The 115,343-nt window shown below is 36.9% G+C and carries 108 protein-coding genes and 1 riboswitch (1 of these 109 running past the window's edge); of the genes, 48 read left to right on the top strand and 60 right to left on the bottom strand.

Annotated features, from left to right (window positions below; all coding sequences use genetic code 11):
- The 5 genes from FFS26_RS02595 to FFS26_RS02575 form a co-directional block, all read right to left on the bottom strand.
- On the bottom strand, positions 1-1,303 hold the 5' portion of the coding sequence (locus FFS26_RS02595) for a glycoside hydrolase family 13 protein (RefSeq protein ID WP_110009356.1). It extends 557 nt beyond the left edge of the window; 1,303 of the gene's 1,860 nt are visible here — the first part of the coding sequence; its start codon is at positions 1,301-1,303; the stop codon falls past the left edge of the window.
- A 226-nt stretch (positions 1,304-1,529) separates the two neighbouring features.
- On the bottom strand, positions 1,530-3,686 hold the full coding sequence (locus FFS26_RS02590; RefSeq protein WP_110009357.1) for a glycoside hydrolase family 97 protein: 2,157 nt from the start codon (positions 3,684-3,686) through the stop codon (positions 1,530-1,532).
- 80 nt (positions 3,687-3,766) lie between these two features.
- Complete coding sequence (locus FFS26_RS02585; RefSeq protein ID WP_137904207.1) at positions 3,767-4,837, bottom strand: SusE domain-containing protein; 1,071 nt, start codon at positions 4,835-4,837, stop codon at positions 3,767-3,769.
- Positions 4,838-4,857: 20 nt separating this feature from the next.
- Positions 4,858-6,456 (bottom strand): RagB/SusD family nutrient uptake outer membrane protein, encoded by a 1,599-nt coding sequence (locus FFS26_RS02580; RefSeq protein ID WP_137904206.1) that lies wholly within the window; start codon positions 6,454-6,456, stop codon positions 4,858-4,860.
- Between the two features lie 5 nt (positions 6,457-6,461).
- Complete coding sequence (locus tag FFS26_RS02575) at positions 6,462-9,200, bottom strand: SusC/RagA family TonB-linked outer membrane protein (RefSeq protein WP_137904205.1); 2,739 nt, start codon at positions 9,198-9,200, stop codon at positions 6,462-6,464.
- A gap of 335 nt (positions 9,201-9,535) precedes the next feature.
- On the opposite strand from FFS26_RS02575, the gene metG reads away from it, so the two are divergent.
- Both metG and FFS26_RS02565 read left to right on the top strand, forming a co-directional pair.
- Positions 9,536-11,572 (top strand): methionine--tRNA ligase, encoded by a 2,037-nt coding sequence (gene metG / locus FFS26_RS02570; RefSeq protein ID WP_137904204.1) that lies wholly within the window; start codon positions 9,536-9,538, stop codon positions 11,570-11,572.
- A gap of 64 nt (positions 11,573-11,636) precedes the next feature.
- Positions 11,637-11,981 carry a hypothetical protein gene (locus tag FFS26_RS02565; protein ID WP_110009362.1) on the top strand — a complete coding sequence of 115 codons (345 nt, stop codon included), beginning with the start codon at positions 11,637-11,639 and terminating at the stop codon, positions 11,979-11,981.
- Positions 11,982-12,272: 291 nt separating this feature from the next.
- On the opposite strand, the gene FFS26_RS02560 is transcribed toward FFS26_RS02565, so the two are convergent.
- The 7 genes from FFS26_RS02560 to FFS26_RS02530 form a co-directional block, all read right to left on the bottom strand.
- The gene (locus FFS26_RS02560; RefSeq protein ID WP_110009364.1) at positions 12,273-12,977 is read right to left on the bottom strand and encodes a class I SAM-dependent methyltransferase; all 705 of its coding nucleotides are present in this window, start codon (positions 12,975-12,977) and stop codon (positions 12,273-12,275) included.
- Between the two features lie 203 nt (positions 12,978-13,180).
- Positions 13,181-13,993 (bottom strand): siderophore-interacting protein, encoded by an 813-nt coding sequence (locus FFS26_RS02555; protein ID WP_137904203.1) that lies wholly within the window; start codon positions 13,991-13,993, stop codon positions 13,181-13,183.
- Positions 13,994-14,097: 104 nt separating this feature from the next.
- Complete coding sequence (locus FFS26_RS02550; RefSeq protein WP_137904202.1) at positions 14,098-16,308, bottom strand: TonB-dependent receptor; 2,211 nt, start codon at positions 16,306-16,308, stop codon at positions 14,098-14,100.
- A gap of 351 nt (positions 16,309-16,659) precedes the next feature.
- Positions 16,660-18,252 (bottom strand): MFS transporter, encoded by a 1,593-nt coding sequence (locus tag FFS26_RS02545; RefSeq protein WP_137904201.1) that lies wholly within the window; start codon positions 18,250-18,252, stop codon positions 16,660-16,662.
- Positions 18,253-18,354: 102 nt separating this feature from the next.
- Positions 18,355-19,473: an HlyD family secretion protein gene (locus FFS26_RS02540; protein WP_137904200.1), complete on the bottom strand. Its 1,119-nt coding sequence runs from the start codon at positions 19,471-19,473 to the stop codon at positions 18,355-18,357.
- 22 nt (positions 19,474-19,495) lie between these two features.
- Positions 19,496-20,806: a TolC family protein gene (locus tag FFS26_RS02535; RefSeq protein ID WP_137904199.1), complete on the bottom strand. Its 1,311-nt coding sequence runs from the start codon at positions 20,804-20,806 to the stop codon at positions 19,496-19,498.
- Positions 20,807-20,895: 89 nt separating this feature from the next.
- Complete coding sequence (locus FFS26_RS02530) at positions 20,896-21,741, bottom strand: helix-turn-helix domain-containing protein (protein WP_110009370.1); 846 nt, start codon at positions 21,739-21,741, stop codon at positions 20,896-20,898.
- Between the two features lie 74 nt (positions 21,742-21,815).
- Here FFS26_RS02530 and FFS26_RS02525 point away from each other — a divergent pair, with 74 nt between their 5' ends.
- Positions 21,816-22,289: a DUF962 domain-containing protein gene (locus tag FFS26_RS02525; RefSeq protein ID WP_137904198.1), complete on the top strand. Its 474-nt coding sequence runs from the start codon at positions 21,816-21,818 to the stop codon at positions 22,287-22,289.
- Here FFS26_RS02525 and FFS26_RS02520 read toward each other — a convergent pair.
- On the bottom strand, positions 22,286-23,353 hold the full coding sequence (locus tag FFS26_RS02520) for a DUF2891 domain-containing protein (RefSeq protein WP_110009372.1): 1,068 nt from the start codon (positions 23,351-23,353) through the stop codon (positions 22,286-22,288). The genes FFS26_RS02525 and FFS26_RS02520 overlap by 4 nt on opposite strands.
- A 144-nt stretch (positions 23,354-23,497) precedes the next feature.
- Between FFS26_RS02520 and FFS26_RS02515 the strand changes: the two genes are divergently transcribed.
- Positions 23,498-24,379 (top strand): DUF4349 domain-containing protein, encoded by an 882-nt coding sequence (locus FFS26_RS02515; RefSeq protein ID WP_137904197.1) that lies wholly within the window; start codon positions 23,498-23,500, stop codon positions 24,377-24,379.
- Positions 24,380-24,441: 62 nt separating this feature from the next.
- Here the strand turns inward: FFS26_RS02515 and FFS26_RS02510 are convergent, their stop codons facing one another.
- From FFS26_RS02510 to dnaA, 5 genes are all read right to left on the bottom strand, one after another.
- Positions 24,442-24,819: a hypothetical protein gene (locus FFS26_RS02510; RefSeq protein ID WP_110009374.1), complete on the bottom strand. Its 378-nt coding sequence runs from the start codon at positions 24,817-24,819 to the stop codon at positions 24,442-24,444.
- Between the two features lie 145 nt (positions 24,820-24,964).
- The gene (locus FFS26_RS02505) at positions 24,965-26,767 is read right to left on the bottom strand and encodes a lytic polysaccharide monooxygenase (RefSeq protein WP_137904196.1); all 1,803 of its coding nucleotides are present in this window, start codon (positions 26,765-26,767) and stop codon (positions 24,965-24,967) included.
- Between the two features lie 463 nt (positions 26,768-27,230).
- A complete protein-coding gene (locus tag FFS26_RS02500; protein WP_110009376.1) occupies positions 27,231-27,929 on the bottom strand; it encodes an SAM-dependent methyltransferase in 699 nt (232 codons plus the stop codon).
- Positions 27,930-27,993: 64 nt separating this feature from the next.
- Positions 27,994-28,440, bottom strand: coding sequence for a low molecular weight protein-tyrosine-phosphatase (locus tag FFS26_RS02495; protein ID WP_110009377.1), 447 nt, complete (start codon positions 28,438-28,440; stop codon positions 27,994-27,996).
- A 100-nt stretch (positions 28,441-28,540) separates the two neighbouring features.
- Entirely contained in the window at positions 28,541-29,995 is a 1,455-nt protein-coding gene (dnaA, locus tag FFS26_RS02490; protein WP_002980474.1) for a chromosomal replication initiator protein DnaA, read from the bottom strand.
- A gap of 136 nt (positions 29,996-30,131) precedes the next feature.
- Here dnaA and FFS26_RS02485 point away from each other — a divergent pair, with 136 nt between their 5' ends.
- The 5 genes from FFS26_RS02485 to FFS26_RS02465 all read left to right on the top strand — a co-directional run bounded on the left by FFS26_RS02485 (position 30,132) and on the right by FFS26_RS02465 (position 35,619).
- A complete protein-coding gene (locus tag FFS26_RS02485) occupies positions 30,132-30,539 on the top strand; it encodes an acyl-CoA thioesterase (RefSeq protein ID WP_137904366.1) in 408 nt (135 codons plus the stop codon).
- Between the two features lie 258 nt (positions 30,540-30,797).
- Complete coding sequence (pheA, locus tag FFS26_RS02480) at positions 30,798-31,646, top strand: prephenate dehydratase (RefSeq protein ID WP_137904195.1); 849 nt, start codon at positions 30,798-30,800, stop codon at positions 31,644-31,646.
- A gap of 362 nt (positions 31,647-32,008) precedes the next feature.
- Positions 32,009-32,719, top strand: coding sequence for a hypothetical protein (locus FFS26_RS02475; RefSeq protein WP_110009380.1), 711 nt, complete (start codon positions 32,009-32,011; stop codon positions 32,717-32,719).
- Between the two features lie 111 nt (positions 32,720-32,830).
- Positions 32,831-35,065 (top strand): DUF2339 domain-containing protein, encoded by a 2,235-nt coding sequence (locus FFS26_RS02470; RefSeq protein ID WP_137904194.1) that lies wholly within the window; start codon positions 32,831-32,833, stop codon positions 35,063-35,065.
- Between the two features lie 116 nt (positions 35,066-35,181).
- A complete protein-coding gene (locus tag FFS26_RS02465) occupies positions 35,182-35,619 on the top strand; it encodes a hypothetical protein (RefSeq protein ID WP_137904193.1) in 438 nt (145 codons plus the stop codon).
- 46 nt (positions 35,620-35,665) lie between these two features.
- On the opposite strand, the gene FFS26_RS02460 is transcribed toward FFS26_RS02465, so the two are convergent.
- The gene (locus tag FFS26_RS02460) at positions 35,666-36,943 is read right to left on the bottom strand and encodes a replication-associated recombination protein A (protein WP_137904192.1); all 1,278 of its coding nucleotides are present in this window, start codon (positions 36,941-36,943) and stop codon (positions 35,666-35,668) included.
- A 102-nt stretch (positions 36,944-37,045) separates the two neighbouring features.
- On the opposite strand from FFS26_RS02460, the gene yidD reads away from it, so the two are divergent.
- Positions 37,046-37,297 (top strand): membrane protein insertion efficiency factor YidD, encoded by a 252-nt coding sequence (yidD, locus tag FFS26_RS02455; RefSeq protein ID WP_034695943.1) that lies wholly within the window; start codon positions 37,046-37,048, stop codon positions 37,295-37,297.
- A gap of 450 nt (positions 37,298-37,747) precedes the next feature.
- Positions 37,748-38,596 carry a prolipoprotein diacylglyceryl transferase gene (lgt, locus tag FFS26_RS02450; RefSeq protein WP_110009495.1) on the top strand — a complete coding sequence of 283 codons (849 nt, stop codon included), beginning with the start codon at positions 37,748-37,750 and terminating at the stop codon, positions 38,594-38,596.
- A 71-nt stretch (positions 38,597-38,667) separates the two neighbouring features.
- On the opposite strand, the gene FFS26_RS02445 is transcribed toward lgt, so the two are convergent.
- Positions 38,668-40,185: an NAD(P)H-hydrate dehydratase gene (locus FFS26_RS02445; RefSeq protein ID WP_137904191.1), complete on the bottom strand. Its 1,518-nt coding sequence runs from the start codon at positions 40,183-40,185 to the stop codon at positions 38,668-38,670.
- Between the two features lie 245 nt (positions 40,186-40,430).
- Between FFS26_RS02445 and mscL the strand changes: the two genes are divergently transcribed.
- Positions 40,431-40,808, top strand: a complete 378-nt coding sequence (gene mscL, locus FFS26_RS02440; protein WP_110009384.1) for a large conductance mechanosensitive channel protein MscL — start codon at positions 40,431-40,433, stop codon at positions 40,806-40,808.
- Between the two features lie 63 nt (positions 40,809-40,871).
- On the opposite strand, the gene FFS26_RS02435 is transcribed toward mscL, so the two are convergent.
- From FFS26_RS02435 to FFS26_RS02420, 4 genes are all read right to left on the bottom strand, one after another.
- Positions 40,872-41,645, bottom strand: a complete 774-nt coding sequence (locus tag FFS26_RS02435; protein WP_110009385.1) for a GLPGLI family protein — start codon at positions 41,643-41,645, stop codon at positions 40,872-40,874.
- A 71-nt stretch (positions 41,646-41,716) separates the two neighbouring features.
- Entirely contained in the window at positions 41,717-42,001 is a 285-nt protein-coding gene (locus tag FFS26_RS02430) for a hypothetical protein (protein ID WP_110009386.1), read from the bottom strand.
- Between the two features lie 471 nt (positions 42,002-42,472).
- Positions 42,473-43,432 carry a D-2-hydroxyacid dehydrogenase gene (locus FFS26_RS02425; RefSeq protein ID WP_110009387.1) on the bottom strand — a complete coding sequence of 320 codons (960 nt, stop codon included), beginning with the start codon at positions 43,430-43,432 and terminating at the stop codon, positions 42,473-42,475.
- 86 nt (positions 43,433-43,518) lie between these two features.
- Positions 43,519-43,929 (bottom strand): phosphoheptose isomerase, encoded by a 411-nt coding sequence (locus FFS26_RS02420; protein ID WP_002980498.1) that lies wholly within the window; start codon positions 43,927-43,929, stop codon positions 43,519-43,521.
- A gap of 326 nt (positions 43,930-44,255) precedes the next feature.
- Between FFS26_RS02420 and idi the strand changes: the two genes are divergently transcribed.
- Genes idi through gcvT form a run of 3 tightly spaced genes read left to right on the top strand, consistent with a single transcriptional unit; the run spans position 44,256 to position 46,324 of the window.
- Entirely contained in the window at positions 44,256-44,765 is a 510-nt protein-coding gene (gene idi, locus FFS26_RS02415) for an isopentenyl-diphosphate Delta-isomerase (protein ID WP_110009388.1), read from the top strand.
- 2 nt (positions 44,766-44,767) lie between these two features.
- Entirely contained in the window at positions 44,768-45,238 is a 471-nt protein-coding gene (locus FFS26_RS02410; RefSeq protein WP_110009389.1) for a hypothetical protein, read from the top strand.
- 9 nt (positions 45,239-45,247) lie between these two features.
- Positions 45,248-46,324: a glycine cleavage system aminomethyltransferase GcvT gene (gcvT, locus tag FFS26_RS02405; RefSeq protein WP_137904190.1), complete on the top strand. Its 1,077-nt coding sequence runs from the start codon at positions 45,248-45,250 to the stop codon at positions 46,322-46,324.
- 122 nt (positions 46,325-46,446) lie between these two features.
- On the opposite strand, the gene FFS26_RS02400 is transcribed toward gcvT, so the two are convergent.
- The gene (locus tag FFS26_RS02400; RefSeq protein ID WP_137904189.1) at positions 46,447-46,803 is read right to left on the bottom strand and encodes an arsenate reductase family protein; all 357 of its coding nucleotides are present in this window, start codon (positions 46,801-46,803) and stop codon (positions 46,447-46,449) included.
- 121 nt (positions 46,804-46,924) lie between these two features.
- On the opposite strand from FFS26_RS02400, the gene FFS26_RS02395 reads away from it, so the two are divergent.
- The 5 genes from FFS26_RS02395 (at position 46,925) to FFS26_RS02375 (ending at position 52,191) form a co-directional block, all read left to right on the top strand.
- Complete coding sequence (locus FFS26_RS02395) at positions 46,925-47,392, top strand: acyl-CoA thioesterase (RefSeq protein ID WP_002980508.1); 468 nt, start codon at positions 46,925-46,927, stop codon at positions 47,390-47,392.
- Between the two features lie 84 nt (positions 47,393-47,476).
- Positions 47,477-48,316 carry a GLPGLI family protein gene (locus FFS26_RS02390; RefSeq protein ID WP_137904188.1) on the top strand — a complete coding sequence of 280 codons (840 nt, stop codon included), beginning with the start codon at positions 47,477-47,479 and terminating at the stop codon, positions 48,314-48,316.
- 222 nt (positions 48,317-48,538) lie between these two features.
- A riboswitch (Fluoride riboswitch) is annotated at positions 48,539-48,606 on the top strand.
- Between the two features lie 31 nt (positions 48,607-48,637).
- Positions 48,638-49,945, top strand: a complete 1,308-nt coding sequence (locus FFS26_RS02385; protein ID WP_171006221.1) for a voltage-gated chloride channel family protein — start codon at positions 48,638-48,640, stop codon at positions 49,943-49,945.
- Positions 49,946-50,229: 284 nt separating this feature from the next.
- Positions 50,230-51,105 carry a LysR family transcriptional regulator gene (locus FFS26_RS02380; protein ID WP_137904187.1) on the top strand — a complete coding sequence of 292 codons (876 nt, stop codon included), beginning with the start codon at positions 50,230-50,232 and terminating at the stop codon, positions 51,103-51,105.
- A gap of 150 nt (positions 51,106-51,255) precedes the next feature.
- Positions 51,256-52,191 (top strand): YeiH family protein, encoded by a 936-nt coding sequence (locus FFS26_RS02375; RefSeq protein WP_137904186.1) that lies wholly within the window; start codon positions 51,256-51,258, stop codon positions 52,189-52,191.
- A 78-nt stretch (positions 52,192-52,269) separates the two neighbouring features.
- Here FFS26_RS02375 and FFS26_RS02370 read toward each other — a convergent pair whose 3' ends face one another.
- The 6 genes from FFS26_RS02370 to FFS26_RS02345 form a co-directional block, all read right to left on the bottom strand.
- The gene (locus FFS26_RS02370; RefSeq protein ID WP_228449376.1) at positions 52,270-52,443 is read right to left on the bottom strand and encodes a hypothetical protein; all 174 of its coding nucleotides are present in this window, start codon (positions 52,441-52,443) and stop codon (positions 52,270-52,272) included.
- A gap of 176 nt (positions 52,444-52,619) precedes the next feature.
- The gene (locus FFS26_RS02365; protein ID WP_110009397.1) at positions 52,620-53,861 is read right to left on the bottom strand and encodes an MFS transporter; all 1,242 of its coding nucleotides are present in this window, start codon (positions 53,859-53,861) and stop codon (positions 52,620-52,622) included.
- Positions 53,862-53,913: 52 nt separating this feature from the next.
- Positions 53,914-54,945: a grasp-with-spasm system SPASM domain peptide maturase gene (gwsS, locus tag FFS26_RS02360; protein WP_110009398.1), complete on the bottom strand. Its 1,032-nt coding sequence runs from the start codon at positions 54,943-54,945 to the stop codon at positions 53,914-53,916.
- 202 nt (positions 54,946-55,147) lie between these two features.
- Positions 55,148-56,110, bottom strand: coding sequence for a grasp-with-spasm system ATP-grasp peptide maturase (gene gwsG, locus FFS26_RS02355; protein WP_137904185.1), 963 nt, complete (start codon positions 56,108-56,110; stop codon positions 55,148-55,150).
- Between the two features lie 7 nt (positions 56,111-56,117).
- Entirely contained in the window at positions 56,118-56,684 is a 567-nt protein-coding gene (locus FFS26_RS02350) for a DUF6624 domain-containing protein (RefSeq protein WP_137904184.1), read from the bottom strand.
- Positions 56,685-56,760: 76 nt separating this feature from the next.
- The gene (locus FFS26_RS02345) at positions 56,761-56,949 is read right to left on the bottom strand and encodes a hypothetical protein (RefSeq protein WP_137904183.1); all 189 of its coding nucleotides are present in this window, start codon (positions 56,947-56,949) and stop codon (positions 56,761-56,763) included.
- Positions 56,950-57,123: 174 nt separating this feature from the next.
- Between FFS26_RS02345 and FFS26_RS02340 the strand changes: the two genes are divergently transcribed.
- Entirely contained in the window at positions 57,124-57,486 is a 363-nt protein-coding gene (locus FFS26_RS02340; RefSeq protein ID WP_137904182.1) for a helix-turn-helix transcriptional regulator, read from the top strand.
- Between the two features lie 76 nt (positions 57,487-57,562).
- On the opposite strand, the gene rny is transcribed toward FFS26_RS02340, so the two are convergent.
- The 6 genes from rny to FFS26_RS02310 all read right to left on the bottom strand — a co-directional run bounded on the left by rny (position 57,563) and on the right by FFS26_RS02310 (position 62,181).
- Positions 57,563-59,128, bottom strand: coding sequence for a ribonuclease Y (gene rny, locus FFS26_RS02335; protein ID WP_171006220.1), 1,566 nt, complete (start codon positions 59,126-59,128; stop codon positions 57,563-57,565).
- Between the two features lie 233 nt (positions 59,129-59,361).
- Positions 59,362-59,649, bottom strand: coding sequence for a cell division protein ZapA (locus FFS26_RS02330; RefSeq protein WP_110009403.1), 288 nt, complete (start codon positions 59,647-59,649; stop codon positions 59,362-59,364).
- Positions 59,649-60,098: a FlxA-like family protein gene (locus FFS26_RS02325; RefSeq protein WP_227943922.1), complete on the bottom strand. Its 450-nt coding sequence runs from the start codon at positions 60,096-60,098 to the stop codon at positions 59,649-59,651. Before FFS26_RS02325 ends, FFS26_RS02330 begins: the two co-directional genes overlap by 1 nt.
- On the bottom strand, positions 60,091-60,873 hold the full coding sequence (locus tag FFS26_RS02320; RefSeq protein ID WP_110009404.1) for a porin family protein: 783 nt from the start codon (positions 60,871-60,873) through the stop codon (positions 60,091-60,093). Before FFS26_RS02320 ends, FFS26_RS02325 begins: the two co-directional genes overlap by 8 nt.
- A 3-nt stretch (positions 60,874-60,876) precedes the next feature.
- Positions 60,877-61,608 carry a bifunctional demethylmenaquinone methyltransferase/2-methoxy-6-polyprenyl-1,4-benzoquinol methylase UbiE gene (gene ubiE, locus FFS26_RS02315; protein ID WP_002980528.1) on the bottom strand — a complete coding sequence of 244 codons (732 nt, stop codon included), beginning with the start codon at positions 61,606-61,608 and terminating at the stop codon, positions 60,877-60,879.
- Positions 61,609-61,611: 3 nt separating this feature from the next.
- Positions 61,612-62,181: a hypothetical protein gene (locus FFS26_RS02310; protein ID WP_034695976.1), complete on the bottom strand. Its 570-nt coding sequence runs from the start codon at positions 62,179-62,181 to the stop codon at positions 61,612-61,614.
- Between the two features lie 101 nt (positions 62,182-62,282).
- Between FFS26_RS02310 and FFS26_RS02305 the strand changes: the two genes are divergently transcribed.
- Both FFS26_RS02305 and FFS26_RS02300 read left to right on the top strand, forming a co-directional pair.
- A complete protein-coding gene (locus FFS26_RS02305) occupies positions 62,283-63,356 on the top strand; it encodes a 3-oxoacyl-ACP synthase III family protein (RefSeq protein WP_137904181.1) in 1,074 nt (357 codons plus the stop codon).
- Positions 63,357-63,422: 66 nt separating this feature from the next.
- Positions 63,423-64,628 (top strand): metallophosphoesterase, encoded by a 1,206-nt coding sequence (locus FFS26_RS02300; protein WP_137904180.1) that lies wholly within the window; start codon positions 63,423-63,425, stop codon positions 64,626-64,628.
- A 167-nt stretch (positions 64,629-64,795) separates the two neighbouring features.
- Here FFS26_RS02300 and FFS26_RS02295 read toward each other — a convergent pair whose 3' ends face one another.
- The 3 genes from FFS26_RS02295 to FFS26_RS02285 form a co-directional block, all read right to left on the bottom strand.
- On the bottom strand, positions 64,796-65,548 hold the full coding sequence (locus FFS26_RS02295) for a polysaccharide deacetylase (protein WP_137904179.1): 753 nt from the start codon (positions 65,546-65,548) through the stop codon (positions 64,796-64,798).
- 84 nt (positions 65,549-65,632) lie between these two features.
- Positions 65,633-66,598: an NAD-dependent epimerase/dehydratase family protein gene (locus FFS26_RS02290; RefSeq protein ID WP_137904178.1), complete on the bottom strand. Its 966-nt coding sequence runs from the start codon at positions 66,596-66,598 to the stop codon at positions 65,633-65,635.
- A 103-nt stretch (positions 66,599-66,701) separates the two neighbouring features.
- Positions 66,702-69,554 (bottom strand): TonB-dependent receptor plug domain-containing protein, encoded by a 2,853-nt coding sequence (locus FFS26_RS02285; RefSeq protein ID WP_137904177.1) that lies wholly within the window; start codon positions 69,552-69,554, stop codon positions 66,702-66,704.
- A 233-nt stretch (positions 69,555-69,787) separates the two neighbouring features.
- On the opposite strand from FFS26_RS02285, the gene ggt reads away from it, so the two are divergent.
- Together ggt and FFS26_RS02275 are read left to right on the top strand one after the other, a co-directional pair.
- A complete protein-coding gene (gene ggt, locus FFS26_RS02280; protein WP_137904176.1) occupies positions 69,788-71,476 on the top strand; it encodes a gamma-glutamyltransferase in 1,689 nt (562 codons plus the stop codon).
- A gap of 170 nt (positions 71,477-71,646) precedes the next feature.
- Positions 71,647-72,927 carry a dicarboxylate/amino acid:cation symporter gene (locus tag FFS26_RS02275; RefSeq protein ID WP_110009411.1) on the top strand — a complete coding sequence of 427 codons (1,281 nt, stop codon included), beginning with the start codon at positions 71,647-71,649 and terminating at the stop codon, positions 72,925-72,927.
- Between the two features lie 106 nt (positions 72,928-73,033).
- Here FFS26_RS02275 and FFS26_RS02270 read toward each other — a convergent pair whose 3' ends face one another.
- From FFS26_RS02270 to gyrB, 6 genes are all read right to left on the bottom strand, one after another.
- The gene (locus FFS26_RS02270) at positions 73,034-73,885 is read right to left on the bottom strand and encodes a diacylglycerol/lipid kinase family protein (RefSeq protein ID WP_110009412.1); all 852 of its coding nucleotides are present in this window, start codon (positions 73,883-73,885) and stop codon (positions 73,034-73,036) included.
- 43 nt (positions 73,886-73,928) lie between these two features.
- Positions 73,929-74,753 carry an RsiV family protein gene (locus FFS26_RS02265; RefSeq protein WP_137904175.1) on the bottom strand — a complete coding sequence of 275 codons (825 nt, stop codon included), beginning with the start codon at positions 74,751-74,753 and terminating at the stop codon, positions 73,929-73,931.
- Positions 74,754-74,844: 91 nt separating this feature from the next.
- A complete protein-coding gene (locus FFS26_RS02260; protein WP_110009414.1) occupies positions 74,845-76,779 on the bottom strand; it encodes a transglutaminase-like domain-containing protein in 1,935 nt (644 codons plus the stop codon).
- Between the two features lie 2 nt (positions 76,780-76,781).
- A complete protein-coding gene (locus FFS26_RS02255) occupies positions 76,782-78,674 on the bottom strand; it encodes a DUF3857 domain-containing protein (RefSeq protein WP_137904174.1) in 1,893 nt (630 codons plus the stop codon).
- Positions 78,675-79,072: 398 nt separating this feature from the next.
- Positions 79,073-79,495, bottom strand: a complete 423-nt coding sequence (locus tag FFS26_RS02250) for a DUF5684 domain-containing protein (protein WP_137904173.1) — start codon at positions 79,493-79,495, stop codon at positions 79,073-79,075.
- Between the two features lie 81 nt (positions 79,496-79,576).
- Positions 79,577-81,511 carry a DNA topoisomerase (ATP-hydrolyzing) subunit B gene (gene gyrB, locus FFS26_RS02245; RefSeq protein ID WP_110009416.1) on the bottom strand — a complete coding sequence of 645 codons (1,935 nt, stop codon included), beginning with the start codon at positions 81,509-81,511 and terminating at the stop codon, positions 79,577-79,579.
- A gap of 234 nt (positions 81,512-81,745) precedes the next feature.
- Between gyrB and FFS26_RS02240 the strand changes: the two genes are divergently transcribed.
- The 3 genes from FFS26_RS02240 to FFS26_RS02230 are packed head-to-tail and all read left to right on the top strand — an operon-like array spanning position 81,746 to position 84,611.
- Positions 81,746-83,089 (top strand): cytochrome ubiquinol oxidase subunit I, encoded by a 1,344-nt coding sequence (locus FFS26_RS02240; RefSeq protein WP_110009417.1) that lies wholly within the window; start codon positions 81,746-81,748, stop codon positions 83,087-83,089.
- Entirely contained in the window at positions 83,086-84,090 is a 1,005-nt protein-coding gene (locus FFS26_RS02235) for a cytochrome d ubiquinol oxidase subunit II (protein ID WP_137904172.1), read from the top strand. The genes FFS26_RS02240 and FFS26_RS02235 overlap by 4 nt, the downstream gene beginning before the upstream one ends.
- A gap of 5 nt (positions 84,091-84,095) precedes the next feature.
- The gene (locus FFS26_RS02230; protein ID WP_137904171.1) at positions 84,096-84,611 is read left to right on the top strand and encodes a ClbS/DfsB family four-helix bundle protein; all 516 of its coding nucleotides are present in this window, start codon (positions 84,096-84,098) and stop codon (positions 84,609-84,611) included.
- A gap of 36 nt (positions 84,612-84,647) precedes the next feature.
- Here FFS26_RS02230 and lysS read toward each other — a convergent pair whose 3' ends face one another.
- From lysS to FFS26_RS02210, 4 genes are all read right to left on the bottom strand, one after another.
- Positions 84,648-86,345 (bottom strand): lysine--tRNA ligase, encoded by a 1,698-nt coding sequence (gene lysS / locus FFS26_RS02225; RefSeq protein ID WP_137904170.1) that lies wholly within the window; start codon positions 86,343-86,345, stop codon positions 84,648-84,650.
- A 174-nt stretch (positions 86,346-86,519) separates the two neighbouring features.
- On the bottom strand, positions 86,520-87,449 hold the full coding sequence (gene rlmF / locus FFS26_RS02220; protein WP_137904169.1) for a 23S rRNA (adenine(1618)-N(6))-methyltransferase RlmF: 930 nt from the start codon (positions 87,447-87,449) through the stop codon (positions 86,520-86,522).
- Positions 87,450-87,452: 3 nt separating this feature from the next.
- Positions 87,453-87,827 carry a c-type cytochrome gene (locus FFS26_RS02215; protein WP_110009422.1) on the bottom strand — a complete coding sequence of 125 codons (375 nt, stop codon included), beginning with the start codon at positions 87,825-87,827 and terminating at the stop codon, positions 87,453-87,455.
- Positions 87,827-88,045 (bottom strand): hypothetical protein, encoded by a 219-nt coding sequence (locus FFS26_RS02210; RefSeq protein ID WP_137904168.1) that lies wholly within the window; start codon positions 88,043-88,045, stop codon positions 87,827-87,829. Before FFS26_RS02210 ends, FFS26_RS02215 begins: the two co-directional genes overlap by 1 nt.
- A 201-nt stretch (positions 88,046-88,246) precedes the next feature.
- Between FFS26_RS02210 and FFS26_RS02205 the strand changes: the two genes are divergently transcribed.
- From FFS26_RS02205 to FFS26_RS02140, 14 genes are all read left to right on the top strand, one after another.
- Entirely contained in the window at positions 88,247-88,699 is a 453-nt protein-coding gene (locus FFS26_RS02205) for a cupin domain-containing protein (protein ID WP_137904167.1), read from the top strand.
- A 191-nt stretch (positions 88,700-88,890) separates the two neighbouring features.
- Positions 88,891-89,532, top strand: coding sequence for a hypothetical protein (locus FFS26_RS02200; protein WP_110009425.1), 642 nt, complete (start codon positions 88,891-88,893; stop codon positions 89,530-89,532).
- Positions 89,533-89,777: 245 nt separating this feature from the next.
- Positions 89,778-91,202 carry an anthranilate synthase component I family protein gene (locus FFS26_RS02195; protein ID WP_137904166.1) on the top strand — a complete coding sequence of 475 codons (1,425 nt, stop codon included), beginning with the start codon at positions 89,778-89,780 and terminating at the stop codon, positions 91,200-91,202.
- 56 nt (positions 91,203-91,258) lie between these two features.
- A complete protein-coding gene (locus tag FFS26_RS02190) occupies positions 91,259-91,861 on the top strand; it encodes an anthranilate synthase component II (protein ID WP_137904165.1) in 603 nt (200 codons plus the stop codon).
- 41 nt (positions 91,862-91,902) lie between these two features.
- A complete protein-coding gene (gene trpD / locus FFS26_RS02185) occupies positions 91,903-92,889 on the top strand; it encodes an anthranilate phosphoribosyltransferase (protein WP_137904164.1) in 987 nt (328 codons plus the stop codon).
- 59 nt (positions 92,890-92,948) lie between these two features.
- Positions 92,949-93,722: an indole-3-glycerol phosphate synthase TrpC gene (gene trpC / locus FFS26_RS02180; RefSeq protein ID WP_137904163.1), complete on the top strand. Its 774-nt coding sequence runs from the start codon at positions 92,949-92,951 to the stop codon at positions 93,720-93,722.
- 18 nt (positions 93,723-93,740) lie between these two features.
- Positions 93,741-94,439, top strand: a complete 699-nt coding sequence (locus FFS26_RS02175) for a phosphoribosylanthranilate isomerase (RefSeq protein ID WP_137904162.1) — start codon at positions 93,741-93,743, stop codon at positions 94,437-94,439.
- 19 nt (positions 94,440-94,458) lie between these two features.
- The gene (locus FFS26_RS02170; RefSeq protein WP_110009430.1) at positions 94,459-94,968 is read left to right on the top strand and encodes a hypothetical protein; all 510 of its coding nucleotides are present in this window, start codon (positions 94,459-94,461) and stop codon (positions 94,966-94,968) included.
- Positions 94,965-95,510: a GNAT family N-acetyltransferase gene (locus FFS26_RS02165; protein ID WP_137904161.1), complete on the top strand. Its 546-nt coding sequence runs from the start codon at positions 94,965-94,967 to the stop codon at positions 95,508-95,510. The genes FFS26_RS02170 and FFS26_RS02165 overlap by 4 nt, the downstream gene beginning before the upstream one ends.
- A gap of 3 nt (positions 95,511-95,513) precedes the next feature.
- On the top strand, positions 95,514-96,692 hold the full coding sequence (trpB, locus tag FFS26_RS02160) for a tryptophan synthase subunit beta (protein ID WP_137904160.1): 1,179 nt from the start codon (positions 95,514-95,516) through the stop codon (positions 96,690-96,692).
- A 95-nt stretch (positions 96,693-96,787) separates the two neighbouring features.
- Complete coding sequence (trpA, locus tag FFS26_RS02155; RefSeq protein ID WP_110009433.1) at positions 96,788-97,522, top strand: tryptophan synthase subunit alpha; 735 nt, start codon at positions 96,788-96,790, stop codon at positions 97,520-97,522.
- Positions 97,523-97,553: 31 nt separating this feature from the next.
- The gene (lipB, locus tag FFS26_RS02150; RefSeq protein ID WP_110009434.1) at positions 97,554-98,282 is read left to right on the top strand and encodes a lipoyl(octanoyl) transferase LipB; all 729 of its coding nucleotides are present in this window, start codon (positions 97,554-97,556) and stop codon (positions 98,280-98,282) included.
- A gap of 549 nt (positions 98,283-98,831) precedes the next feature.
- The gene (locus tag FFS26_RS02145) at positions 98,832-99,791 is read left to right on the top strand and encodes a protein-glutamine glutaminase (RefSeq protein WP_137904159.1); all 960 of its coding nucleotides are present in this window, start codon (positions 98,832-98,834) and stop codon (positions 99,789-99,791) included.
- Between the two features lie 105 nt (positions 99,792-99,896).
- The gene (locus tag FFS26_RS02140) at positions 99,897-100,172 is read left to right on the top strand and encodes a hypothetical protein (protein WP_137904158.1); all 276 of its coding nucleotides are present in this window, start codon (positions 99,897-99,899) and stop codon (positions 100,170-100,172) included.
- A 6-nt stretch (positions 100,173-100,178) separates the two neighbouring features.
- On the opposite strand, the gene FFS26_RS02135 is transcribed toward FFS26_RS02140, so the two are convergent.
- On the bottom strand, positions 100,179-100,931 hold the full coding sequence (locus FFS26_RS02135) for an SDR family oxidoreductase (protein ID WP_137904157.1): 753 nt from the start codon (positions 100,929-100,931) through the stop codon (positions 100,179-100,181).
- 234 nt (positions 100,932-101,165) lie between these two features.
- On the opposite strand from FFS26_RS02135, the gene FFS26_RS02130 reads away from it, so the two are divergent.
- The 4 genes from FFS26_RS02130 to FFS26_RS02115 all read left to right on the top strand — a co-directional run bounded on the left by FFS26_RS02130 (position 101,166) and on the right by FFS26_RS02115 (position 103,307).
- Positions 101,166-101,798, top strand: coding sequence for an NAD(P)H-dependent oxidoreductase (locus FFS26_RS02130; protein WP_110009438.1), 633 nt, complete (start codon positions 101,166-101,168; stop codon positions 101,796-101,798).
- 32 nt (positions 101,799-101,830) lie between these two features.
- Positions 101,831-102,268 (top strand): MarR family winged helix-turn-helix transcriptional regulator, encoded by a 438-nt coding sequence (locus FFS26_RS02125; RefSeq protein ID WP_062670961.1) that lies wholly within the window; start codon positions 101,831-101,833, stop codon positions 102,266-102,268.
- Positions 102,265-102,690, top strand: coding sequence for an organic hydroperoxide resistance protein (locus FFS26_RS02120; RefSeq protein WP_137904156.1), 426 nt, complete (start codon positions 102,265-102,267; stop codon positions 102,688-102,690). Before FFS26_RS02125 ends, FFS26_RS02120 begins: the two co-directional genes overlap by 4 nt.
- A 182-nt stretch (positions 102,691-102,872) precedes the next feature.
- Complete coding sequence (locus FFS26_RS02115; RefSeq protein WP_137904155.1) at positions 102,873-103,307, top strand: hypothetical protein; 435 nt, start codon at positions 102,873-102,875, stop codon at positions 103,305-103,307.
- Positions 103,308-103,353: 46 nt separating this feature from the next.
- Here FFS26_RS02115 and FFS26_RS02110 read toward each other — a convergent pair whose 3' ends face one another.
- The 9 genes from FFS26_RS02110 to FFS26_RS02070 all read right to left on the bottom strand — a co-directional run bounded on the left by FFS26_RS02110 (position 103,354) and on the right by FFS26_RS02070 (position 112,761).
- On the bottom strand, positions 103,354-103,989 hold the full coding sequence (locus FFS26_RS02110; protein ID WP_137904154.1) for a peptide deformylase: 636 nt from the start codon (positions 103,987-103,989) through the stop codon (positions 103,354-103,356).
- A 160-nt stretch (positions 103,990-104,149) separates the two neighbouring features.
- Complete coding sequence (locus FFS26_RS02105; RefSeq protein WP_137904153.1) at positions 104,150-105,022, bottom strand: ChaN family lipoprotein; 873 nt, start codon at positions 105,020-105,022, stop codon at positions 104,150-104,152.
- A gap of 118 nt (positions 105,023-105,140) precedes the next feature.
- Positions 105,141-106,169, bottom strand: a complete 1,029-nt coding sequence (locus FFS26_RS02100) for a hemin-degrading factor (RefSeq protein ID WP_110009443.1) — start codon at positions 106,167-106,169, stop codon at positions 105,141-105,143.
- 4 nt (positions 106,170-106,173) lie between these two features.
- The gene (locus FFS26_RS02095; RefSeq protein WP_137904152.1) at positions 106,174-106,824 is read right to left on the bottom strand and encodes a class I SAM-dependent methyltransferase; all 651 of its coding nucleotides are present in this window, start codon (positions 106,822-106,824) and stop codon (positions 106,174-106,176) included.
- A 2-nt stretch (positions 106,825-106,826) separates the two neighbouring features.
- Entirely contained in the window at positions 106,827-107,600 is a 774-nt protein-coding gene (locus tag FFS26_RS02090; RefSeq protein ID WP_110009445.1) for a heme ABC transporter ATP-binding protein, read from the bottom strand.
- Entirely contained in the window at positions 107,600-108,607 is a 1,008-nt protein-coding gene (locus FFS26_RS02085) for a FecCD family ABC transporter permease (protein WP_410493491.1), read from the bottom strand. Before FFS26_RS02085 ends, FFS26_RS02090 begins: the two co-directional genes overlap by 1 nt.
- Before the next feature lie 16 nt (positions 108,608-108,623).
- A complete protein-coding gene (locus FFS26_RS02080; protein ID WP_137904151.1) occupies positions 108,624-109,502 on the bottom strand; it encodes a hemin ABC transporter substrate-binding protein in 879 nt (292 codons plus the stop codon).
- A 21-nt stretch (positions 109,503-109,523) separates the two neighbouring features.
- A complete protein-coding gene (locus FFS26_RS02075; RefSeq protein ID WP_228449375.1) occupies positions 109,524-110,639 on the bottom strand; it encodes an HmuY family protein in 1,116 nt (371 codons plus the stop codon).
- A 16-nt stretch (positions 110,640-110,655) separates the two neighbouring features.
- Entirely contained in the window at positions 110,656-112,761 is a 2,106-nt protein-coding gene (locus FFS26_RS02070) for a TonB-dependent receptor plug domain-containing protein (RefSeq protein WP_137904149.1), read from the bottom strand.
- Positions 112,762-112,856: 95 nt separating this feature from the next.
- On the opposite strand from FFS26_RS02070, the gene FFS26_RS02065 reads away from it, so the two are divergent.
- The gene (locus FFS26_RS02065; protein WP_137904148.1) at positions 112,857-113,663 is read left to right on the top strand and encodes a T9SS-dependent choice-of-anchor J family protein; all 807 of its coding nucleotides are present in this window, start codon (positions 112,857-112,859) and stop codon (positions 113,661-113,663) included.
- 193 nt (positions 113,664-113,856) lie between these two features.
- Positions 113,857-115,149, top strand: coding sequence for a T9SS type A sorting domain-containing protein (locus FFS26_RS02060; RefSeq protein WP_110009451.1), 1,293 nt, complete (start codon positions 113,857-113,859; stop codon positions 115,147-115,149).
- Positions 115,150-115,343 lie beyond the last annotated feature (194 nt).

Below are 115,343 nucleotides of genomic sequence, written 5' to 3'. Positions count from 1 at the left end.
AAACAAGCGTATTATTGATATCCGGATAAAGGAAATCGCTGGTAAAAGAGTCGTAAATACGGATCATTCCTTTATCCCAGCTTTCTTTTTCTTTAAGGGCTTTAGGCATGTTTTCATAGAGCATAAAATCCATCACAGAAGGTAAATTTGAATTGTACCCTTCTATTTCTCCTATTTTCGAATTTTTCTGCCATGCTGCAATTTGTGCTGCCGTATAAAGCCAGGTTTCTCCTACGATATTGAATTTCGGATATTCATCGGTGATCGCTTTGGCCCATTTTGCCATGGCATCTTTATCATTGTAGGGATAAGTATCTACACGAAATCCTCCCAATTCTGCATATTCTATCCACCAGATTGCATTTTGGGTCAGATATTTCAGAACCAATGGATTTTTTTGGTTGATATCAGGCATGGTCGTATCAAACCATCCGTCCAGTGCATATTTTTTATCAATATCTGAAGCATTGGTATCAAACTGTGTTGTCGTTTTATAGTTGGAACGTTTAAACCCTTTCTCTCCTTCATCAAACCAATGAATCCAGTCTTTTGAAGGAAGGTCTTTGATCATCCAGTGTGATCCGCCCCAGTGGTTGGTTACATAATCCATCACCAGTTTCATATTTCGTTTATTCAACTCCTGGGATAATGTTTTATAGTCTTCATTGGTACCGTAGCGGCCATCTATTTTGTAGAGATCAGTCTGGGCATAGCCGTGGTAGGAATACACTTTTTCGTTATCCTCATTCACAGGAGTAAGCCAGACGGCTGTTGCTCCCAGATTCTGAATATAATCAAGGTTGTTGATAATTCCACGAAGATCTCCCCCATGCCTGCCGTTGGGAAGGCTGCGGTTCGCTATTTCAGTAAGCTCCGGTTTTGAATCATTTTTTTCATCCCCGTTGGCAAATCGGTCCGGCATGATCAGATACATAAAGTCTTTTGAAGTAAAAGACTCGCGGCTCGCAGATCCGGGATTTCTTTGCTTTAATTCATAAGTGTATGAACCAAGATTCTTTTTACCTTTTTTAATATTGATAGCAAACTTCGGAACGTTTATTTCGCTGGTATTGACTGTAATAAAAACATAATTGGGATTATCTACTTTCCGGATGTCTTTGATCTGTATACCATCTGAAAGCGTAATCTCGTTCTTAGCCACTTCTTTTCCATACACAAGAATCTGAAGTTCAGGATTTTTCATTCCCTTCCACCAGAAAGCCGGCTCTACTCTTTCCAGATTTTTCTGGGAAAAAGCAAAAGAAGCTATCGAAAGGGTGAATGCTGCATATATTGTCTTCATATTAGTGTTCAATTTAGCATTAAATTTTTATATATACATCGAAAAATATAAGAGAAAGTCTATTTTTTATCTCTTTTTACAACAACGATAAGATTACGTATCTTCATATAGACTTCATCATGAATAATTGGATTTGGACAAAATAGGAAAATCAGTCAGACTGCGAAAAAAATACCCCGGAACATTAAAAAATCAATGAACCGGGGCACCTTAGTGTATCTTACAATTATTTTACTGGTTTAATAGAAATTGCGAAACCGCCGCTTCTTGCCATTTTAAAATTAATTTTCGATTTTCCTGTAATCTCTTTCTTGTAGATGTTATAGCTTTGAGGATTATCGATATAATCGGCATCTTTTCCATCTTCATAGATGGTTGCCTCATATTTCTTTCCTTTATCCAGGAATGAGAAATCTACTGTATACTCACGTTTGTTTTCATCGGTAATACCTCCTACAAACCAGTTTTCAGTTCCTTTTGCTTTTCTTGCTGTCACCACATAATCACCAGGTTCTGCAGATAATATTTTTGTATCATCCCAATCTGCTGCCACATCCTTGATAAACTGGAACGCATCCATATGCTTTTTGTAGTTTTCAGGTAGGTCTGCAGCCATCTGAAGCGGCATATACATCGTTACATAAAGCGCCAACTGTTTTACCAGCGTAGTTTTTACGAAACGGTTATCTCCAGGGAAATAATAGTCAAGTTTCGTCTGGAAAATTCCCGGTGTATAGTCCATAGAACCTCCCATCCATCTTGTAAACGGAAGAACCGTCTGATGATCCGGCTTATTTCCTCCGAAAGCTTCATATTCCGTTCCACGGGCTGCTTCTGCAGAGATATAGTTCGGATAGGTACGGCTTTCTCCGGTAGGACGTACAGATTCGTGAGAGTTAACCATGATTTTATAGTCATTTGCTTTTTCAGCAATTCTATAATAATGGTTAATGGTCCATTGAGAGTAATGATGTTCTCCTCTAGGAATAATATCTCCTACATATCCTGTTTTTACGGCATCATATCCATACTTATTCATGGTTTGGAAAGCTTTATCCGCCCATCTTTCATAGTTCGTGGCAGAACCCGAAGTTTCATGGTGCATGATCAGCTTGATTCCTTTTGAATGCGCATATTCATTCAACATTTTAATGTCAAAATCCGGGTAAGGAGTAATGAAATCGAAAACAAACTCTTTTGAGTGTCCGAACCAGTCTTCCCAACCGATGTTCCATCCTTCGATCAGTAATCCCTGGAATCCGTTTTCTGCCGCAAAGTCAATATATTCCTTAACCTTTGTATTGTTGGCTGCATGCTTTCCGTTTGGAGTCAATTTTGCAAAGTCCGTTTTACCTAAATGCACATTTTCAGCAGTAGAATAAGCCCATTGTGATTTTCCGATGATCATTTCCCACCAGACTCCCATGTATTTTGTAGGGTGAATGTAAGAAGTGTCGGTATATTTTGTAGGCTCATTAAGATTGAAGATCATTTTGGAATCCATTACCTGCTCTGCTTTCGGCGCAACGATAATCGTTCTCCAAGGCGTTACTGACGGTGTCTGAATATATCCTTTCGCTCCCTGTCTGTCGGCAGTCAAATGCGTTTTGAATTTATAATTCTGTGCATCTACCTCAAGATGTGAAGCCGGATAATCCAATACGGCTGCTTCTGCAACATTGATATACAATGGTTCTTTTCCTTCTTTTTTAAGCATTAAAGGAGACTGAACTGCATTTTTCACTAATGACTGGGAAGCGTTAGCATCATATGCTTTATCCCATTTTGAAGGAATCTCCGATACTTTAGTTTCCTGATACTGATACTCCTGAGAGTCGTAATCGGCAACCATCCACCATGCCTTCATGTCGGTAGGGAAATCGATTTCAGAGTCTTCTTCTCTGATCACAAAGTAATTAAGGTTTTTCTGCTGTGGGAACTCATATCTGAAACCCAATCCATCATTGAATAATCTGAACTTTACCACAATACTTCTGTCTGTAGAAGCCTGGTTCAGGGTAACTGCCAGTTCGTTGTAATGATTGATATAATTTTTCTTTTCTCCTAAAACCGGCTGCCAGGTTTCATTTTTAGAGTCTCTTTTTTCATCTGTCTTTGCAAAACCGTTGTTCAGATCGTATTTTGCATCTTCTGGTTTGGCAATCTCAGAAGCGAATTTTATGGCTGTGTCTTTAAATAATCGCAATCCCAATTTAGAATCTTCCACCACTACCGCACCATTATACTTTAGGTTATAGTAAGGTACTCCTTCTTTTAACTGAAAGTTCATTTCAAACTTTCCGTCCGGAGATTTTAAAGATTGGGCTTTCACACCTGTAAACATCATTGAGAGCAAAAGTGCTCCAACTGTAATTTTCTTCATAATGACTATTTATTAACTTAAAAATAAAGTGCTGCGGTAAAGCAGCACTTTGCTTTATTTGAGTTTGATTTCTAATTGTTTTAAAATATTGGAATTGCCGAATACTCCGCGGTTATATCGTTGAAATATACGTCATACTTAAAGGTTTCACTTACCGGAATATTTCCTCCGCTGAGCTCAGCTACACCAAAAAACTCCTGAGCTTTTCCCCAGTTTGTTCCCCAATCATGATTTGCCCTGAACTTGAATTCACCTGAATTCAGAGTAACATTTTTCTTAACCCAAATGTGAGAATCAAAAGTTGACTTCTGTAAATCAAGATCTGTATTCCAATCTCCTGATGCAGTTCCGATCATTGAAATCGTATTATAGGTAACTGTTGGAGATCCAATTGAAGTAAAAGTATATGTTAAAGTATTGGTATCAACTGTCAGTTTATAATATCCAGCAGCAGATACAGAAATATTTCCTGAAGTACCGCTTGTACTTAATGTACCTACAGTGCCCATTCCATATTGAGTATTCCAGGATCCTGGAGTTTTAATCATTTTAAAACCGCCTTGTGCAAAATATCCGGTATAAGAATACACTCCTGCTGCAGCTGTTTTTTGTAATGGAAGAAACTTCGTATTTGTATCTGTATTATCCCATCCTGCCGATGTAGCATCTCCAATCAGATATAGATCATTAAAATTGTAAACCGGCCCTAAAAGATAGGGCGTTACTGTTAAGGTCTTAACATCAGAATAGAAAGGTGCAGCACCAACCAAAGTTCTTAACCGAACCTCAATCTCAGCAGCTACATTAGTAGCAGCTCCTAATCCTAATGCTATATTATTAAGCTGTTTATTAGTAAAGCTCAGGGGAGAAGTTGTCACTTCCATAGTAGAAGCATCCTTAAAGTTTTTCCCTTTTATTGCAAATTGTAACTGTTGTGTATAAACTACAGGTACGTTAAAGGTTGATTTATTCCAAGTGATGTTTAGAGCTACATTGTCAGGATTAGCCTTATCTAAAACAATAGTTGTCTTATCTGGTGTAATCTTACTTTTTACAGTTTCTGTAATAATTACCTGATCTTCATCTTTTTCACATGAAATAACAAAAATTCCAATACATACTATTGCTAAAATTTTAAAAAAATTTTTCATTTTTAGATTCTGTTTAAAAGTTAATATCCAGGGTTTTGAACCAAGTTAGGATTAGCCACTATATCATTTGCAGGTATAGGGAAAAGATTTCTATATTCATCTACACCTTTACCTTCCTTTACACCACCTTTCCAAGGCCATAGATATGAACCTGACGTAAATTTACCATAACGAATCAGGTCTGTTCTTCTCGTTGCTTCCCAAGACATTTCTCTAGATCTCTCGTCTAAGAAAAAATCGGTATTAACTGAAGCAACAGTAGTTCCCCCCGCTCTCGTCCTTAAGGCATTTACATATCCTAGTGCAGTGGCTGCATCTCCTCCTGATCCACCTCTTGAAACAGCTTCACCATACATAAGATAAATATCCGCTAAACGATATAAAGGAATATCCGCGTCAACAAAATTACCTGATACATCTGATCCAGGAGCACCATTAGAATACTTTATATTTTTATACTTAATAAACGCATAGCCATCTGTAAATGTTGATATATTATTTATTTCTAAATTTTGACCATTTGTATAGAAATTTCCTCTTTTGTCGCTTGGGGAACCAGCAAATAGATTAACAAAAGATTTTGTAGTTCTTATACCACCCCAACCTCCATTGATTCCGAATTCAGAAGCAGGCATAGAACCTCCCACTGCAGCGTGTACCATAAAAGTTGAACCTCCGTAAGTTTTTGTACTTGTACCATCGTAGTTTACAGATAAAATAACTTCAGGATTATTTACATTATTATCTGCCATAAATAATGATGAATAGTTTGACTTTAATGAATATCCAGCATTTATTACTTTATTACAGTATGTGATACAATCCGTATACCTTGCTGTGCCCGTATAAACTTGTGCATTTAAATATAGTCTTGCTAATAAAGACCAAGCAGCAGCTTTATCTGCTCTGCCATATTCATTACTTCTAGCATCTTTAAGATCATTTGCACAAGCTAAAAGCTCAGACTCTATATATTTGAATAGTTCTGCTCTTGCAATTCTCGGAGGAGGAGTATTAATGATATCAGTAGCCTCAGTTACCATTGGTACATTTCCAAACAAATCCATTGCATGATAATAAGATTGAGCTCTTAGAAAACGAGCTTCAGCTCGCATATATTTCGCTTCTGTAAGATTACTTCCTGTGATTCCATTTGTGGAAAGTTTTTCGTCAGTCGTATTTTTAATAAATTCATTACTTACAGCAATTACATTAAATATTCTATAGTATATTGCTGCAACAAAAGGATTGGAAGCATTCCAAGTCATATTATGCATATCTGGAAGACCTGCATCAGCCCAAGCAATAACAGCTTCGTCTGTTGTTAAAACCTGCATACTGTACATTTGACGAAGATAGTTTGAGAAACCACCGTCGATTCCACCTATATCCGTATTTCCATCTGCATTATTTTGATCTCCCTGCCCCCCGATTGCTAGCCCTGCATAAATTTTAGCTAAGGCAGGTTTATAGTTACTAAAATCTTTGTATAACACGGTAGCTGTTAATCCTAAACTTGGTTCTCTTTCAAGATCTTGGGTACAAGAACCTGCAAAGAATAGAGCCCCTAGAGTAATAGACCCTATTATTATTTTTTTATATAAATATTTATTTCTCATGTTGATTAAAATTGGAAGTTAAACCCTACTGAATACACTTTCGGTCTTTGATAGAAACCATTGTCAATTCCTCCAAATACCTCAGGATCTACACCTTTATATTTTGTAATCACAAAAACATTTTGTGCCATTGCATTTACTCTTAAATTTGTTCCTTTTCCCATAAATTCTCCTGCATTATAACCAATTGATAAATTATCCATTCTAAGAAAGGATGCATCTTCAATAAACATATCCGAGAAAAGTTGTGTTGTAGCAAACTGTGTTGTTAGAACACTTGAATTTGTATTGCTCAAGAAATTATTCGCCTGAATATTTGCAATTGAACTATTAGACGCAGAATTATTATAAACGTAATTTCCTAAAACAGCTCTAAGCGATGTGCTAAATTCCCATTTTTTTACACTTACCTTTGTAGAAAAACCCAGGATTACATCAGGATTTGGAGATTTATAGAAATATTTATCATCTTCAGTAGATTTTCCATCACCATTTCTGTCAACATAAGCTCCTTCTAAAGGCTTTCCATTACTATCATAAACTTGCTGGTAAACATAAAATGCATTAAGGGGCTGACCCACTGTAATTGCTTGAATATAGTTATTAATACCGGTAAGTGTCCCTACTTGAATTTTATATGATGAATCTACATATTGAGATAAGCTTGTAACCCTAGGATTAAATCTAGTAGCATTAAGATTTACATCCCAGGTTATACTTTCATTTTTTACAGGAACTAAATTCAAGTTAGCTTCAAAACCTTTGTTGGCAATAATTCCAACATTTTTAATATTAAAGTTACTTAAATCACCTGCCCATGTAGGTACTTTTGCAATAAGGTTTTCAGATTTTTTATCAAAATAATCTATTGAACCACTAATTCTATTATTTAAAATCGCAAAGTCTAAACCTAAGTTTTTAGTAGTTGTTGTTTCCCAAACCAAGTTTGGATTGTAAACATCCGGACGAAGTAATGTATAGAAACTATTACCAAACTGATACTGTGCAGTACTACTATTACTATAAGAATAAGAACCAAATGCAGGATAGAAATTACCGGTCTCTTGCTGACCGGTCTTACCCCAACCTGCTCTTATTTTTAATGAATTAATCGATGAAATACTTTTTAAGAAACTTTCTTCATTAATTTTCCATGCAACTGACACTGCTGGGAAATTACCCCATAACTGGTTCTTATCTGCTCCATTCCAGAATGTTGAAGAACCGTCTCTTCTGATAGAACCATTGATAATATACTTATCTGCTATGGTAAAAATACCTCTGGCGTAAAAAGATAGTAAAGTTCTCTGCGTATCTCCAGCAGTTGAAAAATCGGTCTTTTGACCATTTCCATAATATGTAGGAGCTGCTGGAGTAATCGATCGTGTATCTTGATAAGAGTAACCACCAATTATATCTACAGTGGTATTAATCGCATTAATCTTTTTTACATAATTTAGATAAGATTCAAATAATTTACTTTTAATTTCCTGAGAATATGAACGATAAGATCCTAAAGTCCCAATACCTTGAGCGTATTCTTTATATGTGTTAACAGAACCATCACTTTTTGCATAATCATAAGATCCTGTTATGTTCAATCTTAATTCAGGTAAAAAATGAAACTTATAATCTAGTTGTAAACTTGGAATAATCCTAAAGACAGATGAAATATCTCTTTTACCATATAATAAACCTAATGGATTTCTTGTTCCATTTACGTTTAAACCTGTAGCAGTATTGGCAGGATCTAACCATTCATAATATCCTCCATACTTAGAATTCCCTGAATATACTGGTTGCGTTGGATCAAAATAAATAGAAGCGCCGATAGCTCCAGCATCTGGGAATCTGTTCTCAGAAAAAGTTCCTTTAAAATTACCATTAACAGTTAAATGATTATCAAAAAATTTTGGCGAAAAATTTAACCCTAATGAAGTTCTTCTGAATTCATTTGTCCTTACGATCCCGTTTTGCTCATTGTACCCCAAAGATACTCTATATGGCAAACCTTTTACACCACCTGAAAATGCGACATTATTATCTGTTCCCCAGGCTTGTTGATAAATTTTATCCTGCCAATTAGTATTTGCAGTACCGAGATAAGACTTCTGAACATTTGTACCAAAAGTATTCACAAAACTTCTAAACTGATCTGCATCCAAAACATCTGCATTACCCATTTTTGTAGACACAGAAAAATTAGTATTGAAATTAACTTTGAATTTACCTGCGGTACCTTTTTTCGTTGTAATTAATATAACCCCGTTCGAAGCTCTATTACCGTAAATAGCTGCAGAAGATGCATCTTTTAAAATATCAAATGTCTCGATGTCATTTGGATTAATCAATGATAACGGATTTGTTGCTCCACTTAAATTGTTAAAATCAATAGGAACACCATCAATAACAATTAGCGGATCATTATTAATAAATGAAGAACCTCCTCTTACTCTAATTGTAGAACCTGAGCCAGGAGCACCGCTGTTGCCGGTAATTTGTACCCCAGGAGTTTTACCAACAATCAGTTGATCAGCAGTAGCTGCTCCACCATTGAAATCTTTTGATGTCACAGAAGAAATAGATCCTGTAAGATCTGTTTTTTTCTGCTTACCATATCCAATCAAGACAACCTCGTCAATCTTCTTTTCCTGAGGAAGAGAGTCCTTTTTCTGCGCGTGCATTACTGTACTGGCCAGTAAAAAAGCGGGCGCGATTTTTAATACTGTTGTAAAATTCTTCACAATCTTATTTTTTTATAGTTTCGTTTTTCAGTCATATTTTGGCCTGAAGCCAGACTTGCAATTTAAAAAAAAATTAGAATTATCATAAATTTAATATAATTTTAGTTAAAATTATGTATATTACGAAACCCATTTTAGTTAGTTTTTTAAGATACAATATTTTACAACGTCTTATGTATTGCATAACATTTGTTTTAATTTAAGAAAATGTTAAACAATTGTTTAACTTAATTTGGTGTTCGGCTCTTAAAATTTGTATTCTGCAGCATAATAACACCACCAATAGCGGTATTCAACAGATATTCCTTATCTTTGCAGTCAAAACTTTACTATAAATGTCAAACAGAAAGATGATTACGGCAGCTTTGCCTTATGCAAACGGACCGGTTCATATAGGACATTTGGCAGGTGTTTATATTCCTGCGGATGTTTACGCAAGATTTCAGAGAAGATTAGGAAAAGATGTAGCGTTTATCTGTGGTTCAGATGAGCACGGGATTCCTATCACCATAAGAGCTAAAAAAGAAGGAGTAACTCCTCAGGATATCGTGGACAAATATCACGAAATCATTAAAAAGTCTTTTTCTGATCTGGGAATTTCATTTGATGAATATTCCAGAACAACATCTAAGAAGCATTATGAAACCAGCCAGGATTTTTTCAAGGTTTTATACGAGAAAGGAAAATTCACGGAAGAAGTTTCTGAGCAGTATTTTGATGAGCAGGCTGGAGAATTCCTTGCTGACCGTTATATTGTAGGAACATGTCCTAATTGTGGTAACGAAAACGCTTACGGAGACCAGTGTGAAAAATGTGGTTCTACCCTTTCTCCTTCTGAGCTGATCAACCCGAAATCAATGCTTAGCGGAAATGTTCCTATCCTTAAAGAAACCAAAAACTGGTATCTGCCATTAAATGAATATGAAGATTTCCTAAACGAATGGATCATTGAAGGCCATAAAGATGACTGGAAGCCTAACGTATACGGACAGGTTAAATCCTGGTTGAATGATGGCCTTAAGCCTCGTGCCATGACCAGAGACCTGAACTGGGGAGTTCCGGTTCCTCTTCCGAATGCAGAAGGAAAAGTATTGTACGTATGGTTTGATGCTCCTATCGGATATATCTCTTTCACCAAAGAATGGGCAGAGAAAAACGGAAAAGACTGGAAAGACTACTGGCAGAGTCCAGAAAGTGACCTTGTACATTTTATCGGAAAGGATAATATTGTATTCCACTGTATTATTTTCCCTTCAATGATGAAAGCGCACGGAGATTATATTATGCCGGCTAATGTTCCTGCTTTTGAATTCCTGAACCTTGAGAATGATAAGATCTCAACGTCAAGAAACTGGGCGGTATGGGCTCATGAATATGTGGAAGATTTCCCCGGACAACAGGATGTTTTAAGATATGCTCTTCTTTCATCTGCTCCGGAAACAAAGGATAATAACTTTACATGGAAGGATTTCCAGACTAAGAATAATTCTGAATTGGTAGGGATCTTCGGAAACTTCATCAACAGAGTTGCTGTTCTTATTCATAAATATTATGACGGTGTTGTTCCACAAGGAGATGCAAACAGCCCTGAACTGCAGGAAATAAGTAAATCTGCAAAAGAAATTTCAGGATTCCTTGAAAATTACGAGTTCAGAAATTCATTAACAGCCTTAATGAACCTTGCCCGTTTTGGAAACCAGTACCTTCAGACGGAAGAACCTTGGAAAACTATTAAAGATAACCCGGAAAAAGCGGCTCAATCTTTATTCGTTGGAGCGCAAATAGCTGTTGCTCTGGCTCAGTTATGTGAACCTTTCATGCCTTTCAGCTCTGAAAAACTATTGAACATGTTCAATGTTGAGAAAAAAGACTGGAGCTCTATTGAAAACCAATCAGTATTAATTGAAACAGGTCACAAAATCAACGAATCTTCCCTTCTTTTCTCAAAAATTGAAGACGATGTCATCGAAGCTCAAATCCAAAAACTGGAAAACACAAAACAAAACAATAAAAAAACAAACCCTAACGCAAACCCTATGAAAGAGGAGATTACGTTTGATGACTTTACTAAAATAGACCTTAGAACAGCAACCATTTTAGAAGCTGAAAAAGTAGAAAAAGCAGATAAATTATTAAAACTTACTGTAGATACAGGTGTAGATGTAAGAACTGTTGTTTCCGGGATTGCAGAAAGTTTCACTCCTGAGGAATTAATCGGGAAGCAGGTAATGATCCTTCTGAACCTTGCCCCTAGAAAGATCAGAGGAATTGAATCTCAGGGAATGCTATTATTAACAACAAAACCAGACGGAAAATTATCTTTCGTAACACCAGACGACAGCAATGTTGAAAACGGTATTGAGATCGGATAATTAAAATCCTTATAATGATCACAGGCTGTTTCTCTGGAAGCAGCCTTTCTTTTATCTACAGCTTATGGTTAACAAAAATGTTTTAAGAAAACTTTCCAATCAGGAATTAGAAGGATATTTAAAAGAAGGCAACCGCTTTGTTCCGGAGGCTGTTCAGGCAGCTTTTGAAATTCTGGAAGAAAGAGGGCGTATTTTCAATGAGCAGGAAAAAACAGCTGTTCAGCAATTAATTCAGCGTAAACAAGAAGCTGAAGAAGCAAAATTTACAGAAGAACGTGAACTTTGGAAAGATCATATCACTGAAGATACAAATGCTGTTAAACTTTTTTCCGAGAGATCTTATTTTACTTGCTGGAGGACTTTTGGGAACTATTCCAGGAGCTTTATTGTTAGGAATGAATTTTATTAAGCTTAAAAAGTATGGAGCAGCAATTCTAACATTTATTTTCGGAATTGTCTTTTTACCTATTCAGAATTTTTTAGTTCCTCTCATATATAAGGAAAGTACACAAGGCTTTTTTACCTATAGAAAAAGTCCAGAATTTTTCATGGCTGCTGTAGGTGCTTTAATTTTACTGGTACTATGGGTTTTGTTTACACCAAAAAAGCTACCTTATAGGGCAGCTTCGTATATCTTACCAGGTATTATTTGTCTGATAATGTTAGCAATTATCATCAATTACCCCGAATGGTTTTCTGGTTATCTCTTAGTAAGCTTCGCTAAATAAGAATCTTCATCTTTCAATACTCTTTCTATTTTGAAACCATTATTTGTGGCAGCATTTTTCAAGGTATTGAAATCAAGATACAGCCAGGTAATCGGTTCTTCAGATTCCCCTTTATAATGAACCACATAATCCAGCTCGCCATAATATCCGCCTGCAGGAATGTATACTCCGCCATCTTTATCACGATCAAACATATACAGGATATCCGTGCTGTCGATCAGGATCTGCCCTTTGTCATTAAGTAAAGTATGCAGTTTCTGAAGATAGGTATCTATTTTTGCCAGGCTTTCAAAAACTCCCGTACCGTTCATTAACAGTAAAATCGTATCAAAAGTCTCTCCTGAAAAGTCAAGCATATTTTCGCAAACTGCCTTTTTAATCCCTCTCAGCTTACAGACCTCAACAGATTTTGGGGAAATATCCAATGCGGTAACCTCAAGATTTCTTTCATTCTGAAGGTATAAAGAATGAGAACCTGCACCCGCTCCGATATCCAGAACTTTTCCGTTGGATAACTGCAGCGCTTTCTGCTCAATATCATTCATTTCTTCAAAATCTCTGAATAAATAATCCACCGGAAGTTCATCCAGCTCAGAAATTGACGTTTCAGTCTGCAGATCCTCCGGATTTTCATTGTGGTAATAATCCCAGATCGCTCTGCCCATTAAATCTTTCATAGTGCAAAGATAATAGTTCAATGTTCAATGTTCAAAGTTTTTGGTTGAATGTTGTGGGTTTGCGAGGTGCGGGTTTCGAGATGCGGGTTTCGAGGTCACGAGTTTTGAGTTACAAGATTCGGTGTTCCTACAATCTTAAACTTTAAAACCTTAAACCTTGAACTCTCAAACCCTCCCACTCTCAAACTCAAAATCCCTGCCTCCTACTCCATCGATTCCTTCTCCTTATGTCTGTCTGCCTGAGATTCGTTTTCTGCTACGCCTGCTTTCCAGTAAGAATAAGCGTACAATTCCTGGGAAGTCCAGTTTTTCTCTTTTCTCAGATAGGTACGGATTTCTTTCACGCTTGAGAATTCACAGGCTACATAACCAAACTTTGTTGATTCCGGAATTTCAATGCTTTTTACCACATTTGAAATTTCACTGCTGATCTGAGGATGTGGATTGTGTAACCATTTAAAATCAATTTGGGCTTTCGTATCAAGCAGTTGTTCGTCTTCTTTTCCATGAACTTCAATGATACAAATACCTTTTGCCGTTTCAGGAAGTGTTTCCAAAATAGCACTGATCACCGGAATAGCTGTAGCATCTCCTACCAGCAAATACCAATCAGCTGCCGGATACAATTCTTTTCCTTCCAGACGCATCATCACTCCAAGCTTTGAACCTACTTCAGCTTCTCTTACCCATCTGGAGGCTGGTCCACCATCTCCGTGGTCTACAAAATCGATGATCAGTTCATTTTTTTCCAGATCGATTCCTCTGTGGGTATAGGTTCTGATGGAAGGAGCCACATCTTTTGGCGGATACACCCACTGATGGTTTTCATCCAGCGTCGGAAAATGAATCTCATTGAGACCAGCCGGAGGAACTGCAATTTTATTATTATCACCCACCACAGTATTTTTGAATATCTGAACTTCCGGCGAGTAGAGATACACTCTGATAAAATGGTCAGTAATGTATTCTTTTCTGGTGACTTCGGCAACAATCTGCCCTGTTGAAATTTTAGCCATAACTGATTTTTTAAATTAAAATCCGGTTTCCGATCAAGCTCAGAAACCGGATTTGAAATACAATATGTTTTCAGATCAGGGTATTTTAAATCCCGATCATTTTTTTAAAATTCAAAAGTGTAGGAAAGGTTGAATGTTCTCCCTCTTCCTTTATAATTAAACAGTTCCGGAAGTCCGTAAGTAGCATATAAAACCTGGGAACGCTTGCTCCAGATCGTCTGATAATCGGTATTAAACAGGTTCTGAATTCCTACGTTGAATTTTCCCCAGTTGAAACGATATCCCATCATCAGATCTGAGGTATTGTAGCCCTCAACAACATTATTAAGCTCGTCTTTCTGCTTGAAATTCTGTAACGACTGGAATCTGAATGACCAGTTCTTAATATTATATCCGATATACGTCACCAATTTTGAAGGGGAAGCATTGTAAATCTCCTGTTTCTGCCATTCTCCGTCTTTGTCTACTTCAGATTTGATCAAAAGTCCGCTGGCACCGAAATACACTCCATTGCTTAAAGAATAGGAAACCTCAGCTTCAATTCCCATGTTTCTTAATTTCAAATCATTCACAAGAATCTGGAAGGTCTTTTTATCTACAGTAACCGTTTTATCAGAATTACTTAAAAATCCGGCAATCTGCGCTCTTAAACCTCCTCTGTTCACACGGTATCCTACTTCAAACTGATTGGTTTTGATGGCCTGCAGCGGTTGTTCTTTCACATTGATACTGGATACTACATCCCAGTTTGTTCCTACCAATTTGTACTGTCCTATTCCATAAAATTTGGCAGGATCTGCTAAGCTTGCTCCCTGGGAAAATGTTCCCCAAACCTGATGCTGCTCATTAAATTTGTATAATAGCCCTGCATTAGCTAAGGTTACATTATAAGAACTTTCACCTCCCGGAATTGCAGATGCTGAACTTCCATAGCCCATTGCAATTTGGGTCTGTTGTTCAGAACCTACAAAATCATCCATTTTTACGTTGATATGCTGATAACGGATTCCGGCATTCAGTTGTAATTTGGGAAGAATATTGTATTTTGCCTGAACATACCCTGCATAACTCTGTGAATGATTAGTCGGATATCTTCCCAAGCTGTACTTTGTTTCATTCACTAAACCACCGCTGGACATTGTTTTGGCAATATCATAAACAGATTGTGTTCCTTCAAATTTTTCAAAATCGAAATCTGCTCCATAGGTAACGTTCAGTCCTCTCCATGATTTTGACAATAAAGCTTTAATCCCGGAATAATAGGTATCTTGCTGAGAAGAAGACATATAAGGTATTTTTCCCGTCTGTAAGGTAACATTTCCCGGGAATGGGTAGAATCCTAACTTTTCACCTCGCGTAGCCAATTGCACATATAAATCCTGTCCGCCTAAAATTCCGTTTGCGTTATAAGCTACAGTTGCCATATAACGTTCTGTACCTACATTTTTATCAGATGAAAACCCATCTCTCATCTCGAGTAATGAAGCATTTTTTGTTGTAAATGCACTCAGATTTTCTCCTAAAAATAAGCTTCTGTCGCCATTAAATTTAGAATTGTAATACTGAACAGAGGCTGTTATTTTATGTTTATTGTTAAACTGATATCCTCCGGTAGCCAGGATATCAATAGACTGATTATACTGAAGGTCAGTCTGGGTAATATCGGTAAAAAGCTGTTTCTGATCTGCTCCATACACTCCACCATTCTGCTGATAAGCTACTCCCAGTCTTCCGAAGAACTTATCTCCTTTAGCCGCAATAGACTGAGCGGCACGGAAATCATGGTCATCTTTTCCCATAAATCCTGTCCGTACACCCAGTTCAGTTTCACCGCTGATTCCTTTTTTGGAAGGTGTTTTTGTAATTATATTGATAATCCCACCGGTAGCGTTACCTCCGTAAATTGAGCTTGCTCCTGAAAGCACTTCGATTCTTTCGATGTTAAAAGGATCAATGGCATCCAGCTGGCGGCTGATCGCACGGATACTGTTCAGAGAAACACCGTCTATCATCACCAGGGCAGAACGTCCTCTCATATTCTGACCATAATTGGTTCTTCCCTGTGGACCAATATCCATGGAAGGAATCAGAATCGACAACATTTCTTTGATAGGAACTCCGCTTTTCGCCTGTTCCTGAATCTTTTCTTTCTGTACTACCCAGACCGTTCCCGGAACTTCAGAGATTTTTGTAGGTTTTCTGGAGGCTACGATTACCACATCTTCAATACCTTTAGAGGCAATAGAATCTTTTACGGTCTGGGAAAGCATTAGTCCCGAAACCAAAAGACCTATGAATGCATACTTCTTTTTCATTCTTTCTACTCAACGTTTTATAATCTTGCAAAGATAATTCTTATTTAGAAAGAATAAAAATAACCAAACATGAAATTTTCCCTTATTTTATGATAGTAAACCTCTTTTACAGAAAAGTTTTCTAAATCCGGATATATATACACCATTAAGAATGGATTTAAGGAATAAAGTATACTTAAGATAAATCATTCTGATTTTTAAGCTTAAGGCGAAGCTCATCTTAATACTCTAAACACCTTACTATAATCTTAATATTTCAAAAAAGTTTAAAATTTGATATCTTCTTCTTAAAACGTAAAATCCCAGCCCAACTAAGGACCAGGATTTTACTGGTAAAAACAAGGTTTCTTTTTATACTGCAGGACCTGCAGCATCTTTTATTTCTTCTAATAATTTTTTTCTTTCGCGAAGTCTTCTTCTCGCAATGACCGATTTACCGCCAAGAACTCTTACAAATCTGAAATACTGGAATCGTTTTGCTCCGAAATGATGAGTCGCAACATAAATCAGCACTCCCAGTCCCACCAGAATAATATATCCGAATATCTTCTTGGTGGCTATGATAATGGCATTAAGCTGAATGGCTTTCATATTGGCTGCTACATTCTGAGGAGTCACCGTCATTCCATCCATATAAACAGCAAGATCTCCTATTGCCGTAACCTGAAAACGGTATTGAAACCAGGAATATAAAGTTGAAAAAATTCCTACGGCGAGGAAGGTTCTCCAAACCAATACAAGCCCGATGGCCGCCAGCATTTCATCCATTTCAAGCTTATCCAGTGTATAAAACCATACGGAGATAAACAATGAACACATTCCGTAGCCTTTTAAAAACATAGGCAGATACCAGTTGTCATAACTGAACTCCAGCACCATGGAAAAATACATAATAATAGCATATCCAACCATAGCGGCAAAACCGGAAAAAATATACATTTTCAATGGCTTTTCTTTTTTGAACCAGAAAATAGCAAGAGCTCCGGCTAAGATAATTCCGGGAATCATCAGTAGACTCAGCCTGGTATTGGTCAATTGATCATATCCCAAAACTCCTACCGCAAACGTATTCTGAATAGAAGCTGTTCCCAGAAACATTCCCAGCCAGAAAAGCATGAACAAACCGTGCTGCACATTATTTTTTGTGAAAATTTTAAACGAAAGGTAGGGGCGTTTTAAAGTCAACTGACGGATAGAAAGTAGTGCAAAACTGACAAAAGCTGCAATACTTCCATAGATGATGTTCCTGGAGTTGAACCAGTCCTGCTGTCTTCCAAATGAATACACATAAGCCGAAAACATGAATGTTGAAATGAAAAGCAAAATACTCAGCCAGTCAATATAATGCAGCGGTACTTTTAATGCAAAATATTTGTCATGCATAAAAATCCAGTGTATCAATGCTAAAATAAAGCATAAAACAGCTGTAAGCAGGTAGAACTGCTGCCAGTTGTAAAGAAGGGCAAACTCAGCAGCATAATAGGTTGCCACCTGGTTCATTACAAGAACGAAGGTATAGAAAGCTCCGTAAAATACTCCACGATTTCCGATCATAACCATTAATGGCAGAAACAGTTCTATGGTAACCATCATTTTCATAAAGCCAATCATTAAAGAAGTAAAAATAAAAATCATTGGCTGTAAAGTAGTCCCGTTCACGTAGCTCAGCAACCCTAAAAGCACCAGAAGCAACACCATCTTGTCCCTTACTTTGAATCTCATTTTGATTCTCAGAACAACAGGCATGCAAGCTCCCATCCCAATGGTAGTGGCGTAATTGGCCCACATAAAATATTCTGTCATGGCGCCGGTACCGCTTACCAGAGAACTGATATTTCCTGTATACACCCCGCCGATGGGCATTACCACAGCAAGCAGTAATACAATCAGCAACAGCTGTACGGGTTTCGGTACCCAATCGCTATATAATCCTTTGTTGTACATGATTTTTTAGGGAATAGATTTCAGATATCAGATGGCAGACTTTCAACATTCAGCGTTAGCTTTCCATACGCATAATACCCGGCATCTGATATCTTTCATCTTTTAGTCTTTATTAATATTCACATTCATATTCATTCCGGCGCTCAGCTTATCCAGATCTTCTTTTTTGTTGGAAGCTGTAAACTCAATTCTTACAGGGATTCTCTGTTGTACTTTGATAAAGTTTCCGGTAGAATTGTCTGTAGGCACGCTTGAGTATCTTGATCCGGTAGCCGCTGAAACAGCAGTCACAATTCCTTCGAATTGTTTCCCTCCTAAAGCATCCGCTGTCATAGAAATTTTTTCTCCTACTTTGATATTCGGCATCTGGCTTTCCAGGAAATTGGCAGTTACCCACTTCTGGCCGTTCAGAACGATTGTCGCAACCTGCTGTCCTGGTTGGATGAGCTGGCCTTCAGAAATAGTTCTTCTTCCCATTACTCCATCATAAGGCGCTGTAATCACAGTATACGAAAGATTGATCCTCGCCATATCCAAAGCAGATTTTGTTCTTTTAATTTCAGCATCATTGATCCCCAATCTGCTTTTTACTTCAGTTGTAGAAAGGTTTGCAGATTGCTTTTGATTGACTAAGGTTTCATAAGCAGCCTTCTGAGCATCATATTCTGTCTTCACCTGATCATATTGTTGTCTCGTAACGGCTTCGGCTGCCAAAAGATTTTTATATCGGTTTAAATTCTGTTCGGCATTCCACAATCTTGCTTTTGCTCCTGCAATATTGGACTGCATCACATTGATATTGTTGGAAACTGTGTTTACAGAAGAGCTGGTCGCTGTTTTTTGAGCCATAGCATTCTGATAGGCGGCTTCAGCCTGTCCCAGTTGCGTAAGGATTTCACGGTCGTCAAGAATGACCAAAGTATCGCCTTTTTTTACACGCTGATGTTCAATAAATTTAATTTCTTTGATATAGGCAGAAACTCTGGTATTGATAGGATTGATAAATTCTTCTACCTGTGCTGCTTCCGTATAGGTTTTACTTCCGATATGAAAGTATTCTCGTATTAACCAGAATAATCCGAAACCGATCACCAGAAAAACGATGATATTGGATATAATGGCTCTGATTTTATTGGTTTTATTTTTCTTTTTCTTATGCTCTGCAGCAGATGTTGCCGGAGTAGGTGTTGTATTTTGAGTAGTTTGTCCCTTGTTTTCCATTGTGTTGATTTTCAGTTTTAAATTAAAGTGTTCCTGTAGATTTCAAAAGGTTGTAATACTGATATAAAACATTGATTTCAGCATTGGCGTAATCAAGCTCTGCCTGCAGTTTCTGGTTCTGTGCATCAATCATTTCCGCCTGCACGGCCAGCTGATTCAGATATTTGGCTTCCGTAATCTTGTAGTTTTCTTCCGCCAGTCTTTTGGAATCATTCAGAATATCTGCCTGCTGAATCGCTTCCTGATATTTGGTATAGGCAGCATTCACTGCCATATCTACATTCTGCTGCACCAGAGTCATGGCATCATTTGCCTGATTCTTTTGCAGTTCTCCTAATTTTACTTTTTCTTTTGTTTTATAGAGAGTATCAATGTTGTAACTCAGAGAAACCCCAGTCTGCCAGCCCCCTGAGTACATATCCAAAACAGGATTTCTCGTCGTGATCGGTCTTTGCAGCGTATATCCGCCAAATCCGGCCAGCGTAGGTGAATTGTCTGTTTTGATGATTTCAATATTCTTATCTGCTACCGCAATGTTTTTTTGAGCAGATTTCAGCAAAGGATTGCTTTCGTGTGCAAGATCTGTGTAGTAATCCATACCTATTCCTGCTTCTTTAGTCTCCAGACTTTCTGTAGGCACGATCTCTGTGTCAGAAGCTAAACCTAAAGCAATATTCAGATTATAATTAAGGATTTTTTTATTGTTGGTAAGGGTAAGAATCCCCTGATCCAGGTTTTTGATGGCCAATTCTCCACGAATCACTTCGTTTCGCGTTACCATTCCCTGCTGATAGAACTTCTGGATATTTTTCAGACGTTCCAGAGCCAGTTTTTTGTTATTCTGAAATACTTCTTCCTGATTGATGATTTTATAGACATCCAGATAATTGGAAATCACTAAAAATTTCACATCCTGTTTATTTTTCTCTAAATCCAGTTCCGAAAGCTGTTCGCGAAGCCCAGCCATTTCAATAGATTTATTCACCAATCCTCCTTTGAAGATCAGCTGTGTTGCCTGTACCGCATACGAACTTCCGTAATGTGGCATCGGAACGTTTGTAGAATTTGAAAAATCTTTATCAATGGCTACTGCATCTCCTAAATAGAACTGGCTTGTAGAAGCTGTAATTGTAGGAAGTTTCTGAAGCTTAACCACATTGGTGTTCTGCTTTGCAATATCAATATTCTGTGCGGAGACTTTGAGCTGCTGGTGATTCTGAACAGCGAGTTCCGCCACCTCACCTGCGGTCATCTGTTTGATCTGTTGTGAAAAAAACAGCGCAGGAAAAGCTGCTATCAATACTGATAGTGCTGTTTTTATTTTCTTTGTCATTTTACCTTGTTTTACAGATGCAAAGTTAGGTCAGCAACAAAATCAATCAAATGTTTGATTTTTGGAAAAAGATGTTCAAATGTAAGATTTTAATTTTCGAACTGATGTCTGTACTGTCTAGGGCTTACCTCAAGATGCTTCTTAAAAAAATGAGAAAATGAGTATTGATCGCTGAATCCGAGAATTGAGGAAATCTCCGAAACCGGTTTATTGGAAGAGTTTAAGAGCACTTTCGCTTCATTAATAACAATTAAAGCAATGATCTGACTTGCAGATTTTCCCGTAATGGTCTTTACTACAGAAGAAAGATGTCTGGTTGTAATTGACTGCCGTTCGGCATAGAATTCAACGGTTCTTTCAGTAAGATGATGCTCTGCAAGATCGGTAAGAAAGACAAATACAATTTCTTCCTGTCTGGACATCTGGTTCATAGAGCTGTTATCCTCCTTGGAAATAATTCCTGCCATCTGATAGCAGAAAACAGAAAAAAGGTGCTCTACCATTTCCTTCTTATAAAGCATTTCGGTATCAGAATCCAGGATATATTTCAGGAAATTGACGCTTTTCCAAACGACTTCCATTTCGTCTTCAGGAAAAGGAACTCCTTTATTCATCTGCTGTCTGAAATATCGGTAAGTAATCAGACGATTAAATTTTAATGATAAGGCAGAAATAAATTCTCTTTTATAAGAAACCATCCTCGACTGAAAGTCAGCCGTTACTCCTACCACTTCATAAATAGTTTGGGGATCGGTTACCATAAACATGTTGGCAGAAACCTCCAGATCACTGAAGTGCTGGCGAAGTTTTATAGTTCCTGATTTAATAAATATAAATGCAGGATTTTCGGGACGAAACGGTTTACCTACAGCTATTCGCTCGAAAATATTCCGTTCCGTAAAAATATCGACGCCAAATTTTTCCAGGGCAGACATAAGACAAATGTAAGCAATCTTACCAGTGATTACAAAATTTTATTATTTTAGCAGGAATCCAATTTCCCTTTAGTATGAGAAAGGTTGATCTATTATTTGCAGAATACAGTAAAAGCCATAGAAACCCGACCAACAAGTTCATTCACTGGATTTGTGTACCCTTAATTTTCTGGACGATTCTGGGGTTCGCCTCCCTGATTCCTTCCCCTCATTTCTGCGCTTCCTATTTCGGATGTGCCAGTATCGTAAGCCTTATTGTGATTATTCTGATCACCCTTTTCTATATAAGGCTGTCTTTATTGATCGCTGTTATCATGATCGTGGTCATGCTCATGATGGAACATTTCATCTATCTGGCCAATATCAGTTTCGGAAGACAATCATGGATGGTTTACCTTTCTGTGTTTATCATCACATGGATTTTTCAGTTTATCGGGCATAAAATTGAAGGAAAAAAGCCTACTTTCCTTAAAGATCTCCAGTTTCTTCTGATAGGACCCATATGGCTTTTAGGCTTTGTTCTTAAAAAGACAGGAATCAGATATTAATCTTCCAGCGCATATACCGCAAAACTGGCCAGCCAGTGATCCCCGCCATAATTTCCCTGAAAAAGTAATGGTAATCCATTATTGAGAAATACATCAGCTGTTTTCTTAAAATCTTTTTTCAGGGGATGATTAGCGGGAAGTGCATTTGAGATTCCTTTCATACACCATGCTTTAGAAAAAGATAGCCCTACAAGATGAACGGTTTGGTAATCGCTCAGATCACTTACTACAGGAATTTTTTCAACATTTTCAAGACTTCTCTTTTCGTAGAAAGCATTCAGCCACTGTACAAATTCTTTTTGAGGAAGCACTCTTCGCATCAGGTCTGCAATTTCAAGACTTGGCGAAAAGAAATCGGATCCGTCCGGTTCCAGATAAGCAGGTGTTTTCAGTTCTTTCAAGAAAAAGTATTTTGCCTTTTCCGTCAACTGGCTTTCAAACTCCTTATCTTTATTGGCTCTGGCCCAATCGATGGCAAAAGACATGGCAAATGCCGTGTTAGGATGAACTCCGGTTCTGTTAGGATATGTTTGCTTTGGAAGATAAGTTTTCCATGATTTCAGGATCTGATCTGTCAGCGGTTTCAGATTTTGGTGCCATATTTTAGCTTTCGGATGATCCCAGGTTGTGAGTTCTTCATCTAGTTTTAAGATCCACGCCCAGCCATAGGTTCTTTCAAAAGTTCCTGTCAGCTGATATTTTGTAAAGTAATCTGCTTCTGTCTGAAGTTTTTCTTTTTGAAATGATTCATCCAGAATTTTTTCAATCTCTTTGGCATTGGAGAGATTGGGTTTCGTTTTCAAAAGTCTGGTCAGCATCCAATGACCGTGAACAGAGCTATGCCAGTCGAAACATCCATAAAAACTAGGGTGAAGATCTTTTGGAGTCAAAGGAACTTCGCCTGCATTATTGATGATATGGGCAGTTTTATTAGGATATTCCTGCTTGATACAGTGAAGAGGCTTGTCGGATAATTTCATTGCCATTTCGTCTGTAAGTTTCGGAGCTTCCTGGGCATACATCAGAAATGGAGAAAACGCTAATGCTAAAAGACTTTTTTTCATGAATTAAAAATAGAAATTATTTACCAGTCTCAGCAATTTTCAGATTGGTTTTACAGCGAATTATTTTTAAATTTTAATCAATCTTACCTTATAATCATTTTTGAGCACACTTTTTGATCATACCCATAAAAAACTAATTAACCCATGAAAAAAATTATTTTCCTGTTATCAGGTCTTATTCTAATCAACTGCAGCAAATCAGGCGGCGAAAAACACGAAGCGAAAGCCGACATGATGGAAGTTATAACCGAGGATAAAGCGCCTTCTTCCGCAGCTTCATATTCACCAATTTCTGTTTCCGAAAAGCTGGTATCTGATGAAAATGGAACCAACAAAGACGTTTATACCCCTAAGAAAACAGATACGGTCTCCAAAAAAATTATCAAAAACGGTGATATGAAGATTCAGGTGGGCGATATACAAAAAGCACAGAAACAGGTCAATGAAATTATCAGGAAAAACAGTGCTTATATCCAGAAAGAAGAATTTCAAAATACGGATATGGATGATAATCTTAGTCTGATCATTCGTGTGCCCCATAAAAACTTTGATGCATTGATTAACTCTTTTTCAGATGGCGTTGGAACCGTTTTGTCTAAAAACATTTCATCCAATGACGTTACTGAAGAATATACTGATGTAGCGATAAAGCTGGCCAACAAAAAGATATATCTTGAAAAATACCGTGATATGCTTAAAAGTGCTGCTACCACAAAAGATATGCTGGAGATCCAGGAAAATATCCGTGAACTGGAAGATGAAATTGATGTGGCCGAAGGCAGACTTCGTTTTATTGATGACCGGGTGAATTACAGTACTCTGAATTTGAATTTATACAAAGAAAAAGTGAGAAGTTCCGCCACGTCAAAAATAGGTTTTGGGAGCCGTTTTGTAGATTCGGTAACGGAAGGCTGGAACAGTTTTGTAAGCTTTATGCTTGGAATCATTTCTCTGTGGCCTTTCTTTTTGCTTATTCCTGTTATTATTTTTATTTGGAGAAAATGGAGATCAAAGAAAAAGGATTAAAATTAACTTATTAAAAATCCGGGCATCTTCGATGCCCGGATTTTCACTGCATTATCTACAATTTAACTATTAAAATATTCTTTTACTGTTTCAAGTACCTTTTCATCTGCCATTTTCTGTGAGGTTCCCAATGTAATTTTCAAATCTCTGAACTGAGCCGTATCATGAAGGAAGTGCTTAAGTTCCTCTTGTGTTACACCCGGTCCTGTAATATACACTTCCTGAGAATTGGTCAGTAACTTTTCAATTTCTTTAAAAAACTTGTTTCTGTTGGTAATTTCAGCGTTGTTTCCAGCGTTCTCACTGGAGTTTCCGTGCTGTATCTCTGCTTTCACCGGTTTGCAAAGGATAAATTCAGAAACATTTTGTGCATCGTGATTCCTGGCTACAATGGCTTTCTCTGTATCAATCCAGATTCCTGCTAATTTTTTATCAGACATAATCATATAATTTTAAGTGATAAATACTTAAAAACAAGAATAATGCAATAGTCTTGTTAAGGGCTGTTAAATATTTTTATAATTCTGCAAAAAAAAACCATCCACAAAATATGGACGGCTTTTTTGATATTTCAGATCGTTTTTGTTATTTTCTGATGGTTTTAGTACTATTTTTTCCGTCATTATAAAGGATTTTCACAAAATAGATTCCGGATTGAAGACGGCTAATGTTCATACTGTTTTTATCGGGATTTATAAAAGTCAAGATCTGAAGTCCGTGAGGGGTAATGACATCTACCCTGCTTATTTGAGCATAATAAGTTTCCGGTGCAAAATTGATCATATGTTCAGATACAATTACTGAAAGGTCATTTTCTTTATTGGCAAGAGCTGATCCCTGACAGTTCTGTCCTTCATTGCAGTCGCTTACAATTTTCCAGACAGCATTATTTCCCGGTGTATCCCCTGGATTTGCGTACCATTTATTCTCCCAGATTTTACAGGTATAGAAAACCTTTGTTCCTGCTGCTGGATATGTTTTTGCCGGATTATATTCCTGTGCACCGCAATAAGTAACCGTACCACCTGATTCGCAGCCTGTCCCTTCAGTACATGTACTTATTTCCTCCCATACCATATTGATTCCAGGCATTTCTCCCGGATTTGCGTACCATTTGTTTTTCCAGATTTTACAGGAGTAAAAAACTTTCGTTCCGGCTGCAGGATAAGCATTGGCAGCGTTATATTGCTCTGCTCCACATTGGGTCTGGCCATTTCCTGATGTAATTTTTTTTGTTCTGACTTTTAATTCATTACTTACATCAGAAAGCTGATCGTTCATTGCAACAGATTTTACCGTATAAGTATATTCTGTGTCCTGTGTCAATCCGGTTCGTAAAAAGCTTGTTTGTACTGTCTCTCCTACTTTAATTCCATTCTCAAATACCTGGTAATTTTTGATTCCCTGCGAATGGGTTGAGGCCGTCCACATTAGTGAAACAGAGTTTTCAGTAACTGCCATTGAATGCAGGTTGGATGGTGCTGTAGGCTTTTCAGGAATGCCTTCACTGTTTGTCTTTACATTGAGTGGTGCACTTTTCGCTGAAGTAAGCCCTGAAGATCCTTTCGCCTGAATTTCATAGGTATATGTCGTATTGGCTGTTAAACCAGTATCCTGGAATGTAGCCGTAGTTACCTGCTGAATGTTTTGTCCGTTGCGGAAAACGTTATAGGATACCGCATCAGACTGTGCATTCCAGCTTATTTTGGCAGAAGTGCTTGTTATTCCTACCTGTGCTAAGCCTGTCGGGGTGGCAGGTGCAGAAACTCCTGTTCCGGAGGTTACGTTAACATCAATTACATTATAAAATGCATTGGTTGTATCTGCTACATCCCAGACCGCTAAAATAATATGATAGCCGCTACGGTTTGCAGGAACGGTAATCTGATGAGAAACATTATCCTGCGGAGGTGTCCCATTATGTGCAACAGTTCCAATAAGCTCAAGATCCTGACGGGAAAGTGGTTGATTGGGATTCCAGCCCTGCTTTGTGATATAATAATGCCATTTTGCTGTCGCATGATACGCGGAATATTTCCAGATAAAGGCATTCACACCCGTGGAAATATTGGTTTTCTTCCAACGGTCGGCAGTCTGTATGTCCAGTGTAGTGTCTCCACCAATACTTCCATTAGCAGAGGCAATCTTTCCATCTGCAGGACCCGCTGCAGGAAACCCTTTCGGAGCTTCCAGAGATCCAGGTTCATTAATAACAGATCCATAGATACTAAATGCGGCAGAATAACCTAGTGCAGCCTTGTCCAGGCTTCCCTGATATCCTCTTGATGCAGGACTCAGTACATATCCGTGTGCAGAAACATGAGTTAAAGAAGGTACCAGTATGGCCAACATCAGCAGTACCGGAAAAAAAATTTTACGTGTCATCATATTTTAAGATTTTGGTGTTGTTTGGGCTGAATTGATTGTAAGCAAAACGGAACATACATCATTTGTAATTCAATGAATACAAGCTAAATTAACTTGCAGCGTTTAAATCAGTTCAATTATGATATGTATAATAAAAAATCAAACTATATAAAACAAGATCATAAATATTATCAATTACATTAAAATTTTAAAATTCATAATGCGTTATATTTAAATATAAAATTAGAACATTTTACATTACAAAAATATATAAACGCCATGATATTTATCACTAATTGTTGAAATATTTTAGTTAAAATTATACATCAATAAATGAAAGAACGAAAAAAGAAAACTTATAAATCGTATTTATAATATTCCAACCCATTCTAAATAAAAAAGCAAAGGCCGCGAAATAATCACAGCCTTTTTCTATTTTGTACTCAAAAACTCTCGTACTTATTGTCAACTACAGGAGCAAAGTTTATTTCCCAAGTACGAAGACTGCAGGAATTTTGTGAAGCTCCGGCTTTTGTTTCTGCCAGTCTTTTATGGTTTTTGTTTTGATGAATTCATGTTCAGGATCGTTGATATTAGCAGCGATACAAAGCTTTGTATTGGGTGATAAGAATTTACACAAATCTTCAAAAAGTTGATTGTTTCTGTAAGGCGTTTCCATGAAAATCTGAGAATATCCGGTTTTCTGAACAAAGCTTTCCAGGTTCATGATCTGTTTCTTTTTCTCTCCTTTATCAATAGGAAGATAGCCATGGAAAGTAAATTCCTGTCCATTAAATCCGCTTGAAATCAGCGCCAGGATAATGGATGAAGGCCCCGAAACCGGGATCACTCTGATATTTTTCTCATGACACCATTTCACTATCAGATTTCCAGGATCTGCAATACATGGTAATCCTGCTTCTGACAATAATCCAAAGTCCTGCCCTTTCAGCATCAGCTCCTGAGCTTCCTTAATATCTGCGTTTTCCGTGTATTTATCTAACAAAAACAACTTCAGATCAGACTGCTTTTTTTCAGGAGCAAAAAATTTCACAACCTTTCGGGCAGTTTTCTCATTTTCCACAAAGAAATAATCGGTCTGCATAATATAATCCTTCACAACAGGTGAAAAGTGGTTGATAGAAGTATTTTCTGATAAGTAAGCAGGGAGTAAAAAAAGCATTGTATTATTTTTTAGTTCTTTTTAAGTGAAGGTGTTGGAAATATTCTGCATGTCATGCTCATTATTATGATAATTGATTTTTGATAGCTTCACAACCTTTATCCAAAAGCTGGAAAACCTTTTCAAAATCGTTCATATCGCCCCAATAAGGATCTGGCACTTCAGCATTTTTGTGATCTCCCAATACCTCTAAAAACAAGGATACTTTCTGACGTTCTTCTTCATTTTTAGTTTTAGAAACAACATCTCCGAGTACATCAACATCCATACAGTAGATTTTATCAAAGGTTTCAAAATCTTTCCTGGTGATAGGTCTTGATCTTTGCTGCGATATATCAATATGATGATTAGCTGCAGTTTTAATGGCTCTTTTATCCGGATGCTCGCCTTCATGCATTGAAATAGTTCCGGCAGAATCTACCCAATAATGATCCGGTAGTTTCGTTTTCATAATTCCTTCCGCCAATGGACTTCTGCATATATTTCCCAGACAAACCATTAAAATTTTCATATTCTGTTTTTTTTAAAAAAGTCTTTTGTTACGACAAAACTAAATAAAAAATGAAGAATAAAACTATCCTTCATTTTAATTTATGTAAGCTCAACCTTATTTATTGTTTGATTCTTTCAGTAAGGTCTTTTACGTATTTCTTGATTTCTTTATCAATTTTTGAAACGTCTTTGATTGTATCACAAGCATACATTACTGTAGAGTGATCTTTTCCTCCCATTTCCTCACCAATTTTGGTAAATGTAGAATTGGTAAACTCTTTGGAGAAGTACATCGCAAGCTGTCTTGGTAATGCAATCTCTCTTTTTCTTGTTTTTGAAAGCAACTGCTCCTTTTTGATTCCAAAATAATCACAAACCACTTCCTGAATGTAAGGAATATTGATCACCTTCTTCTGGTTAGCAGCAATTCTGTTGATGGTTTCTTTAAGCAACTCAAGACTAAGGTCTCTCTTATACACTGTAGAGTAAGCGATCACAGAGTTGATAACCCCGATAAGTTCTCTTACATTGGTTTTTGCTTCAGCAGCAAGGAAGTCAAGCATATCGCCAGGAAGAACAATTCCGTCTCTGCTTAGCTTATCTTCAATGATCTGTCTTCTTGTAGATAGATCCGGAGATTTGATTTCTGCAGAAAGTCCCCATTTGAAACGGGAAACAATTCTGTCCTGGATATCCATAATATCTGCGGGAGCCTTATCTGAAGTAAGGATAATCTGTTTTCCATTCTGATGCAGGTGATCAAAAATATGGAAGAAACTGTCCTGTGTTGCCGATTTTCCGGACAGGAACTGAATATCATCAATAATCAGTACATCTACCATTTGATAGAAATTAGCAAACTCAGTCTGCTTATGAGCTTTAGCCGCAGAGATAAACTGCTGGATAAACTTTTCAGAAGACAGATAAAGAACTACTTTATCAGGAAACTGATTTTTTACTTCAAGACCAACAGCTTGTCCCAGGTGGGTTTTTCCAACTCCATAACCTCCATATAGGAATAACGGGTTGAAAGCTGTTGCTCCAGGTCTTTTGGCAATGGATCTGGCTACAGTGGCTGCAAATTTATTGCTTTCCCCTTCTACATAACTATCAAACGAATAGTCAGGCTTCAGGTTAGAATCTATGTTTACTTTTCTAATTCCAGGAACGACAAACGGGTTTACAATATTAGCAGAAAAACCTTGCGGCATTGTTTCCTGTGTTTTCGGAGTAGGAACGCTTTGTCCCTTGATGTTCATGGTAACAGGTTTTTCTTCACCTTTTGGTCTGTTTTCCATCACAGAATACCATAATTTCACTCCTTTTCCAATATTTTTCTTCAGGGCAGCAGAAAGCAAGGACAGATAATTATCCTCTATATATTCCTTGTAAAAATCACTCGGCACGATCAGCGTAAGGTTGTTGGCCACCAATGAAAGCGGCTGAACCTTATCGAATAGCATATCGAAAGATTTTTCAAGTTTTTTAAGGTCAGAATTGTCTTCAGCGGCGTTCAGGTTATCGCGCATAAACTGAAGGCATTTCTGCCATATCATCATTAAATTGTCATCCATTTTTTAAGCCCCGATTATTCTTTGTTTGTACTGTGTTTAGAAGGAAGACAAAGGTCCAATTTTTTCTTTTCAAAAAAAAATATTGCAGGTATTGATTATTTAAAAATATATTTGTATGTATAATTTAACGCCTAAAATGATACACACAACACACTCAATACGAGTACGTTACGCAGAAACAGATCCGATGAAATACGTATACTACGGAAACTATGCAACGTACTTCGAAGTAGCGAGAGTTGAACTCTTCAGAAGCATAGGAATTTCATACGATGAAATTGAAAACCAAGGAATTTGGCTTCCCGTTTCGGACTACAAAATTAAATATATCCGCCCTGCTTTGTATGATCAAAAATTAGAAATCCATACTTATGTTAAAAAAATTCCGGGGGTAAGGATCGAATTTGAATATGAAATCTACAATGAAGAGCATATTAAAATAACAGAAGCTTCCACTACTCTCTTCTTTTTAGATTCAAAAACCAACAAAGTGATCAGGTGTCCGGATTTTCTGATGGAACTGATTGAGAAGAACTGGAAATGATAGGTAGCAAGTAGTAGGTTGCAGGAATTAGGGAGATACCCTACGAAATATTGGGTAGAGGTTTTATAAAGGTGAAGGGTGAATTTTCAATAGAGTTAAAATATCTATCTCAAATTATCCGGTCACAAAATAAACCCGCAACTCGTAACCCGTAACTCGCAACTAAAAACATTACACTTTAAACTCTACCCCCTCTATGTTTATGAATTAATTCGCACCTTTGTACCATTATTTTAATCATCCCTTATATATTATATTATGAAGATTGCATTTTTGGGACCTCATGCCAGTTTCACCCAGCTTGCTACAGCACAGCTTTTCCCTGATGACGAAATAGTACCGCAAGCCAGCATCCTGGATTGTTTTGATGCCGTTGAAAACGGAGAGGTAGTAAAAGCAGTAGTACCTTTGGAAAACTCTATTGAAGGAACCGTATCGATGACGCTGGATTATTTATATAAGACTCCGTCTATTAAGATAGAAGCAGAAGCAGTAATGCCTATTGCGCATCACCTGATGATTCATCCGGAAAATTCTATTGAGAATATCGAAAGAATATATTCTCACCCACAGGCTCTTGCACAGAGCTTCCATTTTCTGGACACTCATTACAAAGAGATTCCGAAACAGGATTTTTCCTCCACTGCAGCGGCCGCAAAATTTGTTTCTGAAAACCCGGAGACTCCTATTGCTGCAGTAGCCAATCAGTTTGCTGCCAATTTATATGGCTTAAAAATTGTGAACCGTAATATTCAGGATTTTGAACAAAACCATACCCGGTTTATCATTATTTCCAAGGAGCAGAACCAATATCAAAATGACCAACTGGAAACGCTGGGTGAAAAATCAGGAATGCTCATCACGCTTCCGGAAGATCATCCCGGTGGTTTACATCAGGTTTTATCGGTTTTTGCATGGAGAAAAATGAACCTTAGCAAAATAGAATCCAGAACCTTAAAAACAGGTTTGGGAAATTATTTCTTTTTTATCAATGTGGAAGGACCATGGAAGGAGGTTTTGCATGAAAATGCACTCAAAGAGCTTGAATCAATCAACGCTAATGTAGATTTTCTTGGGAATTATAAAGAATTCCTTTTGGAAAGCTAAGAAAACAAATAAATCTGTTCAAAAACACTGTCGTTACGGCAGTGTTTTTTTTATTCATTTGAGAAATATTAAATTCAAAAAAACTTTTATAATAAATTATCTATGGATAACACCTTCTGTTTAAACCAATAAATAACCCACACAACAGGGAGAATTATCTTTTACCAAAACACTGATAAACAATATATTAAATTAAAAATAAATATAATAAGTCGTAACCAAATTATGTCTAAATATTAACTAAAATATAAACATATGTTTAAATATATTACATCATAATAATGTTAATTTTAAAGATTTCACAATGCTGAGTATAATTTTTGTTGTATATTTGCTTAGCAACTAATTTAAAAATCTTGATCATGAAAACTAAACTTTACAGCTTAATGTTAGCATGTGCAGCGTTACCATTATTCTCACAGGTGGGTATTAATACAGCCAACCCATCTGCAACTCTAGATGTTAATGGAACTTTGAAAGTTCGTGATACCCCTGCCGCTACAGCCCTACCTGGATATCAGATTTTAGCTGTTAATCAGGGAACTACCCAGGTATTCTCAGTTGACCCGTCATTGCTAAGTGCAGCTGCCGGAACCAACACTTCTGTATATTCTGCGAAAAAAACAACTGGTATAACCCTTCTGAATTTAGGGGTTTTACCTGCTGATTTTCAGCCTGTCAGCTTTGTACAAGCCGACAGAACGATAGGAACTGCGGCGTTATTTACCAATGCTGATGGTTCTTATAATATTCCATCAACCGGAGTATATGCTGTTGGATTTGCGTTCAGATATGGTACAGGTTTACAGGCTTCTTTATTGTCAGGATCTCCCGGTATCGCTATCGCAAGAACCAGATCTGCAGTAACCACTTTGATAGACACACGTCCATTCAGTGGAGTTAATCTTGCATTAGCAGTTAACTTAACACTTTCCGATTCCAGCATCAATTCTTTGTATTCATTCCAGGCGGGTGACAAAGTTTCTTTCGGACTTGTAGATTCCGGTGTTATCACGGCAGGATTATTAGGATCCAGTATTGCGTCATTCTACATTTACAAAGTATCGAACTAGTAAAACATATTGTTAGTTATCTATACCATTTAACCCATCGCTTATAACGCGATGGGTTAATTTTTAAATAGCATTTGAAACATTTCTTTATATTTGATAAAAACTAATGAAATGAATGAGTTTGTTGCAGTTATCATCCTTATAATTATCTTCGTCATTTTGAATAATCTGAACAGCAAAATCAGAAAATTGGAAAAGGAGATTTCAGATCTTCATAATAAGATCAACAAGACTGCTCAGGCTCAGACAGAAATAATTCATAAGACAACCTCAACGGAAAACAGTTTGATTCCGCAGCAAGAGGTACCTCAACAGGTTCAGCAGGAAGATATACCATACCGTGAAAAAAGTGAAAAAACCTCAACACCAGTTCAAAAAGACTGGCTTGCTCCTGTTTCTGATTTTTTAAAACAAAATGCACTTACCATTATCGGAATTTTTACCCTTGTTCTCGGAATTGGTTATTTTGTAAAATATGCCATTGATAAAAACTGGATCGGCGAAGCAGCAAGAGCGGGAATCGGTTTTTGTACCGGAGCAGGAATCATCATCACCGGGCATTTTCTCAGAAAAAATTATCAGGCTTTTTCTTCCATCATTACAGGAGGCGGTGTTGCTGTTCTGTATTTCACAGCAACCATTGCCTTTCGTGAATATCATCTGTTTACCCAAAATACTGCTTTTATCATAACAGCACTGATTACCGCAGCTTCTATCATCCTGTCCTATTACTATAAAAGTGAAGTATTGATTATCTTTTCACTGATAGGAGGTTTTGCAGCTCCTTTCATGATCAGTACAGGACAAAGTAATTATCTTTTCCTTTTTATTTATATTACTCTTTTAAATACAGGAATGCTGGCTGCCTCTTTTCTCCAGCACTGGAAAAGTGTGGGATGGACAGCTTATATTTTTACAACAGGCTACCTTTTATTCTGGACCCATGAAAGCCCGGAGCTTTTAAGCATTACTTTTTATCTGATCAGTTATGCAATTTTCTATATTTTTGGTCTGTACGATTACTTCAGAAGAAATATCCTTTCAACCTCTGATATTTTAATACTTGCTTTCGCTAATTTTTCAAGTATTCTGGGGCTTCTTTACATTTTTGATACATTAAAATATGAACCCCCGATTGTTTTTCCGCTTATTTTTGCTGCTGTCAACACTATTTTACTTTTCAGAGAATATACCCGAAAAAGCTTTGGAGTAGCTTATTCTGTATTTGCAGGGCTTGTTACCAGCCTTATAACCATTGCGGTTGCTATTCAGTTTAAAACGCATCTCATCACCAGCATCTGGGCCATAGAAACTACCCTCCTTCTTTTTATCTGGAAAAAAACAGGTCATAAGATTTTCAAAACCTTCTTTTATATCCTGTTTCCATTGGTGATGATCGCCCAGCTTATAACCTGGACTGAATATTTTGGAACAAAAGATTTCAATATCATATTCAATCCTCCGTTTATCACCAGTTCCTTTACTATTGTTTCCATCATGATTAATCTGTATTTGCTAAGGAACACAGTGAAAGAGGCACAGGAAAAAAGCAATAACTTTTTTGAAGATCTTATTACCGTAATCAGTTATGGGGTTATCTATATTACTTTTCTTCTTGAAATCACTTATCATATTTCGGAAATGCCATGGTCAGCCATTACCAGCACAGGGTTTTTATTCAGCATTTATTATATTTTTATTTTATTGTTTTTCAGGAAACTGCTGAGCATCAGAAATGATGTTCAAAACCTACTGATTTATATGTTTTTCTTCCTGATCGTAATAAATACATCGGTTTCGACTCTTCCGGTTGTGACCGCTGTCTTAACAAAAAAGCTCCATTTAAGCTTTTATTTCCTTCATCTTCTGCAATGGATTCCTTTTATATACATAGGATACAGAATTATTCCTGCTTCAGCGTTTAACAAGCAAAAGATTTCTTACTGGATACAGGCTCTGGCGCTAATCATTTCTGTAAGCTGCGAGCTGCACCATTCTTATATTTTAATACTTTCCAATGATATTTCCCATTCTTATAAAGCAAGTGAACATTTCAATATTCTTTATCTTCCTGTTATATGGACAATTCTTGCCAGTATTTTTATTTATACCGGGTTGAAAAAGAATATTCAGGAATATAACAAGATCGGCTTTGCATTGGTAGGCCTGATGGTATTGAAACTTTATGGTTATGATGTATGGCAAATGGATAATATTTCAAGAATCAGCGCCTTTATTGTTCTCGGAGTTATTTTATTACTAAGCTCTTTTACTTTCCAGCGACTGAAAAATATGATCAGAAATATGGTAGATAAAAAGGATAAAAAAGATGAAAGCGCAGACTGATAATCAGAAAAAAAGTTTTTATTTATAAATAGAATGTAAAACAATTCAATATTTTATTAAGATTTTATAAAAAATAACTATATTTATCACGTTTTTAACAGTTACATATTCCAATTATGAAAAAACTATTCTATTCTTTTTTACTTCTATCCTCTGCTACTTTATTGGCTCAGCAAAAAAATCCTGCTGTAAAGTTTGCAGTGGCTGACAATGCCATTGGGACAGTAGAATTATTCAATACAAAAAAGAACGTATTACAGGTTTCTAAAGTATACAATACTCCAGCGAGTCTTCCCCAAAGCTTAAAAAAATACAGTTCTGTTTTTACAAAAGGCGTAACTGAATATAAGTTTAAAAACGGAGAAAACGTACTTGACAGAATGGCATTATCCAATATGAATGCACAATACAATATTCCGGCAGATAACCCTGTATTTATTGAGGGATATGAATTTGCAGATACCAGCACAATGATATATCCTGAAATCAAGAAAAGAACTGAAACAAAAGATTACAACGGTAAGAAAACATTATTTATTTACACTACTGAATAACTTGAATAATATAGAAAGGATGCTGAAAACAGCATCCTTTTTTATTTTAATATTTATTGTTCCATTTTTTCTTAAGCTCCTCGTAAATCTTCTTTTCTGTAGCATTATTACCAGGCTCATATAATTTCACATTCCTGATTTCTTCCGGAAGAAAATCCTGTTCCACAAAGTTTCCTTCATAAGAATGGGCATATTTGTATTCTTTTCCGTAATCAAGGTCTTTCATCAATTTTGTAGGTGCATTTCTCAAATGAAGAGGTACAGGCAGATTTCCGGTCTGCTTTACCAGAGCCAACGCTTCATTAATCGCCATATACGCAGAATTACTTTTAGGGGAAACCGCAAGATATACGGCTGTTTCACTTAGTATAATCCTTGCTTCAGGATTCCCGATCACATTGATCGCCTGAAAACAGTTGTTGGCAACTACCAAAGCATTGGGGTTAGCCAGCCCTACATCCTCAGCAGCCAGAATAAGCATTCTCCTTGCAATAAACTTAATATCTTCTCCCCCGGCAATCATTCTTGCCAGCCAATACACCGCTCCGTTCGGATCACCTCCGCGCATGGATTTGATAAAAGCTGAGATGATATCATAATGCTGCTCTCCGTTTTTATCATACAAAGCCATCGTTTCCTGGAGAACTTCAAGAACATCAGAATTCAGGATTTCCGTTGTACCCGAATTTTTATACTGGTTCAAAACCAGCTCTACGGAATTGATCAGTTTTCTGGCATCACCACCGGAATACTGAATGAAAGCTTCTTTTTCAAGGATTTTAAAATCTGTTGCTTCATCTTTATTGTATCTTTCTGATGCGATATCAATCAGTTCTTCCAGTTTTTCATAGCTTAAAGCTTTTAAAACATAAACCTGGCTTCTTGAAAGCAGCGCTGAAACCACCTCAAAGCTTGGATTCTCAGTAGTTGCTCCAATTAAAACAATCCAGCCTTTTTCTACCGCATGCAATAATGAATCCTGCTGCGACTTATTAAACCTGTGGATTTCATCAATAAACAAGATCGGTGATTTTCCGGAAAACAAATTCTGCTTCTTGGCATCTTCAATTACATCGCGTACATCTTTCACCCCGGAAGAAACTGCAGAAAGCTTATAAAACTTTCTCCCCGACTGCTCAGAGATAATTTCAGCGAGTGTTGTTTTCCCCGTTCCCGGAGGCCCCCAGAATATCAGCGAATTCAGGGTATTGTTTTCAATCATCTTTCTGATTGTTCCTTTGTCGCCGGTAAGATGCTCCTGCCCAAGAACATCGTTCAGGGTTTTGGGTCTTAATTTTTCAGCTAATGGGATATTTTGATTCAAAGTAATTCTATTTTTTAAGATCAATGTCCCGGATTTCCGATCTCCGAAACTTATAACAAAATTAAACTAATTTTCATTTTTTTACCCTATTTTTGCATTGTTTTGAAACTTACATTCAATAAAATCATTACATTTCCGCTGGTAATTTTGATCAAATTTTACCAATGGTTCATCTCGCCCTTACTTCCCAAAAACTGCCGTTACGAACCTACCTGCTCTCACTATATGATTGAGTCGCTTCAGGTACATGGTGTTTTTAAAGGTTTCTGGCTGGGATTTAAAAGAATTTTAAGATGCCATCCCTGGGGAGGAAGCGGTTACGATCCTGTTCCACCCAAACATAAATGTCAATAATCAAACTATTAAATCAATAGAAAAATGAATACTATCTTTTTCAGAATTTATCTTGTGCTGTTTGCATTCACTACGCAGCTTCTTTTTGCACAGGAATACCCTGGAGGTTTATCTGACGGAACTTTAGATATCAATGGAAGCAATGTTCCTGTAAAAATCTATTCTACCACAGAGATGGGAGACCTTACAGCTTTTCCGGACAGAGAATCAGACAAGAACCAGTCTTTCGTTGTGATTCTTAATGAATCCAATTTTGAACCTGCTTATTACAATTATGGGGCATCAACTTTAGCAAAGTATAAGGATTCCAAGTATCAGTTTTTTGATAAAAACTTTAAGTTGATTGATACTGGTGTTACCAAAGAAAATATCACTACTTTTAAATATGCAGTAAAGACTGTAAAACCTATCACTGATTCTGATAAAGTAGAACTTAAGACTTCATTTAAAATCTGGGATCCTTCAAAAGGTATTCACATCGGATCATTTACGCTTCACTTTTATAGTTTGATGTTTGTTTTTGCCTTTGGATTCGGATATGTTTTAATGACGAGAATCTTTAAGATTGATAATGTGAACCAGAAATACCTTGAACCTCTGTTCACATGGACATTGATCGGGACTATTCTGGGAGCAAGATTAGGACATGTTATCTTTTATCAGCCGGAACTATTTAAAGAGGATTTCTGGAGTGTATTTTTACCGATAAGTACAAAAAACGGTTTAAAATTCACAGGTTTTTCAGGACTGGCGAGCCATGGTGCTACAATTGCCCTGATTTTCACCACGCTTTATTATTCATTTAAAATCATTAAGAAAAACCCTTTTTGGGTATATGACAGACTAGGTATTGTCGTAGCTTTAGGAGGAGCGTTTGTAAGAATGGGGAATTTTTTCAATTCTGAAATCGTTGGTAAACCAGCGGACCCGAATTCTCCGTTTGCTTTGCTTTTCCCACAACAAAGCAGTGAGTATGGTCTTACTGTACCCCGTTACCCAAGCCAGTTATTTGAAGCGGTAGGATATGTTCTTCTTTTCATTTTACTATGGGTACTTTATAGAAAAACAGATAAAAAATATCAGCAAGGATGGTTATTTGGTTTATTCTTTATCATCCTTTGGGCGATCAGATTCTTTGTTGAATTCCTTAAAGAGCCACAGGGAGATGAATTCATCCAGATTGGCGGGCTGAATACAGGTCAGGTTCTTTCGATTCCGTTTATGATTGCAGGAGTTGTCATCATGATTGTTTCTAAGAAATTCAAGATCACTGAGGCAGAAAACGAGAAGCCGGAATAAACCATTTAAACTGAAAAATAAAAAGGCAAATTTGTAGAAATACAGATTTGCCTTTTTTATTAACTGTTTACTTACAGATTTCTCTCCGCTTTCCTGTTCAGTTCTTCAAAAACAGACCCAAAGGCATCAATGACATCAGTGGGCAGCATCGATTCTTTTGAATGTTTTTCTGAAGCAATATCGGCCGCTCTGCCATGCAGCCATACCCCAAGAATACAGGTTTCCTCTTCAGAATATTTCTGAGCCAGAAGCGAAGTGAGAATTCCGGTAAGAATATCTCCGCTTCCTCCTTTGGCAAGACCTGCATTTCCGGTTATATTATAGAATACTTTTCCCTCCGGAGTAACAACCTGGGTATGGTGATCTTTAAGAACAATGTAAAGATCAAGTTCTTTTGCCTTTTTCCTTGCCAGTTCAAGTCTTTCAAAAGAATTATCTGTACTTCCGAAAAGTCTTTCAAACTCTTTCGGATGAGGAGTTATGATTGATTTTTTGGGAATGAGTTTCAAATTTTTTGGATCATTTGAAATAATATTCAATGCATCTGCATCCAGAACCAATGGCTGAGAATAGTTTTTAAGAAAACTCAAAAAGCCTTTCTCTGTACCGGAATGCGTTCCCAAACCAGGACCTGCACCACAGGTAACATCTTTGTCCATTTCAAAATTTGTGATAAACTGCTCCCCTCCTTTTATAAACATTGCTTCAGGGCATGAAGTCTGTAAAATATTGTATCCGCATTCCGGAGCGAGTGTAAAGGTCAGCCCTGCTCCGGTTTTGAGAGCTGATCGTGTTGCCAGCACTGCTGCTCCTATTTTTCCATAGCTTCCTCCTATGATGGCAGCCTTACCATAACTGCCTTTATGAGAAAATTCCTGTCTCGGAATGAATATCGATCCCACCAGCTGATCATCAATTACAGAGTAATCAGAATCAGTTGTATCTGTGTATATTTTGCTTAAATCAATATCCAGCTGTACTACTTTTCCGGTATATTTCCCTGTTTCAGGATGAAGGAAGGTTCTTTTCCAACATTGAAAGGTCAGTGTATAATCAGCTTTCAGAATAACCGGATTATTATCAAACATTTCATCTGCTGATAATCCCGAAGGAATATCGATGGATATCTTACTATTTTTTTTGCTGTTCAATTGTTCAACAAGCCTTTTATAATCACCTTCCAACGGCCTGGATAATCCCGTTCCGAAAAGAGCATCGATAATAATTGTTTTATCATCAAAATTATAGTGTTCTTCGGGATCAAATTTTCTGACGGTAATTCCCGACAAATCGCGGAGTCTTTTCAGGTTAACAGAAGCATCTTCTGAAAATTTCCTTTTGGAATCGCTTACAAATACATCCAAATCAAAACCTTTCAGATAAAGTAGCCTTGCGACAGCCAGGCCGTCACCTCCGTTATTTCCGTTACCACAAAATACAGCCAGTTTCTTATGGTTTTTACAGTGTTCCGAAATCCAATGAGCAGCAGCCATTGAAGCTCTTTCCATTAATTGAATAGAAGAAACCGGCTCATGGGAAATTGTAAACTGATCCCAGCTGCGTATCTGTTCTGCGGTAAAAATTTTCATAGATGAAACAAACTTTTAAGCAAATTACAAAAGATTTTTCATTATGATATCACGTCATTAATAAAAATAAAAAGTCATCATTAATGAAATAATGTATTGTTAAAATGCTGAAATATTCATTAAAACTGTTAGCAGGAAATGAGCTTAAATTTCAATATTTTGGAAATAAAAAACGATTAAACGTAGTGTTTTTTACATTTTTTAATTATATTTTTGTGTATATACTAATTAAAAAAATATAAATTATGGGATTTGTAAAAGAATTTAAAGAGTTTGCCTTTAAGGGCAATGTTCTCGATCTTGCTGTCGGTGTGATCATTGGGGCAGCATTTGGTAAAATTGTTTCCTCATTAGTGGAAGATGTAATCACTCCTCTTATACTCAACCCGGCATTGAAAGCCGCCGGCGCAGAAAACATTGCAAAACTTACATGGAATGGTGTTGCCTATGGAAACTTCCTTTCAGCAGTAATCAGTTTCCTTTGTATTGCAATGGTTCTCTTCTGGATCATCAAACTGGCTAACAAAGTGAACAAGAAAGAGGCTCCTGCTCCTGCCGGACCTACAGAAGATCAAAAATTACTGATGGAGATCAGAGATTTGCTGAAAAGCAAAAATATCTAATCTTTTAAACAACAGTTTAAAAATAAAAAAGCACCTCAGGTCTACTCTAGAGGTGCTTTCATTTTATTCAGATAGTTTCTCTTCCCATTCATATTTTTGCTCTACAGAAAACCTTTGATTTGTAGTCACTCTGGCTTTATAGTTTTTTGGCAATGCATCTGAAAGCTTAGCAAATATTTTATTCATATGAGCTTCTTTTGCTGCAACATAATCCTTTAAACTAATTTTTTCTTTTTTTAAGAATTCAGGTTTAAAAGCAATGTTTGAATTATCATTTACATCTACCGACTCAGCTTTCCATATGTCATAATCTTTATTATCTACTCTAATATCAAGAATTAATCCTGGAAGGCCATAAAATTTGAATGGTCCCGCAGAGTAGGGTAAATCTTTAGTAAAATAAGCAGTTACCTTTGAACCTCTAAAGATCGTTGTCGCTTTTTGGCACTTGTAACCAGCTATTGTTTTGGTTTCTTTTTCTTCAATATTCCATTTTGGTTGTGGAACTTTGTCGTAAATAAAAAACTCTCTACTATCTACATTAGAAGTGAAAAAGAAGTTTCTTTCCGCTTCATTATTTTTATCTAAATCAGAAACAAAGTATTGTTTTGCTGGTTTTTTACCATTATCTAAATTCACACCCAAAGTCCAAGAGTCTGTTAATTTATTATTAATGATAATTGAATCTTGGATTGACAACACTTGATTATTTTTTATATACAGGTCTTCATGTGTTGTTGTAAAAGAGGATAATACTCTTAGATATTTTACATGGACTTGTTGAGTGAAATAAAACCCACAAATTAAAATTGAGGGTAATAAAAGTATCTTTTTCATAAATTATCTTTTTTAAAATCATAACCCTTTCAACATCTGCTGAAAGGGTTAGAAGCATTAAATCAACTTAATTAACTTAGCCAGAAACCAGCTGCCCATAAAGCGACTTTAACTCCTGTTTGGAAGTTTTGGCAACTCTGTAAATCTGGCTGATCTGATGTTATCGTTTCTTGCCCTACTATTTGGCCACCAGACCAATAAGTAACAACAACACTACACTCTTGATATACAACGGTTTTTTGAACCGTTACAGTTTCAGTGCTTTCAACAGTTTTGATCATTTTTCCAGCGTCATTGCCTTTAGCGTTAACAAGTCCAGCTACACCGAAGGCAGCTAATAAAATTAATTTTTTCATAATAAAGTGTTTTTAATGTTAGTTATTGTTTTTAAGAACTCATTTCAAAAATATTAAAATAAATCAAACTACAAAGGAATTATTTTTTATGTTAAGTTGCTTTTTTCTAGTTACTTTGTATAGTTAAAAATAAAGATTGTAATTTTTTTACTAAATTCCATATTGTAATTAAGAAAGATTTTTTAATGAGTATTTCAGTAGTATTTAAATGGCATTGAAATGAAAAACCATCCATCAGGATGCTTTTATTTTTCTTTGTATTGCTCAAAAATTAAGACCTTGGGAAAGTCGATTATGGCGTTGGGAATTTGCGATTATACTATTATAATAATGACAGAATAAGACTTAATTTAAAAAGGAAAGAGTCCGATAGAATATCGAACTCTTTATTATCAAAAGATTATTTGATTTTGTCTAAACTTTTGGGTGCACTCTAAATTGAGGTACTTTCATTTATGATATCATTTCAACTTATTGAATCTGTAAGATACTTGAAATCTGCTCTGCCAGGGAAAGCCCGATTCTATCCTGTGCTTCAAGAGTAGATGCTCCCGTGTGAGGGGTAAGAGAAATTTTAGAATGCGTAAGGATTTCTTTTGATGGTGTTGGTTCATTAATGAAAACATCCAAACCGGCAAATCGTACTTTACCTGAATCCAAAGCCTGAATTAAAGCTGCTTCATCAATAACTCCACCTCTTGAACAGTTTACCACAGCCACTCCGTCTTTCATTATTTCAAACTCATCCTTCCCGATCATATAACCGTCCTTCTGTGCAGGAACGTGTAAAGTAATGAAGTCCGAATGTTTTAAAACATCCTGTAACGGCTCTGTTTCGATATCAACATTGATGAACTGGTTATTGTAAAATTTCACTTTGATACTTGCTCTTCCGACGTTATTATCAGCGGCAATCACTCTCATCCCAAGTCCTAAAGCAATTCTTGCCACTTCCTGGCCGATTCTTCCCATTCCTACAATACCGATGGTTTTTCCTCTCAGTTCGATACCTGCAGCATATGCTTTTTTAAGACCTGCAAATTCAGTATCTCCTACAACAGGCATTTTTCTGTTAGAATCCTGAAGAAATCTCGCCCCGGAAAATAAATGAGCGAAAACAAGCTCAGCCACAGATTCCGATGATGCTGAAGGAGTGTTGATCACATGAATCCCTTTTTCCCTTGCATAATCTACGTCAATATTATCCATACCAACACCTCCTCTTCCAATAATGTCGATAGACGGACATCCATCAATAATATCTTTTCTTACCTGTGTGGCACTTCTCACCAATAATGTGCGGATTTTGTGCTCATTAATATAATCTACTAAAAATTCCTGGGGAACTTTTGTAGTAATCACCTCAAAGCCTTTTTCTGTCAATGCATCTATTCCAGATTGATCCAGGCCGTCGTTTGCTAAAACTTTCATAAAATTTCAAGTATATTAAAAAATGAAAGATTTAAAAATTAAAGGTACTGGTTCACATTTAATTTTTAAATCTTTGAATTATATTTTTATTCGCCGTCTTCTTTGAATACCTCAATGGTCACTTGTTTTTCTACCAAATCCGTAAATCTTCCTTTGTATCTTGTAGCTCTTACCAGATGGTTGTCTATCCAGTGATAATTTCCTCCTCTTGGTTTTCCGCAAAGCACGCTGTGGTATTTGAAGCCATGCTTATCCAGCCAGTCGATCGTAATTTGTTTCAGATTTTCGGTTCTTGAAGTAAAAAAGCAGATCTGATGTCCTTCGTCATACCATCTGTTGATCGTTTCCAGAGCATCAGGGTAGGGTTCGCAGGTAACCATTCTTTCCGGCTCTTCATTGGGAACGTCATCAGTAATGGTTCCGTCGATATCTATTAAGTAATTTTTTATTCCATCCTTTAGAATAGGACTAATGTGTTCAATGTATTCTAATTCCATTACTAAATATTAAAAAACAAAGTTAGCGTTTTTACCATTATCAGGCATATTAATCTTGCTTTATATTAATATTTTACTATAAAAACTGGTTTTCAAAGAATAATATCAATATTTTATCAACCATTCAAGCCGAATTAGTTAAAAATTTTCATTTCACATTTATTTTTACATCATAAAGTGGAGATCTGAAAGCAACTACTCAGTGAATGGACAAATTTACCTGCCAGTCTTTTCTGACTTCCTCAATTTCATTGCTATGATTACAAAAAGCATGATGTTTATCTAAAAATTTCCAAAATACATTTATTACTCTTACATTTGTAGGAATGGAAGAATTTGTTGTTTTAGTAAATCCTGAAGATGAGGTTTTAGGGCTGATGGAAAAGCAGCAGGCTCACATCAATGGCCTGTTACACCGTGCTTTTTCTGTATTTCTTTTCAACAGTAAAGGGGAAATGCTTCTTCAGAAAAGGGCTTCAGGAAAATATCATTCTCCTAACCAATGGACCAATGCCGTATGCTCGCACCCGCGTGACGGGGAAACTTATCAGCAAGGAGCGGTACGCAGACTAAAGGAAGAACTGGGAATTGAAGCAGAACTTTCAGAAAAATTCCATTTTATTTACAAAGCAGATGTAGGCGGTGGTCTTTGGGAGCACGAGCTGGATCATGTATTTGTGGGAAATCATGAAACTGATTTCAATTTAAATAAAGAAGAAGTGGAAGAAGTAAGATTCATTTCCATGGAAGATCTGGATAAGGAAATTTCCAAACATCCTGAAAACTTTACAGAATGGTTCAAAATCATCCTCGAAGAATATAAACACCATTTTTAACGATGAAAAAAATATTGCTTTTTTCTGCACTTTTGACGGGAAGTCTGTTTTTTGCCCAAAAAGCAAAGGTCTATGAAAATTCCAATTATTCTATTACTGTTCCTGAAGGCTGGAAATCTACCAACGACAGTGAAATTGTTAATATTTTCCCTACCAGCCAGATAGGGGCAATTACCATTTCGGAATATCATGATCTTCCCCTTCCCAAAGCGGAAGTAAAAAAATTTATGCTGGCACTTTATCAATCACAAGACCCGGAGGATAAAGTAAAAGAAAAAAAGAGCCAGAAAGGATATACAGAATATTTCTATGAGCATTTCGATGAAAAAGAGAAGCTGTTCTGGGTAACCAAAGCTTTTCAAAAAGATAAAAACTTATATTTGGTTTCCATCAACTGTGGCCAGAAATACTGGAACGGAAACTATATGACCCTGTTCAATGAGACTTTTAACAGTTTTAAAATAAAGAAATAAAAATTAAATATGAAGAAAACAGCCTTGTACGACAAACATGTTTCTTTGGGAGCTAAGATCGTACCTTTCGCAGGTTTTGAAATGCCTGTTCAATATTCAGGGGTTACAGAGGAGCATTTTGCAGTAAGAGAAAAAGCGGGATTATTTGATGTTTCCCACATGGGACAGTTTTTCATCGAAGGGCCGGGTTCAAAAGACCTTTTGCAGTATGTAACTACCAATAATGTAGATGCACTTGAAAACGGAAAAGCTCAATATTCCTGCCTTCCTAACGAAAACGGAGGAATTGTAGATGACCTTATTGTTTACAAAATGGAAGATGACAAATATTTTGTAGTAGTAAACGCATCCAACATCGACAAAGACTGGAATCATATTTCAAAATACAATACTTTCGGGGCTAAAATGACCAATGCTTCTGATGAGATGTCATTATTGGCAGTTCAGGGGCCTAAAGCTACTGAAATTCTTCAAAAACTTACAGACGTAAATCTTTCAGAAATTCCTTACTATCATTTTACTATAGGAACTGTTGCGGGCGAAAACGATGTGATTATTTCAAACACAGGATACACAGGAAGCGGTGGTTTTGAGATTTATTTCAATAACGAAAGTGCTGAAAAACTTTGGGATGCCGTAATGGAAGCTGGTAAAGAAGAAGGAATTATTCCTTGCGGATTGGCTGCCAGAGATACTTTAAGATTAGAAAAAGGATTCTGCCTGTACGGAAATGATATCGATGATACAACGTCTCCAATTGAAGCCGGTTTAGGGTGGATCACTAAATTTGATAAAGATTTCGTTTCTAAAGATGTTTTCGCAAAACAGAAAGAAGAAGGAGTTACAAGAAAACTAGTAGGTTTCGAACTGACAGATAAAGGAGTTCCAAGACATGACTATCCTGTAGTGGATGCTGAAGGAAACGTGATCGGAAAAGTAACTTCCGGAACACAGTCTCCAATGAAAAAAGTTGGATTAGGTCTTGCTTACGTAGACAAACCTCACTTCAAATTAGGATCTGAAATCTTTATCCAGGTAAGAAACAAGAACATTCCTGCAAAAGTGGTGAAAGCTCCTTTTGTATAATTGGAAAAAAACCCAAAAGAGGCTGTGAACAAATCACAGCCTCTTTTGGGTTTATATCCAAACCTTATAGGTTTTAAAAACCTATAAGGTTTATTATTTGCAAAATTAGTTTCCAGTTAAATTTATTCATTTACGCCAAAGAACTTCTGCAGTTCTTCAACATTTTTTTTGTCATTACCCACGAAAATCTCTTTATCGGTAATAAATACAGGTCTTTTCAGGAAAGTATAATGGTCCAGCAGCAATTCTTTAAAATCTTTTTCTGTTAATGATTTTACATCCAGACCTCTCAGTTTGATCTGAGTAGATTTTTTACTGAATAATGCTTCGTATGACTTTGTTTTTTTATGCATTTCCGCCAATTCATCTTTTGTAATTGGTTCTTTTTTGATTTCACGAAGTTCCCAGTCTGTAAGGTCAAATTGGGCTAAAATTTTTCTGCATGTATCGCATGTATTGAGATAAAATACTTTCTTCATTACGGGTTCTAAATCTTTTATGGGTTAAAATTCTCTTTCATTGAAAGTTTCGTCTTTCAAAAGTAGGATTTAATCTAAAACTTTGGAAATTATTAAATAACTTTATTCAAATTTTATAAAGATGCAGAACAAGCCAATTACTTTTCAGTTTATTTCGGAGCCTTCAGATGTTAATTACGGAGGAAATGTACATGGAGGAAGTGTTATGAAATGGATTGACCAGGCCGGTTATGCATGCGCGACAACCTGGAGTGGTAATTATTCTGTTACCGTCTATGTTGGTGGAATCCGTTTTTATGATCCTATAAAAATCGGGGAAGTAGTAAAAGTAGATGCCCAGGTGATTTATACCGGAACTTCAAGCATGCATATCGCCATCAATGTTTTTTCAAGAAATTTAAAACAGCCCAACTTTGAGAAGAAAACACATTGTATTATCGTGTTTGTAGCGGTGGATGAAAATGGAAAAAAACTCCCTGTTCCAAAATGGACACCGGAAACAGAGGAAGAAAAACAGCTTGAAATGTATGCCAAACGCCTGATGGAGCTGAGAACGCAGATTGAAGATGAAATGAAACCTTTTTTGTAAGAGCAGGTTTCGGGATGCGATATTGCGAGATTTAAGGTTTAAGGTTTTGGGAAACCAGTAACAAAAAACGACCAATCACATGATATGAAAAGTTTTTTTACTTTAACAGCATTGCTTGTAATAGCTTTGGTGCAGTCTCAGACACACCGGTTTATTTATGAGCTTCAGTATAAAATGGATTCTACCGAGGCTGGATATGAAAAAGTGAATATGATCCTGGATATCACCCCGAAGGAAGTAAAATTCTATGGAAAAGATCTCGCTATCAGAGACTCACTGAATAAAAAATTCGGAACGAACTTCAGCTATACGGATATGACCGGACAGGTGGTTAAGAGAAAGATCAATTCTTTTGATAATGAAAATTTCATCAACATTAAAAATGGATATTACACATTTAAAACAACGGATAAGATCAATTGGACGATTGCTGATGAGATTAAAAAGGTAGAAAACTATACTTTACAAAAAGCAACTGCAAAATTTGGAGGGAGAAGCTGGACGGGCTGGTTCTGTAAAGACATTCCATTTAATGAAGGGCCATTCAAACTGCGTGGATTACCCGGTTTAATCTTTGAGCTATCAGATGCTAAGAAAAATTTCCTTTATACGCTCGTTAAAAGCAGAGAACTTCCGGAAGTCTCCTCTACTTCAGATTTCCTGGAATCCAGCTTTGGTAATAAAGCAATTCCTATTAACGATAAGCAAAAACATAAGCTGCTTATGGAATTTTATAATGATCCTTTTGCTTTTGAAAGAAATAATATCAGCAAATCCAATAATGACCTTAGAATTAATATCAACGGAAAGGAAATTCATAATGTTGATGAACTGAATACCCAGACCAAAAGCATGCAGGAGGTTATCAGAAAATATAATAACCCGATTGAAATCAATAAGGCGATGCATTATCCGGTATATTAAAGCTATGGTTATTTTTAAGTTTGGGCTAAAGCCAATGGGATTTAAAATTTATTTGGCTGGGCTAAAGCCCACCCCTATTGAATTTTAACAATAAGATCTTTTATCTTTTATCTTTTATCTTTTATCTTTTATCTTTTATCTTTTATCTTTTATCTTTTATCTTTTATCTTTTATCTTTTATCTTTTATCTTTTATCTTTTTAACATAATTCATATATTTGTACCCTCAAAAGGAAATGGTGTTCTTCCTTACCCAACCGCTTTATAAAAGCTGATGACGCCTGATTAAAAGATTATTAACAAATAACTAATCAGGATTATTATGTCAAAAAGTCAAAGAACATTAGCGAAAAAAGCAATTTTCCATACTCATCTTTTCTTCAGAAAATTTCCAGCAATTCCTTATATTTTAAAATGGCTGTATATCAGTATCATCATTGGTGTGTTGGTAGGAACCGCTTCTGCAGGATTTCTTCAGTCTTTAGAATGGGCAACAAACTTCAGAGAAAATCATCTCTGGCTGATTGCTTTACTTCCTGCTGCAGGATTTCTGATAGGACTTCTTTATTATTATTTCGGAAAAGATGTGGAGGCTGGAAATAATCTGTTGATTGATACCATCCATGAACCCAAGGGAATAATTCCTTTTAAAATGGCTCCTTTTGTCTATCTGGGAACAATTGCAACGCATTTCTTCGGAGGCTCTGCCGGCCGTGAAGGAACAGCTCTTCAGATGGCAGGTGCTATCGCAGATCAGCTCACCAAACCTTTTAAACTTGACCGAAATGAAAGAAAAATATTAATTATTGCTGCTATTGCTGCCGGATTTGGCTCTGTTTTCGGAACGCCGCTGGCAGGAGCCGTTTTTGGTCTTGAAGTTTTTCTGATCGGAAGGATTCGTTACAATGCAATCTTTCCGGCATTTGCTTCTGTAATTCTGGCGGACTGGGCTACCAATCTCTGGAATGTAAAACATACCCATTACCATATTGATTTTATTCCTAAACTTGAGTTCTTACCAATTTTATACAGCATTCTGGCAGGAATAGCTTTTGGAATCTGCGCTGCTGCATTCAGTAAAATCATCCACTGGATGGGCTCTGTCTTCAAATCAAATATCAAATACCCTCCGCTTCGTCCTGTGGTAGGAGGAATTATTATAGCGCTTGCCGTTTTTGCGATGGGAACAACCCGTTATATCGGGCTGGGCGTTCCTGTAATTGTGGAATCTTTTGAAAAGCAGCTTCCACTATATGATTTTGCTCTAAAAATGATTTTTACCATTGTTACGCTTTCGGCCGGATTCAAAGGTGGAGAAGTTACTCCTTTATTCTTTATCGGAGCCACTTTAGGCAGTGCCTTATCACTGTTCATTCCTCTACCTTTCGGGTTATTGGCTGGGATGGGCTTTGTAGCGGTATTTGCAGGAGCCACCAATACGCCTTTAGCCTGTATGCTGATGGGAATTGAATTATTCGGGGCAGAATGCGGTGTATATGTAGCGATTGCGTGTGTCGTTTCTTATCTTCTTTCAGGACATAACAGTATTTATTCAAGACAGAAAATCGGAGAAGCAAAAAACAGAAGATATGAAAGTCAGCAGGACAAGTCTGTTTCTGATTTTTTATAAGGGGTTTCGAGATACGGGGTGCGGGTTACGAGTTACGGGATGCAGGGTGCGGAGTCACAGTTATTTATTTTATTGCTGGATGCGGACGCTGGTTTTTATTGATTCTTAGTTCTTCACTTATAACATCTTGAACCCAAAATCCCTTAAACTTAAAAAACCAAAACTGAAATCCCGAATCCCACACCACGAAACCCGAAATCCCGAAACTCGCAACACGCATCTCATTACCCTTAAACTCTCCCGCTCCCTTCATCATTTCCAACTATAATTCGTAATTTTACCCCATGTTCGATTACAGATTAAAAGTTTTCCATACGGTAGCTACCCGATTAAGTTTCACGAAGGCTTCAGAGGAGCTTCATATTTCCCAACCTGCCGTTACCAAGCATATCAAAGAGATTGAAATTCAGATAGGAGCCAAATTATTTGATCGTAAAGGAACTTCTATCCAACTGACCCAGAGCGGAAAGATTTTGTTTGAACATGCAGAGAAAATCAGAAATATCTACCGTGACATGGAATTTGAGATCAGCCAGATCAGTCAGCAGCATAAGGGAAAACTGATTATCGGGGCAAGTACAACCGTTGCACAGTATATTTTACCGGAGATTTTAGCCAAATTCAATTCTTATTATAAAGATATTAAGATTGAGCTTCTTACCGGAAATACGGAAACCATCTCAACACTTTTAAAAGAAGAAAAAATTGACCTGGGTATCATTGAAGGGGAATCACAGTCTTCTTATTTTGAATATAAAACTTTTAAACCTGATGAAATTGTTCTCGCAGCAAAATCAGATCACCCTCTTGCCCATAAAACATTAAGCTTAAAAGATCTTTATCAGCTGGATCTTATCTTCAGGGAACAGGGGTCCGGAACGCTGGAATTCATCCAAAACAGGCTTAAAGAAAAGGAAATTAATATCCATGAATTGAATACTGTCATACAGCTGGGAAGCAGTGAAAGTATTAAAAATTACCTTCTACACTCGGAATGTATGGCGTTTCTTTCTATCAGCACTATCCTTAACGAACTGAAAAACAACATCCTTACAGTGATTGATATTAAAAACTTCATTATTGAGAGAGATTTTCATTTTATCCTTCCCAAAGGAGAACAATCTGAACTGATCAAACTTTTTTTGAGGTTTGCAGAATAACAAGCAATAAGCAATAAGCAATAAGCAATAAGCAATAAGCAATAAGCAATAAGCAAAGATATAACTTTTAGTTATCCGATATAACAAAATACAATTTACTTTGTAATACTATTTTCCGGACTTTTGATGCTCATTTTAAAAGTTCGCATTATGAAAGATTTCATTCAAAATGAAATAACAAGGAAAGTATTTTTTATTGTTTTGGCTGTATTATGCCTTACACCTTTTATATCTTCTCCAATTGCTCTTGCTATGGGATTTGCCCTGGCTGTTTTTATCGGAAACCCTTTTGAAAAACACCTTCATCACTATATTCATTTACTGCTGCAGATTTCAATAGTAGGTCTTGGATTCGGGCTGAAGCTTGATGAAGCGCTTCATGCCGGAAAAACAGGCTTGATGCTGACTGTTGTAAGTATTGTCACTGTTATGGTTTTAGGATATTTTCTGGGAAAATTATTTAAACTGGAAAGACCTTTATCTTATCTTCTCTCCGCAGGAACTGCTATTTGTGGCGGGAGTGCTATTGCTGCTGTTTCTCCCATCATTAAACCTAATACAAAACAAATTTCTCTTGCGCTGGCTATTGTTTTTACCTTAAATTCGGTTGCCTTGTTTGTATACCCTGCAATAGGACACCTGCTGAATCTTTCACAGGAGCAGTTTGGGCTTTGGTGTGCAGTGGGAATTCACGATACGAGTTCTGTAGTGGGTGCTGCCAGTAAATATGGAGATGAAGCTTTGAAAATAGCCACCACAGTTAAACTGGCTCGTGCTTTATGGATTATTCCTGTTTCATTGATCACCATGTTTATTTTTAAAAGTAAAGATTCCAAAATAAAGATTCCCTGGTTTATCGGATATTTCATTGTAGCCATCCTTTTGAATACTTATTTCCCCTTTCTTGACCGTTTCAGTACTTCAATTACTGTTCTGGCAAAATCCGGTCTGAATCTGACCTTATTTTTGATTGGTTCTACCCTTTCTGTTCAAACGCTGAAATCAATCGGATTAAAACCTTTGGTAATGGCAATTATACTATGGGTAACGATAAGCATCGGCAGCCTTCTTTACATTATCCGTTAAAAGAGCAGAACCCTTTTGAAATCAAAAGGGTTCTGCATATTAAATGTGGAAATGTTTATTTCTAATTGAAATAATTTCTTAGATCTCCCCGCAGGTATAAACCTGTGGGCAGCCAATATATTGTACACAATACCAAGGTCCGGTTACTGCTCCTGAGCAGCTGCATCCGCAAAGTGATAAATCAGGGTTTCCGCTTATTCCTCCGGTAATGTTTTTCAGATCCTGTTTTCTTAATTTTTTAGCGTTTTTCATAATGTTCATGAGATTTAGTTTGATTAAAAATATAGTTTTAGTTACCTTTCAAAGTTAAACAAATATTAAATACTCGCAACAAAAATTAATGTAAAATTGAATAATTTATTGATAATAACCCTATTATTATGTTCAAAATAAGGAATAGCACTATGTTATTTATTAAACAAGTTAAATTATTCCGTAAATTCAAGATCTCTGTCGTGGGTTTCTGAAATGGTAAGTGAAGAATAAAATGCCAGCCCGAATACCACCACTCCTACTATGGCAGCACTTTCCACAACCGGGAAATGTCCTTTAAGAGAATCAAAAGCAAATATCATTACCGGTACCAGACCTCTTACCATGTTAGGAACGGTAGTTGTTGCCGTATTTCTGATATTCGTTCCGAACTGTTCTGCTGCCAACGTTACAAACATAGCCCAATATCCTGTTCCAAATCCCAGCCATACACAAAACAGGTAATATCTGGTTTCTGTGTTGGTATTCCCGAATAACATAATTGCCACCCCGATCAGCGTAAAGATCAGCATATAAAAGATGGCCATTTTACGGGATTTTAAAGCATGGGAAATAAAACCACTCAACAGGTCACCGACAGAAATACCTACATAAGCCCACATGATGGCTTTTCCGGGGTTGATATCCTTTATGCCTAATTCAGGGGCAAACTGATTGGCTAAAACAGCCAGAATCCCTATGCAATACCACGTAGGTAATCCCACTGCAATGCATTTCAAATACCTTATCAGTCTGTCTTTATTGGTAAAAAAGGAAAGAAAGTTTCCTTTTGAGATGTTTTTATGCTCAAGATTTTTATAAATTCCGGATTCCGATACGCTTATTCTCAGTATCAATAACATAATTCCCATGATCCCACCGATAATGTAAGAAATATTCCATCCTCCGGCTAGCTCTACAGTTAGCTGAGCTACAACGGCACCCATTAATCCAAAACCGGCAACAACCGAGGTCCCGATGGCTCTTAAACTCTTCGGCAGACTTTCAGAAACCAGTGTAATTCCGGCTCCAAGCTCACCGGCAAGTCCGATACCTGCGATAAACCTTAAGCCAGCATATTGGTATACCAAATGCTCTTTTGGAAAATAAGGCAGAAAACCACAGGCAATATTGGCTAAAGAATACACTAAGATGGATCCAAAAAGTACGGAAAGCCTTCCTTTCTTATCTCCAAAAATTCCCCAGAACACCCCTCCGATAAGAAGACCTACCATCTGACAGTTCAGAATAAAAGTTCCGTCCGCATCCGGATTAAGCCCTAAAGCTTTTAAACTGGGTATTCTAACGATACCAAACAAAAGGAGGTCATAGATATCTACAAAATAGCCAAGGGCAGAAATAATAACGGGAATAGAGAAAATGTACTTCAGTTTTGAAGACAGGGACAGTTCTTGCATTTTTAAGTTTTGATAAAAATAAAAAACCTTTCAATTTCTTGAAAGGTTTTTATCAAATATCTTTTTCTGATTCCCATTTATTAGTATATGGATCGAATAGGCACTGATTTAATTTTCTCCAAGAAGAGCCATTAAATTCAATATCTGAATTGTCAAAACAAATATAACGAAACTGACAATCTTTGCAGATATCTATATTGTCATTGTTAACAAACCATTTTCTTGTAAAGTCGCTATTCTGAATAATTTCAGTAATGCTTGTATTATTGAAATTTCCGAAAGTTGCATTATGAGAAAGGTAATTTCTAAAATCTCCGTTATTATCAATGCAGACCTTTCTGTTTAGTGCAACATTATATTCCTGAGCTTCAGAAAAAAATTCAATGTTTGTTATAAACTTTTCTTTCCCTATAAGATCTGTGGTTGTGTTATCAACTATTTTTGAAGTAAAAGCAAGCTTTTTATCTTTAAAATATTTATAATCTTCGTATTGAGCTTTTGTTTTTTCTTCATCTGTAACGCTATGCACCAGTATGTAAGAAATTCTATTTTCTATATCTTCTAAATATTGGGTTAAAGAATCATCAAATAAAGGTTCCGGTAACAGGATTTCAACAGCTTTAATTCTGGAAAACCGGGTTGCATTTACGATTTCAGGCAAAATTTTATTGATATCAGCATCAGAAATTCTTATTTGAATTCCTGCACATCCTAAAGAGCCAAGTTCCTTAATGGCTGAGCTGATGTTGTAATTACAATTTTGTCCTATCTCCAAAACTGCATTGTTTATTTTCAAAGGAGAATCCCAAGTAATATCCAGCTCCGGAAAGCTTTCCGGGTTGTCAAGAAAGAATCCGTAACCGATTTCATCTAAATGGCTAAAATAATGATCTATACCCTCGTTCAGTTCATTATTGAATAAATTCTTAATTTCAGCTACTGTCTTTCCACGGGTGTTTTTAAGAACATCAATCAGTAGATTAGGAATATTTATATACTCATTATTTTGTAAATCTGCAATTATGCTTTCCTGTGTGCCTTGAACAGCAATACAATTGGCATAAAGATTAAAGTAACTACTCATATGATATTAATTATAGGTTTGTGATTATGAAAAATATCGTATATCGTAGTCTGATGGAAACTACTTTGTGCAGAATAATGTAAATTGAATCGTTTCACTTCTTCTTTTGTGTAATACACGTTTCTTATTAAGTGATAGTTTATTGGGAGGGTTTTAAGACTTTCTTTTTTGAAAAGTGTTGCAAATTCTTTCTCTTTCATATTTATTGTGTTAAGTATTCGGCAATTTTTTTGTGAAGCTTATAATTACATGCATTTGAAACAAATCCAAACTGCCCAATCGGATTAACTTCTAAAAATACATAGTTGTCTTTGGTTTTCACGATATCCAGGGAGCCACTATTTAAACCTATCTTTTGCATTAAAAGACGAATTTTATCTTCTAAGGTAGAAGGTAATTTATATGGAACACGTCTGTTCATATTTTCTCTGTTATATCTCCTGAAATCTACACTCGTCCGTTTATCCTTCTGAGAAAACATTGCCATGGAAAAGAGTTCACCATCAAGATAAAAAGTTCTAATTTCATACAACTTTTCTAATTTTTCCTGAAAATGTCCTACAAAGAAACGCTCCGGCAGGTCATTAATAAAGTCAATTTCAATTTTCTCTGTATAAGTTGCATAGGTGGAGTGTGTTTCTTTTATATCACATAAAAGCATATCATGCATTTTAGAAATTATCTCACCATTGCACTCGTTAAAGAAATTGATAAGTTTGGATTTGCTATTTGTTAAAATAGACTTGGGAATTACTATTCCGAGTTCTTTAGCAATCCTTAAAACTTCAAATTTATTGACATCAAACTTTAAAGCACCTAATATCTTTTCTGCTTTATACTTATATGTTAAATCATAAGAATTTATATTTTCAAGTTCACTATTACCACTTTGGATCATCCTTACTTCTAGTTCCGGATATTTATTTTTTTCTAAGAATAGAGTTTCCTGTATCATCCTGATAGGTAAAGGTTTTCTGCCGGGTCTTCTATACCATATTGATTTTGCCGGAATACTTTCGCTAATATCAATGTGGTAATCTTCATCCTTTGGCATTGCAAAATAATCGGTGTTTATTCTTTTTATTTCACCACTATACAAAGCAGAAATCCAGTCAATGACCAGATTGCTTGTAATATCATTGTCTTCTGTATAAATAACTATCATACTGTATTTATTTATTCATTACGCTGTTTGCAGAATCACAAATTCTGATGTAGTTTTCAATGGGATCTAAACCCATTGACTTTCTTCTCGCATTTACATTAGCAGAATCAATAAGATTTTCTATAAATGTTTTACCATTGCTTCGTATAGAAGGTTGCGTGCCATAAATCTGCTTTCTGTTATTCAGTAACTCAATTCTATCAGTCAGATAGGCAACCTGACTTTTTTCAGCGTTTCCTTTTTTTGCAGCTTCTTTCAGTATAGGGAGATATTTTTCCATTGTTTCTAATTTATTTGCATGCATGATAACAGCAAATAAGGCAGTGTTTGCATTCTCCCCTATTTTATCTTTCCCCAACCAACCTAAACTGTCGATTATTTTGGTTACGATTTCAATATTCTTTTCATCAATTGGGTTTTGCTTTATATAATCATAATCAGGCTCTCTGTATTTCTGATCTTCTGTTAAAGCTTTTTCCAAGGTCTTTTGTACTTCTGAGTAGTCTTCCTTTTTTTTGCATGAAAAACAGCAAACCATAACGGTTAATAAAATATGATATAATCTAATGCGCATCTGATTTTATGGGTTAAAAAAAGGATAAAAAAATTTTATCCTTCTTTGTATTAATTGTTAGTTATTATTACAATCTCTAATTAATATCATTAGACATTGCTGAACCTCCATTATACCATCGATCAGGAGGTGTCTGGTTGTTGTCGTGGTTGCCATCAGACATAAGTCCAGTTTGCATATCCTGAGAAGGTGATGTTACCCACCCTCCACCGGAAATTTTTTCAAGTTTAACTCTGTCAAGTGCTGAATTTTGAAATTTTTGCATTAAAGCATCTTTTTTTCCATTTGTTTTCATAATAAATTAATTTAAACTATTTTGTGTCTTATTGACATTTCAAATATATCAGATACTATTGAAATAATTTCAAGGTTTTTATGTGAATTTTATGTGAATTTCAGCACATAAATAATATATTTGCAATAACCAAAAAACATAATTATGATAAAAAATAAGCTTATAAAAGCCCGTAAGGAAAAATACACTCAGGAAAGCATGGCTAAAATATTACATATGACACAGTCTCAATACCAAAGAAGGGAAAAAGGAGAAATTAAAATTTCAGATGACGAATGGGAGCGTATGGCAAAAGCGCTGGATACTACAGTAGATGATATAAAGGAAGAGGATATTCCTCAAAGTATTATCAATAATTATGATAATAGTTCGGGAAGCTATTTTCCTCATATAAATAATAATTACAGTATTCCAGAATTCATCTTAAAAAATATGGAAGATTATATCAATCTTTTGAAAAATCAAATAGAAGAACTAAAAGAAGAAATTAGAAGTCTAAAATCATAAAATAATTTCGTTATTTTAACAATAAAAAACCTTTCAATTTCTTGAAAGGTTTTTATCAAATATCTTTTTCTGATTATTATCTGGCAATATTCACAGCTCTTGTTTCTCTGATTACTGTTACTTTTACCTGCCCCGGATAAGTCAGTTCATTCTGGATTTTCTCAGAGATGTCGTAAGAAAGCTGAGAAGCTACTTCGTCATTTACTTTTCCACTCTCTACCATTACTCTCAGTTCTCTACCTGCCTGGATGGCATAAGCACTAGATACTCCATCGAAGCTTAATGCTGCAGATTCAAGATCTTTTAATCTCTGAATATAAGATTCCAATACCTGTCTTCTTGCTCCCGGTCTAGCTCCAGAGATCGCATCAGCAACCTGAATGATCGGAGATAATAATGACTTCATTTCAATTTCGTCGTGGTGAGCTCCAATAGCATTTACTACTTCAGGGTTTTCACCGTATTTCTCAGCCCATTGCATTCCTAATAATGCGTGTGGTAATTCTGATTCCTGCTCAGGAACTTTACCGATATCGTGTAAAAGACCTGCTCTTTTTGCTAATTTTACGTTTAATCCTAATTCAGCAGCCATAGTTGCAGCAATGTTGGCTACTTCTCTCGAGTGCTGTAGTAAGTTTTGTCCGTAAGAAGAACGGTATTTCATTCTACCTACGATTTTGATCAGTTCAGGGTGTAATCCGTGGATTCCTAAATCAATGATGGTTCTCTTCCCTACTTCAATGATTTCCTCCTCAATCTGCTTTCTTGTTTTTTCTACCACTTCTTCAATTCTTGCCGGGTGAATTCTACCATCGGTTACCAATCTGTGTAGGGATAGTCTTGCAATTTCTCTTCTTACCGGATCAAAGCATGAAAGAAGAATAGCTTCAGGAGTATCATCAACGATAATTTCCACTCCGGTTACCGCTTCCAAAGCACGGATATTTCTACCTTCTCTACCGATAATTCTACCTTTTACTTCATCTGACTCGATGTTGAAAACGGATACTGAATTTTCGATTGCCTGCTCCGTTCCGATTCTCTGGATTGTCTGGATAACGATCTTTCTCGCTTCGTTTTTAGCATTCATCTGAGCTTCTTCCATGATGCTCTGAACATGTGCCTGTGCTCTTGTTTTGGCCTCTGCTCTCATGGTTTCTACCAATTCTGCTTTAGCTTCCTCAGCGGTGTAATTAGAGATTTTTTCAAGTATTTCTACTTTCTTGGCAGTAGCCGTATCTAATTCCTGCTGTTTTCTATCCAGAATCTCGTTCTTCTTGGCATAATCTGCAATTTGTCTGTCTAGATCTTTTTCAAGCTTCCCAGTCTTGCTAAGCTCGTCATTCAGCTTGTGTTCCTTGTCTTTGATTCTTTTCTCAACTTCCTGCATTTTCTTTTCGCGGGACTGAATATCAGCGTCATGCTGTGATTTCAGTTCCAGGAATTTTTCTTTAGCCTGAAGATTCTTTTCTTTCTTTATGGATTCAGCCTGTACATTAGCTTTTTCTATAAGGTTTTCGGCATTTTTCTTGGCATCATCTATGATGAATTTTGCTTTAGTATTCAGAGAACTTCTGGAAAAAAACATCCCCACGACAGCTCCGATTACCAAACAAACAACACCGACTATAACTTCTATCATAATTTATATTGAGTTTTAATTGTATTCATATTCTTGTTCAATAAAAAAAGCCCACAATAATCCAGAGATTGAGAGTAAACTCCTAATCAACACGATTTGAACTGATTTCCACTGTCTGTAATCCGGAAGCCCGGCACGCCATTCAATGGACATTTGTTCGGTAATTGTTTAGCGTTGAGTTTACCTTTAATGTGTTAGAATTATTGTAGGCAGTAATTTTCAGGAAAAAAAATCTATTTCCCGATTTCATTCAACGACTGATTAATCTGCTTTAACCTTTCGTTGGTAGAATTAATATTTTTTTCGTAGTTCAGAGATACGACTTCCGCATTGGTTCCCAGTTTAAGGGCACACATAGCCAAAGCATCCTGTTTATCTCTTACATCGAAATTTTGTTCAAAATCTTTAATCATATTCTCGATCTGCTTCCCTACTTTACGCAAAGTTTCTTCCTCTGCTGCCGGTACGTTCAGCGGATACACTCTTCCTGCAATGTTGACGGTTATTCTCCTTATCTCCATTATAATCCACTGTTTTGAAGCTGAGCAATACAGAAATCAATTTCTTTTACCAATCTGTTGATATGGTTTTTCATTAACCTATTGTGTTCAGGATTTCCTGATATTGCTGAATAAAGTTTTATATTTTTTTGTTCTTCTGCTAATACCTGATTCTTTCTTCTTTCCTCATCATATTTCTTCTTCAACTCTTCATGCTCAATACTTAATTCTTTTAAATTTTCCGTAAGATTTTTATAGTTCTTTTGCAGAGTCGAAATCTTTCTCTCTAATTCTGAAAAATTGTTTTCTAAATCTTGAAGCATTTCAGGTTTGTATATTCTAACTAAAAGCAAAAATAAAAAAATAATAACACTAACAAAAATAAAACACTCTATATTTTGATATAACAATAAAAAAGGAGGTGCCAGCGCACCTCCTGTGTATTTTTCATTGAAATATTTTTTATTCAAATTTCAGAACGAACATTACTGCTCTTGTCTGCAATGTAGAGATTGCAGATGACCAGTAAGGAGGTGTAGTAGCGTTATCCGCCACTTTTTCATTGTTCATGAAGAATGTTCCTCTTACGGCAGGAGTCAGTTTAAATTTGTTGAAATAAAACTGGATTCCCATTTCTGCAGACCATGCAAAGTTGTGCGTAGTAGATCTGTAGATTCCCTGCATGTTGTCGTCTGTAGAAGTAGCGTTAGACTGAAGGTTTACAACGTAATTCACCCCTGCTGCAACATAAGGTCTTGAATTGTACCATCTCTGGCCGTGAAGCTCCAAAAGAACCGGAATATCGATCAACGTAGATTTAATTTCTCTTACTTTATCCTTTTCCTGTAAAGGGAATGGCATAAAAGGATCATTCGTTAAAGATCCTCCTGCATATATGTCATTGGATTGAGTATTAAAAGTCAACTGTCTTTGTGCAAACTGTAAACCTGGTTCTATTCTCACGTCAAGATAGTCATTCAGTCTCCATTTTGCAATAAGCCCGGCACCGAAACTATAGCTTTCCTTAGAGGTAACAAGGTTTTCATTATCATTCATCCCGTATTTCGGATGTAAAACAATGCGGTAATCCAGTCTGTTCCCGTTCAAATAAAACCCCCAACTGAATTTCTGTTCGTCAAAATCTTCCAACTTGTCCATTCTGTTTCGGGTTCTGAATTGCGCGTTTGCAAAAACGGCAACATTTACTGAGGTTAAAACCAGTGCTTTTAATAGAAATTTATTCATAGGTTACTTTGTTGCTTTATAAATTGTGGCTATACCTAAACTTAATTTTTTATATTCAACTTTCTTAAATCCCGTATCTAAAAGAATTTGCTTCATCTTCTCCCCGAAAGGAAAAGCATTTACAGAATCCGGAAGGTATGTGTACGCCCTATTATCCTTAGAAACCAGTCTGCCGATGGCAGGCAATATATTTTTGAAATAAAACATATAAAATGGTCCCATGAAACCCTCAACCTTTGAAAACTCCAGTATATAAACACTTTTGTTATCTTTAACTACTCTTCTTAACTCTGCCAAACCTTTGGTAAGGTTTTCAAAATTCCTTACTCCAAATGCAACGGAAACAGCATCAAATCTATTGTCCTCGAAGGGTAAATTTTCTGCATCTCCTTTTTGCATGGAAATTTTGCCGTCTAATTTAAGTTTTTTTATTTTAATAACGCCAACATTCAGCATTTGTTGTGATAAATCTAATCCAACTACTTTAGAACCGGTTCCTTTTTCAATAGTAATTGCCAGATCTCCTGTTCCTGTAGCCACATCCAGCACTTCCTGCGGATTATCATTTTTCATCCATTTTACCAGTTTATTTCTCCATAGAACGTCAATTTTCATGGATAAAACATGGTTCAGAAGGTCATACTTCGGTGCAATGTTGTCGAACATATCCTCTACCTGGCTTTTTTTGGTAGCCTCTGAATTGTAGGGAGTAACTTTGGTGATATCTTTTGTCAAAACTTAAAACTTGTAATATTCTTTGTAATAATTTAGGTAATCCTGCTTTCTGAAGATTTTGGATCGTGATTCCACTTTCTGGATGTTTTTGATCACTTTGTCATAGTCTTCATCTACATTGTAATAAAAATCTTCTGTGTAAAGCTTATTGAAGCGTCTTGCCCCTCCGTAATAATCCTTTCCGTCAATAACAGTTTTATCAAGGTTAGCCAGCAACGAATCTTTTTTAAGATTATATCCGTAATACTGATCATTTACGTAGTAATCCTGATGGGTAATATTAATCAGACCGCGAAGTTTATTCACTTCAAATGCTGAATCGTAAAGCATTTTCTTGTTCTGATCAAAAACCTGAATAGAGTTTTTCCCTTTATTCAAATCCACATGCACATACTGCCCCGCAGAAATAATTCCTTCAGATCCGTTATTGATCTTAAAATAATACGTATTCGGGGTAGGATTATCTACAACATAATAATTCTTCTTGGCTAAAAAAAGGAAGTAGATCCCAAAGGCAACGATAAACGCCACAGCTGCAATAAGTAAGCCTTTTAAGGACGAGTTGTTTTTCATAGATTGTAAAGTACAATTTTTGCAAATTTAATAATATTTTTAATTCTCCGTTATTAATATTAATTATTAACTTTGCATCTTTAAAAAAATCATATAAACGAATGCCGAATACGATCATTATTGGCTCTGGATGTTATATTCCGAACAGAGTTATTGGTAGAGATTACTTCATGAATTCCGAGTTTTACACTGAAGACGGGGTAAAGATTGAAAAGCCTGTGGAAGAGACCATTGCGAAATTTGTAGAGATTACAGAAATCGAAAACAGGAGATTCATTGAGGATGATCTTTCCAACTCACAAATCGGTTATGAAGCTGCAAAAATTGCCCTTGAGGACGCAAAAGTAGATGGCGAAGACCTGGATTATATTATTTATGCAAGCAATTTCGGGGAAGTTACTGAACACGGATATGCTGATTTTATGCCTACAATGGCAGCGAGAGTGAAGAACAAACTGGGAATCAAAAACAGAAAATGCGTAACCTACGATATGCTTTTCGGATGCCCGGGATGGGTAGAAGCAATGATTTTGGCGGATAACCTTATTAAAGCTAAAGTAGCCAAAACCATTCTTGTTATCGGAGGAGAAACTTTAAGCAGAGTAACAGATCCGCATGACAGAAACAGAATGATCTTTGCAGACGGTGCAGGAGCTGTAGTGGTAAAAGCTACGGATGAAGAGAATGTTGGAATTATTGCCCACAATACAATTTGTGATAACGGACCGGAATTAAACTATCTTGAAAACGCTCCTTCCATCAATAAAGAAGTAGATCAGAGACGCCTGTATGTAAGAATGTTAGGAAGAAAAATCTACGAATACGCTCTAAAAAACGTACCGGTTGCCATCAAGGATACCATTACTGATGCCGGTCTTTCTATTGAAGATATAGACAAAATCTTAATTCACCAGGCCAATGCTAAAATGGATTATGCAATGATTGAAAGACTTCATAAGCTTTATGACGTGAAAGAATACGATCATGCCATCTCTCCTATGACTATTCAGGATTTCGGAAACACTTCCGTGGCAACGATTCCTACCATGTATGATTTAATAATTAAAGGAAAAATGGTGGGTCAATCGTTTAAAGATAATGGTAACATTGTGATGACTTCGGTAGGTGCCGGAATGAACATCAATGCTATCGTTTATAGATTTCCCAAAAAATAATATTAAACCATTAAAAATATAAAAGCACAGGGAAGTTTATTCTTTGTGCTTTTTTTTGATCAGAACATGCAAAAGAATTTTTTAATCATTGCTGCAATCTTCCTTTTTCTGGAAGTGTACATTTATCAGGCCGTCAAAACACTTACCGATAATTTCTGGATCAGAATCGGATACTGGGTCATATCTTTAGTTGTGTATGGAATTTTCGCGTATGAAGTTACCCACTACCAAAGATCAGACAGAAGTATGGTAAGAGCTCAGATCATGATTTCGTTATTTTTAATCTTCATCCTTCCAAAGATCTTTATCGTTTTATTTTTATTGATTGATGATATTGTCCGAACGGGCGGTTACCTGATCGGTTTCGCCAAGCCGTCGGAAAATTTCTTCCCGGAAAGAAGAAAGTTCCTGAGCCTGGTTGGATTGGGAATGAGCGGCGTTCTTTCCGCTCTTTTCATAGACGGGATTACATTTGGAAAGTACAGACATAAGGTAAGAAGGGTAAGAGTGAATTTCGCCAACCTTCCGAAAAGTTTTAAAGGATACAAAATCATCCAGATTTCTGATGTCCACAGCGGCAGTTTCTCTGATCCCGGCAAATTAGAGCATGCCATTGAGCTCATTAATGAGCAGAAGCCGGATCTGGTATTATTTACCGGAGACATGGTGAATAACGTTGCTGATGAATTCAAACCTTTTATTCCCTTATTTTCAAAAATCCAGGCTAAGGACGGCAAGTTTGCGGTATTGGGAAACCACGATTACGGAGATTATGTAAGCTGGGAATCACCTGCAGCTAAAAAAGAAAACCTTGACACCTTAATTGGCTATGAAAAACAAGCTGGTTTTGATATGCTTCGAAATGAGCACAGAGTGATTGAAAAAAACGGTGAAAAATTGTATATCCTAGGTGTTGAGAACTGGGGTTTGAAGCCATTCCCACAATTCGGAAAGATTGATGATGCTTTACAAGGCGTACCGGAATCTGCCACTAAGGTTTTAATGAGCCACGACCCTACCCACTTTGATTATGTGGTAAAAAAGCACCCTGCAAACATTCACCTGACACTTTCGGGACACACGCACGGGATGCAGTTTGGGCTGGATCTTAAGAATGTAAAATGGTCACCGGTACAATACAAATATCCAAAATGGGCCGATTTATACGAAAGTGAAGGAAAACTGCTGTATGTCAACAGAGGATTCGGAGTATTGGGCTATCCGGGAAGAGTAGGTGTATTGCCAGAGATTACGCTTTTTGAGTTGAGCTAGAGGTCCGGGCTTCGGGATGCGAGATTCGGGGTGCGGGTTATTAGTAGCGAATTGTTTGGTTGTGAGTTCGTTTATTTCGTTACATGCTACACACAACATTAAACCTTGAACCTTGAATTCTTTCCCTAATCCCTGCAACCTATAACCTGCAACCTATAACCTGCAACCTAAAAAATATAATCTTTCATACGGGAAGTAGCCATTTCCCTGTCGTTAAGAAAAGTAAGGAGGGCATCTAATTTGTCCTCCATTTTTTTGCCCGAAAATAAGCTCCGGTAAAAAGGAATATCAAAACGGTATTTCTTGAAATCCGTAAACTGCCATGTGTTCAGGTAGATCAGCACAAATTCTTCATTCTGCAAAGTTTCCAGTACCATATTCTGATAGTACTTCATCGGCAGAATCTGAAATACAAAATCATTATAGGGAAGCTGACTGTACGGAGAAATACTTTCCGGGACAATGCTCAATCCGTCTTCTTCTGTAATTTCGGTATCTCTTTTAAGCCTTTTGAAAGGAAAAAGAATATTGGCATTATCGATATTGGAGACATAATTGAATTCCATCATCTTCAAAATTTCCTGGGAAACCTTTACATCTTTCTGACGGATTCCTCTGATCTGTTTTTCCAGAAGATCCTGAATATTCTTCTTGGCATTTTCAATTTCGTCCGGATTTGACCCTTTATTATAAAAAGCAATTTCATGCCCTTTGGATGAAATTGCTTTTATTAAATGATGAAGTTTTTCAGTAAGAGACACCTCTACAAAAAAACTTGATTTGACATCATGAATATCTAAAATTCTCAGAATCGCTCTGGTATTATCTTCAGTGATTTTTAATCGCTCTTCATCAGAAATTTGAGAGCCATTTTTTACTCCGGCTTCAATACAAGTGATGTTAAAAGTCAATAATACCATTTAAATTAAATTTTATGTAAATTCTATAAAATATTAAAAATCAGACGTTAAAGATATTTTCAATTAAAGTATTACTTTACATTATTAATCCTTTGCTAATTTCACCTTCAAATTCTTAATCATATCTTTTGTCATCTCAGAAATTCCGAAATCATACGTCAGACCCCAGTCTTTTTTAGCTACGGAATCGTCAATGGATGCCGGCCATGAATCTGCAATTGCCTGTCTGAAATCCGGGTTATAATCGATTGTAAAATCCGGAATTTCTTTTGTGATTTCTTCTGCCAATTCTTTTGGAGTAAATGACATTCCTCCTAAATTATAAGAAGAACGAACCGTTAAACTTTCTTTTGGAGCATCCATCAGTTTCAGGGTTGCATTGATAGCATCATCCATATACAACATCGGCATTCCTGTATTCTCCGAAATGAAGCTTGTATACTTTCCGTCTTCAATTGCTTTGTAGAAAATCTCAACGGCATAGTCGGTTGTTCCACCTCCCGCCGGAGTCTTCCATGAGATCAATCCCGGATATCTGATACTTCTTACATCCACACCATATTTATCGAAATAGTACTCACACCACTTCTCCCCTGCCATTTTGGAGATTCCGTAAACGGTTGTTGGGTTCAGCACCACATCCTGTCCTACGTCATGCTTTGGAATTCCTTTTCCAAATACAGCGATTGAACTTGGCCAGAAGATCTTTTTAAGAAGTCCTTCTTTTGCCATTTCACAAAAATGAAGCAGCGGTTCAAGATTCAGCTTCCACGCAAAAATTGGCTGCTTTTCCGAAGTCCCGGATAAAAGCGAAGCAAGGTGGTACACTGTCGTAATATCGTAATCTTTGATCACCTGTCTTACCAATTGGGTATTGGTAACATCCATTCTTTCATAGTGTCCGGCAGAGGTAATTCCCTCCTGCCATCTGTCCAATCCTGAGGCAACTACGTTTTCCGCTCCGTGGATTTCAACAAGTCTGTTCGTTAATTCGGTACCAATTTGTCCCAAGGCACCTGTAATCAATATTCTTTCCGTATAGGATTCCATTTTTCAGATTTTTTTTAGAATTGTACAAAAGTAAAAAAAACATGTCAACCATAATAAAAAAGGTATACTTTCGTACACCTTTTTATATTCCCTAAGCTTGTAATTAAAAAGTAAGATTTACTCTGGCAAAAAGAAATCTTCCGTTCATTCCGAACTGAGAAACATTTCTCGAGTATACAAACTGATTCTGATTAGAAAGATCGATAGTAGATGTATTGACATACACAAGGTTACCGGAAGCATCCAGAGAAGGAGTTTTTACCGCTGCCGGGCCGTAGTTTTTATCAGGATAAATGTCAAACAAATTATTCGCCCCGATTGTCAGTTTAAAGTTTTTATTAAAATTATATCCAACAGACAGGTCGGTAATTATTTTTCCTCCCCAAACCGGATGTTCAGTAGCGACAGCCTGGCCGTTAATGATTTCTCCGCTTACAATTCCGTCCCCGTTAGCATCCATCGTATTAGGGTCGGTAACTTTTCCGAAATAAACATTTCTTAGCAGCACACTGAATTTATTAATTTCAAGGGCATTATTCAGGGAAGCTTTGAACCTCGGGATAGCTTCTTCAAGGTAAACACGGCTGGATTCCGAATAATACCTGTTGATCTGCCCGGCATTGATTAAAATATCAGATCCATGTATATCACCTATTCTGTTCGTCTTTGACACCGTAACTGCAAAATCAGAATTCAAAGCTACCGCCTGAGAAAACCTTGCTTTATGTGAAATCACCCCTTCAATACCCTTAGTCTGAGTATCAATCGCATTTGCGAAGAAAGTGGCAGCATTTGCATTGGCTTTATCAAAGGCAGTCTGTAATTTAGCAAGATCACTTCCCGCCGGATAGGTTCCTGACGGTCTTGAAAACTGATCTGTTAAGACCACCCTGTTTTTAATCTTAATGTAATAACCGTCTACTGTGAATGTAAGATTCGCCTGTGGAATCTTAGCCGTAAAACCGGCAGAATAACTCACCGACTCTTCCTGTTTCAATTGTGGAATTCCAAGAATACGTGCTACATCGGAATCATTAGAAAACGTACCTACTTCATATGCTGTTCCGCCCACAAACTGTGTCGCTGTAGCATTAAAATAAATCTGCTGTAAGGAAGGAGCTCTGAATCCTGTGGAATGTGCCGCCCGCAGATTGATATGATCCGTCAGCTTATATCTTGTTGCCAGCTTATAGTTGAATGTAGAACCAAAGTCTGAATAGTTTTCATATCTCAAAGCAGCACTCACCAACCATTTATCAGTAACATCCAGCTCCGTATCCACATAAGCAGCTACGGAATATCTTCCTTTATTTAAAGCATTTTCAGGACGAAAACCAGGGAATACCTGTGATCCTCCGGGCCTTGTGTTTCCAAAGAAATCAGTAGGCTTTAGTGCAGTAGCTGTTGCAGGGTTCTGAATCTTCCCATTAATATCATAAAGAGCCCATGAGGCTTCCTCGCCATTTTCTATTTTGTATTTTTCAAACCTCATTTCTCCTCCAAAGGCAATATTAAATCCTTTTAACCAGTCTAACTTTGTATCGAAATCTGCATTGATGGTATTTTGAGAGAATCCCAAACCTCCTGCATTAAACTCTCTTTTACCAGGATACAGCATGGATGCATTGGCTGTATTTTTTATTGTATAGTCAAAAGTATTGCTTCCGTAAGTGTTACTGATATCATAATTAATATTTCCTAATTTTCCTTTAAATCCTGCTGCAAAAGAGAGATCTATAACGTCAGAAGCAATTTCCGGTAAAAAACCATTAGGATATATTGACGTTGAAGTTCTGTTTTGATTAGGCCTTCTGTAAAACCCTGCTGCATTGCCTGCTCTGTAGGAGATTCCTCCAAAAGCATATCCGCGGACTGTTGAGGACAGATCAAATTCGGAGTTCATAAAAAACTGACCGGAACCTAACCTGGACTGCCCCACCCTCATATTAAAGTCGTCTCTTGTTAACCCTCTGTAGGCAAGTTCATTTTCAGTTACATCACCCTTCAGTAGGTTCTGCAGGGCTGTAATTGTATTTGCTGACTGAATATCAGCCTGCTGTGCTGCAGTAAAATAATTTACATGCGGAGCATACTGATGTATATAATCTATGATTTGCTGCGTATTGGAAGTGTTATTGATATTCCCGAAAAGAGAAGAAATATTCACTCCATTTTCTAATGCCCTTTGCTCAATAGCATTATATGCATTAAAAATATCGCCTGTCGCCGACTTGGCTCTTCTGGTATCATTTCTGTTCAGAAAGCTTGCCGTAAAATTGACGAACCCATTATTACCAATTTTAGTTCCGTAATTAAGATCAAGCTGATATTTCTCTCCATCCCATCCTCCGGTATGATCATTAGCTCCTTTCGAATTAAATCCACCTCCCATAATTGCTGCGGTAAATGCATTGGTATTTTTCTTCATGATCACATTAATAACTCCGGCAATTGCATCAGAGCCGTATTGTGCTGAAGCCCCATCCCTCAATACTTCCAGCCTCTCAATAGCAAAAGCAGGAATAGCATTCAGATCGGTCCCTACAGACCCTCTACCCGGAGAACCGTTGATATTAACCAGTGATGAAGTATGCCTTCTTTTTCCATTAAGTAAAACAAGTACCTGATCCGGCCCGAGCCCTCTCAATTGAGCTGGATCAACATGATCCGTACCATCTGCTACAGTTGTTGAATTGGAAGTAAAAGACGGCGCAGCATAGTTTAAGATCTGATTAAGATCGGTTTGCGGACTTAGCACAGATTGTGATCCAATATTGATAACATCCACAGGAACGGGTGTATCGGTTGCAACTCGGCTTTTATTTCTGGATCCTACAGTAATTTTAACTTCATCTACTGCCTTTACTTTTATAGAATCTTTCGTTTGTGCATTTAGGCTGGCTGACACAAAGACCAAGGTTCCCAAAAAGATAATTTTCTGGTAATTTTTTTTCATGTATTTTTTTTTCAAATGTAATGATTCAAATTTTAAAAAATGAAAACAATATCATAAAAAATCTAAATTAATTAAATATCATATAATAAAAATAAATAAATAAACATATAAAAAGAATAAAATTTAAAAAATATTAACAAATACAAAAAGTAAAGTATAATTTTCATATTCCTAATAAAAACAGCCATTGACACAAAAAATTCAATAATTTTGTTGTAAGAAAAAACAATCATATGAAGAAGATTTTAATTGCTTCGATGCTTTTGGCTGCACAGCTCAGCTGGGCACAATTTACTGACATCAATATTATCAAAGAAGTACAGGTAAAAAAGAAAGGTGTTGTAGTCTCTGCACATCCGCTAGCCAGTGAAGCAGGAGCCAAAATCTTAAAGATGGGCGGAAATGCCTACGATGCTGTTACCGCAACACAATATGCCCTTGCTGTGGTGTATCCGCAGGCCGGAAACATCGGTGGCGGAGGATTTCTGGTAGGTGTAAAAAATAATGGTGAAAAATTCACACTGGATTACAGGGAAACAGCTCCGAAAAAGGCTTCCCGTGATATGTATATTGATAAAAAAGGAAAGGCAGATACAGATTTATCCCAGAACGGCAGACTTGCAGTAGGCATCCCGGGAAGCGTAGCAGGATTTTTTGCTACGTTGAAATACTGTAAACTTCCTATGGAAAAGATTATTCAGCCCGCCATTGATCTTGCTGAAAAAGGATTTGCCATCACAGACAAAGAAGCGGAAATGCTGAATAACCAAAGGGAAAAATTTCAGAAACATAATAAATCTTCCATCATTTTTGTAAAAGATACCCCATGGAAAGCCGGAGATCTATTGGTTCAAAAAGATTTAGCTGAAACTTTGAAACTGATCCAGAAACAGGGAGCTAAAGGTTTTTATGAAGGAAAAACAGCTGAACTTTTAGTAGCTGAAATGAAAAGAGGGAACGGAATCATCACATTGGAAGATCTTAAAAACTATAAAGTTGCTGAGAGAAAAGCATTGGAATTTGATTACAAAGGAAACGATGTTGTCACTATGCCTTTACCATCAAGCGGCGGAGTGCTACTTGCCCAGATGCTCAGAATGGCCAGTTTTGAAAACCTTGAAAAATATCAGCAGAACTCAACAAAAGCAGTTCAGATCATGGCTGAAGCGGAAAGAAGAGCATTCGCAGACAGGGCTGAATATATGGGTGACCCGGATTTTATTCAGGACAAGACCTCTTACCTGATCTCTGATGATTATCTGAAAGGAAGATGGAAAAGTTTTAGTTTTGACAAAGCGACACCAAGTGCAGAAGTCGGTAAAATCATAGCACAACCGAAAGAATCGATGCAGACTACACATATTTCCGTATTGGATAAGGATGGAAATGCAGCTTCTGTAACCACGACTCTTAACGGATATTACGGAAGTAAAGTTTTAGTTTCGGGAGCAGGATTCTTTTTAAATAATGAGATGGATGACTTTTCAATCAAACCCGGAGTCCCGAATATGTTCGGAGCTGTGGGTGGAGAGGCCAATTCAATACAGCCCAACAAGAGAATGCTTTCTTCAATGACGCCAACGATTATTCTTAAGAATGGAAAACCTTTTATGGTTGTGGGAACTCCCGGAGGTACTACAATACCGACTTCAGTATACCAATCCATTGTGAATGTGGTTGATTTTAAATTGAATGCAAACATGTCGGTCAATGCACCAAAATTCCACCACCAGTGGCTTCCTGAAACCATAACGGTTGAAAATAATTTTCCGGAAAGTACTATTTCTGAACTGAAAAGCAAGAATTATGTCATTGAAAAGACGAAGTACATCGGAAAAACAGAAATGATTGTTCTTGATGAAAACGGAAATATTCATGCTGTGGCAGACGGCCGTGGAGATGATTCTGTAGCAGTGGAATAAACTATATACTAATATATTAAAATAGAGTCAGGGCTTCATTCTTCGAATGAAGCCCTGACTTTGTAATCAATCTATCAAATAAGCTCAACAGATTCTTTTGAATGACTTTTGTCATGTTTTCAGATAAATTTTCTTAATTTTCGCCCTTAAAAAAACAAAACGACTGTTCTTTGAAAGCAAAAAAAATACACAATCAGCTTTATTTTCAGGTAATTATCGCCATCATTGCGGGTATTCTTCTTGGGAAATTTTACCCTGAATTGGGAGAAAAGATGAAACCATTGGGGGATGGATTCATCAAATTGGTAAAAATGATTATCGCTCCGGTAATTTTTATAACCCTTACTTTAGGAATTGCCCACATGACCGATTTGAAAAAAGTAGGCAGAATTGCAATCAAGGCAATGATCTATTTTTTTACCTTTTCAACCCTTGCTCTTATCATCGGATTAGTGGTAGGAAATATTCTGCAGCCGGGACATGGTTTGAACATTGATCCTGCTACCCTTTCGGGTGACGTTTCACAATACCAGGCAAAAGCTCATGAATCTACTCTTACGGGTTTTATTATGAATATTATTCCGGAGACTTTATTCAGCCCTTTGGTGGGTGATAATATCCTGCAGGTTCTTCTGGTGGCTATTTTAATGGGAGTTGCTTTGGTTTTAACAAAAGAAAAGAGCCAGAAAGTAACCGATTTTCTACAGGATCTGTCAACTCCGGTATTTAAAATCGTCCATATGCTCATGAAACTTGCCCCGATAGGAGCTTTCGGTGCTATGGCCTTTACCATCGGAAAATATGGACTTCACTCTGTACTGAATCTAATATTCCTGGTAGGTACCTTTTATATTACATCTATCCTTTTTGTTGTTATTGTATTGGGAGCAGTATCATGGTATAATGGATTCAATATATTCAAACTTCTTTTTTATCTTAAGGAAGAGCTTCTTCTCGTTCTGGGCACAAGCTCTTCAGAGTCTGCCCTGCCGGGAATTATGGAAAAACTTGAAAAAGCAGGCTGCTCAAGGGCAATTGTAGGCCTTGTAGTTCCTACCGGATATTCTTTCAATCTTGACGGAACAAATATTTATATGACACTGGCCTCTCTCTTTATTGCACAGGCATTAAATATTCATCTTCCTCTCGAAAAGCAACTGATGCTTCTTTTGGTAGCCATGTTAAGTTCAAAAGGTGCAGCTGGTGTCACAGGTGCCGGATTTGTTACACTTGCAGCAACACTTGCCGTAGTTCCTGAAATTCCGATTGCAGGAATGACTTTAATTCTTGGAATTGATAAGTTCATGAGCGAATGCAGAGCTTTAACCAATGTCATTGGAAATTCAGTGGCTACAGTTGTAGTAGCCAACTGGGAAAAACAACTTGATAAAAAACAGCTTCAATACTGTCTGGAACATCCGGCTGAAGTGGAAAAGAAATTGGAAGTGTAGATAGATGGCAGATGGCAGGGGAATAGGGATAGAATTCAAAGTTCAAGGTTTAATGTTGTGTGTAAAATATCACCCGAAACAGATTAACCCACACCAGTAACTGGCTTTAAATCAAAATATTCAAACTTGAAGGCTGTACTTTAACATGAATTGGTGATTTTATCTTATTGAATTCACCGTCAAGATGCCAGTTTTTCGTATTGACTTTAAATGATATTTCAGAGACCGGAAGATAGGTCACATACTCATCATCTTTCAGTCTTTTGGTAAACATTCTGAAAGCAAACAGCGCAGAATACGTCAAAGGAAATTTTTTTACTAAAACCATATCAACCAGCCCGTCACTTTTACTGGCTTTTGGTGCAATATAGGCGTTGTTACCAAACTGCCGGGTATTGGCAATGTTCATCATCAGATATCTTCCGTTATACTGCTGATATTCCTCATCAAAAAACTTCACTTTGATCGGCTTGTAATTGAAAAAGGTTTTCAGAGAAACTTTGATATAGTTTTTGAATCCACGGCTTGTTTTTTCAAACTCTTTAACCACTTTACCGTCAAAACCTGTTCCCGAAACATTGATGGAAAGCCTGTCGTTCACGGTAAATGTATCGATCTTCCTGGAATTTTTTGCTTTTATTTTTTCTAAAAGTTCGTCCAGATTTTTACTGAATTGTGTTTCATTGGAAAAACCGTTTCCTGAACCAGCGGGGAAAATTGCGAGAATTTTCTCTGTATTAATAAGGTTCCTGGCCACTGTAGAAATGGTACCATCCCCTCCTATTGCCACAAAAATATCTACCTTTCCGAAGTGAGACTGGATAAATTCATCTGTCCCGGGAATAGATTCTGAAACGTAATACAGAGGATTGTTAACCTTTGCTTTAAGTTCGTTCAAAAACGGCTGATAGTTTTTTTTGGCCGAAAAAGGATTGATAATAAAAGCTACTTTGTCCATTACAGCAAAATTAAAAAATGCTTCCTAAACTGGAAGCATTAATTTACTTAATTTTCATTCTTTCTTTAAATTCTGCATTTAATGTGCCTTTCAGGTCTTCCCATGAAACCGGAATGGTAATATCTCCGGCAGCGAATGCAGCAATTTCATAAGGACTGTAGTGAAAATACAGGTTTTTATCATCAAAATAAAAGTTATCAGATGCCGGAATTTTATCCACTAAAAGCATTTCTGAGTTTTTCACTTCTCCGTCACCATCCATCGTACCACTATTCATTTTATCGATATTTTTCATTAGAATGGCTTCAATTTTATTTTTAGGCATTGAAGTAATGTCTGTCAATTCTAATTTTTTACTGTTTTTGAGATCAAAAACCCTTTCGGAAAATCCGTAATTATCATGTGCTCCACCTTCATATCCGCTTCCCACGTATTGGATATGCATATACCCGTTTGTGTTGGAAATAAGATTCATATGTGAGCTTGAATACCAGTTTTGAGCATAAGTGACATCTGAAGCCCAGTCTTTATTATCATTTTTTACAGAATTGAAATAACTATTTTTTTCATTGTCCAGATAAGCCTGAAGACCGGCTTTGGAAAAGTCTTTAATTTTTTCATTCTGAAAATAGATGCTGTCCAGTAGTTTTTTATCTTTTAAAGAAGGAAAAACCAATAGTTTTGAAGTGTAGCTCACTTTTAAGGAGTCTGTAATTTTTGTAGAGTCATTGATTTTCACAGAGTCCACTACAAATTCTTCAGTCGCTTTATTTTCTGTTTTTTCTGCTTGCTCTGCCTTTTCATTTTTTTTACAGGCCGTAACTGCCAGGAAAGAAGATAATGCTATAACAGCAATCGTATTTTTCATAATTTATTTTTTGAGTATATATACAAAAACCATTCAAAAGATGAATGGTTTTGGAAAAAAATATATTTTTTTACTCAGATCACGTCGAACATTACTTTTTAACAAGACTGATTACCTGATTTTCAAATTTCGAAGCAACGCCCCAGATTTGTTTAAATGCAGGATAATACTCTTTCGGATAATCTGAACTGTTAATTTTTGTAGTGGTTGTTACCTCCAGCTTATTTCCTTTTTGTACGATAGAATAGGTATATTCTATTTCTTTATCTTCTGTAACAATCTTTTTTTCTTTAGGCATTTCCTCAATCACATATCCTTCCGGAATTTCAAGAGTTACTTTTTTTACTTTCGTGATCGGTGATCCAAAATCGATAGGATATTGTCTTACTTCCGTCTGATCAAATTCATTGGAACTTTTGTTTAAAAACAGCATAGGATTAATGATCATTTTCTTTCCTACTCTGTCAATCAGGTTGGGAGAAGAGAATTTCATACTGCTTTCAAAGTCTCCATTTTCTAAGACTTTTGAATCGATATCCGTAAAGTCCATGGAGAAGTTTTCCTTGTACTGTTTTTTGTATTTCTCGGCATTATCGTCATAGCTGTCTTTTACATACATTGCGTAGGCGCCGGTATCTCTGTCAGAATACGTTCCTGAAATACTTCCGTCATCATTGATTTTACCATTGACTGTAAGGAAAGTATTACTTGACTTCACATTGGCCATTTGAATCAGAAGAGTCTTGTTTTTGGTGACTAAAATTCCATATTGATTCCAGTTTTTAAGAGGAATTTCATCCAGAGAAGATTGTTTTGAGGTGGCATCATAGATATGCAGCTGATCATCGATACTGATCGCTGCTAATACAAAATTCATATTGGAAATATTAGGCGAAACCAGGTTGATTAACCCGTTTTCCACTGTAGAAATTACCAACGGATCAGCTTTAAGACCTGCTTCACGAAGCATCATAACAAGAAAAAGATTGATTTCTGCAGCGTTCCCAACTTTAGTTTCCAACAGTTTCCTGATGCCATCTTCTGTGTAGATTCCTTTATCTTTATTCCAGGTAAAGGTCTTTTGAACATAGGAAAAAATAGCATTTGCCTTTTCAAGATCCGTTTTCATTTCTGAAATTCCTGCCGGCATATTTTCTTTTGCCAGTTTTGTTCTTTTCAGTTCTCCTCCAAAATCTTCACTTTCATACAATCTCTTTCCAATCTGATCCCATGAGGAAGAATACAGCTTAAGCTCTCCGAAATTTGTAGAATTCAGCTCAGCACTGATTTTTGTTCTGAAGTTTCTGTCATTTCTTACAAATTTTTCAGTTTTAAAGCCTTTCAGATTTTCATAAGCAAATCTGTAGGTTCTGTATTGTGCACCATATAGGTATCTTTCCTCCATTTCTCTGTACTTAGGAGTAATTCCCCCTGTATAATTTACGTTATATGACATATTAATTGGAGTATCAAAAACGTATTCTGTATTCAGAGAAGGCGTGTCGGATTCTATCAATACTTCAGGAATCATAAATCTGAACGGAGATACAATTTCATATTGATACTCCAGGATTGATCCATTTTTCACACCTGGGAATGCAAATTTTGTGAGAGTAACATATTTATTCTCTTTGCTTTTATATTGAGAACTCTTTTCTACTTTTACAGGAACAGAATTTCCATTTTCAAGATTATAGGTAAAAGCCTTGAATTTACCCAGTGATTCTCTGTTTGAACCGATATTATAGATAGGGATTTCGAGATTCAGCCAATCTTCAGCTTTATCTTTATCATAAATCTTAACTCTGTAAAAATATCTTTTATGCAGATTACCGGTATTGTTATCGATCATAAAATAAGCAGATTTATACAAGATCTCTGCAGGAGCATTTTCATCCAGTAATGATTTGGTTTTAGATAAATCTGCATCATTAAATTTCGGAGGATTCAGAAATTCATATTTCTTCTGAGCATTTACCAGTATTGTGCCGGCTGAGCAAAGAAGCAATATTATTATTTTTTTCATGGTTATATTTTTGTTATTAAAATTTTTGAATTATCCATATTCAGGATCTTTTTTCTGAAACTGATATAGTCATTGTACTTTTCCTTTGGATACAGCCCTTTATTAATCTGTATTTTTCTGATCACTTTTACCTGATCATCACTTTTAACAAAGCTTAGCTTATAAGATCCGAACTCGGAAGTAATGCTTGCGTTATCCGGAGTTTCATCAACTTTATATCCTAAAGGAAGCACAAAGGCAATTTCATATTCATCCTCATAAGACATGCCTACTTCAAAAGGAAGCTCACGGTTTTCATCAGTTTTAAAGACTGCATCATTAAAAATAGGCACAGATCGGAACAATAGGCTGTTTCCTGCTTTTTTAGAGAAATTATTGGTTTTAAAATCCAGATCATAGGTAATAACGGCATTGTCTCTGTCGTTATTAAAATTTTTCATTTCAACTTTTTCAAAGTTCAGGATATTAAACCTTTCTTTAACTGCATCATTCTTTTCTTTAGGATTAAGGTTGGCAAATCTCAGATTATCATCATATTGATTTCCGGTATAAGAAAAGTTACCGGTGCCGATAATACTGTTATCCTCATTAAGATTAACTCTCAATGTTTGTTTTTCTTTATTCTGTTCAGCTTTATACACCGGTGTATTGATCAGTTCGATTCCTTTCGGAGTTACAGCAAGTACATTTCTGTCGGTAGTACTGTAATTTAAATGGTTAAAAGCAATTTGCTGAGAGGTATTTTCAAGCCATATATTTCCTTTTTCTGTTGGAACCATAAGAATAATATGATTTCCTCCCATAGAAGGAAATTCGGGATCAAAAGAAACCTGTGACCGACTGGAAGTAATAATACAATAGTTGGAAGGAATCCCTGCTTCATTCAGAAGAACTTTCATATAATTCGTAAGCCCCTTGCAATCTCCATAGCCTTTTTTCTGAACCTCATCCGGCATCATAGGCTGCCATCCACCTATTCCCAAAGCCACAGCAATATATCGGCTTTTGTTCTGCATGTACTGATAAATTTTCTTTACTTTATCTTCTACAGATCCCTGTAATTGTAAAGAGGCTACCTCAGCTTTAATAGAAGGAGTAGATGCAGAAACAGGTACCAAAAGATCATTGTAAATCCAGGTTCCGAAATCTGTCCAGTTATTCAAAGTTCCCTGTTTTCCTGCAAGGCTGAATTTTGTAAGTGCAAAGTTGACCGCAGGTAAGATTTTAACAGGCTCTGGAATCATAAAAGCATCGTCAATAGCAGGTACATTTTTGTATGAATAGGTTTTATCATTTCCACTACCGCTTTCTATCACAGAGGTATAATTGTATTTTGAAGGGTAAATTTTAGATCTGAGTTCTATTCCAGAAGTGTTAACGATTTTAAACTGTGCTTCTTCAAGAGATATTTTAGTAGAAGTAAAAGGTACAAAATCCGGGATAAAAACAGTATCTTCATCTTCAGCTTCATAGGAAAAATCAATAGTATAAGGATATTGCACCGGTGTATATGAATAAACCAATATCCTGTTATCAGAATAAAAAACTCCCTGAGGATTGTTCGCTACGTCTTTAAAATCAGATTTTGAAACACTTTTAATTTTTTTGCCGGCCTCATCGTAAATCGTAAGTTTTATGTTTGAAATACTTTTTGATTTATCATAAGGGATGTAAGCTACTGCCTCATCGTCACCATCTTTATTTAAGACTGTAATTATCTTATTTTTCTGATATTTTATTTCATCGATTTTATTGATCTGAACGGTTGTAATTTCTTTTCGGATTACAACACTCGCATTTTTCTTTAAATTCTCAGGAATGGCAGAGGCAGGATAGCTCTGTGCGAAATATAATGAGGCGGTAGATAATGCCCCGAGGACTAATATTTTCATCATAGTTATTAAGATAGTACAAAAATAATAAAATCTTAATAACTGTTAAAAAAATATAAAAGGCTCCAACATGTGAAGCCTTCAACCTAATACTTAAAAAAGTACTGTTTTAAATGTACCTATAAGGCAATGAACACATTATCAACTTTTCATTGCTTATTTCTGAAAAGTTAAAACAGAATATTTATATTCATTCTATATTGAAATAAGAATATATATTCTGTAACATGAAGGGATAAACTTCAAATTGTCTGCACTCAAATTTATAATAATTTACAATCCATATGATTCAAATACTGTAGAATTAATAATAACAGGAAGTACAATTAATTCTACAATCCTATCGATGATCAATAAAAAAAGACTTCATTGCTGAAGTCTTTTAATTTTTTTCTTTCTATTTAGTCATTCGGGACCAGCTTACTGTCAAAGCGATCACTTCCCAATCCCAATACAGGAATAAAAATAAATCCGAAAAGGAGAATCAGAATGGTGTACAGAGGTGTTTCTTTCGCAAAGCCTTTGGCAAGTCTGTCATATGCCACCCAGCATGCATAAATGTTTACCAGTGGAATAAAGAAAAGAATGATCCACCAAATCGGTTTTTTCACAATTTCCAGTAATACTATCGTGTTGTAAATAGGAATAAAGGCAGCCCAGGCATCTTGTCTTCCTGCTTTCTGGAAAATTTTGTACATGCAGTATCCATAGAATATATAGCAAAGCAGCCCGAAGAACATTGTTCCGATCCCTAATCCTGCAGCAACTGCACCAGAAGCCGCATCTGCTCCGTTGTAAGGATCTGTTTGTAAAAGAGTTAACATATTATTGTTTTTTTGGTTTATCCAAATATAAAAAAAGCTTCTAAATAATCAGAAGCTTTTTTATTATATTTTTAAAAAGGATTATGCATCAATTTTTGCATATTTCGCATTTTTCTCGATAAATTCTCTTCTTGGCGGAACTTCATCTCCCATCAGCATTGAGAAAATACTATCTGCTTCCACTGCATTATCAATGGTTACCTGCTTCAGAATTCTGTGTTCAGGATTCAATGTAGTTTCCCACAGCTGTTCAGGGTTCATCTCTCCAAGACCTTTGTAACGTTGTACCTCTACTCCTTTTCCGTCCGGAGACATTTCTAAAGTAAATTCCTCACGCTCTTTTTCGTTATAAGCATATACTTTTTTGTTTCCTTTCTTTAACAGGTATAAAGGTGGTTGAGCAATATAGATATAACCATTCTCAATAAGTTCCTTCATATATCTGAAGAAGAAAGTAAGAATCAGTGTTGAAATGTGAGATCCGTCAATATCGGCATCGGTCATAATCACGATCTTGTGGTATCTTAATTTTGCCAGGTTCAATGCTTTGCTGTCTTCCTCAGTTCCCACAGAAACCCCAAGAGCAGTATAGATATTTCTGATCTCTTCGTTATCATATACTTTATGAAGCATAGATTTTTCTACATTCAGGATTTTACCTCTTAACGGAAGAATAGCCTGGAAGTGTCTGTCTCTTCCCTGCTTAGCCGTACCCCCTGCGGAATCTCCCTCTACAAGGAAGATTTCAGATTCTGCCGGATCTTTTGATGAACAGTCTGATAATTTCCCTGGAAGACCGGAACCTCCCATCGGAGATTTTCTCTGAACCATTTCACGGGCTTTTTTTGCAGCCTGTCTTGCTTTTGCAGCCAAAACCACTTTCTGAACAATCAGCTTAGCTTCATTTGGGTTCTCTTCAAGGAAGTTGGTAAGCATTTCCCCTACAATTTTATCTACAGCCCCGGAAACTTCAGAGTTTCCTAATTTTGTTTTAGTCTGTCCTTCAAACTGAGGTTCCATTACTTTTACAGAAACTACAGCTGTTAATCCCTCACGGAAATCATCTCCTGTAACTTCTACTTTCTCTTTCTGTGGAATTCCTAAATCATCAGCATATTTTTTAAGGGTTCTCGTCAAAGCACGTCTGAAACCTGCAAGGTGAGTTCCTCCTTCATGAGTGTTGATGTTGTTGACGTAAGAGTGAAGATTTTCGTTGAAAGAAGTATTGTAACGCATTGCTACTTCAACAGGAATATCATCTCTTTCACCTTCCATGAAGATCACATGCTCCATGATAGATTCACGGTTGCCATCAATATAAGCAACGAATTCTTTTAATCCGCCTTCAGAATGAAAAACTTCAGAGCGGAAAGATCCGTCTTCCAGTTTTTCTCTTTCATCCGTTAAAGTAATGGTAATTCCTTTATTAAGATAAGAAAGCTCTCTTAAACGGCTTGCTAATGTATCGTAATTATATATTAGTTCTGTAAAGATGGTATCATCCGGCTGGAAAAACTGCTTGGTTCCTCTTTTTTCGCTGTGACCAATCTCCTCAACACCTGTCTGGGCTTTTCCTCTTGAATAAATCTGCTGGTAAACGTTTCCGTCTCTGTAAACCGTAGTGATCATCTCATTGGAAAGGGCATTCACACACGAAACCCCAACTCCGTGAAGACCTCCTGAAACCTTATAAGAGTCTTTGTCAAACTTACCTCCGGCTCCAATTTTTGTCATTACCACTTCAAGGGCAGATTTCTGCTCTTTTTCGTGGAAATCAACCGGGATACCTCTACCGTTATCACTTACTTCAATTCCGTTTCCTTCCTTGATGCTAACGAAGATCGTGTCGCAGTACCCTGCCAATGCCTCGTCAATAGAGTTATCTACTACTTCATAAACCAAGTGGTGAAGTCCTCTGACTCCTACATCACCAATGTACATTGAAGGACGCATACGAACGTGTTCCATTCCTTCCAATGCCTGAATACTACTAGCTGTATATTGTTTTTGACTCATATTAAAAATTAAAAATCCTGCTATATGCAAAGACTCACAAATATCGTGATTTTTTTCGAGGTATGAAAGTTAAAAAGTGTCAAAAAAATGTGGAGTTTTCTTTAGAAAAACATAAGGATTGGTGAGCCGGTAAAAGAAACAAAATTAAAATGTATTGGTGAGATAGCAACTGTTGTAAATCATATTCAACATCAATAATTTATGCTTAAATTTATTAACTGAAAAGTTGAAATTATGGATGATTTTATCGCAGCACGCGCTCAGATGGCACTCTCTCTGGGCTTTCATATCATATTCTCCTGTGTGGGTATGGTGATGCCTTTTCTGATGGCTTTTGCCCATTGGAAATATCTGAAAACCAATAACGAGGTATATAAAGGACTTACAAAAGCATGGAGTAAAGGGGTGGCTATCCTTTTTGCAACGGGAGCCGTTTCAGGAACAATGCTTTCTTTTGAACTTGGCCTTTTATGGCCCGGATTTATGAAACATGCAGGTCCGATTTTCGGGATGCCTTTTTCTCTGGAAGGAACAGCCTTTTTCATCGAAGCGATTGCCATTGGTTTCTTTTTATACGGATGGGAAAGATTCAATAAATGGTTTCACTGGTTCTGTGGTTTTCTTGTAGGAGTAAGCGGGCTGGCTTCTGGAATTCTGGTGGTAGCAGCCAACTCATGGATGAATTCTCCCACCGGTTTTGATTATATTAACGGACAGTATCTTAATATAGATCCTATCAAAGCGATGTTCAATGATGCATGGTTTCCGCAGGCCCTTCATATGACAGTTGCTGCTTTTTGTGCAACAGGATTTGCAGTTGCAGGAGTTCACGCTTTTATGATTATGCGAAAGAGGAATATTGAGTTTCATACCAAAGCTTTTAGAATTGCCGTAGGTTTTGCTCTTATCGGAGCTTTTGGAGCCCCTTTGAGCGGTGATGTTGCTGCTAAATCCGTTGCAGAAAGACAACCGATCAAGCTGGCTGCCATGGAAGCTCATTTTGAAACTGAAAAAGGGGCTTCATTTGTGATTGGAGGAATACCTGACGAAGAAAAAGAAGAAGTAAAATATGCTGTGAAAATTCCAAAAGTGTTGAGTTTTCTGGTAAGTAATGATTTTAATTCTGAAGTAAAAGGACTAAAAGATTTTCCGAGAGATGAATGGCCTCCGGTTGCTGTGGTTCATTATGCTTTTCAGATTATGATTTTCTTCGGTGTGGTGATGATCGTTATCGGAGCTGTCTATTTATATGCCTTCTTCTTCAAAAAAGAATGGCTGAATAAAAACTGGTTACTAAAAACCTTTTTAATCGCAACACCTTTTGGATATATTGCTCTGGAAGCGGGATGGACGGTAACAGAAGTCGGAAGACAGCCCTGGATTATTTATGGAATTATGAGGACAGCAGATGCGGTAACTCCTATGCCGGGAATACAGTATTCATTCTATTTCTTCACGGCTATTTTTGTATCATTATCATTGATCCTTGTTTTCCTTTTAAAGAGACAGATTCAAATGGTACCGAAGCTTTACGATCCTACTGATGCTCAGTTTAACGATAAAAACAAAAAATCATGATTTACATTGTAATAGGTTTTCTCTGGCTATCCATCTGTCTTTATATTATTCTGGGAGGAGCTGACTTTGGAGCAGGTATTGTAGAAATGTTCACCAATAAAAAAGCCCGCCATAAAACCCATGAGATTATGTATGAATCTATTGCTCCTGTTTGGGAAGCCAATCACATGTGGCTGATTATTGCCATCGTTATCCTTTTTGTTGGCTTTCCGGAGATTTATACCACTATGTCTACTTATCTTCACATTCCTTTAGTCTTAATGCTTTTAGGAATTATTGCAAGAGGAACAGCTTTTACGTTCAGGCATTATGATGCTGTGAAAGACAATTGGCAGGTTTTATACACTCATATTTTCTACTACGCAAGCCTTTTAACACCTTTCTTTTTAGGGTTAATAGCTGCTGCAACGGTTTCACATTCTATCAATCCTGATGCTGTAGGCTTTCTGGATTTGTATGTGTTCAGCTGGCTGAACTGGTTTGGGGTTTCTGTGGGCTTATTTACTGTAGCCCTTTGTGCTTATCTTGCTTCTATTTTTTCATTAAGAGAAACCCGTGATAAGGCCGATCTTTTGTTAATGATAAGAAAATCCAAGCAGACCATGATCTTTGTTGTGATAACCGGAATACTGGTATTCGTAGCTGCTTATATTTCCGATATTCCACTTTTGATGTGGGTATTTTCAAAGCCTTTGGGTATTATGGCGATTGCTTTTGCCACCATTGCCTTGTTGCTTATTCTAAGAGCGATGAACCGTCAAAAACTACTTCCCGTACGTGCTTTGGCAGGATTCCAGATGGTGATGATTTTAGTAGCGGCAACGTATCAGCATAATCCGGATATTATTTTATTAGGAAACGGACAGCATCTTTCATTACTGGAACATATGGCTCCTGAAAAAACTATCGCTGCATTGGGATGGGCATTGATGCTGGGATCACTATTTATTCTTCCTTTCTTATTTTATCTGATGGCTTCTTTCAGTAAGTTGAGAAAATAGTAAGTATGCAGGGTTATAAAGATAAAACAGAACTCATTGAAGAGCTAAAGAAAAGATATCTTCTCTATGATCAGGAATTTAATGATATCAAAGAAGAGGACAAAGATCTTTTGCAGCCGGGAGTTGATAAAACTCCATCACAAAATATTTCCTATCAATTGGGTTGGACTCACCTCCTTTTACAATGGGAATCTGATGAAAGCAAAGGAAATGAAGTAAAAACTCCCACTCCTCAATACAAATGGAATAACCTGGGAGGATTATACCAGTCTTTTTATAATGAATACGGTTCTTATAGTTTACAAGAACAAAGAGAACTGCTACAAAGTAAGGTTGATGAAATTATCACTTGGATAGAAAATCTTGACGATAGAACATTATTCACTCCCGGACAGAGAAAATGGGCAACTACTCCCGCCCAGTGGCCGGTTTGGAAATGGATTCATATCAATACCGTAGCTCCCTTTAAAAACTTCAGGGCACAGCTCCGGAAATGGAAAAAAGAAAAAGGTACAGCATAACACTGTACCTTTTTTGTTTATGTTTTCTGAGAAATCTTAAGCCAGTTTCATCAAAAGATTTTCATCAATTTTCTCTACTTTCACAATATTGTTTTTTGTCAAAGTCTTGGAAGCTTTATCCCATTTTTTACCGGATAACTGGCTTCTTTCTTTTACTTCAGCCAAAGCCATTGGCTCGTCCTGAGAATTAAGGATTTCAAGGATTACTTTTTCATCCTCTCCTAATTCAATTTGTGGAACTGCTTTTTCAGGTCTCATCTGAGGGAAGAATAATACTTCCTGGATTGAGGCATTATTCGTTAAGAACATAATTAATCTATCCATACCGATTCCTAATCCTGAAGTTGGCGGCATACCATACTCCAGCGCTCTTAAGAAGTCCTGATCGATGAACATGGCTTCATCATCTCCTCTTTCAGATAACGCCATCTGTGCTTCAAAACGCTCTCTCTGATCGATAGGATCATTAAGCTCTGAATATGCATTAGCGATTTCTTTACCGCATACCATTAATTCAAAACGCTCTGTTAAGCCTTCTTTGCTTCTATGTTTCTTTGTCAGTGGAGACATTTCGATCGGATAATCCGTAATGAAAGTCGGCTGGATGAAGTTTCCTTCACATTTCTCACCGAAGATTTCATCGATTAATTTTCCTTTACCCATCGTCTCATTTACTTCGATACCGATAGATTTCGCGAAATCATATAATTCCTTCTCAGTTTTTCCGGTGATATCGAAACCTGTAAATTTCAGGATCGCTTCTGTCATGGAAACTCTTGGGTAAGGAGCTTTGAAATCTACTTCATGTTCCCCAAAGGTAGCTTTTGTAGTTCCGTTTACCTGGATAGCACAGAATTCCAGTAATTTCTCAGTGAAATCCATCATCCAGTTATAATCTTTGTACGCTACATAGATTTCCATAGCGGTAAACTCAGGGTTGTGGGTTCTGTCCATTCCTTCATTTCTGAAGTTTTTAGAGAACTCATATACTCCGTCAAAACCACCTACGATCAGTCTTTTCAGATATAATTCGTTGGCAATTCTTAAATATAGTGGAATATCTAATGCATTGTGGTGCGTGATAAACGGTTTAGCTGCTGCTCCACCAGGAATTGACTGTAGGATTGGTGTTTCTACTTCAAAATATCCTGCATCATTAAAGAATGTTCTCATGGCATTGAACAATTTTGTTCTCTTCACGAAAATTTCTTTTACCTGTGGGTTTACCGTTAAATCTACGTAACGCTGTCTGTATCTTAATTCAGGATCTGTAAAACCATCGTGTACTACTCCGTTTTCATCAGTTTTAGCCTGAGGCAGCGGACGTAAAGCCTTTGTAAGAAGCGTAAAGTTTTTCACTAAAACCGTCTTTTCTCCTACCTGAGTGGTAAACAATTCTCCTTCAATACCGATAATATCACCGATATCCAGAAGGTGTTTGTATACTTCATTATAGAGTTCTTTATCGTCACCCGGACAGATCTCGTCTCTGTTGAAATAAACCTGGATTTTTCCTTTAGAATCCTGCAATTCTGCAAAAGAAGCCTTTCCTTGAATTCTGCGGGACATCAATCTACCAGCGATCTTCACCTGTTTACTTTCAGAAAAATCCTGTTTTATAGATTCTGTAGTATCTGTAATTATATACTCATCCGCAGGGAACGCATTAATCCCCATTTCAGTAAGCTTATTCAGCTTTTCTCTTCTAATGATTTCTTGTTCTGATAATTGCATTTCTTATTTTTCTAAAAGCGTACAAATTTAGGCATTTTTGACATGACCGTCAATGGCTTTTTTAAGAAATTTTAAAAAGTGGTAAAGATGCGGGGTATTGGGGTTCGGAATACGTGTTTAGAGATCAAAGATTTGAATGATTGTGCTATAACATTAAACTTTGAACTTTGAATTTTAAATCAACCAGCTTTTTCTGTCTTTTCGGGGAATAAACGTCCACGCCAGCATTCTGCTTATTTTTTGTCCCTGAGCCATATCGATAGTTCTCACCTCTCCAGCATTTACTTTCTTTAAAAGATTGTTGAGTTTATTGAGATTGTCTTTTTTCGAAACAAGACACGTGAACCAAAGAACCTGTGATGAAAACAATCTGCTATCATTGATCATTTTAGTAATAAAAGCAAGTTCACCCCCTTCACACCAAAGTTCAGACTGCTGTCCGCTGAAGTTAAGAAGAGGTTTCGTTTTCTTTGATTTACTAAGATTTTTTGTTTTTCTGATATTCCCTTTCATGACAGATTCTTCGGAATCATGAAAAGGAGGATTGCACATGGTGAAAGTAAATCTGTCTTCCGGACCAATGATATTGGTAAAGATATGATCAGCATCAGGCTGGCTTTTTAACTGAATAACAGAGGAAAGATCTTCATTTTGATTCAGAATGTGTTGAGCATTTTTCAAAGAATCCTGATTGATATCCGTTCCCAGCATGGTCCAGCCATAAGATTTGCAGCTGATTAAAGGATACACGAGATTCGCGCCTGTTCCTATGTCTAATCCTTTTACAGAATTTCCTGTCGGGATTTTATTAAGTGGTTCACCTAATAGATCGGCAATATAATGTACATAGTCTGCTCTTCCCGGGATCGGTGGACAAAGATTGGTGTCAGGAATGTCCCAGCCTTTAATGTTGTAGAAATGTAAGAGTAGGGCTTTGTTGAGCAGTTTAACAGCCTGTGGAATGCTGAAATTAATGGTTGCCGTCTGATAGGCATTTGTAAAAACATAGTGTTTCAGTTCCGGCACACAAGAAATAAGCTGATCAAAATCGTAGGGATTACGATGCAGATTTCTTGTGTGCAGACTGGATTTTTCAGCGGACATATTTTATTTCTTCTGACTTAAAATATATTCCACCATTTTTTTGGCATCTTCTTTAGATACCTGAGGATGAGCAGCCATAGGGACACTTCCCCATACTCCACTTCCGCCTTCTATAATTTTGGAAGCCAGCAGTTCAGTATCCTTTTCAGAGTACTTTCCTGCAATTTCCTGATAAGAAGGTCCTATCATTCTCTCATTCACAGAATGGCAGCCTGAGCAGTCCAATGTTTCCATGATCTGATCACCGGAAAGATGAGACTGAGCAGGTTCTGAAACAGCTGTAGTTTCAGAAGAAGATGCCACTTCTGCTGTATTTTCTTTTTTAGAACAGGAAATGATCATAAGACCCAGTGTTCCTGCCAAAAGTATTTTTTTCATTATTTCTTCGCTGTAGAATCTGTTTTAGCAGCTTCAGGTGCAGTTGCAGCCGGAGTTGCAGCAGCTGGAGCAGCAGTTTTAGCAGTAGAATCTACCACTGTAGTTGCTTCCGGTTCCTCAAGCATTGTGTTGCTATCCTGTAAAGAGTGATCTGGCTTTTTTTTGCAGCTTGCCAATAATAAACCTCCGATAAATGCGATTGCTAATACTTTTTTCATTTTTTTCTAATTTGGAAGCAAAAATATAAAAAATAAACTTTTAAACTTATGACAAATGTTTTCTTTAGGAAATATTTTTGAGATCAGGATTTTAACAACTAATAAAAAAATAATTCAAACATGGGAGAATTTTAAATTAGGTTAGTATTTTTGTATATCGGATGATCCGAGCCAAAAATCAACGTATTAATTTAAAAATGTATGACCAGAAAACATGTATTGGGTACAGCTTGCTTTGCTATACTCTCTTCTCTCCTTTTTTCATGTGATAATTCATCCAATGAACCACAATCAGAATATTCTGATAAAATTGAATCGGTAACGCTTTTAAAAACGACAAAATCCTGGGACGGAGCTACATATCCTGCCTATCCCGCAACTCAGCCGGAAATTTCGGTTCTTAAAATTGCTGTACCTCCCAATTCGGCACTGAGCTGGCATAAACATCCCGTCATCAATGCTGCTTATGTAGAAAAGGGTGAAATTCAGATTGAAAGAAAAGAGGATGGAAAAACGCAATGGATAAGAAAAGGTCAGGTGCTTCCTGAAATGGTTAATACCGGCCACAGAGGTAAAACCGGAGACCTCGGCGCAACGCTGATTGTTTTCTATAGTGGAACTCCTGACATTCCTTTATCTGAGCCAGTACAATAAATAGTTCAAATGCTGGGTTCGCAAGGTAATGATGATAAAACTCTGTTTTTTATTCACAAGGGCACTTCGTTTAATTAATGACAGCGTCTTTTGCTGAGTGAAACGCCCTTGTGATCATTTTAACAGTCATTTAATAACATCTTTGCGATCTCAGCGTTTAAATAAAAGATTATTATAGTTATCTTTAATCCATGGTTTTAATTTCAAAAATTCTGTTTTTCACCAGCCATCATGGTTTTTATACTGTGGTTCTGTTGTTTGCATTCTTTGGATTGCTCTCCTATCTGACCAAAAAAGCATGGTTTTTGATTCCGATCATTCCACTTGCTATATTGAATGGTTTTGGAGGACAGTTTCTAAATGCATGGTTTTTAAACAAATACGGAGTAGAAAGCACAGCTATTATCACCTCTGATGTAGAAACCAATTCTACCCTGAATGATATGTATATCCACGATTATGAGGCTATTGTAAAGAAACAGGACGGAACATATACCACTACCTTTTTCTCCACTACTACTGCAGCCATTTATCCTATCAGAAATTCAATCAGAATTCCAGGTGATAAGGATATTCCTGTAAAATACATTCCGGGATATGAAAAAAACATGGTAATCCTTTATGACCAATCCAGGGAAGGAAAAATTGTATTACAAAATGAAAAAATGGCTCCTGTGAATTCTGCAAGAATCAAATATGAAGCAGACAGAACAAATAAACAATTCATTGAAGAATATATTGCTGCATTGGAAGATTATGTAAAAGACTATGATGATGAAACTTACAGAGAAAAAATCAAAGTATTGAAACAAGAACTCAAACAGCTTAAATAAGAGGTTTCAATGTTAAGTTTTTTTATTTTCAGAAATTTTTTAGTCTTTGTATTAAAAAAATTTCTACATTTGTCCCATGTTTAAAATGAACAACAATATTTGGTGGTGGCTTTCAAACTCTTCGTCGGGTCTGGAGGTATTGTCATGTTGTTAATTACAGCAGAAATAATCAAAAAACAATATATAGGCTTTGACGGATACCGTTAAAGCCTTTTTTTATTCCTAATCTCACAAAAAACAATAAAATGTTGACCAAAACAATTACGATAAAAACCGTTTCAAAAAAAACACTGGGAGACCTTCATACTCCCATGAATATTTACCTTAAGATCAGGGATAAATTCCGTGATACGATTCTTCTGGAAAGTTCAGATTCAAAAAGTATTGATAATAACTTTTCCTTCATCGCCGTGAATGCCATTGCCGGAATTGAGGTGAAAAACCTCAGCGAATATGAAATCAAACTTCCTTCTTCTGCTCCCGTAAAGCAATTTATTATGGAGCGGAATATTACAGATGTATTTGAAGAATTTCGCCAGATTTTTAAATGTGAAGAAACCAATGATCCTATTGAGCAGACGGCTCAGAGCCTTTTCGGCTACACAAGTTTTGAAGCGGTACAGTTTTTTGAAAACATCAGCCTTAAAGCACAAAGCAAGGAAGTAGAGATTCCTGTTTTAAGATACAGATTGTACCAATATGTGATTGCTATCAATCATTTCAATGATGAAATGTATATTATAGAAAACTGTATTGATGGCGTAAAGTCTGAATTCCATCTGTTGAAAAACCTCATTAAAAATCAGAATACTCCGGTTTACCCATTTGAGAAAATAAGCGAAGAAACATCTAATATTACAGATGAAGAATATATTGAACTGGTAAAGACAGCTCAGAAACACTGTATGCGCGGAGATGTCTTCCAGCTGGTTCTGAGCAGAAGATTCGAGCAGAAATTCAAAGGTGATGAGTTCAACGTGTATCGTGCTTTGAGAAATATCAATCCTTCTCCTTACTTATTCTATTTTGATTACGGAAATTACAAATTATTCGGATCGAGTCCTGAAAGCCAGTTAATCATCAAAAACAATAAAGCCATTATTCACCCGATTGCAGGAACATCCAAAAGAACGGGGAATTTTGAAGCTGACCTTGAAGCTATTGAAGTCCTGAAAGCCGATCCTAAAGAAAACGCAGAGCATACCATGCTGGTGGATCTGGCAAGAAATGATCTTGGAAAACTCGGAAAAAATGTAACGGTTACCAAGCTTAAAGAAATCCAGCTGTTCTCGCACGTTATTCATATGGTAAGTGAGGTGACTGCAGATGTTGCTGATGACATCAATCCTCTGGAAATGGTTTCCGCTACTTTCCCTCAGGGAACATTAAGCGGAGCACCCAAGCATAAAGCGCTTCAGCTGATCAATCGATATGAAAAAGATTCCCGTGGCTATTATGGCGGCTGTATAGGAATCATCGGACTGAACGGAACCTGCAACCAGGCCATTATGATCAGAACTTTCTTAAGTAAAAACAATACCTTATTTTATCAGGCTGGTGCCGGTCTTGTAGCAAAATCTGTCCCTGAAAGTGAATTACAGGAAGTCAACAACAAACTGAATGCACTGAAAAAAGCAGTAGAAAAAGCAGAAAAAATAGTTGAAAAATAAATCCGTCAACCAGCAAACAACAACAAAAAAAATAGCAACTCTCTAACAAAAAAGCAATGAACAACAATATAAACACTCAACAACCACAGCTTAAAGTTCTCGTTTTCGATAACTATGACAGCTTTACCTATAACCTTGTCCAGATTATCGAAAGAATTCTGAATCAAAGAGTGGATGTGGTAAGAAATGATAAAATTACCCTTGAAGAGATTGGAAAATATGACAAAATCATCCTTTCTCCAGGTCCCGGAATTCCTGAAGAAGCAGGTATTTTATTAGACCTTATTAAAGAATACGCTCCTTCAAAAAGTATTCTTGGAGTATGTCTCGGACAGCAGGCCATTGCTGAAGCTTTCGGAGGGAGTCTGATCAACCTGTCTGAAATCTTTCACGGAGTGGCTACCACTACCGATCTGGTGAAAGAAGACACCAAATTATTTCAGGATTTACATTCAGGATTGGAAGTGGGAAGATACCACAGCTGGGCAGTGAATACTGAAGATTTCCCGGAAGAACTGGAAATTACGGCTGTAGATAAAGACGGAATGATCATGGCTTTGCAGCACAAAACCTATGATGTACACGGAGTACAGTTTCACCCTGAAAGCATTTTAACGCCGGAAGGAGAAGTAATCATTAAAAACTTTCTGTTGTCATGAAAACCTTAGAAAGTCCTTCAACAACCATAAAAATACCACAAATGAAAGAAATACTTCAATACCTGTTCAACCATAATACGCTTTCAAAATCAGAAGCAAAGGCTACCATGATTGAGATTGCACAGAATAAATTCAACGCTGCGGAAGTGACTGCTTTTATCAGTGTTTTTCTGATGCGGAATATCACCTTGAAAGAGCTGGAAGGTTTCAGAGAAGCATTGTTACAAATGGCTGTTCCTGTAAACATCGACGCCAGTGATGCGATTGATATTGTAGGAACCGGAGGAGACGGAAAAGATACCATCAATATATCCACTCTGGCCAGTTTTGTAGTAGCCGGAGCCGGACAAAAGGTAACAAAGCATGGAAATTACGGTGCTTCTACCACTACAGGCTCTTCCAATGTACTGGAAGAACTGGGATACCAGTTTAAAAACAGCTCAGAACAATTGAATGAAGATCTTGAAAGAGCTAACATCTGCTTTTTGCACGCTCCTTATTTTCATCCTGCGCTGCAATCTGTCGGATTATTAAGAAAATCGCTGGGATTAAGAACTTTCTTTAACCTTTTGGGTCCTTTGGTCAATCCGGCAAAGCCCCGATATTCAATGATTGGAGTTTATAATCTGGAAATTGTAAGAATCTATCAGTATCTTCTTCAAAAGGAAGAACGTGAATTTATTCTGGTGCATGGTCTTGACGGATATGATGAAATAAGTCTTACCGGCGACAGCAAAATCATCACCAAAAACGGAGAAGAAATATATTCTGCAGAAGATTTAGGTTTCAATCCGGTAACGCTGGAAGATATTAAAGCAGGAAACTCCATTCGGGAAACGGCAAAAATATTTATGAATATTCTGGAAGGAAACGGTACAGAACAGCAGAACTCAGTAATTCTTGCCAACGCTTCAGCCGCACTTTACAACACCCATAAATTCGGGACCTATGATAACTGTCTTCTCATGGCTGATGAAAGTCTGCAAAGCGGAAAAGCATTGAATAGTTTTAATCTTTTGATCCAATAAGATTCACCATTCACTTGCAAAGCAAAATTCACTATTGACTATATTACAGACACAAAAAAATGACTATACTGGATAAAATTATTGAACGAAAAAAAGAGGAGGTTGCTGCTGCAAAATTGCGCATTTCCCTTGACCGGTTAAAAGACACCTCTTTTTTTGGAAGACCAACCTATTCACTGAAGGAATCTATCAAAAATAAGAGCGGAATTATCGCTGAGTTTAAAAGACAATCACCTTCAAAAGGGATCATCAATAATAATGTACAGCCTTTGGAAGTAGTTTCTGCTTACAAAAATTATGGAGCCAGCGGGGTTTCTATCCTGACTGATCATGATTTTTTCGGAGGAGATTTAAATGATATTCTCAGTGTAAGAAATGACATCAATATTCCGATTCTGCGAAAAGATTTTATGATTGATGAATACCAGTTTTATGAAGCCAAAAGTATTGGAGCTGATGTAGTATTACTGATTGCTTCATGTCTTTCACCAGCTCAGGTACAGGAATTTACCGAATTAGCTCACCAACTGAAATTGGAGGTTTTACTGGAAATTCATACAGAAGATGAACTGAAACATTTTAATTCAAAAATCGATTTAGTTGGGATCAATAACAGGAACCTTAAAGATTTTAAAGTAGATCTTCAGCATTCGGTTCAGTTGAAGAATCAACTTCCGAAAGAAGTTTTATCTGTTGCAGAAAGTGGTATTTACAGCATTGAAGATTTTCAGTTTTTAAAAGAAAAAGGGTTTGATGGTTTCCTGATGGGTGAATATTTCATGAAAAATACAGATCCGGCCAAAGCTTTTGAAGAATTCGCTTCTCAAATTTAAACTCAAGAATAATCAACAATGAACCTGCAACCTACAACCTCAAACCTGCCATCTCGCCTGAAAGTCTGTGGTCTTACAAAACCGGATCAGATTCAGGAATTGATTGCTATGAAAACAGATTTTCTCGGTTTTATCTTCTACGAAAAATCACCGAGATATGTTTTGAACCATCTGAGTCTGGAAGAACTCTCAAGTATTGACCACCAGGGAAAAGTGGGCGTTTTTGTTAATGAAGAAGCAGATATCATTGTAAAGGTCGTTCAGCGTGCGGATTTGAATTTTGTACAGCTTCATGGTGATGAAAGCAATGATTTTATTGCTGAACTAAGACAAAAACTGAATCCTGAGGTTGGAATCATTAAAGTCATCAGAATAGGAAGTAATACGGCAGAAAATCAAAATAAAATAACACAAATTCTTGATCTGCAACCTGCAACCTGTAATCTGCAACCTATCACCTACTACCTATTTGATACAGACAGTAAAGCATTTGGCGGAACGGGACAACAATTTGACTGGAATATTCTGAATGAATTTGAGATTCCACTGCCCTACTTTCTAAGCGGCGGAATTTCTGAAGATAATATCTGTGATGTAAAAACATTGAAGCAACAGCCTTTCGCTTTGGATATCAATTCAAAATTTGAAACAGAACCCGGAAATAAAAACATTGACAGTATAAAAAAGTTTAAAACTTTATATCAGCAAAATAAATAACACATAAAAACACACAAGGATGAATATACATTTGCTCAAAAAGACATTTTACAAAACCTTATTTCCCCCTAAATTCGGGAATGAAAAAATCCAGAATCTGTACCATTTTGTTGCACAGAACGACAGCAATACAGAACATTGGGAAGCAGGTGGATTATTGTCCGATTTCATTTGTATTATTAAAGATTTTGAAGAAAGTGATATCCAGTATTTTTTTGAAAGAATCAGTTTATGGAACAGTTATTATCTGGTGATTATTTCAGATAAATTTTTGGAAAACCATGTAAAATCCAGTGTAAAGTATGACCTGGGATTAATTTATTCTAAAATTTTTCTGCTTTACGAGGATTCCGATCCTTATTTTCTGATTGACAACCTGGAAATTGCCATTACCATGTATCAGTCGAAAATAGATAAAGCAACCTTAATTGATTTAATGCATAAAATAGAATTATTGTATTATAAAAAACTGATTACCAAACAGCAATACGATTACCATCTCACATTTATTAATAGTTTGAACCCATGAAATATCAGGTAAAAGAAACGAAAGATTTAACAGAAGCCGAAATAAAACACATCCTGGAACTTTGGGATATTTCTGCATGGAACACCATGAAATCATCCTACTTCCGCTCTTTTTTTAAAGACTCGGAATTTCATTTTCTGATGGATATGGATGAAAGCATATTGGCCGTTATGAGAGTGAACTTTGATTTCACCTTACAAATAGCAGACACCGGTTATTCCTTTGCGGAAGCCGTAGGACTTGTTTCTGCTCATAAAAAGAAAGGATATGGTGCTGCATTGGTAAACAATTTCAAAGAAAATGTTATTCAGAGAAATTTAGAGACAATTGGTTTCTGCCACGCTGATCTTCGTTCCTTTTATGAAAAATGTGACATAGAAATCCTCCATGACAAGGCCAAAATGATCAAAGAAAGTGTCGGCCCGGAGTGGGTAAATTCTGAAGATGATGATATTTTGATTTTTCATACCTCGCAGAAAAGAAAAGAGCTGCTCAACCAGCTGAGTGTACAAAACAACGCTTATTTAATGACTAAAGAATAAAAAATGAATTATAAAACCCCCGATGAAAACGGATATTATGGAGAGTTTGGAGGTGCTTTTATCCCCGAAATGCTCTATCCTAATGTAGAAGAACTGCAAAAAAACTATCTTGAAATCATAGAATCTGAAGATTTTCAGGTAGAATATCAGGATTTACTGAAAAATTATGTCGGAAGAGCTACGCCCCTCTATTTTGCTAAAAACTTAAGTCAAAAATACCAGACACAGATTTATTTGAAACGGGAAGACCTCAACCATACGGGAGCTCACAAGATCAATAATGCTCTGGGGCAGGTTCTGTTGGCAAAACGTCTTGGAAAAACCAGAATCATTGCGGAAACCGGAGCAGGACAACATGGTGTTGCCACAGCTACAGCGTGTGCTTTGCTTGGTCTTGAGTGCATTGTTTATATGGGAGAAATTGATATCCAGAGACAAGCCCCAAACGTAGCGAGAATGAAAATGCTGGGAGCAGAAGTAGTAGCAGCAACTTCAGGATCAAAAACCCTGAAAGATGCGGTAAATGAAGCATTAAGAGACTGGATCAACAATCCTGTGACGACTCATTATGTGATTGGAAGTGTAGTGGGACCTCATCCTTTTCCGGATCTTGTAGCACGATTCCAGAGTATTATTTCAAAGGAAATCAAAGAACAGCTTAAAGAGAAAATCGGAAGAGAAAATCCGGATTATGTGATTGCCTGTGTGGGCGGAGGAAGTAATGCAGCAGGGACCTTTTATCATTTCGTAGAAGAAAAAGAGGTGAAAATCATTGCTGCTGAAGCCGGAGGATTGGGAGTAAATTCCGGAAAATCGGCTGCTACTACTTTTCTGGGAACGCTTGGTGTTCTTCACGGAAGCAAAAGTCTTGTGATGCAGACAGCAGACGGCCAGGTTATTGAGCCGCATTCTATTTCTGCCGGACTGGATTACCCGGGAATCGGGCCTTTTCATGCGCATTTATTTAAAGAAAAAAGAGCTGAATTCTTTAGTATTAATGATGATGAAGCTTTGAAATGTGCCTTTGAACTCACCAGACTGGAAGGAATTATCCCTGCACTGGAAAGCTCTCATGCGCTGGCTGTTCTGGATAAGAAGAAATTTAATGAAAATGATGTTGTGGTCATTTGCCTGAGCGGCCGTGGAGATAAGGATATGGAAACGTATCTGAAGAATTTGTAAAATGTCGGATGTAAAATGTACAATGTACTTTCTCACCTCAGTTTAATACTACTTTATACATTGTACTTTGTACGTTATACTTTAATACAATAAAAATGAAAAAACTAAATATATACTTCACAGCAGGAATTCCACAACTGGAAGATACCGCTGATATTATACAACTGATTCAGGATTCCGGGGCTGATATGATTGAAATCGGAATGCCTTATTCTGATCCTGTAGCAGACGGCCCTGTCATCCAGAAAGCTCACGAACTGGCTTTACAAAACGGAATGACGATCGAAAAACTGTTATCTCAGCTAAAAGCCATCAAAGACAAAATCAACATTCCAATTATTCTGATGGGATATATCAATCCGGTATTGAGTTTCGGATTTGAGAAATTCTGTGCAGCATGTTCGGAAAGTGGAGTTTCAGGGCTGATCCTTCCTGATCTTCCTCCTATTGAGTTTGAGAAAAACTATCAACATATCTTAAAACAATATCATCTTAATTTCACTTTTCTTGTAACACCGGAAACCTCCGATGAAAGGATGATCTACCTGGATTCATTAAGTTCAGGATTTCTTTACGCAGTAAGTTCTTCTTCCACTACCGGAAATGAAAATGCGGTTTTAAAGAACGAGGACTATCTTTCCAGGCTCGCTGCTCTTCCACTTAAAAATCCGGTGATGATCGGGTTTGGAATTAAATCGAAAGATGACTTCGAAAATGTGACGGAAAAAGCGGATGGCGGTATCATCGGAACCGCTTTTGTGAATATTTTGCTTAAGGATAAAGACTGGAAGAAAAGTGCCATAGATTTTATCCATTCCATAAAAGGGTAAAATTCACTAAATTTGTATATCAAAAATTGAAATGAATACAAATCAAAATAAAGCAGTAGAATTTGAAGATTTAGGAATCAAAGAATATCAGCCAGCCTGGGATTATCAGGAGCAACTGATGAAAAACATCATTGATACCAAAATAAAAAACAGAGATCTTCCTGCGGAACAGCATAGTATTACTCCCAACCACCTTCTTTTCGTAGAGCATCCTCACGTATACACTTTAGGAAAAAGCGGACATGAAGAAAATATGCTTGCCGGTATTGATAAGCTGAAAGAAATTGAGGCTACCTTCGTGAAAGTAAACCGCGGTGGAGATATTACCTATCATGGCTATGGACAAGTTGTAGGTTATCCTATTCTGGATCTTGAAAACTTTTTCACGGATATTCATTTATATATGAGAAATCTGGAAGAAGTGATCATCAGAACCATTGCCGAATATGGTATTAAAGGAGAACGTTCCCCGGGAGAAACCGGAGTATGGCTGGATGTAGGAAAACCTTACGCCAGAAAAATGTGTGCTATGGGAGTAAAAGCTTCCCGTTGGGTAACTCTTCACGGCTTTGCATTGAATGTGAATACGGATATGCGTTATTTTGAATACATTATTCCGTGTGGGATCAAAGATAAGCAGGTTACTTCGTTAAAAAGAGAGCTTGAAAGAGAACTGACACCTGAAGAAATGGAAGAACTGAAAGCAAAGATCAGAAAACATTTCGCGGATGTTTTTCAGGCAGAATTGATTTACAAATAGCCAAGTTTAATACAATATAATAAGCCCGGTTTCAATCGTTGAAACCGGGTTTTTATTTTTATGATAATGTTATTTTTATTCGCTTAGACTATCCGCAACATTTGTAATTCCGCAGGATCTATACCTCAAAATCTATTTTAAAATTCTTCTTGCTTTTCAGAATTCTACTATTATTGAGACTTTTTTTAGATTTAATCCGTATTACATAGTTTAGATTCCTACGGAATGGACAAAGTATAAATAGACTTATCTTATTGAAGAACATTTGTATGTCAGGAATAAACTATCCATCCACCTTGTCCATTCCGTAGGAATCCAGATCTCGAAATTCTATTTTAAAATTTTCTATGTTTCAAAATTCTACTATTAAAAACCTAAGGTTTTTTAGTTGTTTTCAATATTATAAAACCAATAAAACAACAGAATAATGTATTTTTTTCAAAAAAAATCTTGCATATATTTTAATTTTTATTACTTTTAATGTCACAAATAAGTGAACTATCATAATTAAAAAGTTCACTGAAAAACTAACCACAAAATATAAAAACTATGAAAAAATTTCTGTTATCCATGATGGTATTCGTGACGGTACTGTCAGTGAATTCCTGCTCAGATTCAGCTGCCAACCAGGATCCTAATCTTGTAGCCAAGGAGTCTAATGAAATTGCAATGAAAGATTTCGGCAAAACTGTTCCGGTAGGGATTGAAAAAGAAGATGGAAAATTTAAAATCTCATTTATGGTTACTGCACAGCCGTACGAAATTGCGGACAGTAAAGAGAATGCAGGTTATATTTCCATGATCAGACAGGCTGTTGAAAACGAAACTCCTGTTCATGTTTTCCTTAAAGCCAATACCAATAAAATTGCGAAAGTAGAAAAAGCAACTGCTGATGACATCCGTTATTTCAAATCGGTATTCAACAAGAAAGAAAGAGGAGAAAGTAACAAGGCAGTAAGTGTTATTCCAAATCTTGCTACGTTAAACAGTCTTTTTACCCAGATCAAAAACCAGGCTTGTGGAACTTCTACGGCATCTTCACCATGTATCACATTCAGATATCCAGTGGATGGATGCTATGCAAGAGCGCACAAAATGAGACAAATCCTTTTGAATGCAGGCTACGATTGTGAAAAGCAATTCGTGTATGGTAACCTTAGAGCATCTACAGGAACATGCTGTGTATCATGGGTATATCACGTAGCGATTTTAGTAAGCTTCAAAAATGCTTCAGGAATTGTTGAAAAAAGAATTATTGATCCGTCATTATTCTCCAGCGGACCGGTAACCGATTCTGCATGGAGAGCTGCTTGCACCAATACAAGCTGTGGATCTGCTTCAGTATCTTCTTATGCCAATACTGCAGGAAACGTATACTACAGAAGTCCATCAGGATCTCTGTTATATGATAACAATTATGTGAATACCAACTGTGTATTAAACATATTCTCATCCCTTTCCGGATGCTCTCCTTCCCCTGCACCTAGCGTAGCGAGCTGTGGATTCTAACTAATTTATATAGAGCTCCTGCCGATATTTTGATATATTGCAGGAGCTTTTTACTTAATCCTTTTTATTATGAAAGCCTGGTCCTATTTACTATTACTTTTTATTATGATTACATCCTGTTCCGGTAACTCCAGTTCACAGAACTTGACATGGTACAATAATGCCACGATTTCAAACATTATGGAAGATCCCGATAAACCCAATGAAGTGGTACGCGTCGCTATTGGAATCAGTGCGCAGGTTTTTTATCTCTCTAAAAAGTCACCGGAATACAAGAGCCTTATGGAAAAAGCTACCCAAAGCTTTAAAAAAGGTAAGGCCTATAATATTGGTATTGAAAATAAAACCAATATCATTAAAGAAATTAAAGAGGTCAAATAATCCGGATTATCTGATCACAGAAATTCCGGCATCCACTTTCACTTCTGCCCCATGGATATAGGACGCTTCTTCTGAAGCCAGAAACAGAACTACACTGGCTATTTCTGAAGGCTCTCCCTGTCTTTTAAAAGGAATTGTCGGAATAATATCATCAATAGCGCTTTCTATCTGCTCTCCGGTTAAACCTGTATTATTAAAAATATTGGTTTTGATATGTCCGGGACTTACTCCATTCACACGGATTCCACGTTCTGTAAGTTCTACAGCAAACGTTTTGATCATTGACTGCACTGCAGATTTGGCTGCAGAATACACCGAAAAATTAGGCATCGCAATATCCGTTGCCACTGAAGTATTGAAAATAACAGAGCTTCCGCTTTTCATTAATGGCAACATCTGCTGTACCGTAAAAAACGGTCCTTTCACCAGCATATTAAATAATTCGTCAAACTGATTTTCATCCACATATTCCACAGGTGCAAATCTTCCGTATCCTGCATTGGCAAAAACCAGATCAATATGTTCTGTATATTTTCTGATTTCATGCTGCAGCTTCATAAGATCTTTCATATTTCCGGCATTGGAAACAATTCCAAAAGCCTTTTCTCCAAGCTTCTCTAAAGCACTATTTACCGTTTCTTCGCTTCTTCCGGTAATGATCACAGATCCTCCTTCTTCAATGAATTTCTGAGCGGTTGCCAAACCCATCCCATTGGTTCCTCCGGTAATTAAAGCGGTTTTGTTTTTAAATCTCTGCATTGTTTTTAGTTTAAAATTCTAAGGCAAAGATTGGAATTCAAAGGCTTTGAAAAAATCCAGTTCTTGTGGAATTGAGTGGAAAGGCAAAAAGTCCATCAATAATTGTCATCAATAAAATCACTCAAAATTAAATTGCACACAATTAAATTGGCCATATATTTGTATTGTTAATTGAGTCAGTTCAAAACTGACATTGAATCATCAATAAGTAGTTTAATTTAAAACAAAAGAAAAATGTCATTAATAGAAAATCTAAACTGGAGACATGCTGTAAAAGCTTATGATCCTACCAAAAAAGTTTCACAGGAAGACCTTAATACGATTTTAGAATCAGCAAGACTGGCTCCTACTTCATCGGGCTTACAGCCGTTCAGAATTATTGTAGTGGAAAATCAGGAACTGAAAGAAAAAATGGTGGCGGGTGCTTTAAACCCTGAAGTAATGAGAGATTCTTCTCACGTTTTGGTCTTTGCAGCATGGGACAGTTATTCTAATGAAAAAATTGACAAAGTTTACGATTATCATACAGATGTAAGAGATCTTCCAAGAGGCCGCTTCGGAAGCTATACCGATAAAATTAAAGAAATATATGGTGCACAGACTCCTGAAGAGCATTTTGCCCACACTGCCCGCCAGACTTATATTGCCTTAGGAATTGCGCTTGCACAGGCTGCAGAACTTAAAATCGACAGTACTCCGGCGGAAGGATTCAGCAATGAGGTGGTAGATGAAGTACTGGGACTAAGAGAACTGGGATTAAAAAGTGTAAGCCTTTTATATCTTGGATACCGTGATGAAGCTAATGACTGGCTTTCTACTATGAAAAAAGTCAGAATTCCAATGGATGAATTTATCATAAAAAAGTAATACCTTCATCGAATCTTTCGCACCCCAAAATTATGGAAAATCCTAAAACACCTAAACTGGAAAACCAGATTTGTTTCCCATTGTATGTCATTGCCAAAGAAATTACAGGCCTTTACCGTCCTTTTCTTGATGAACTGGGCATTACCTATCCGCAATATCTTGTGATGATGATATTATGGGACGGTGACGGACTTACGGTAACCCATATCGGAGAAAAACTGTTTCTGGACAGTGGTACTTTGACCCCTCTTCTTAAAAGGCTGGAGTCTAAAGGATTTATTATCCGAAAAAGAAAAAAAGAGGACGAAAGAGTGGTTGAAGTATTTTTAGACGAAGCAGGAAAACAGCTTCAGCAAAAGGCTTGTGAAATTCCGGGGAAAATTCAGGAAAAACTGGGAATACAACCGGAAGAGCTGCTGCACCTTAAAGACACAGTCTTAAAAATATTAAACAAAATAGAAAATAAATGAAAACATTATATACCACTCAGGTCACTGCAAAAGGAGGAAGAAACGGACATGTGAAAAGTGAAAACGGAGTGCTGGATCTTGATGTAAGAATGCCGAAAGCTTTAGGAGGAGCCAATGATGATTTTGCCAATCCTGAAATGCTTTTTGCAGCAGGATATTCCGCATGTTTCGACAGTGCTCTGAACAGAGTGATCAGTCTTTCTAAAGTAAAAACAGGTGAAACAACAGTGACTGCTCAGGTGAGCATAGGTCAGCTTGAGAATGGCGGCTTCGGATTGGCAGCAGAACTGGATGTCAACATTTCCGGAGTTTCTCTTGAAGAGGCACAGGCCTTGACAGAAAAAGCACACCAGATCTGTCCTTATTCTAATGCGACCAGAAATAATATGGAGGTGAAACTATCAGTCACCAACAACGATTAATCCAATTTTTTTAAGCATAGTTATAACGAAAGGAGCTGTTTCCATGGAAACAGCTCCTTTTTATTTTTTTATTTTCCCACAGAATACGCTGATGACGCAGATGATAGAGGATAATTTTATGTATGCTAAATAATGCTTAAGAGTATCATTTATAATTCATCATTATTGAATATTTTTACGTAATGGAAATCATTATAGATATTGTTTGCCAGGTGTATGCAGGGCGAAAATCAAGAAAGACTATTGATTTGGTATTGAATACATTCCTTCCGGGATATGAAAAATTAAATCTCAATTATACTTTCCCAAGGCACGACAAAGATTATGTTTTTAAAACAGAGGACGAAATGATTGGTTATTTCATCGATACCCCGGCCATTGACCAAACTTTTTACTGGAATAAATACCATGATAATCCAGACAAAATAATGGTGGGCGCCAATATTACAGATGATGACAGGCTTATTATGAGCCTAACAATGGACACTACGGAAGAGAAAAGAGATATGTACTTCCATAAGCTAAAAGAAGTTTTACAATCAGATATCGGAGTAATTACCTATGTGTATCCTGCAGATTATGAAGATGGAGAAGATTTTATTATAAAATATGGATAGTACTCAATCTTGTCATCATTCATAACTTATCATTTATAATTCGTAATTACCTCCTGTCTTTATTTACATCACTTTTCTGATAGGCATCTACTTTTTTATAGGAATCATTTTTCTCTTTCTCTTTTTTGTCGGAAATCAGGATACCGAAAAGATGGTCGATTTCATGCTGGAAAATCACCGCAGTAAAACCTTCTACAATTTCTGAATATTTCTGCCCTTTCAAATCCACATATTCCAGTTGGATAACTTTGCTTCTGTAGAACTGATCTCTGAAATCAGGAATAGATAAATCACCTTCAGGACCGAGATTCTGAAGATCAGATCGCCAAACAATGACCGGGTTAATAAAATATTCCAGCGGTGTTCCTTCCTTATCAAAACGCTGCACCCAGATAATCTTCCTGTTGATTCCCACTTGTGGGGCTGCAATACCTACTCCGCCATCTGTTGAAAGAAGAGATTCTTTCATCCTTTTTACCAGAACAGCTGTATTCGGATCAAGAGGATCTGCTTCTGAAGAAATGTTCAGCAGGGTTTGGTGCTGATTATTATCCGTCGTCTGATAGATGGGTAACGCCGTGTTTACATCTCCCTGATTGATGATTGAAACTTCACTGGGAGTGAGTTTCTGAGCATTAAAAAATCCGGTAAAAAAGATCAGCAGAATGGGGATTTTTTTCATATGTTTTTGAATCTGATACAAAGGTAAATATTGTGGAGTAAAAATAATTTATTTAGCAATGAATTTTAAGTTTTGGCTAAAGCCGTTGCCTCTTTTAATTAAAAATGGTCGGGCTTAAGCCCGACCCTATTGAATATTTTTCTCTCAGAGATACGAAGGTTTAAAAAGTCTTCGTCATATCCGCAGGAATAATCAGATTGAAATCTGTCGGGATATAATCTTTGGCAGGTACTTTCAATTCAGGATCGTCTGATTCAAAAACAGAAATTACGGCCATTTTCAGATTTGGATTCTTCTGTTTGATATACCAATAGATTCCTCCGAATTCTTTGCTGTGATAGTTACCGTTGTAGTGGATAAAGGTCTTTCCGGGCTGGTAATTTTTCAGGATAGATTCAGCCATTGTAGCATCTTTTGTAGCCTGAGCTGAAATAAAATTCATCACTTTTGTTCCTTCGGCATGATCACCCATCATTTTTTTCATTTCCGGATATCCTGGAGTGTCTAACGTTACTTTAATCGGCAACCGGGCAATGTAGGTTTTCTCTTTTTCGCTTAATTTATTTAAGGATTCAAGACCTTCTTTGGCGGTTTGAGAGGCATATCTTCTTGGGATATTGGTAGCAACAAAATTTAGCTTTTTATCCTTAGCAAAATCTACCAAAGGCTTGTAATCGGTTGCATAATTGCTCCACAAACGGGCAGAATCTTTTAATGTTTTTGCATCAAATTTTCCGTTTAAATATTGATCCAGCTGTACCTGATTATCTCTTTCAAACATTTCCGCTCCTAAGATCAGCTGTCCGTTCTTTTTCGCAAACAGCGCTTCTGTAATCTTCAGCTGAAGCCAGTGATTGATGGAACTGTTATGATTTTCCCCAAAAAAGACCACATCATAATCTGCCAGTTCTTTTACCAGCTTTTCTGTCTTTATTTCTTTTCCTTTTTTATCATAAAACTGATATGCTTTTAAGTCCTGTGCCTTCAATGCACAGAAACCAGCCAGCAATATCGCTATGAAAATATGTTTCATTTTATTTTATTTTTAATCACAAATTACACAAATATTTCATCACCCGCAGATCGCATGCAATAAAAAAGACCGCTTTGAATTTTACAAACAAAACGGTCTCATTCAAATCATCTAATTATTATTTCTCTAAAGCTGCTACAAGGTCCTTCCACTCCTGAAGCTCAGGAATTCCAGGTTTTCTTTTTCCGAAGAACTGAACGATAAAGTCTCCTTCTTTGTTGAATACTTCGATAGCGGTTACTTCTCCGTCTTCAGTCGGCTTTTTCACGATCCATGCTTCTGCAATTTTCGTTACGTCAAGATGTAAATTGAAATCAGGATCCATTACATTGAACCATTGCTGGTGCCAAAGTGTTTTCTTCACATTTCCTGTGTGTATCTGGATAATCCCTCTGTTTCCAACGAAAGCCATGATTGGAACGTTCTTTTCAGAAGCATCTTCAAGGATATTCACCACTTTCGCATTATCAATTTTCTTAGCAAATCCTTCCGGAGCCAATCTTAATGCCTGCGTTCTGCTTACTCCGTATTTTCTGGTCATCATGAAGAAATCGTGGGTGTCTTTCAATTCCGTCCATGCTTTTTTGAATCCCTCCACATCAATGTCTGAATCTGCTTTTTCAGCCTGTTTTGGAGCGATTGCTTCAAAAGCCAATGTTTGATTCTGATCTTCCGCTCTGAATTTTTCTACGATCGCATTGAAAGCAGCTTCATTACTGTCCTTCGTCAGATAAATCTTGTGAAGTGCCAGACCATCTTTTCCGAAAAACTGAAGGCTTTTCTTCTCTCCTTCCAGTACTGCAAAAGCAAATTTCCAGTGGTTAAGGAAAATTCTGAGATCAATATCTTCACCCACAAAAAGCTGTGCATGAGGACTGCTGAAATCTCCGTTCAGGTAAGTCCCTTTTCTTTCATGAACACATTCATCATTACGGGTAAGCGCCATTACTTTTCCCAACTGCTCAGCTTCTGTAAGGATTCCCTGGAAATCCGGGTTCAGGACAGTAACGCCTTCTCCTATGCTTGTTGCCAATAATTCTGCCTCACTTACTTCTAACTGTGCTGCTGCATTTCTTATTCTGATATGTGGATTTTCTGCTTTCAGAGCTTCCCATTTTTCCTTTAAATCATTAACTAATGTGCTCATTACTTTACTTTTTTATGGTTAAAATTGTATAAATTCTTCGTATGGTTTCGTTTCCTGTTTTACTTTTTATTTCTTCTTCTCTTTCAGAAGTTTTCATCCTTTTAAATTGGCTTTTGGAGACCAGCTCTTCCATTTCACTGTTGCTGTACAAGGTGAAATCATATTCCGTAAACGGCAGTTTTTCCATGAATTCTCTTTGTCCGAACGTAAGAACAAATGTTCCGTCATCTTTTAAAACCCTATAGATTTCGTTTAAGAATTCCACGGGATTTTCCCAGAAGTACACGGTATTGACTGTAAATATTTTATCAAAAGTTTCATCTTTGAAAGGAAGTTTCTTCCCTTCGTATAAAACAAATTCTGCCTGACTTTCAAATTCTTTATTGAGCCTTTTGGCTTCATTGTGCATGGTTTCGGAAATATCAATGCCAATGTATTTCAGGTTTCTGGCAAGGCTCATGATACTTTTCAGGTGTGCGGCATTCCCGTGTCCTATTTCAAGGATTTGCTGGCCGTCATCAATCACAAGTGTTTTGATACTTTCTAACGTCATGCTGATGTTAGTGGCATTCATCATTTCACCAATCTCGATGCCTTTTTCACCCTGAGGGTTGGCAAGATTCTGTGCGAGGATTTTGAGTTCTTCTTTTTCCATGGTTATCCAAAAATGATCATTGGGTTACTGGTAATAGGGTGTCCGCAGATGGTACAGGGAAAATTATAGGCATTGCTGATATTTTCTTCAGTAAAAACTTCCTGTGGGGTTCCATAGGCAGAAACCTGTCCTGATTTCATTAATAAAATCTTATCTGCAAACTGGGCAGCAAGGTTCAGATCATGCAAAACAACAATAGCACTGTTGGCTTTTTTGGTGAAATTTTTTATAATTTCCAATGCTTTGTACTGATGTTTTATATCTAAATTATTCAATGGTTCGTCCAGAAAAACCAGTTTGTGGGCGATGTCATTTTCAAGCTGAGCCATCACTCTGGAAAGATGTACACGCTGCTTTTCTCCTCCCGAAAGGGTATTGTATTCTCTTTCTTTGAGATGAAAAATATCGGTTTCGTACATCATATTATTCATCGCCTCAAGATCTTCTTTTCCGGGCCGGGCATCAAAATAAGGATACCTTCCCATCATGATCACGTCCTTTACTTCAAGCGGAATATCATTGCTGTTATGCTGCGAGAACTTGGCTTTGTGTTTAGAAAGTTCCCGGATATTCCATTCTCTGATGGGTTTATCTTTAAACAGAACTTTGTTATTTCCGGATTTCACTTCATCTGCCAATACACTCAAAAGGCTTGACTTCCCTGCTCCGTTCGGTCCCACAATGGCCAGAAATTCGCCGTATTCCAGAGAGACATCTACCCCATCCAGAATCCTGAATTCTTTATGTTGATAATTTATCTGGTGTGCCTTGATCATTACAGTGATTTTTTAAATTTAACCAAAATAGCGATAAAAATAGGTCCTCCCATTAAGGCTGTTAAAATTCCGATTGGCAGTTCTGACGGTGCCACAATACTTCTGCTGAATGTGTCTGCCGTTAATAACAAAATGCTTCCGCACATTGCCGATAATGGCAAAATAAAAACATAATTGGATTTGAATAAAAGCCTTAAAATATAAGGTACAATAAGCCCTACAAAACCAATGGTACCTGAAAATGCCACACACGTTCCCACCATTAAAGCCACGGTGATGATGATCTGCTTTTTCAGTCTTTCCACATTGATTCCCAGATGCTGTGCATCTTTTTCTCCCAGCATCATTGCATTTAAGGCTTTTCCTTTGGGTAATAAAATGATGTAGGCGATGGTGATCACAATGGCGAGAATGATATTCTTCGTCCATGTTGCTGCGGCCAGGCTTCCCAGGTTCCAGAAAGTAAGATCTCTGAGCTGTTCATCTTTTGAGATATAGATCAAAAATCCGGTTATCGAAAACCCGATAGCCGTTATGGCAACTCCGGTAAGCAGCATCATGACTACATTTGTTTTCCCTCCGCTTGTTGAAATTCTGTAGACCAGCATCATGGATAAAAAAGAACCGATAAAAGCGGCTATTCCTACCAGTGAAAATTGTACAGCTTCAGGAAGATATTCTTTGAAATGTCCTCCTAAAACAATCGCAATAGCTGCCAGCAATGTTGCTCCTGATGTAAGTCCTATTAAATCTCCCGTTGCCAGAGGATTCTTGAAAAGTCCCTGAAGGCTCGTCCCGGAAACCGACAACATACTTCCTACTAAAATGGCCATGATAATCCTGGCTGCCCTTACGTCCCAGATCACATATTTATCACTGAGTGACAAACCGGAATCTCCTTTTATAAATTGCCACAGAGCCCTGAACGGAGAATTTTCTCCGAAATCATAAACTCCTGTATTAAGTGACAGTACTGCTATAATGGCAAGCAGTACCGCACTTATCATTAGATAAAAGTATAATTTACTTGGTGCTTTCAATTAAAAGTTTGTTTAATTCTACTGCTGCTTCTCCTACTCTTGGTCCAAAACCTGATACCAAACCTCCGTCCATTGCAATGATTTTCTTGTTTTTACCTGCATTGGTCTGAGATACTCCCGGCATTTTTAGCGCTCCTTCGTTTCCTCCTGCTCCCTGTAAACCGGTTTCGAAGAAAAATAGCACATCAGGATTAGCTTTTACAACGGCTTCCGGTGTCAATGGTTTGAAATCTTCAAAATCAGTTACTGCATTTTCTCCTCCTGCGAGGGTAATCAATGAAGCCATTGGGGTATTTTTACCACTCACCATCAGCATATTTCCTCTTGCGTAGATGAACAATACCTTGGGCTTTTTAGCAATAGGCTGTACTTGCTTTAAGTCAGCATCAATTTTATCATTTAATTTCTGATAATCTGTATTTCCGATCGCTTTTGCTACCTGCTCGATCAGTTTTTTGGTTCCTTCAACCGTATATTCCTGTTTGAAAACTTCGGTTTGAATCCCTGAGGATTTGATTTTCCCCATTAATTCCGGGTTGATATCTTTATCAGAAGCCAGAATCAATGTTGGGTTTACAGCCATGATCGGTTCAATTGTCATTGATCTCATGTGTCCTAAATCTTTTGCTGTAGCTTTTAATGAAGCAGGATAGGTGCTGGTAACATCAGTTCCCACGATTTCTTTTTCGTGACCTAAAGCAGCTACGATTTCAGTAATTCCTCCGTTTAATGTTACTATTTTATTGTTGGTTTTGGGTGCTTCTGAACTGGCTTCTGTTGTATTTTCTTTTGCTCCTGTCTCCGCTTTTTTGCAAGAATATACTGCTACAAGAACAGAAGCTGCAAGGATGAATTTTTTCATGATATACTATTATTTGATTATTTATAAAGGTTCGAATTCAAAATTGGTGTATCCTCTTTCTCCTTTTGTATTTTTCATGGTATTGAATCTCAGCTTGAAATAAAAACCTTCAGCGTCTTTCAATACAAAGAAACGGTCTGCATACACAAAAGGAACAGGATTGGATGCCGTACCGGTAGTGGTTCTCCATTTATCCCCGATAGCCCTCTGGTCATTGAAAACAAATTTTGAAGGCTCTACATCTTTCAGTTTAAATGAACTGTAAGCAGCATCAAGACTTCCCGTAACTGTTACCTGGTAAGCACCTACTCCATTCAAAGTATTGGTTGTTACAAAATCTGCATAAAAATAGCTACCTGCACTGGTTGTAGGTCCCATGAACACTTCATTGGTAAATGTTGTGAATGCCAGATCCCATTTCTTTTTCTTTGGCTGAATTTTTACCGGGGTTCCTGTTTTCAGATTGAAGAATGAGAAGCTGTATTCTGTATCTTTTGTAATGATATATTCTTTGATGTCTGCTTCTGCTGCGTTCACGTCACCATAACGGATTTTATATCCATTCTGAGCTCTCAGGATCTGAATTTTTTTCCATCCTCTCGGATCACCGGACAATGAAACTGAACCAGCTCCGATATTGGCAGAAGAAGGTATTTCTCTTCCCAGATTGATCAGATATACAGGGTTGTCAGCATCATTTTCTTTGATGGCATCAATTCCTGAAGTCTGATTCAGGAAGTCACCATTAGGATTGTCAACATATTTCATATTGGCAGCATCAAATGTTCCTACCTGGGCAATATCTTTTAAACTTGAAATATCAGCTTCCTTTACTTTACTGATGTCTGATGCGTTGGGTATTTTGATTACCGTCATGGCAAGAGATCCATTCATGATCACTCTGTAGGCATCGCCGCTGTAAAAACCAAGATCCCAGTCTGTCCTGCTGTTGACCGCCGGATTGGTATAGTCACTTAAATCAATCCAAACCTGATTAGGTTCTGTAGGGCCGCCAATTGGTACACTTACTTCAGATCCCGTCATAGGTGGAACCGGAACCGGATCTTCGTCTGCAGAAAGACAAGACTGTGTGGCAGCCATGATGGAAAGAACAGATACTATTTTTAAATACTTCATAATCGTAACGTATTATTTAAAATTGAAACATTAATCGGGCAAAATAGCTTCTGCCATAATATAAATTAACAAACCCGTTCGCAGCGGTATGGGCTGAACCTGCTACTGCAGTAGAGTTTAATCTTGTGACATCGAATATATTTTTCACTCCTGCAGAAATTTCAAAGTGCTTATTCCAGAAAGGCTGGCTCACAATAAAATCCATCATATGGAAACTATCTATTTTTCCAAGGCGGAAGTCATTAGCTCCATCGGACACATAAATTCTGTCCGGACCTGTGAATTTGTAGTAAAGGGCAAAATTAGTGTCGGTACTTTTCAGTTTGTAAGTTGCTGAAGCGCCTGCCTGTAACAGATACTGAAAGTCTGTTGGGGAAGAAGATTTCAAATCAATCATCGATACTGATGTTCCGTTTACTGATCCTCTTAAAGACAGGGCAAACTGATCTTTTCTGAAATCTACATTAGCGGAGAATAGTAGATTTTTATAGGTATTAAGGTTCATATATTTATAGGTAGAAGGCTCCTTTACCATTACCATTTCAATCCTGTCACGTACATCAAGGTATAATGCGTCTACTCCATAAGCGATCTTCCAGCCATTATCTGCTGAAAAGTTCTGATTCCAGAAAAGTCCAGCAGAGAATCCTTTTTCAGGATTTAAATCCGGATTTCCTTGTACATCATGATTAAGATTTACAAAATAGGTGTACAACTCGTCATATTTTGGGAATCGGTTAGCCGATCCCACCACTGCTCTAAGATTTGAATTCTCAGAGGTTTTATATCTTGCTGATAAAGAATAGTTGTACTGATTATTAAAGTTTTCACTAAGGGAAAGTCTTACTCCCGGTCTTAAAGAGAATTTGTCTGACACATTCCATTCTGCAGAAAGGAAATTGGAGTAGGTAAATATTTTTCTCTTTACCGCTTCACCAAAGAAATCTCCGGCAATTAAAGCGGCATAGCCATTGGTATAGTCTAATTCATATCCTAACTGAAAGTCAAAAACCTTGCTGTCGAGGAAGTTGCTGAACATTCCTCTGGAGTAGATGACATCGGTCTTATAATAAGATTTTTCTTCCTGGCGGCTTTTGATTTGTCTGTTCGGGATATCGTAATTATAGTCGTAGTATTTTCTGTCCTGGTTCTGATACGAGAAATCGCCCATGTACCGGATGTGTCCCAGATTAGTCTGAATATTGAACTGGTGAATCCATCGGTCGGTATTATATCTTCTGTCTCTGCTTTCATACGAAACACCGCCCAAACCATCATTAAGAGGATTTCTGTTGACCTCCGGATTGTAGAAGTTGAATTTTTCATTCAGATAAGACAGTTTGTAAAAGAATGTCGTTTTATTTTTGGTATATCTTAATAAAGCAGACGCATCATACTGATCTTTCGGGTTCCATTCATACCCTCTCTGGTTATCCTGCCCGAAATATTTGTAGCCTTTGCTTTCCCCTTCATATCCCATAAACTGGTTATGGTTGAAATTGATGCTGGCAAACCATTCATTGCTGATGTTATAATCTACATTAAGGTTCTGAATATGCCTTCCGTTTCCTCTTTTCTTAAGATCATAGTTATCCCTTACTGTTTCTTCCTGTATCGAACCTCTAACACTGATCTTTTTTGTACTGTTTTTCTTGGTAATAATGTTGATAACCCCGGCAACGGCACCATTTCCATATTCAACCCCCATACTTCCTTTTACAATTTCTATTCTTTCGATATTGCTTAGAGTAATTTTGGTAAGGTCTATATTACTTCCCAGTCCTGTATCCCCTACTACCGGAATATTGTCTATAAGGATCTTTACATAATCACCATTAAGCCCCATGATATTGGCGGTGGAATTTCCTGAACGGGTATCCGGAGTGATCTGTATGTTAAGACTTTGATTCAAAACCTCTGCAACATTCGTTGCTGCCATATTTTTGATCTGTTCTGCATCAATAACATCAACCTTATATATCGATTTGTTAATGGACTGCTGCATGTACTGTCCTGTAATAACAACTTCTTCAATTTTCTTTTGATTAAGAGAATCCTTTTCTTGTGCATTTACCCATAAGGCCACGGATAATGATAGAACGGAAAGCACTTTCTTCTTCATAAGGGTACAAATTTTCGACAAATATAAAACTTTATTTAGACTCATTAAAAATAATTATATATTTTTGTATAATAATTCTAAATAAAAATAATGTTATGAAATTACAATTACTTTTAGGAGCTCTGATGTTGACTGCTTTAACTGCGAATGCTCAGGTATCCAACATCAATGAAAATTTCAACAATTTTACAGCAGGGAATACCACTTTCCCACAGTCTGGATGGTCTGCCATTGTTGCACCCATCACCGGTGAGTTTCCTCCTGTACCTCCAAGAATGATTGTAGCAGGAGATTCCAACAGGTTTGTCCAGTCGTATGCAGGAAACAATGCAACTGGTTCCTCTTACCTTATTACACCACAGATTGAAACTCCGACCGGAAACAAAACACTGACATTTGATACTACTTTAGTATCACCGTCTCCCGGCCCGGGAAGCATTCAGATAGGAATAGCATCCAATCCTGCTGATATGTCAACATTCGTTCCTGTAGGAAGTCCTATTAATGTATCAGTTATTGGTACAGTTCAGAATATCAGTGTTAATATTCCGGCATCCACAGGTTCATACATTGTATTTAAGTTCACTCCTACTGCTACTCACGTAGCCATTCAGGTGGATAATGTAGTGTATAACACGACCGCTTCTTTAGGCGTATCAGACAACCATACATCAACAGAAAATTTCAGATTTGCCTTAAATTCTGATCAGTCTGCAATAGAATTCATTGTCAAAAAAGATCCTAAAAACATTCAGATCTATTCTGCAGCAGGACAAAAAGCAGCGGAAGGGAAACTGAACGGACAAAGATTTGATATCAGCACGCTTCAGACAGGAGTATATTATATGAATATTGAGACTGCAGAAGGCAGATTGATCCAATCAAAATTTATTAAAAAATAAGGTTCATCAGACTATTATGACCTTTTTAAAGCCGACAGGAGTAATCCTGCCGGCTTTTCTATGTCCGATTTTCTCTGTTTATCATAAGAATTAAAATAAAAACACGATAAAAATCATGTTTTTATTTAGACTGATTAAAAATAATTATATATTTTTGTGGAATCATTCTAAATAAGGATTTAAAAAATAAATTATGAAAACAAAACTATTATTGGCTTCAGTACTGGCATTGTCTGTTCAGCAGACTGTTTTGGCGCAGACTGACGCGTTGGGATACTCACAGGTAAATATGACCATGGGAAGCGGATACCAAAACCGCGTGTTTGTAAACCTTGCAGATGGTAATATGGTTTCTCAGCCAGCCAATACGTGGGATATTGCTTTTTATAGAAATTCAAACTATGCATTCGGATCCAGAGTCAATGATGCTAAGGATATTGAAGTATTCAGTGCATCAACCAACTTAGCAGACTGGGATAACATCAGCATCAGCAATGAAGCTTCATGGGGAGATCCTCTTTATAATCCGGACCAGACCACTGACTGGAGCCAGGGAGCTTTTGAACAGGGACCAGTAACCTCTCCAAACCCCAATATTCCTTCAACCGGATGGGGCGTTTATAACCCGGTGAACCACCACATTCAGGGGAAAGCTATTTTTGTTTTAAAATATGCTTCAGGAACCTATATCAAGTTTGCCATTGAAGATGCTTTTGCAGGATATACCTTCAAGTATTCAAAATGGAACGGGACCTCATGGGGAGCTACGGAAACCAGAACCATCGCCAACGGGACAGATGATTCATATTTCAACTATTTCTCATTTGATACCGGAGAAAAAGTTCCCAATCTTGAGCCTTCCAGAACGGCATGGGATTTCGTATTCACCAAATATTACACGTTCTATATGGGTGTGCAGATGTACCCTCTTTCCGGAGCGATTCAAAGCCCGAACGTAAAAGTGGCAATGGTTCAGCCTGAAGCACAGCAAACAGCATCGTATGCAATTCCTGCCAATGCAAGTTTCTCATCTGCTATCACTACGGTAGGACACTCTTGGAAAGGGATCGGGACGGTGAAAAATGATGTGGTCTACTACGTCAAAAAAGGAAATGATTACTACAGAATGTACTTCACAACCAATGGTGGTGCCAGTACAGGAAATATGTATTTCAAATACAAAAAGATCACGGAAACGTTAGGGATAACTGAAGTTGGAAAAAAAGCATCATTCGGTATTTATCCTAATCCAACTACGGCAGATAAAAAAGTAACGGTTCTTTTTGATGTTAAAGAAAAAACAGGTAATAAGGGAAATGTAGAGGTCTATGACCAGACCGGGAAAAAGGTCTATTCAGCTGAACTTACCAACCAGGCTGGTTTTTATAAGCAGGATTTGAATCTTTCTACCCTTACTTCAGGAAATTACCTTGTAAAAATTACTTACGGTGGCCATTCGGAGACGAAAAAGCTTATCGTAAAATAAACTTTCTATTTTAATACTTTCTATTTTTTCTAATAAAAAGGCGGTTTCAGATTGTTGAAACCGCCTTTTATTTTCTATTGATGTCTCGTCCTGAAATAGCGATACACAAAAAAGAATCGTTATGGCAGAAACATTAACATCCACGTACATTAAACGTACACAGAAGGATTACAGTTTAAGTTTAAAACTTCAAA

The sequence above is a fragment of the Chryseobacterium sp. 2VB genome, assembly GCF_005503635.1.
Lineage (GTDB): Bacteria > Bacteroidota > Bacteroidia > Flavobacteriales > Weeksellaceae > Chryseobacterium > Chryseobacterium cupriresistens.
The sequence above is the reverse complement of the archived record's forward strand: the minus strand, read 5'-3'. Positions and strand labels throughout refer to the sequence as shown.

Coding starts and splice junctions, on each gene's coding strand:
- FFS26_RS02070 (WP_137904149.1), bottom strand. CDS start 112,761: ATGAAGAAGAAAGTGCTTTCCGTTCTATCATTATCCGTGGCCTTATGG.
- FFS26_RS02530 (WP_110009370.1), bottom strand. CDS start 21,741: ATGTCTGCCCTGGAAAAATTTGGCGTCGATATTTTTACGGAACGGAAT.
- FFS26_RS02100 (WP_110009443.1), bottom strand. CDS start 106,169: ATGAGCACATTAGTTAATGATTTAAAGGAAAAATGGGAAGCTCTGAAA.
- FFS26_RS02115 (WP_137904155.1), top strand. CDS start 102,873: ATGGAAATCATTATAGATATTGTTTGCCAGGTGTATGCAGGGCGAAAA.
- FFS26_RS02425 (WP_110009387.1), bottom strand. CDS start 43,432: ATGAAAGTTTTAGCAAACGACGGCCTGGATCAATCTGGAATAGATGCA.
- FFS26_RS02230 (WP_137904171.1), top strand. CDS start 84,096: ATGCAGGGTTATAAAGATAAAACAGAACTCATTGAAGAGCTAAAGAAA.
- lipB (WP_110009434.1), top strand. CDS start 97,554: ATGAATACAAATCAAAATAAAGCAGTAGAATTTGAAGATTTAGGAATC.
- FFS26_RS02235 (WP_137904172.1), top strand. CDS start 83,086: ATGATTTACATTGTAATAGGTTTTCTCTGGCTATCCATCTGTCTTTAT.
- FFS26_RS02305 (WP_137904181.1), top strand. CDS start 62,283: ATGCCGAATACGATCATTATTGGCTCTGGATGTTATATTCCGAACAGA.
- trpC (WP_137904163.1), top strand. CDS start 92,949: ATGACTATACTGGATAAAATTATTGAACGAAAAAAAGAGGAGGTTGCT.
- FFS26_RS02090 (WP_110009445.1), bottom strand. CDS start 107,600: ATGATCAAGGCACACCAGATAAATTATCAACATAAAGAATTCAGGATT.
- FFS26_RS02060 (WP_110009451.1), top strand. CDS start 113,857: ATGAAAACAAAACTATTATTGGCTTCAGTACTGGCATTGTCTGTTCAG.
- FFS26_RS02215 (WP_110009422.1), bottom strand. CDS start 87,827: ATGAAAAAAATACTTTTGGCAGGAACACTGGGTCTTATGATCATTTCC.
- FFS26_RS02515 (WP_137904197.1), top strand. CDS start 23,498: ATGAAAAAAATTATTTTCCTGTTATCAGGTCTTATTCTAATCAACTGC.
- gwsS (WP_110009398.1), bottom strand. CDS start 54,945: ATGAGTAGTTACTTTAATCTTTATGCCAATTGTATTGCTGTTCAAGGC.
- rny (WP_171006220.1), bottom strand. CDS start 59,128: ATGATAGAAGTTATAGTCGGTGTTGTTTGTTTGGTAATCGGAGCTGTC.
- FFS26_RS02255 (WP_137904174.1), bottom strand. CDS start 78,674: ATGATGAAAATATTAGTCCTCGGGGCATTATCTACCGCCTCATTATAT.
- FFS26_RS02295 (WP_137904179.1), bottom strand. CDS start 65,548: ATGGTATTATTGACTTTTAACATCACTTGTATTGAAGCCGGAGTAAAA.
- dnaA (WP_002980474.1), bottom strand. CDS start 29,995: ATGGATGACAATTTAATGATGATATGGCAGAAATGCCTTCAGTTTATG.
- FFS26_RS02535 (WP_137904199.1), bottom strand. CDS start 20,806: ATGACAAAGAAAATAAAAACAGCACTATCAGTATTGATAGCAGCTTTT.
- FFS26_RS02270 (WP_110009412.1), bottom strand. CDS start 73,885: ATGGACAAAGTAGCTTTTATTATCAATCCTTTTTCGGCCAAAAAAAAC.
- FFS26_RS02130 (WP_110009438.1), top strand. CDS start 101,166: ATGTCATTAATAGAAAATCTAAACTGGAGACATGCTGTAAAAGCTTAT.
- FFS26_RS02505 (WP_137904196.1), bottom strand. CDS start 26,767: ATGATGACACGTAAAATTTTTTTTCCGGTACTGCTGATGTTGGCCATA.
- rlmF (WP_137904169.1), bottom strand. CDS start 87,449: ATGTCCGCTGAAAAATCCAGTCTGCACACAAGAAATCTGCATCGTAAT.
- FFS26_RS02250 (WP_137904173.1), bottom strand. CDS start 79,495: ATGTTAACTCTTTTACAAACAGATCCTTACAACGGAGCAGATGCGGCT.
- FFS26_RS02340 (WP_137904182.1), top strand. CDS start 57,124: ATGATAAAAAATAAGCTTATAAAAGCCCGTAAGGAAAAATACACTCAG.
- gyrB (WP_110009416.1), bottom strand. CDS start 81,511: ATGAGTCAAAAACAATATACAGCTAGTAGTATTCAGGCATTGGAAGGA.
- FFS26_RS02290 (WP_137904178.1), bottom strand. CDS start 66,598: ATGGAATCCTATACGGAAAGAATATTGATTACAGGTGCCTTGGGACAA.
- FFS26_RS02240 (WP_110009417.1), top strand. CDS start 81,746: ATGGATGATTTTATCGCAGCACGCGCTCAGATGGCACTCTCTCTGGGC.
- FFS26_RS02165 (WP_137904161.1), top strand. CDS start 94,965: ATGAAATATCAGGTAAAAGAAACGAAAGATTTAACAGAAGCCGAAATA.
- FFS26_RS02485 (WP_137904366.1), top strand. CDS start 30,132: ATGATACACACAACACACTCAATACGAGTACGTTACGCAGAAACAGAT.
- FFS26_RS02420 (WP_002980498.1), bottom strand. CDS start 43,929: ATGGAATTAGAATACATTGAACACATTAGTCCTATTCTAAAGGATGGA.
- FFS26_RS02430 (WP_110009386.1), bottom strand. CDS start 42,001: ATGAAAAAATTAATTTTATTAGCTGCCTTCGGTGTAGCTGGACTTGTT.
- FFS26_RS02105 (WP_137904153.1), bottom strand. CDS start 105,022: ATGAAACATATTTTCATAGCGATATTGCTGGCTGGTTTCTGTGCATTG.
- FFS26_RS02525 (WP_137904198.1), top strand. CDS start 21,816: ATGAGAAAGGTTGATCTATTATTTGCAGAATACAGTAAAAGCCATAGA.
- FFS26_RS02565 (WP_110009362.1), top strand. CDS start 11,637: ATGGTTAACAAAAATGTTTTAAGAAAACTTTCCAATCAGGAATTAGAA.
- FFS26_RS02285 (WP_137904177.1), bottom strand. CDS start 69,554: ATGAAAAAAAATTACCAGAAAATTATCTTTTTGGGAACCTTGGTCTTT.
- FFS26_RS02545 (WP_137904201.1), bottom strand. CDS start 18,252: ATGTACAACAAAGGATTATATAGCGATTGGGTACCGAAACCCGTACAG.
- trpD (WP_137904164.1), top strand. CDS start 91,903: ATGAAAGAAATACTTCAATACCTGTTCAACCATAATACGCTTTCAAAA.
- FFS26_RS02095 (WP_137904152.1), bottom strand. CDS start 106,824: ATGGAAAAAGAAGAACTCAAAATCCTCGCACAGAATCTTGCCAACCCT.
- FFS26_RS02435 (WP_110009385.1), bottom strand. CDS start 41,645: ATGAAAAAGATACTTTTATTACCCTCAATTTTAATTTGTGGGTTTTAT.
- mscL (WP_110009384.1), top strand. CDS start 40,431: ATGGGATTTGTAAAAGAATTTAAAGAGTTTGCCTTTAAGGGCAATGTT.
- FFS26_RS02205 (WP_137904167.1), top strand. CDS start 88,247: ATGACCAGAAAACATGTATTGGGTACAGCTTGCTTTGCTATACTCTCT.
- FFS26_RS02065 (WP_137904148.1), top strand. CDS start 112,857: ATGAAATTACAATTACTTTTAGGAGCTCTGATGTTGACTGCTTTAACT.
- FFS26_RS02555 (WP_137904203.1), bottom strand. CDS start 13,993: ATGGCTAAAATTTCAACAGGGCAGATTGTTGCCGAAGTCACCAGAAAA.
- FFS26_RS02110 (WP_137904154.1), bottom strand. CDS start 103,989: ATGAAAAAAATCCCCATTCTGCTGATCTTTTTTACCGGATTTTTTAAT.
- FFS26_RS02585 (WP_137904207.1), bottom strand. CDS start 4,837: ATGAAAAATTTTTTTAAAATTTTAGCAATAGTATGTATTGGAATTTTT.
- FFS26_RS02380 (WP_137904187.1), top strand. CDS start 50,230: ATGTTCGATTACAGATTAAAAGTTTTCCATACGGTAGCTACCCGATTA.
- FFS26_RS02075 (WP_228449375.1), bottom strand. CDS start 110,639: ATGAAGTATTTAAAAATAGTATCTGTTCTTTCCATCATGGCTGCCACA.
- FFS26_RS02370 (WP_228449376.1), bottom strand. CDS start 52,443: ATGAAAAACGCTAAAAAATTAAGAAAACAGGATCTGAAAAACATTACC.
- FFS26_RS02410 (WP_110009389.1), top strand. CDS start 44,768: ATGAAAAAAATATTGCTTTTTTCTGCACTTTTGACGGGAAGTCTGTTT.
- FFS26_RS02170 (WP_110009430.1), top strand. CDS start 94,459: ATGAATATACATTTGCTCAAAAAGACATTTTACAAAACCTTATTTCCC.
- ggt (WP_137904176.1), top strand. CDS start 69,788: ATGAAGAAGATTTTAATTGCTTCGATGCTTTTGGCTGCACAGCTCAGC.
- FFS26_RS02320 (WP_110009404.1), bottom strand. CDS start 60,873: ATGAATAAATTTCTATTAAAAGCACTGGTTTTAACCTCAGTAAATGTT.
- FFS26_RS02520 (WP_110009372.1), bottom strand. CDS start 23,353: ATGAAAAAAAGTCTTTTAGCATTAGCGTTTTCTCCATTTCTGATGTAT.
- FFS26_RS02190 (WP_137904165.1), top strand. CDS start 91,259: ATGAACAACAATATAAACACTCAACAACCACAGCTTAAAGTTCTCGTT.
- FFS26_RS02085 (WP_410493491.1), bottom strand. CDS start 108,607: ATGATAAGTGCGGTACTGCTTGCCATTATAGCAGTACTGTCACTTAAT.
- FFS26_RS02465 (WP_137904193.1), top strand. CDS start 35,182: ATGAAAAAACTATTCTATTCTTTTTTACTTCTATCCTCTGCTACTTTA.
- FFS26_RS02300 (WP_137904180.1), top strand. CDS start 63,423: ATGCAAAAGAATTTTTTAATCATTGCTGCAATCTTCCTTTTTCTGGAA.
- trpA (WP_110009433.1), top strand. CDS start 96,788: ATGAAAAAACTAAATATATACTTCACAGCAGGAATTCCACAACTGGAA.
- FFS26_RS02560 (WP_110009364.1), bottom strand. CDS start 12,977: ATGAAAGATTTAATGGGCAGAGCGATCTGGGATTATTACCACAATGAA.
- FFS26_RS02145 (WP_137904159.1), top strand. CDS start 98,832: ATGAAAAAATTTCTGTTATCCATGATGGTATTCGTGACGGTACTGTCA.
- FFS26_RS02200 (WP_110009425.1), top strand. CDS start 88,891: ATGGTTTTAATTTCAAAAATTCTGTTTTTCACCAGCCATCATGGTTTT.
- FFS26_RS02375 (WP_137904186.1), top strand. CDS start 51,256: ATGAAAGATTTCATTCAAAATGAAATAACAAGGAAAGTATTTTTTATT.
- FFS26_RS02175 (WP_137904162.1), top strand. CDS start 93,741: ATGAACCTGCAACCTACAACCTCAAACCTGCCATCTCGCCTGAAAGTC.
- FFS26_RS02350 (WP_137904184.1), bottom strand. CDS start 56,684: ATGCGCATTAGATTATATCATATTTTATTAACCGTTATGGTTTGCTGT.
- FFS26_RS02125 (WP_062670961.1), top strand. CDS start 101,831: ATGGAAAATCCTAAAACACCTAAACTGGAAAACCAGATTTGTTTCCCA.
- FFS26_RS02580 (WP_137904206.1), bottom strand. CDS start 6,456: ATGAGAAATAAATATTTATATAAAAAAATAATAATAGGGTCTATTACT.
- FFS26_RS02345 (WP_137904183.1), bottom strand. CDS start 56,949: ATGCAAAAATTTCAAAATTCAGCACTTGACAGAGTTAAACTTGAAAAA.
- metG (WP_137904204.1), top strand. CDS start 9,536: ATGTCAAACAGAAAGATGATTACGGCAGCTTTGCCTTATGCAAACGGA.
- FFS26_RS02210 (WP_137904168.1), bottom strand. CDS start 88,045: ATGAAAAAAGTATTAGCAATCGCATTTATCGGAGGTTTATTATTGGCA.
- FFS26_RS02385 (WP_171006221.1), top strand. CDS start 48,638: ATGTCAAAAAGTCAAAGAACATTAGCGAAAAAAGCAATTTTCCATACT.
- FFS26_RS02470 (WP_137904194.1), top strand. CDS start 32,831: ATGAATGAGTTTGTTGCAGTTATCATCCTTATAATTATCTTCGTCATT.
- FFS26_RS02550 (WP_137904202.1), bottom strand. CDS start 16,308: ATGAAAAAGAAGTATGCATTCATAGGTCTTTTGGTTTCGGGACTAATG.
- FFS26_RS02500 (WP_110009376.1), bottom strand. CDS start 27,929: ATGCTTTTTTTACTCCCTGCTTACTTATCAGAAAATACTTCTATCAAC.
- FFS26_RS02330 (WP_110009403.1), bottom strand. CDS start 59,649: ATGGAGATAAGGAGAATAACCGTCAACATTGCAGGAAGAGTGTATCCG.
- trpB (WP_137904160.1), top strand. CDS start 95,514: ATGAATTATAAAACCCCCGATGAAAACGGATATTATGGAGAGTTTGGA.
- gwsG (WP_137904185.1), bottom strand. CDS start 56,110: ATGATAGTTATTTATACAGAAGACAATGATATTACAAGCAATCTGGTC.
- FFS26_RS02080 (WP_137904151.1), bottom strand. CDS start 109,502: ATGAAAAAATTCATCCTTGCAGCTTCTGTTCTTGTAGCAGTATATTCT.
- FFS26_RS02120 (WP_137904156.1), top strand. CDS start 102,265: ATGAAAACATTATATACCACTCAGGTCACTGCAAAAGGAGGAAGAAAC.
- FFS26_RS02395 (WP_002980508.1), top strand. CDS start 46,925: ATGCAGAACAAGCCAATTACTTTTCAGTTTATTTCGGAGCCTTCAGAT.
- FFS26_RS02195 (WP_137904166.1), top strand. CDS start 89,778: ATGTTGACCAAAACAATTACGATAAAAACCGTTTCAAAAAAAACACTG.
- FFS26_RS02365 (WP_110009397.1), bottom strand. CDS start 53,861: ATGCAAGAACTGTCCCTGTCTTCAAAACTGAAGTACATTTTCTCTATT.
- FFS26_RS02310 (WP_034695976.1), bottom strand. CDS start 62,181: ATGAAAAACAACTCGTCCTTAAAAGGCTTACTTATTGCAGCTGTGGCG.
- FFS26_RS02475 (WP_110009380.1), top strand. CDS start 32,009: ATGAAAACTAAACTTTACAGCTTAATGTTAGCATGTGCAGCGTTACCA.
- FFS26_RS02590 (WP_110009357.1), bottom strand. CDS start 3,686: ATGAAGAAAATTACAGTTGGAGCACTTTTGCTCTCAATGATGTTTACA.
- FFS26_RS02260 (WP_110009414.1), bottom strand. CDS start 76,779: ATGAAAAAAATAATAATATTGCTTCTTTGCTCAGCCGGCACAATACTG.
- FFS26_RS02390 (WP_137904188.1), top strand. CDS start 47,477: ATGAAAAGTTTTTTTACTTTAACAGCATTGCTTGTAATAGCTTTGGTG.
- FFS26_RS02510 (WP_110009374.1), bottom strand. CDS start 24,819: ATGTCTGATAAAAAATTAGCAGGAATCTGGATTGATACAGAGAAAGCC.
- idi (WP_110009388.1), top strand. CDS start 44,256: ATGGAAGAATTTGTTGTTTTAGTAAATCCTGAAGATGAGGTTTTAGGG.
- FFS26_RS02400 (WP_137904189.1), bottom strand. CDS start 46,803: ATGAAGAAAGTATTTTATCTCAATACATGCGATACATGCAGAAAAATT.
- FFS26_RS02540 (WP_137904200.1), bottom strand. CDS start 19,473: ATGGAAAACAAGGGACAAACTACTCAAAATACAACACCTACTCCGGCA.
- FFS26_RS02445 (WP_137904191.1), bottom strand. CDS start 40,185: ATGAAAATTTTTACCGCAGAACAGATACGCAGCTGGGATCAGTTTACA.
- FFS26_RS02265 (WP_137904175.1), bottom strand. CDS start 74,753: ATGAAAAATACGATTGCTGTTATAGCATTATCTTCTTTCCTGGCAGTT.
- FFS26_RS02140 (WP_137904158.1), top strand. CDS start 99,897: ATGATTACATCCTGTTCCGGTAACTCCAGTTCACAGAACTTGACATGG.
- lysS (WP_137904170.1), bottom strand. CDS start 86,345: ATGCAATTATCAGAACAAGAAATCATTAGAAGAGAAAAGCTGAATAAG.
- FFS26_RS02495 (WP_110009377.1), bottom strand. CDS start 28,440: ATGAAAATTTTAATGGTTTGTCTGGGAAATATATGCAGAAGTCCATTG.
- gcvT (WP_137904190.1), top strand. CDS start 45,248: ATGAAGAAAACAGCCTTGTACGACAAACATGTTTCTTTGGGAGCTAAG.
- pheA (WP_137904195.1), top strand. CDS start 30,798: ATGAAGATTGCATTTTTGGGACCTCATGCCAGTTTCACCCAGCTTGCT.
- FFS26_RS02135 (WP_137904157.1), bottom strand. CDS start 100,931: ATGCAGAGATTTAAAAACAAAACCGCTTTAATTACCGGAGGAACCAAT.